Origin of the sequence: Christiangramia lutea (assembly GCF_022489035.1) — a bacterium.
Taxonomy (GTDB): domain Bacteria; phylum Bacteroidota; class Bacteroidia; order Flavobacteriales; family Flavobacteriaceae; genus Christiangramia; species Christiangramia lutea.
On sequence record NZ_JAKVTV010000002.1, the window covers coordinates 403,701 to 519,043 of the forward strand.

At 37.9% G+C, this 115,343-nt stretch carries 108 protein-coding genes and 3 tRNA genes (2 of these 111 cut by a window edge); 44 read left to right on the plus strand and 67 right to left on the minus strand.

What is annotated here, in order from left to right; genetic code table 11:
- Positions 1-480 carry the 5' portion of an MlaD family protein gene (locus ML462_RS08185; RefSeq protein WP_240713318.1) on the minus strand. Its footprint begins 474 nt before the window's first position, so only the first 480 of its 954 coding nucleotides appear in the window; it begins with the start codon at positions 478-480; the stop codon falls past the left edge of the window.
- A gap of 56 nt (positions 481-536) precedes the next feature.
- Positions 537-1,661 carry an N-acetylmuramoyl-L-alanine amidase family protein gene (locus tag ML462_RS08190; RefSeq protein ID WP_240713319.1) on the minus strand — a complete coding sequence of 375 codons (1,125 nt, stop codon included), beginning with the start codon at positions 1,659-1,661 and terminating at the stop codon, positions 537-539.
- A 136-nt stretch (positions 1,662-1,797) separates the two neighbouring features.
- On the opposite strand from ML462_RS08190, the gene ML462_RS08195 reads away from it, so the two are divergent.
- Together ML462_RS08195 and ML462_RS08200 are read left to right on the plus strand one after the other, a co-directional pair.
- Positions 1,798-4,494: a putative LPS assembly protein LptD gene (locus tag ML462_RS08195; protein WP_240713320.1), complete on the plus strand. Its 2,697-nt coding sequence runs from the start codon at positions 1,798-1,800 to the stop codon at positions 4,492-4,494.
- A 27-nt stretch (positions 4,495-4,521) separates the two neighbouring features.
- Entirely contained in the window at positions 4,522-4,905 is a 384-nt protein-coding gene (locus ML462_RS08200; protein ID WP_240713321.1) for a RidA family protein, read from the plus strand.
- On the opposite strand, the gene ML462_RS08205 is transcribed toward ML462_RS08200, so the two are convergent.
- From ML462_RS08205 to ML462_RS08215, 3 genes are all read right to left on the minus strand, one after another.
- On the minus strand, positions 4,902-5,273 hold the full coding sequence (locus ML462_RS08205) for a methylglyoxal synthase (protein ID WP_240713322.1): 372 nt from the start codon (positions 5,271-5,273) through the stop codon (positions 4,902-4,904). The genes ML462_RS08200 and ML462_RS08205 overlap by 4 nt on opposite strands.
- 1 nt (position 5,274) lies before the next feature.
- Positions 5,275-6,261, minus strand: a complete 987-nt coding sequence (gene pfkA, locus ML462_RS08210; RefSeq protein WP_240713323.1) for a 6-phosphofructokinase — start codon at positions 6,259-6,261, stop codon at positions 5,275-5,277.
- Between the two features lie 123 nt (positions 6,262-6,384).
- Positions 6,385-10,758, minus strand: coding sequence for a translocation/assembly module TamB domain-containing protein (locus ML462_RS08215; protein WP_240713324.1), 4,374 nt, complete (start codon positions 10,756-10,758; stop codon positions 6,385-6,387).
- A 124-nt stretch (positions 10,759-10,882) separates the two neighbouring features.
- Between ML462_RS08215 and tsaD the strand changes: the two genes are divergently transcribed.
- From tsaD to ML462_RS08245, 6 genes are read left to right on the plus strand one after another with little or no spacing between them, the layout of a single operon-like run.
- Positions 10,883-11,905 (plus strand): tRNA (adenosine(37)-N6)-threonylcarbamoyltransferase complex transferase subunit TsaD, encoded by a 1,023-nt coding sequence (gene tsaD, locus ML462_RS08220; protein WP_240713325.1) that lies wholly within the window; start codon positions 10,883-10,885, stop codon positions 11,903-11,905.
- A 1-nt stretch (position 11,906) separates the two neighbouring features.
- Positions 11,907-12,620, plus strand: a complete 714-nt coding sequence (locus tag ML462_RS08225; RefSeq protein WP_240713326.1) for a 16S rRNA (uracil(1498)-N(3))-methyltransferase — start codon at positions 11,907-11,909, stop codon at positions 12,618-12,620.
- Complete coding sequence (locus tag ML462_RS08230; RefSeq protein WP_240713327.1) at positions 12,621-13,271, plus strand: DUF4159 domain-containing protein; 651 nt, start codon at positions 12,621-12,623, stop codon at positions 13,269-13,271.
- On the plus strand, positions 13,268-13,792 hold the full coding sequence (locus ML462_RS08235; RefSeq protein WP_240713328.1) for a TrmH family RNA methyltransferase: 525 nt from the start codon (positions 13,268-13,270) through the stop codon (positions 13,790-13,792). Before ML462_RS08230 ends, ML462_RS08235 begins: the two co-directional genes overlap by 4 nt.
- Positions 13,793-13,804: 12 nt before the next feature.
- Positions 13,805-14,893: an AI-2E family transporter gene (locus ML462_RS08240; protein ID WP_240713329.1), complete on the plus strand. Its 1,089-nt coding sequence runs from the start codon at positions 13,805-13,807 to the stop codon at positions 14,891-14,893.
- A gap of 5 nt (positions 14,894-14,898) precedes the next feature.
- Entirely contained in the window at positions 14,899-16,080 is a 1,182-nt protein-coding gene (locus ML462_RS08245; protein WP_240713330.1) for a class I SAM-dependent methyltransferase, read from the plus strand.
- Here ML462_RS08245 and flxY read toward each other — a convergent pair whose 3' ends face one another.
- From flxY to flxA, 17 genes are all read right to left on the minus strand, one after another.
- On the minus strand, positions 16,081-17,355 hold the full coding sequence (gene flxY / locus ML462_RS08250; protein WP_240713331.1) for a flexirubin biosynthesis putative acyl-CoA ligase FlxY: 1,275 nt from the start codon (positions 17,353-17,355) through the stop codon (positions 16,081-16,083).
- A gap of 1 nt (position 17,356) precedes the next feature.
- Positions 17,357-19,018, minus strand: a complete 1,662-nt coding sequence (locus tag ML462_RS08255; RefSeq protein ID WP_240713332.1) for a C45 family autoproteolytic acyltransferase/hydrolase — start codon at positions 19,016-19,018, stop codon at positions 17,357-17,359.
- Positions 19,019-21,976 (minus strand): MMPL family transporter, encoded by a 2,958-nt coding sequence (locus ML462_RS08260; RefSeq protein WP_240713333.1) that lies wholly within the window; start codon positions 21,974-21,976, stop codon positions 19,019-19,021.
- A 32-nt stretch (positions 21,977-22,008) separates the two neighbouring features.
- Positions 22,009-23,214 carry a DUF2062 domain-containing protein gene (locus ML462_RS08265; protein ID WP_240713334.1) on the minus strand — a complete coding sequence of 402 codons (1,206 nt, stop codon included), beginning with the start codon at positions 23,212-23,214 and terminating at the stop codon, positions 22,009-22,011.
- 62 nt (positions 23,215-23,276) lie between these two features.
- On the minus strand, positions 23,277-23,642 hold the full coding sequence (locus ML462_RS08270) for an ApeI family dehydratase (RefSeq protein ID WP_240713335.1): 366 nt from the start codon (positions 23,640-23,642) through the stop codon (positions 23,277-23,279).
- Positions 23,643-23,670: 28 nt separating this feature from the next.
- A complete protein-coding gene (lolA2, locus tag ML462_RS08275; protein WP_240713336.1) occupies positions 23,671-24,294 on the minus strand; it encodes a flexirubin biosynthesis/transport protein LolA2 in 624 nt (207 codons plus the stop codon).
- Positions 24,281-25,027 (minus strand): polysaccharide deacetylase family protein, encoded by a 747-nt coding sequence (locus ML462_RS08280; RefSeq protein WP_240713337.1) that lies wholly within the window; start codon positions 25,025-25,027, stop codon positions 24,281-24,283. The genes lolA2 and ML462_RS08280 overlap by 14 nt, the downstream gene beginning before the upstream one ends.
- A gap of 20 nt (positions 25,028-25,047) precedes the next feature.
- Positions 25,048-26,106 (minus strand): beta-ketoacyl synthase chain length factor, encoded by a 1,059-nt coding sequence (locus ML462_RS08285; protein WP_240713338.1) that lies wholly within the window; start codon positions 26,104-26,106, stop codon positions 25,048-25,050.
- Positions 26,099-27,283, minus strand: a complete 1,185-nt coding sequence (locus ML462_RS08290) for a beta-ketoacyl-[acyl-carrier-protein] synthase family protein (protein WP_240713339.1) — start codon at positions 27,281-27,283, stop codon at positions 26,099-26,101. The genes ML462_RS08285 and ML462_RS08290 overlap by 8 nt, the downstream gene beginning before the upstream one ends.
- A gap of 4 nt (positions 27,284-27,287) precedes the next feature.
- On the minus strand, positions 27,288-27,545 hold the full coding sequence (locus ML462_RS08295; protein ID WP_240713340.1) for a phosphopantetheine-binding protein: 258 nt from the start codon (positions 27,543-27,545) through the stop codon (positions 27,288-27,290).
- Entirely contained in the window at positions 27,538-28,146 is a 609-nt protein-coding gene (locus ML462_RS08300) for a 3-oxoacyl-ACP synthase (protein WP_240713341.1), read from the minus strand. Before ML462_RS08300 ends, ML462_RS08295 begins: the two co-directional genes overlap by 8 nt.
- Entirely contained in the window at positions 28,143-29,282 is a 1,140-nt protein-coding gene (locus tag ML462_RS08305; RefSeq protein ID WP_240713342.1) for a beta-ketoacyl synthase N-terminal-like domain-containing protein, read from the minus strand. Before ML462_RS08305 ends, ML462_RS08300 begins: the two co-directional genes overlap by 4 nt.
- Positions 29,279-29,701, minus strand: a complete 423-nt coding sequence (locus tag ML462_RS08310) for an acyl-CoA thioesterase (RefSeq protein WP_240713343.1) — start codon at positions 29,699-29,701, stop codon at positions 29,279-29,281. The genes ML462_RS08305 and ML462_RS08310 overlap by 4 nt, the downstream gene beginning before the upstream one ends.
- Positions 29,698-30,147 (minus strand): hotdog family protein, encoded by a 450-nt coding sequence (locus ML462_RS08315; RefSeq protein WP_240713344.1) that lies wholly within the window; start codon positions 30,145-30,147, stop codon positions 29,698-29,700. The genes ML462_RS08310 and ML462_RS08315 overlap by 4 nt, the downstream gene beginning before the upstream one ends.
- A 2-nt stretch (positions 30,148-30,149) precedes the next feature.
- On the minus strand, positions 30,150-31,028 hold the full coding sequence (locus ML462_RS08320; RefSeq protein ID WP_240713345.1) for an LpxL/LpxP family acyltransferase: 879 nt from the start codon (positions 31,026-31,028) through the stop codon (positions 30,150-30,152).
- Positions 31,029-31,032: 4 nt separating this feature from the next.
- A complete protein-coding gene (gene flxB / locus ML462_RS08325) occupies positions 31,033-31,764 on the minus strand; it encodes a flexirubin biosynthesis SDR family reductase FlxB (protein ID WP_240713346.1) in 732 nt (243 codons plus the stop codon).
- A gap of 2 nt (positions 31,765-31,766) precedes the next feature.
- Positions 31,767-33,299 carry a flexirubin biosynthesis tyrosine ammonia-lyase FlxA gene (flxA, locus tag ML462_RS08330; protein WP_240713347.1) on the minus strand — a complete coding sequence of 511 codons (1,533 nt, stop codon included), beginning with the start codon at positions 33,297-33,299 and terminating at the stop codon, positions 31,767-31,769.
- Positions 33,300-33,755: 456 nt separating this feature from the next.
- Between flxA and ML462_RS08335 the strand changes: the two genes are divergently transcribed.
- From ML462_RS08335 to ML462_RS08350, 4 genes are all read left to right on the plus strand, one after another.
- Entirely contained in the window at positions 33,756-34,991 is a 1,236-nt protein-coding gene (locus ML462_RS08335; protein ID WP_240713348.1) for an NAD(P)/FAD-dependent oxidoreductase, read from the plus strand.
- Positions 34,992-35,152: 161 nt separating this feature from the next.
- Positions 35,153-35,235, plus strand: a tRNA-Ser gene (locus ML462_RS08340).
- A 130-nt stretch (positions 35,236-35,365) separates the two neighbouring features.
- A tRNA-Pro gene (locus ML462_RS08345) sits at positions 35,366-35,440 on the plus strand.
- A 284-nt stretch (positions 35,441-35,724) separates the two neighbouring features.
- A complete protein-coding gene (locus ML462_RS08350; RefSeq protein ID WP_240713349.1) occupies positions 35,725-36,810 on the plus strand; it encodes a mechanosensitive ion channel family protein in 1,086 nt (361 codons plus the stop codon).
- 167 nt (positions 36,811-36,977) lie between these two features.
- On the opposite strand, the gene ML462_RS08355 is transcribed toward ML462_RS08350, so the two are convergent.
- The 8 genes from ML462_RS08355 to ML462_RS08390 form a co-directional block, all read right to left on the minus strand.
- Positions 36,978-38,363 carry a M16 family metallopeptidase gene (locus ML462_RS08355; RefSeq protein ID WP_240713350.1) on the minus strand — a complete coding sequence of 462 codons (1,386 nt, stop codon included), beginning with the start codon at positions 38,361-38,363 and terminating at the stop codon, positions 36,978-36,980.
- A complete protein-coding gene (locus tag ML462_RS08360; protein WP_240713351.1) occupies positions 38,360-39,748 on the minus strand; it encodes a M16 family metallopeptidase in 1,389 nt (462 codons plus the stop codon). Before ML462_RS08360 ends, ML462_RS08355 begins: the two co-directional genes overlap by 4 nt.
- 134 nt (positions 39,749-39,882) lie before the next feature.
- Complete coding sequence (locus ML462_RS08365; RefSeq protein WP_240713352.1) at positions 39,883-41,283, minus strand: TolC family protein; 1,401 nt, start codon at positions 41,281-41,283, stop codon at positions 39,883-39,885.
- Positions 41,280-42,626: an HlyD family secretion protein gene (locus ML462_RS08370; RefSeq protein ID WP_240713353.1), complete on the minus strand. Its 1,347-nt coding sequence runs from the start codon at positions 42,624-42,626 to the stop codon at positions 41,280-41,282. The genes ML462_RS08365 and ML462_RS08370 overlap by 4 nt, the downstream gene beginning before the upstream one ends.
- A 1-nt stretch (position 42,627) precedes the next feature.
- Complete coding sequence (locus tag ML462_RS08375; protein WP_240713354.1) at positions 42,628-44,295, minus strand: peptidase domain-containing ABC transporter; 1,668 nt, start codon at positions 44,293-44,295, stop codon at positions 42,628-42,630.
- Positions 44,292-44,972: a TetR/AcrR family transcriptional regulator gene (locus tag ML462_RS08380; RefSeq protein WP_240713355.1), complete on the minus strand. Its 681-nt coding sequence runs from the start codon at positions 44,970-44,972 to the stop codon at positions 44,292-44,294. Before ML462_RS08380 ends, ML462_RS08375 begins: the two co-directional genes overlap by 4 nt.
- 224 nt (positions 44,973-45,196) lie before the next feature.
- On the minus strand, positions 45,197-45,979 hold the full coding sequence (locus tag ML462_RS08385; RefSeq protein ID WP_240713356.1) for a DUF1206 domain-containing protein: 783 nt from the start codon (positions 45,977-45,979) through the stop codon (positions 45,197-45,199).
- Positions 45,980-46,936: 957 nt separating this feature from the next.
- Entirely contained in the window at positions 46,937-47,818 is an 882-nt protein-coding gene (locus tag ML462_RS08390) for a hypothetical protein (RefSeq protein ID WP_240713357.1), read from the minus strand.
- A 318-nt stretch (positions 47,819-48,136) separates the two neighbouring features.
- On the opposite strand from ML462_RS08390, the gene ML462_RS08395 reads away from it, so the two are divergent.
- From ML462_RS08395 to ML462_RS08405, 3 genes are all read left to right on the plus strand, one after another.
- A complete protein-coding gene (locus ML462_RS08395) occupies positions 48,137-48,595 on the plus strand; it encodes a hypothetical protein (RefSeq protein WP_240713358.1) in 459 nt (152 codons plus the stop codon).
- A gap of 77 nt (positions 48,596-48,672) precedes the next feature.
- A complete protein-coding gene (gene mgrA, locus ML462_RS08400) occupies positions 48,673-49,668 on the plus strand; it encodes an L-glyceraldehyde 3-phosphate reductase (protein WP_240713359.1) in 996 nt (331 codons plus the stop codon).
- A gap of 14 nt (positions 49,669-49,682) precedes the next feature.
- The gene (locus tag ML462_RS08405; protein WP_240713360.1) at positions 49,683-50,654 is read left to right on the plus strand and encodes a quinone oxidoreductase family protein; all 972 of its coding nucleotides are present in this window, start codon (positions 49,683-49,685) and stop codon (positions 50,652-50,654) included.
- Positions 50,655-50,677: 23 nt separating this feature from the next.
- Here the strand turns inward: ML462_RS08405 and ML462_RS08410 are convergent, their stop codons facing one another.
- The 5 genes from ML462_RS08410 to ML462_RS08430 are packed head-to-tail and all read right to left on the minus strand — an operon-like array spanning position 50,678 to position 54,755.
- Positions 50,678-51,649: a type I phosphomannose isomerase catalytic subunit gene (locus ML462_RS08410; RefSeq protein ID WP_240713361.1), complete on the minus strand. Its 972-nt coding sequence runs from the start codon at positions 51,647-51,649 to the stop codon at positions 50,678-50,680.
- Positions 51,650-51,664: 15 nt separating this feature from the next.
- A complete protein-coding gene (locus tag ML462_RS08415; protein ID WP_240713362.1) occupies positions 51,665-53,281 on the minus strand; it encodes an ArnT family glycosyltransferase in 1,617 nt (538 codons plus the stop codon).
- Complete coding sequence (locus ML462_RS08420) at positions 53,265-53,891, minus strand: lipid-A-disaccharide synthase N-terminal domain-containing protein (RefSeq protein WP_240713363.1); 627 nt, start codon at positions 53,889-53,891, stop codon at positions 53,265-53,267. Before ML462_RS08420 ends, ML462_RS08415 begins: the two co-directional genes overlap by 17 nt.
- Positions 53,884-54,600 (minus strand): glycosyltransferase family 2 protein, encoded by a 717-nt coding sequence (locus ML462_RS08425; protein ID WP_240713364.1) that lies wholly within the window; start codon positions 54,598-54,600, stop codon positions 53,884-53,886. The genes ML462_RS08420 and ML462_RS08425 overlap by 8 nt, the downstream gene beginning before the upstream one ends.
- On the minus strand, positions 54,597-54,755 hold the full coding sequence (locus ML462_RS08430; protein ID WP_240713365.1) for a hypothetical protein: 159 nt from the start codon (positions 54,753-54,755) through the stop codon (positions 54,597-54,599). The genes ML462_RS08425 and ML462_RS08430 overlap by 4 nt, the downstream gene beginning before the upstream one ends.
- Positions 54,756-54,996: 241 nt before the next feature.
- Here ML462_RS08430 and ML462_RS08435 point away from each other — a divergent pair, with 241 nt between their 5' ends.
- The 4 genes from ML462_RS08435 to ML462_RS08450 all read left to right on the plus strand — a co-directional run bounded on the left by ML462_RS08435 (position 54,997) and on the right by ML462_RS08450 (position 58,961).
- A complete protein-coding gene (locus ML462_RS08435) occupies positions 54,997-55,593 on the plus strand; it encodes a (2Fe-2S)-binding protein (protein ID WP_240713366.1) in 597 nt (198 codons plus the stop codon).
- A complete protein-coding gene (locus tag ML462_RS08440) occupies positions 55,590-56,570 on the plus strand; it encodes an FAD binding domain-containing protein (protein WP_240713367.1) in 981 nt (326 codons plus the stop codon). Before ML462_RS08435 ends, ML462_RS08440 begins: the two co-directional genes overlap by 4 nt.
- A 2-nt stretch (positions 56,571-56,572) precedes the next feature.
- Positions 56,573-58,780, plus strand: a complete 2,208-nt coding sequence (locus ML462_RS08445) for a xanthine dehydrogenase family protein molybdopterin-binding subunit (protein ID WP_240713368.1) — start codon at positions 56,573-56,575, stop codon at positions 58,778-58,780.
- Between the two features lie 107 nt (positions 58,781-58,887).
- Positions 58,888-58,961: transfer RNA gene (locus tag ML462_RS08450), tRNA-Arg, on the plus strand.
- A gap of 57 nt (positions 58,962-59,018) precedes the next feature.
- On the opposite strand, the gene ML462_RS08455 is transcribed toward ML462_RS08450, so the two are convergent.
- From ML462_RS08455 to ML462_RS08475, 5 genes are all read right to left on the minus strand, one after another.
- Positions 59,019-59,744, minus strand: coding sequence for a hypothetical protein (locus tag ML462_RS08455; protein ID WP_240713369.1), 726 nt, complete (start codon positions 59,742-59,744; stop codon positions 59,019-59,021).
- A 34-nt stretch (positions 59,745-59,778) separates the two neighbouring features.
- Positions 59,779-60,837, minus strand: a complete 1,059-nt coding sequence (locus ML462_RS08460; RefSeq protein ID WP_240713370.1) for a redoxin domain-containing protein — start codon at positions 60,835-60,837, stop codon at positions 59,779-59,781.
- Positions 60,838-60,874: 37 nt separating this feature from the next.
- Positions 60,875-61,366 carry a hypothetical protein gene (locus tag ML462_RS08465; RefSeq protein ID WP_240713371.1) on the minus strand — a complete coding sequence of 164 codons (492 nt, stop codon included), beginning with the start codon at positions 61,364-61,366 and terminating at the stop codon, positions 60,875-60,877.
- A 2-nt stretch (positions 61,367-61,368) separates the two neighbouring features.
- Complete coding sequence (locus tag ML462_RS08470; protein WP_240713372.1) at positions 61,369-61,875, minus strand: hypothetical protein; 507 nt, start codon at positions 61,873-61,875, stop codon at positions 61,369-61,371.
- 105 nt (positions 61,876-61,980) lie between these two features.
- Complete coding sequence (locus tag ML462_RS08475; RefSeq protein ID WP_240713373.1) at positions 61,981-62,376, minus strand: hypothetical protein; 396 nt, start codon at positions 62,374-62,376, stop codon at positions 61,981-61,983.
- 216 nt (positions 62,377-62,592) lie between these two features.
- Between ML462_RS08475 and ML462_RS08480 the strand changes: the two genes are divergently transcribed.
- The 3 genes from ML462_RS08480 to ML462_RS08490 are packed head-to-tail and all read left to right on the plus strand — an operon-like array spanning position 62,593 to position 66,409.
- Positions 62,593-64,443 (plus strand): peptidase MATCAP family protein, encoded by a 1,851-nt coding sequence (locus tag ML462_RS08480; RefSeq protein ID WP_240713374.1) that lies wholly within the window; start codon positions 62,593-62,595, stop codon positions 64,441-64,443.
- On the plus strand, positions 64,440-65,486 hold the full coding sequence (locus tag ML462_RS08485; RefSeq protein ID WP_240713375.1) for a glutathione synthetase: 1,047 nt from the start codon (positions 64,440-64,442) through the stop codon (positions 65,484-65,486). Before ML462_RS08480 ends, ML462_RS08485 begins: the two co-directional genes overlap by 4 nt.
- Before the next feature lie 11 nt (positions 65,487-65,497).
- Positions 65,498-66,409, plus strand: coding sequence for a M14 family metallopeptidase (locus ML462_RS08490; protein WP_240713376.1), 912 nt, complete (start codon positions 65,498-65,500; stop codon positions 66,407-66,409).
- A 75-nt stretch (positions 66,410-66,484) separates the two neighbouring features.
- On the opposite strand, the gene ML462_RS08495 is transcribed toward ML462_RS08490, so the two are convergent.
- Both ML462_RS08495 and corA read right to left on the minus strand, forming a co-directional pair.
- Positions 66,485-67,633, minus strand: a complete 1,149-nt coding sequence (locus ML462_RS08495; protein WP_240713377.1) for a lactonase family protein — start codon at positions 67,631-67,633, stop codon at positions 66,485-66,487.
- 12 nt (positions 67,634-67,645) lie between these two features.
- Complete coding sequence (gene corA / locus ML462_RS08500) at positions 67,646-68,725, minus strand: magnesium/cobalt transporter CorA (RefSeq protein WP_240713542.1); 1,080 nt, start codon at positions 68,723-68,725, stop codon at positions 67,646-67,648.
- A 145-nt stretch (positions 68,726-68,870) separates the two neighbouring features.
- On the opposite strand from corA, the gene recQ reads away from it, so the two are divergent.
- A complete protein-coding gene (gene recQ / locus ML462_RS08505; RefSeq protein ID WP_240713543.1) occupies positions 68,871-70,973 on the plus strand; it encodes a DNA helicase RecQ in 2,103 nt (700 codons plus the stop codon).
- 15 nt (positions 70,974-70,988) lie between these two features.
- On the opposite strand, the gene truA is transcribed toward recQ, so the two are convergent.
- Positions 70,989-71,777, minus strand: coding sequence for a tRNA pseudouridine(38-40) synthase TruA (gene truA, locus ML462_RS08510; protein WP_240713378.1), 789 nt, complete (start codon positions 71,775-71,777; stop codon positions 70,989-70,991).
- Positions 71,778-71,932: 155 nt separating this feature from the next.
- On the opposite strand from truA, the gene ML462_RS08515 reads away from it, so the two are divergent.
- From ML462_RS08515 to ML462_RS08570, 12 genes are all read left to right on the plus strand, one after another.
- Positions 71,933-72,805 carry a helix-turn-helix domain-containing protein gene (locus ML462_RS08515; protein WP_240713379.1) on the plus strand — a complete coding sequence of 291 codons (873 nt, stop codon included), beginning with the start codon at positions 71,933-71,935 and terminating at the stop codon, positions 72,803-72,805.
- A 121-nt stretch (positions 72,806-72,926) separates the two neighbouring features.
- Complete coding sequence (locus ML462_RS08520) at positions 72,927-73,475, plus strand: OsmC family protein (RefSeq protein ID WP_240713380.1); 549 nt, start codon at positions 72,927-72,929, stop codon at positions 73,473-73,475.
- Positions 73,476-73,549: 74 nt separating this feature from the next.
- Entirely contained in the window at positions 73,550-74,623 is a 1,074-nt protein-coding gene (locus ML462_RS08525; RefSeq protein WP_240713381.1) for a DUF3616 domain-containing protein, read from the plus strand.
- Positions 74,624-74,753: 130 nt separating this feature from the next.
- Positions 74,754-76,931 carry a S9 family peptidase gene (locus ML462_RS08530; RefSeq protein WP_240713382.1) on the plus strand — a complete coding sequence of 726 codons (2,178 nt, stop codon included), beginning with the start codon at positions 74,754-74,756 and terminating at the stop codon, positions 76,929-76,931.
- Between the two features lie 5 nt (positions 76,932-76,936).
- The gene (locus ML462_RS08535; RefSeq protein WP_240713383.1) at positions 76,937-77,425 is read left to right on the plus strand and encodes a GyrI-like domain-containing protein; all 489 of its coding nucleotides are present in this window, start codon (positions 76,937-76,939) and stop codon (positions 77,423-77,425) included.
- A gap of 21 nt (positions 77,426-77,446) precedes the next feature.
- Complete coding sequence (locus tag ML462_RS08540) at positions 77,447-78,277, plus strand: DUF1853 family protein (protein ID WP_240713384.1); 831 nt, start codon at positions 77,447-77,449, stop codon at positions 78,275-78,277.
- On the plus strand, positions 78,278-78,766 hold the full coding sequence (locus ML462_RS08545) for a GNAT family N-acetyltransferase (RefSeq protein ID WP_240713385.1): 489 nt from the start codon (positions 78,278-78,280) through the stop codon (positions 78,764-78,766). It abuts the gene before it with no gap.
- A gap of 12 nt (positions 78,767-78,778) precedes the next feature.
- Positions 78,779-79,534 carry a sulfite exporter TauE/SafE family protein gene (locus tag ML462_RS08550; RefSeq protein WP_240713386.1) on the plus strand — a complete coding sequence of 252 codons (756 nt, stop codon included), beginning with the start codon at positions 78,779-78,781 and terminating at the stop codon, positions 79,532-79,534.
- Positions 79,535-79,573: 39 nt separating this feature from the next.
- Positions 79,574-80,452, plus strand: coding sequence for a cation diffusion facilitator family transporter (locus tag ML462_RS08555; RefSeq protein WP_240713387.1), 879 nt, complete (start codon positions 79,574-79,576; stop codon positions 80,450-80,452).
- Between the two features lie 126 nt (positions 80,453-80,578).
- Positions 80,579-81,733 carry a baeRF7 domain-containing protein gene (locus tag ML462_RS08560; RefSeq protein WP_240713388.1) on the plus strand — a complete coding sequence of 385 codons (1,155 nt, stop codon included), beginning with the start codon at positions 80,579-80,581 and terminating at the stop codon, positions 81,731-81,733.
- Between the two features lie 146 nt (positions 81,734-81,879).
- Positions 81,880-82,614 (plus strand): NYN domain-containing protein, encoded by a 735-nt coding sequence (locus ML462_RS08565; RefSeq protein ID WP_240713389.1) that lies wholly within the window; start codon positions 81,880-81,882, stop codon positions 82,612-82,614.
- Between the two features lie 9 nt (positions 82,615-82,623).
- Positions 82,624-83,478: a pirin family protein gene (locus ML462_RS08570; RefSeq protein ID WP_240713390.1), complete on the plus strand. Its 855-nt coding sequence runs from the start codon at positions 82,624-82,626 to the stop codon at positions 83,476-83,478.
- Here the strand turns inward: ML462_RS08570 and hisIE are convergent.
- The 11 genes from hisIE to fabG form a co-directional block, all read right to left on the minus strand.
- Positions 83,475-84,095, minus strand: coding sequence for a bifunctional phosphoribosyl-AMP cyclohydrolase/phosphoribosyl-ATP diphosphatase HisIE (gene hisIE, locus ML462_RS08575; protein ID WP_240713391.1), 621 nt, complete (start codon positions 84,093-84,095; stop codon positions 83,475-83,477). The two genes, ML462_RS08570 and hisIE, sit on opposite strands and share 4 nt — an antisense overlap.
- A 116-nt stretch (positions 84,096-84,211) precedes the next feature.
- On the minus strand, positions 84,212-84,967 hold the full coding sequence (gene hisF / locus ML462_RS08580; protein ID WP_240713392.1) for an imidazole glycerol phosphate synthase subunit HisF: 756 nt from the start codon (positions 84,965-84,967) through the stop codon (positions 84,212-84,214).
- A gap of 79 nt (positions 84,968-85,046) precedes the next feature.
- The gene (gene hisA / locus ML462_RS08585; RefSeq protein ID WP_240713393.1) at positions 85,047-85,772 is read right to left on the minus strand and encodes a 1-(5-phosphoribosyl)-5-[(5-phosphoribosylamino)methylideneamino]imidazole-4-carboxamide isomerase; all 726 of its coding nucleotides are present in this window, start codon (positions 85,770-85,772) and stop codon (positions 85,047-85,049) included.
- Positions 85,773-86,360, minus strand: coding sequence for an imidazole glycerol phosphate synthase subunit HisH (hisH, locus tag ML462_RS08590; RefSeq protein ID WP_240713394.1), 588 nt, complete (start codon positions 86,358-86,360; stop codon positions 85,773-85,775).
- On the minus strand, positions 86,360-87,499 hold the full coding sequence (gene hisB / locus ML462_RS08595; RefSeq protein WP_240713395.1) for a bifunctional histidinol-phosphatase/imidazoleglycerol-phosphate dehydratase HisB: 1,140 nt from the start codon (positions 87,497-87,499) through the stop codon (positions 86,360-86,362). Before hisB ends, hisH begins: the two co-directional genes overlap by 1 nt.
- The gene (gene hisC / locus ML462_RS08600; protein ID WP_240713396.1) at positions 87,492-88,544 is read right to left on the minus strand and encodes a histidinol-phosphate transaminase; all 1,053 of its coding nucleotides are present in this window, start codon (positions 88,542-88,544) and stop codon (positions 87,492-87,494) included. Before hisC ends, hisB begins: the two co-directional genes overlap by 8 nt.
- Positions 88,545-89,828 (minus strand): histidinol dehydrogenase, encoded by a 1,284-nt coding sequence (hisD, locus tag ML462_RS08605; RefSeq protein ID WP_240713397.1) that lies wholly within the window; start codon positions 89,826-89,828, stop codon positions 88,545-88,547.
- A gap of 20 nt (positions 89,829-89,848) precedes the next feature.
- Complete coding sequence (hisG, locus tag ML462_RS08610; RefSeq protein WP_240713398.1) at positions 89,849-90,712, minus strand: ATP phosphoribosyltransferase; 864 nt, start codon at positions 90,710-90,712, stop codon at positions 89,849-89,851.
- Positions 90,713-90,926: 214 nt separating this feature from the next.
- A complete protein-coding gene (locus tag ML462_RS08615; RefSeq protein ID WP_240713399.1) occupies positions 90,927-91,742 on the minus strand; it encodes a prohibitin family protein in 816 nt (271 codons plus the stop codon).
- A 16-nt stretch (positions 91,743-91,758) separates the two neighbouring features.
- Positions 91,759-93,792, minus strand: a complete 2,034-nt coding sequence (locus ML462_RS08620) for a VWA domain-containing protein (RefSeq protein WP_240713400.1) — start codon at positions 93,790-93,792, stop codon at positions 91,759-91,761.
- A gap of 67 nt (positions 93,793-93,859) precedes the next feature.
- Complete coding sequence (fabG, locus tag ML462_RS08625; protein ID WP_240713401.1) at positions 93,860-94,606, minus strand: 3-oxoacyl-[acyl-carrier-protein] reductase; 747 nt, start codon at positions 94,604-94,606, stop codon at positions 93,860-93,862.
- A 248-nt stretch (positions 94,607-94,854) separates the two neighbouring features.
- Between fabG and ML462_RS08630 the strand changes: the two genes are divergently transcribed.
- On the plus strand, positions 94,855-95,718 hold the full coding sequence (locus tag ML462_RS08630) for a glycerophosphodiester phosphodiesterase family protein (RefSeq protein WP_240713402.1): 864 nt from the start codon (positions 94,855-94,857) through the stop codon (positions 95,716-95,718).
- Positions 95,719-95,784: 66 nt separating this feature from the next.
- Here the strand turns inward: ML462_RS08630 and sucD are convergent, their stop codons facing one another.
- From sucD to ML462_RS08680, 10 genes are all read right to left on the minus strand, one after another.
- Positions 95,785-96,660: a succinate--CoA ligase subunit alpha gene (sucD, locus tag ML462_RS08635; RefSeq protein WP_240713403.1), complete on the minus strand. Its 876-nt coding sequence runs from the start codon at positions 96,658-96,660 to the stop codon at positions 95,785-95,787.
- A 174-nt stretch (positions 96,661-96,834) separates the two neighbouring features.
- Positions 96,835-98,487 (minus strand): M56 family metallopeptidase, encoded by a 1,653-nt coding sequence (locus ML462_RS08640; protein ID WP_240713404.1) that lies wholly within the window; start codon positions 98,485-98,487, stop codon positions 96,835-96,837.
- Between the two features lie 118 nt (positions 98,488-98,605).
- Positions 98,606-98,971 carry a BlaI/MecI/CopY family transcriptional regulator gene (locus ML462_RS08645; RefSeq protein WP_240713405.1) on the minus strand — a complete coding sequence of 122 codons (366 nt, stop codon included), beginning with the start codon at positions 98,969-98,971 and terminating at the stop codon, positions 98,606-98,608.
- Positions 98,972-99,094: 123 nt separating this feature from the next.
- The gene (locus tag ML462_RS08650; protein WP_240713406.1) at positions 99,095-99,490 is read right to left on the minus strand and encodes a nuclear transport factor 2 family protein; all 396 of its coding nucleotides are present in this window, start codon (positions 99,488-99,490) and stop codon (positions 99,095-99,097) included.
- A gap of 7 nt (positions 99,491-99,497) precedes the next feature.
- On the minus strand, positions 99,498-100,427 hold the full coding sequence (locus ML462_RS08655) for a UDP-3-O-(3-hydroxymyristoyl)glucosamine N-acyltransferase (protein WP_240713407.1): 930 nt from the start codon (positions 100,425-100,427) through the stop codon (positions 99,498-99,500).
- Positions 100,428-100,437: 10 nt separating this feature from the next.
- The gene (gene efp / locus ML462_RS08660) at positions 100,438-101,004 is read right to left on the minus strand and encodes an elongation factor P (protein ID WP_240713408.1); all 567 of its coding nucleotides are present in this window, start codon (positions 101,002-101,004) and stop codon (positions 100,438-100,440) included.
- Positions 101,005-101,013: 9 nt separating this feature from the next.
- On the minus strand, positions 101,014-101,799 hold the full coding sequence (gene lpxA, locus ML462_RS08665; RefSeq protein ID WP_240713409.1) for an acyl-ACP--UDP-N-acetylglucosamine O-acyltransferase: 786 nt from the start codon (positions 101,797-101,799) through the stop codon (positions 101,014-101,016).
- A 5-nt stretch (positions 101,800-101,804) separates the two neighbouring features.
- A complete protein-coding gene (locus ML462_RS08670; RefSeq protein ID WP_240713410.1) occupies positions 101,805-103,202 on the minus strand; it encodes a bifunctional UDP-3-O-[3-hydroxymyristoyl] N-acetylglucosamine deacetylase/3-hydroxyacyl-ACP dehydratase in 1,398 nt (465 codons plus the stop codon).
- Positions 103,195-104,220, minus strand: a complete 1,026-nt coding sequence (lpxD, locus tag ML462_RS08675; protein WP_240713411.1) for a UDP-3-O-(3-hydroxymyristoyl)glucosamine N-acyltransferase — start codon at positions 104,218-104,220, stop codon at positions 103,195-103,197. Before lpxD ends, ML462_RS08670 begins: the two co-directional genes overlap by 8 nt.
- A 24-nt stretch (positions 104,221-104,244) precedes the next feature.
- A complete protein-coding gene (locus ML462_RS08680; protein WP_240713412.1) occupies positions 104,245-105,474 on the minus strand; it encodes an HD domain-containing protein in 1,230 nt (409 codons plus the stop codon).
- A 127-nt stretch (positions 105,475-105,601) separates the two neighbouring features.
- Between ML462_RS08680 and porX the strand changes: the two genes are divergently transcribed.
- The 6 genes from porX (at position 105,602) to ML462_RS08710 (ending at position 110,307) form a co-directional block, all read left to right on the plus strand.
- A complete protein-coding gene (gene porX, locus ML462_RS08685) occupies positions 105,602-107,152 on the plus strand; it encodes a T9SS response regulator signal transducer PorX (RefSeq protein ID WP_240713413.1) in 1,551 nt (516 codons plus the stop codon).
- Positions 107,153-107,281: 129 nt separating this feature from the next.
- Positions 107,282-107,686 (plus strand): tRNA (adenosine(37)-N6)-threonylcarbamoyltransferase complex ATPase subunit type 1 TsaE, encoded by a 405-nt coding sequence (gene tsaE / locus ML462_RS08690; protein WP_240713414.1) that lies wholly within the window; start codon positions 107,282-107,284, stop codon positions 107,684-107,686.
- A 283-nt stretch (positions 107,687-107,969) separates the two neighbouring features.
- Positions 107,970-108,116 carry a hypothetical protein gene (locus ML462_RS08695; RefSeq protein ID WP_240713415.1) on the plus strand — a complete coding sequence of 49 codons (147 nt, stop codon included), beginning with the start codon at positions 107,970-107,972 and terminating at the stop codon, positions 108,114-108,116.
- A gap of 232 nt (positions 108,117-108,348) precedes the next feature.
- Positions 108,349-108,663: a hypothetical protein gene (locus ML462_RS08700; RefSeq protein WP_240713416.1), complete on the plus strand. Its 315-nt coding sequence runs from the start codon at positions 108,349-108,351 to the stop codon at positions 108,661-108,663.
- A 57-nt stretch (positions 108,664-108,720) separates the two neighbouring features.
- Positions 108,721-109,923, plus strand: a complete 1,203-nt coding sequence (locus tag ML462_RS08705; RefSeq protein WP_240713417.1) for an alanine dehydrogenase — start codon at positions 108,721-108,723, stop codon at positions 109,921-109,923.
- A gap of 3 nt (positions 109,924-109,926) precedes the next feature.
- Positions 109,927-110,307, plus strand: a complete 381-nt coding sequence (locus ML462_RS08710; protein ID WP_240713418.1) for a hypothetical protein — start codon at positions 109,927-109,929, stop codon at positions 110,305-110,307.
- Between the two features lie 35 nt (positions 110,308-110,342).
- Here the strand turns inward: ML462_RS08710 and bcp are convergent, their stop codons facing one another.
- The gene (gene bcp / locus ML462_RS08715) at positions 110,343-110,798 is read right to left on the minus strand and encodes a thioredoxin-dependent thiol peroxidase (RefSeq protein ID WP_240713419.1); all 456 of its coding nucleotides are present in this window, start codon (positions 110,796-110,798) and stop codon (positions 110,343-110,345) included.
- A 31-nt stretch (positions 110,799-110,829) separates the two neighbouring features.
- Between bcp and nth the strand changes: the two genes are divergently transcribed.
- Entirely contained in the window at positions 110,830-111,486 is a 657-nt protein-coding gene (nth, locus tag ML462_RS08720; protein WP_240713420.1) for an endonuclease III, read from the plus strand.
- 38 nt (positions 111,487-111,524) lie between these two features.
- Here the strand turns inward: nth and ML462_RS08725 are convergent, their stop codons facing one another.
- Both ML462_RS08725 and ML462_RS08730 read right to left on the minus strand, forming a co-directional pair.
- Positions 111,525-111,677, minus strand: a complete 153-nt coding sequence (locus ML462_RS08725; protein ID WP_240713421.1) for a hypothetical protein — start codon at positions 111,675-111,677, stop codon at positions 111,525-111,527.
- A gap of 61 nt (positions 111,678-111,738) precedes the next feature.
- Positions 111,739-112,323 (minus strand): RNA polymerase sigma factor, encoded by a 585-nt coding sequence (locus ML462_RS08730; protein WP_240713422.1) that lies wholly within the window; start codon positions 112,321-112,323, stop codon positions 111,739-111,741.
- Between the two features lie 235 nt (positions 112,324-112,558).
- Between ML462_RS08730 and uvrA the strand changes: the two genes are divergently transcribed.
- A protein-coding gene (uvrA, locus tag ML462_RS08735) for an excinuclease ABC subunit UvrA (RefSeq protein ID WP_240713423.1) crosses the window boundary here: on the plus strand, positions 112,559-115,343 show its 5' portion. It continues 5 nt past the right edge of the window; 2,785 of the gene's 2,790 nt are visible here — the first part of the coding sequence; the start codon lies at positions 112,559-112,561; its stop codon lies beyond the right edge, outside the window.

The window sequence follows — 115,343 nt, forward strand, 5'->3', positions numbered from 1 at the left end:
CATGGAATCTGCACTTACGATAGTATTTTCAAGCTTGGACTGTAGAGGAGTAAGCCTGTCATTAACCAGCTCCATAATACCTTCTTCTTTCGTACCTTCAAGAGTATCTCCAGATTTGGCCATTCCCGTTTTTACGTCATATTTAGGAACAATAGCCAGGGATTTCCCTCCAATGATACCACCTCCATAAATATTCGCTTCGCTGTTTCGTGAAAATTTAAAATCATTTTTAACCGTAAAGGTTACTAAAAGTTCACCCTGGTTGTTCAGGAAATCGATACTGGTGATCTGGCCAACTTTGAGACCATTAATGGTCACTTCTGAAGATGGAGATAATCCTTCCACATCATCGTAGACTGCATAAAAGGTTCGACTATTGTCCAGTAGATTTTCCCCTTTAAGAAAACTATAACCGAAAATTAAAATAACTATTGCGATAATAGCTAGCAGGGCAGTTTTTACCTCTCTGGAATATTTCAAAAGCAAATATTTTAGTGGATACGCACAAATTTAGAAATAAATATATAAAAGCTGTCCTATTTGAGCTTAGATTTTAACGCGTCATTAACCGTTATTTTGTGGTCATCCCTGAAGGCAACGATATAACTTGTTGGATATCCTTTGTTTATCGCTTCCTGATGTAATTGCTGAATTTTTAAATAATCTGAGGTCTCACCATAATAATACTTAAACATTCCATTTTCCTTGCTGCGATCCACATTTTTTAATCCTTTAAAATTATAAGGTTTAGGATCTATTTTTTTTGAACCGGCGGCAAGCTGAACCCTGAAGATAACGTCTTTGTATATTTGGGCCGGTTGAGTTACCGGATTATCTAAATTCTCTGCCGGGTGATCCTTGGCGATACTTTCTAAAAGATTCAGGTTAATGGTTTTGCTGTATTGAACGATTGCCTCGGTAATCGCCCTTGCCATATCTTCCTGCCCTCGACTGCTGTTAAGATAACGACCTTCCTGGTTATTGGTAAGAAAACCTGTTTCTACCAAAACACTGGGCATATAGGTCTGGTGCAGAACAATAAGTCCCATTTGCTTTACTCCACGATTCTTACGCTTCAGGTCATTTGTAAATTCCTTCTGAACCAGGTCTGCCAGAAGTATACTTTGATCCAGGTACTCCTCCTGCATAATGGTTGAACCAATAGTTGATTCGGGTGAATTTGGGTCGAAGCCCTCATAAGTCACTTCATAGTTTTCCTCCAGATAGATCACCGAATTTTCCTTTTTGGCTACTTCAAAATTGGTTTCATTCCGATTTAGCCCCAAAACAAAAGTTTCGGTACCTGAGGCCTGTGAATTATGAGAATTACAATGTACAGAAACAAAAAGATCGGCATTGGCTTCGTTAGCAATCCTCCCTCTTTCGAACAATTCTACAAAAACATCAGATTTCCTGGTGTAAACCACCTTAACCCCTTCATATTTTTCGAGTTCTTTGCCAATTTTAAGGATAATGCTAAGGGCGATATCCTTTTCCTTGAAGCCATTCCCCATATTTCCCGGGTCCTTCCCACCATGACCGGCGTCAAGCACCACCACAAACTGATCTTTAACAGGAGGGATTTCTGCCGCAATTGCAGAATTAGAAAGACTTAATATAAAAATTGTGAATACGAAAAGTTTAAGTAAGTTCGTTCTCATAAAAAGCTAACGCTTAAGTAGGTTGAATATTTTAATTACTATTTTTCCTGCACCTTCAAATCTCAGCTGAAAAAATATATGTAATTTTGGATTTGCAAAAAGCAAGCCAATCCGTACAAAAATAGCACTTAAAGCATTGCAAACAAATATCCCCAATACTCTTTTTTGCTTAGTTTTCACGCTGTTCTTTTCAGTAGTTTCCCAGGCACAGGAGATTGAGACTAATTCAATTCCGGTAAGATCTGAACAGGATTCCATACCTCCTGCCATTGATGCAAATGAGATCTCAGAACAACTTCAGGAACAGGATACGGTGAAGACAGACACAGTTCGAAAACCTCAGTTTTTAACCGATATTGTAGACTATACCGCTAAGGATTATATGCGTTTAAGTCCAGGAGAAAATAAGATGTATCTCTATAACGAGGCTAAAATCATTTACGGGGATATGACGATTGAAGCCGGACTTATAGTAATCGATAATGAGAAAAACGAGGTGTTTGCCTACGGAATTGAGGATTCTATTGGGGATTATACTCAAAAGCCAATTTTCACCCAGGCACAAAGAAAGGTAGAACCAGATTCCATCAGGTTCAATTTTGATACTGAGAGAGCTTTGGTTTATAATTCCAGAACCCAGGAAGCTGAGTTCAATGTAAAGGGAATGGTCACCAAAAGAGAAAATGATTCGGTTTATTTCATGAAAAACGTCCGGTTCACTACTTCAGAAGATGTAGACGATCCGGAATATTTCTTTTACGCCCGAAGGATCAAATTCGTACCGGACAAAAAGATCGTTTCAGGCCTGGTGAATATGTATATCGCCGATGTTCCCACTCCTTTAGGACTACCCTTTGGCTATTTCCCCCTCACCGATGAAGAAACTTCTGGATTTATCATTCCTTCTTTTGGGGATAGTCAGTTTGGTTACAATCTTCAAAACGGTGGGTACTATTTTGCCATCAGTGACTATGTAGACCTTTTGACTTTAGGGAGTTATTACACCAATGGCTCCTACACCCTGGAATTTTCTTCGAACTATGCCAAAAGGTATAAGTATCGGGGTAATGCGCGAGTGAGATATGAGAAGTTGTTCAACAGCGAACGTGGTTTTCCCGATTTCAGCGAAAGATCTTCCTATAACATTCAGTGGAGTCATAGTCAGGATCCTAAAGCTAATCCAAGTTCTAGATTTTCAGCTTCTGTAAACCTGGGTAGTAGCGAATATTATGCAGAATCAATCAACCAGGCTAACCAGGGTAACTACCTGAATAATACCCTTAGCTCTTCTGTTTCATATAGTAAGACTTTTGCAGGTGAACCACAGGTGAACCTTAGTTTAGCGGCGAGGCATTCACAAAACACCAATACCCAGGAAATTAATCTTAGTCTACCTACCCTACAGCTAAGCATGTCCAGGATCTACCCTTTTGCTTCTAAAGGAGGCGCAAAAAGAGGATTAATTCAGAACGTAAACTTACAGTATAACCTGAGAGCAGAAAACCAGATGAATACTGTTGATTCTCTATTTTTCACTTCTGAAATGTTTAAAGATGCAAGATTAGGAGCTCAACACCAGATACCTTTAACCACGAACTTTAAGTTATTCAAGTTTTTGAGTGTTAGTACAGGAACTAACTATCAGGAAACCTGGGTCTCCAAAACATTTGAAAGATCTTACGACCCTACTATAGATGAAGTTGTGGTTGACACTATTAGCGGATTTGACGCCTACAGAACTTATAATTTCAATGCCAGCATTGGTACTACCGTTTACGGTTTAAAAAACTTCGGAAAGGATAAAAAGATCCAGGCAATCCGGCATGTGATGCGACCTTCTGTAACCTATAATATTAATCCTGGTTTTGACCGCTATTATGAGACCTACGAAAGAACAGACCCAACAGATCCAGACCAAATAGAACTTGTGGACTATTCGAGATTCGATGGTACTCTTTATGGTGCTCCCGGAAGGAATTTTTCAAGTTCTATTGGACTAAGCATTAGTAATACCTTCGAAGCTAAAGTAAGAGACAAGGATAGTACTGCTACGGAACCCAAGAAGATCATCCTTCTAAATAACTTTAGTGCTAGTACCAGTTATAATCTTGCCGGGGATTCATTAAGATTATCTCCTATAGCTTTAAGAGGATCTATCCCTATTGTAAAGAATAAACTAGACATCAACTTCGGTGCTAACCTGGATATTTATGCCCTGGATAATAATAACCGAAGAATAGATAAACTGAACATCGAGAACGGTGGAAGCCTTTTCAGGCTTACCAGTGGTCAGGTAAATTTTGGGTACGCCTTTTCCAGCAAGGATTTTGAAGACCGGGAAGAAGAAGATGAGACTGATGAAATGGATAATGAAACCTACAGAAACGGTGGTAGACCCGATGATCTCTTCGGAAAAGGAATGGGATTAGATGGGGATCTTTTTGATGAGGATCCGTTTGAAGGCAAGGAAACTGAAAACGAAAGTTCCTGGTATAACTATAAGATCCCGTGGGATGTGAGACTCGCCTATTCTATGAATTATTCAAATAATGCCCGCCAAAGCGATATTTCTGCCCATTCCATCATGTTCAATGGTAATGTAGAACTTGCTCCTAAGTGGAAAGTAGGGGTTAGTTCCGGGTACGACTTGGTGAATAGTGGAGTTACCCCAACGCAATTAAGATTTCAGAGGGATCTTAATAGCTGGATGATGAGTTTTAGTTGGGTTCCCTTCGGAAATAGAAAATCCTGGAACTTTTTGATTCGTATTAAGGCAAACGTGTTAAGCGACATTAAATATGAGCAAAGAAGGGTTCCAGACAGAAACTTATAATGTTACTGAAAATTAAATTCGACCGATATGAAAAAAGTAATTAAAACCAAAGCAGCACCTGCTCCCATAGGACCTTATAACCAGGCAATTTTTGCCGGTAATACCCTATACGTTTCCGGGCAAATCGCCATAGATCCAGAAACAGGAGATCTCCTCACCGATGACCTGGAAAAAGAAACTACCCAGGTATTAGAAAATTTAAAGGCCATTTTGACTGAAGCTGGTTTAAATATGAACCACATCGTTAAGACTTCAATTTTCATAAGCGACATGAATAATTTCGGAAAGATCAACGAGGTTTATGCCCGTTATTTCAATTCAGAAAATGCTCCAGCAAGGGAAACCGTAGAAGTTGCGAACCTGCCTAAATTCGTAAATGTAGAGATAAGCGCTATTGCAGTAAAGTACTAATCGTCAGATCCTTTTATTAATAAACGTGCAGTAGCAGGGTTGGTTGCCAGCGGTATATTGTGCACATCGCATAATCTCATCAGCATGAAAATATCCGGTTCATGTGGGTGCTTATCCATAGGATCACGAAAAAATATTACCATATCTACCAGACCTTCTGCTATTCTAGCAGCTATTTGAGCATCGCCTCCCAGTGGTCCGGATAATAATTTTTCCACCTTATAACCGGCTGCTTCGGTCTTTGTACCCGTAGTACCTGTAGCAATTATCTTTATTTGTTTATTGTGAAGAATTTCTCTGAATTCATTTAGAAACTGAACCATTTCAGGTTTTTTTCCATCATGGGCAATTATGGCTATGGTCTTCATATTAAGTCGACAGGATTTCAGAGATCCTTAAAAGATCCTTGTTTATATTATGTTTTCCTTTCAATGCCTGATCGAGGCTGCAGGATTCCATTTCATTGTTCATCATTCCAACCATTAGATCCTTTTTATCATCAAGTAAAAGTTCCACAGCTTTTACAGATAACCTACTCGCCAGGACCCGATCAAAACAGGTTGGTCTGCCTCCTCGCTGAATATGCCCCAAAACAGTTACCCTGGCATCATAATAAGGAAGGTTCTTCTTTACATATTCGGCCAGTTCAAAAACGTTTTTACCAATCTTATCTCCTTCAGACACCACTACGATACTTGAAGTTTTTCCTGCTCTCCTACTTCTTTCTAAAGAATCCAGCAATCTCTCAAGCCCAAGGTCCTCTTCAGGAATTAAAATTTCTTCAGCACCTGCGCCAATTCCACTATTTAATGCAATAAACCCTGCATCTCTTCCCATGACTTCAACAAAGAATAGTCGGTTATGAGAACTGGCCGTATCACGAATCTTATCGATAGCTTCAACGACAGTATTAAGGGCGGTATCGTAACCAATGGTATAATGAGTCCCGTAAATATCATTATCTATAGTTCCGGGAACTCCAATTACTGGTATATCATGCTCCTGACTAAAAACCTGGCCTCCTCTAAAAGTTCCGTCACCACCAATAAGGATCATGGCATCTACCTCTGCTTCCCTCAAATTTTTCGCCGCCTTGGCTCTTCCTTCTTTGGTTAAAAATTCTTTAGACCTTGCAGACTGAAGTATGGTTCCACCCTGGTTTACAATATTACGAACACTACGAGCATTCAATTTTACCGAATCGCCATTTATCATTCCCTGGAATCCCTGGTAATAACCCACACAGTCTGTATGATAATATGCACAGGTTCTTACCACTGCCCTTATGGCCGCATTCATTCCAGGTGAATCACCTCCGGAGGTCATTACTCCAATACGTCTAACTTTTTTACTCATGTTTAAAGAAATTGAATCTTAAATCTACAAACTAAATTTTAAGATCTATGCATGAACACAGGTCTATTTCATCAAAGTTAAAGTGATGAAAAGAATTCAAAACTAAATAAATATTAAAATTTTCTAGTTATCGGCCTCTTCCGGAAAGTTAATAAAATCAGGAGACTCAAAATTCGAAGTTTCCAGGTTCTCCCCTTCATCATCGGCCTTGGCGATCTCGGTATTAGCGATCTTCCTGATAAGTTCTTTGAAAGTATTAAAATCTACATTATATGATAATCCTACTCCCTGGGTAAAACCAATTTCTTCACCAATGAACTGAATGTTATTTTCACGGTTGAAAACCTTAGCTCTTAAGGTTCCATCTTCATTAAGTAAAAATTCGATTTCCAGGTCACCAATAATCACAGATTCTGTAACACCTCCAATAGGCACCCCTACCTGACCGTTAATGATCACTCGATCTGAGATCTGAGTGGACAAGGTAAGGCCAAACCTATCCACGGTTTGTTGATCTGGTGTCCGGTCTCCCTGAACATAATTAACCCCTACCTGGAACTTACCATTATCATCGGCGAAAATGTCATTTACAATACTGGAGGCTCTTTCCGCAAGAGTTCCATAGATCGCAGCACCACGCAACCCGAATTCACTGTAAAATGTTCCCTGGGTCACCAGGAACAGCGCCTGTAATTCTGTAGTGGCACGATCATCTATCCTGTATTGCAATTCAGATTTTACAGTGGAACTGGCGCTTGGAAAATCGATTTCAAATCCTATTTCCGGTTGCTCAATATCCCCCTGAAGATTAATAACAACTTCTACAGGGATCTTCCTGTTCACTGAAGGATTTTCAAGTAACACGGCCGGATTGGCGTTCAGGGAATAAACTGCACTTACATCTAACTGAGCGTCGGTTGGATCCCCATCCCAGTTGATACTTCCACCAGATTCAACGGTAAATACTTTCTGAACCAGTCCGGCATATTTAAAATTATATACTCCTTCATAAACAATAAAGTCCCCCCACATATTGAACTTTCCATTGGTATTTATTTCCAAAAGTAAATTCCCGGAACCTCGTCCCCTCAAAGTACTACCACTGGTTTTGTCCACCACCACTTCAACTTCAGCATCATTAGTCACATCAAGGTCAAAGATCATCTCGATACCTTTAACCTCTGGTATTTCAATCTCTTCACCTGCAAGCCTGGCCGCTTTTTCTTCAGGACTTAAGAAACGTATGAATGAATTATCTCCAACCGATTCGGTGTCACTTAAAGGGATTTTAAAAACGGTTCCCCGCTCTGTAGCAGCAGTAACATCAATTACCAGTTCATCTGTTGGCCCTTTTATAGTAGCTTCACCATCAATAAACGCAGTTCCGTAATAAAGTGCATCTTCATCGACTTCAGTATCAAGAACCAGCATCCTGTTCGAGTTTAAGGACAGATCCAGGAACCATTCAGAAAAATTACGATGGGAAATTGTACCATCCAGAACTCCCCTGGTATTGTATTTTGTATCTACAATATCTATATTTTCAAAGACGAATTGTTGCTTGGTAAGGTTTACCCGGGCTTCCTCTTTCAGGTCTATATCCACATTTAAATAAGGGATTCTTAAACCAGCCTTATTCAATCTCAGGCTTCCAGAAAAATCCGGGTTTTTATAGTTCCCTGTAACAAATGCTCTTCCCGAGGCGAGTCCACGTATATCTGTGAGCACATCTGCGCCCAATGCAGTGAAAATCGATAGGTTCAATTTATTTAGATTTACCTCCAAGTCTATAAGAGGCTCATCCCCTGCAACATTAATATCGCCAATGGCAGACAATGACTCAAAGCCCTGTTTTTTAATTAGCGCATAGACAGCGTAATTAGTAAGATCTTCATTTCCATCCACGTCAAGGCTAAGATTCCCCATAAAGGTGTCGTTCACTTCCAAAGAATCAATTTGTAAGTTTGTTTTGGGAAAATATGCTCCTTTCTCCTGTAATAGGTCCAGATCGCCGTTTAAGGTTCCGGCCAGGTCCAAACTATCAATTTCAGGAGTAATCTTTCCAATATCCACATTAATGAATTTCATCTTGAAATTCTTATAAGAAGAGTCTCTTTTTATCCCGCTTAATCTAATCTCTTCATTCTCATGACTCATTACCAGGGAGTCGATCTGCATGTCCCTGAAATTGTTATCGAATACTATTTTATTACTTAGATCACTATCTTCATTTAGATACCAAACATTTTCCTTGAATTTAAAATCTGATCTTTGAATACCCACCACAGATTTATTTTCCTCATTAATCGTATGGAAAAGGTTAAGATTAAAAACATCATTATTAGCCTCGCCTCCTTTAAATTCTGAACGAATGAACAGCGTATCTCTCTGGGTTACATTAATAAAACTGAATTCTGAGAAATTATAAAAATCGGTTGCAACACTATCAGCCTCGAAATAGGTATTATAAATAGGGTTTGTATTATCTACCTGAAGGTTAATATCCTCCATCATGTTATCCAGAACATCGATTCTCGGAGATTTAAAGGTTAACCTGAATTCAGATTCGTCTGATTCTACCCTTCCTCGAATAAAAGTATTTGGAGCAAGTTCAATTTCAGGAAAGAAAACTTCCACGATCTGGTTATAGATGTCAAAATCGAATTCCATATACTGGTTCGTAGTGATCGTTTCGGGTTTATAGTTCGTATAAATACTTCCAATCGAGTTCTTCACCAGGGATTCAACTTCATTGATCCTGAAAACACCGGTAACCTCTCCATTAATCACATCTGGTGAATTAATAGTAATTGTTCTAACGGGCCCTTCAAAACTGGAAGTGATATTAAGATCATCAAAATAATAAAGGTCATTCTGGTTCTTGTAGGAAGTATTTAACAACAATATATCTCCGAAGGCATTATCCACATTGGTTCCTTTCATGTTCATGATTACATCCCCCTTAAATACAGATATGCTATCCCGGCTTACAAAATTTAATGTGTTCAGGTCGGCGTATTCTACTGAAGCCTCGAAATCGTATACGTTAATATCGTCAGAAACATCTATTAGTCCATTGAATTCCATTTGCAGATTTGGATCATCTGAGACAAAATATCCATTGAACAATGGATTTCGCAGATTTCCAATTAACCGAATGTCGGTATAAGTATAATCATTGTAGGTGATCTTGGAAACTTCTCCTTTCAGCTTGGTATTTAGATCTTCCGGATTAAATCCTCCCCCATCAAAGTCAAGATTAAAACTGGTTTTACCTAATTTTTCATTCTTGATAAGCTTACCAAGGTTAATATCTTTAAAGATCAGTTTTCCCTTATAATTTGAATTGGCCGAATTATTAAAATTATTCAGTACAAAGTCTGCATCTGCCGATCCTAGCTGGCTGGTTAGGTACACATCGGCGTCCAAAGATGAACTGGTAACGAATGTGCTACCCTTAAGATTTACGTTTCCGAAATCCCTTAGATTTTCAGGTAATTTTCCTAATAGAGGCCCGGGCAGGAAATTAACCATATCGTAATAGTTGGTATAGAAATCTGAAAAACTTCCATCCATACTGAATTTTTCAGGATCACGGGAAAAGGAGCCCTGTATCTGGAAGTTTCCATAAATTTCCGTTCTATCCAAGCCTTGCAAGGCAAAATCTTCCAGGAAGAAATCATTCAATGTCCCTGTTAATTTGGTTTGGAAATTTAGTATCTGATCCTCACCAAAACCATCATAAAAAGCTTTTAGGTCATTACTGGAAATAACACTTTCTCTAAAATTCGCTTCTACCTGTACCAGGTTTTCAAAATCGGAAAAATCGGAAAGGTCATATTCAAAAAAAAGATCGGCATTTATTAAAGATCCCGGAGTCTGAAGTTGCATATCTACCAGTTCCATCTGGTTTGGATCGTAATGGAATTGAGTTGAAAGATTATCAATATGAATTCCCCGATGTTCATATCCGCTGAGCATTCCAATATCAATATCAATATTGGCACCATCTATTTGAAGTTCGTTCGCATAGATATTGAGGCTATCTACGATTAGAACGTCCTGCGCATCCAGGTTTTCATCTATAAAACTATACCTGCTATTTAAAATCTGAACATTTTCAGCATGAAGTTCAAAATTTGGTGTATTCCCGGTAGGTTCTTTCCGAAGCTTTTCGATCAATACACCTAAATTGTCGAGATCTTCGTTCTTGTACCTACGCATCTGCATATTCAGACCTTCGATTCGTGTATCTCCAAGATTAGGGGAATTGTTAATAATATTTACAAAGCTTAGGAAGCTGGAACGCACTTCTTTTGCAGTTAACAAGGTGTCTTCATGATGATCCTCAACATATATTTCATTGAGTTTCACATTCCCGAAATAGCTTAATGAAACCCTGCCTACAGAAATATTCACATCATTCTTTTCTCGCAGGCTGTTCGTAAGGCTATTTGCTACAGAGGTTTGTACAGCGGGAATAGAAAATACTATCAATAAAAGTATGAAGAACAAAACGAGGCCAACCAGCGTTTTAGTTAGTATTTTCCAGAATTTTTTGATACGTTATTATGTTTTAACTTTGCGTCTAATTTACAACTTCTATGTTCAATAATTTCTGATGCCAGACCAAAAAATAAACATTCTCGCCATTGAATCTTCCTGTGACGATACAGCCGCGGCTGTACTTTGCAACGGAAAAATCTTATCTAATATTGTAGCCACTCAGGAAGTGCATCAACAATATGGAGGTGTAGTTCCGGAACTTGCCTCAAGAGCACATCAACAAAATATCGTTCCCGTGATACACCAGGCCCTGGCGAAGGCAAATATCGATAAAAAAGACGTTTCTGCAATTGCCTTTACCCGGGGTCCAGGGCTAATGGGATCTCTCCTGGTTGGAACCTCTTTTGCCAAGTCCCTGGCCATGGGCTTAAACATACCTTTAATCGAGGTTAACCATATGCAAGCACATATCCTGGCTCACTTTATCGAAGAGGATGGATTTGACAAACCTGAATTCCCGTTTCTAGCCATGACGATAAGTGGCGGACACACGCAAATCGTGAAGGTTTCAGATTATTTTAAAATGGATGTAATTGGCGAGACCATGGATGATGCGGTTGGAGAAGCTTTCGATAAGAGCGCCAAAATCCTTGGACTCCCCTATCCCGGTGGACCTCTTATAGATAAATATGCCCGTGAAGGGAATCCAAAAGCATTTAAGTTCCCAAAACCCAAGGTTGACGGCCTTAACTTTAGTTTTAGTGGGTTTAAAACTGCAGTGCTTTATTTTGTTCAGAAGGAAACAAAGAACGATCCCGATTTTATTGAAAAGAACCTGAAGGATATTTGTGCATCTATCCAGTATACCATCATTGGAATTTTGATGGATAAGATAAAAAAGGCCGTTAAAGAAACCGGTATCAACCAGGTGGCCATTGGTGGCGGAGTTTCGGCTAACAGTGGTATTAGAAAAGCGCTTCAGGATGCTGAAAAAAAATGGGGTTGGAAATGCTATATTCCTAAATTTGAATATACTACAGATAATGCGGCCATGATCGGGATTGCGGGATACCATAAATATCTAAAAAAGGATTTTACCGATTTTTCTGTGACCGCACAATCCAGATATAAATTCTAGTATGCAATTATTCTTTAATCCTGATATTTCTGAAAAAGATGAGCTAGTCACTTTTCCAAGAGATGAAAGCAGGCATATTGTAAAAGTTCTTCGGAAAAACACCGGGGATATTTTAAATATCACCAATGGAAAAGGAATGATATTCACTGCGGAGATCGTGGAAGCGGATATTAAAAAGTGTGTGGTTAAGATACTTTCATCTGAAAAAGAACCGGCTCCACCTTATTATTTGCATATGATCGTTGCTCCAACCAAGATGAACGACAGGTATGAATGGTTCCTGGAGAAAGCCATGGAAATTGGAGTTCACGAGATCACACCAATTATTTGCGATCACAGCGAAAGAAAAGTGGTAAAACTGGAAAGATATGAGCGAGTATTATTAAGCGCCATGAAGCAATCTTTACATGCTCATTTTCCTAAACTGAACGAACCTATTAGTTTCAAGGATTTTATGCAAAAGGAGCTCAAGGGCACAAAGTTAATAGCGCACTGCGAAGATGTAATGAAAAAACCATATCTTCAAAAGAAAGTTCATCCCTGGGAAACCGTAAATATCATGATAGGCCCAGAAGGCGATTTCAGCAAGGATGAAATAAAATCTGCTCTGGAACATGGCTGGGAACAAATAAGTCTTGGTGAGAGCAGGTTAAGAACTGAAACTGCAGCTATCATTGCATGCCATACCGTCGCTTTAAAAAATCAGGAAATATAAATGGGTACAAACCGGTTTTTATTTTTTTTATCTTTCCTAGGATTTATTTGTTCCGCAAATGCCCAGGAAATTGCCATTTTGAAATATAATGGTGGTGGAGACTGGTATTCCAACCCTACCGCCCTGCCAAACTTAATTCAGTTCTGTAATTCGAACATCAATACGAATATTGCCAGCAAACCGGAAACAGTTGAACCTGGCAGCACCGATATATTTCAGTTTCCATTTGTGCATATGACGGGGCATGGAAATGTGATTTTTAACGGTGACGAGATTGAAAACCTCAGAAATTATCTTTTAAGCGGAGGCTTTATACATATCGATGATAATTACGGGATGAATGAGTATATACGTAAGGAGATCAAAAAGTTATTTCCAGATAAGGAACTTACCGAGATACCTGCAAACCACCCTGTTTTCTCGATTGCATTTCCGTTTCCAAACGGGCTTCCGAAAATTCATGAACATGATGGCCTACCTCCCCAAGCATTCGGGATTTTTGAAAATGACAGGCTTATACTCCTATTCACCTTTGAAAGTGACCTGGGAGATGGTTGGGAAAGCCCCGAAGTTCATAACGATCCTGAAGAAGTGCGGCAAAGAGCATTAAAAATGGGAGCAAATATCATTAAATACGCTTTCGAGAATTGATAGAACAACTTACACATAAAGAAACTTCGTTTCAGCAAACCGAATTTCCTATCATACTATTACTTGATAATATCACAGGAGAAGCTAATCTGGGAAGCCTCTTCAGACTAGCAGATGCATTCGGGATTCAAAAAATAATTTTTTGTGGCACGAAACCTAATCTAAGTAGTAACAGGCTTAAACGAACGGCAAGAAACACATTTAATACTGTAGATTCTGAATATCATGAAGATACCATTTCAGCAATAAAATATTTAAAAGAATTAGGTTATAATCCGGTTGCTCTGGAGATCACCTCTAACAGTAAACCCATTCAGGAGATCTCTATAGAAAAGGAACAGAATATAGTTTTAATAGCTGGAAATGAAAGACATGGGGTTTCTGAAAATGCATTGAAACTTTGCGATGCATGTTTTCATATTGAAATGTTTGGAAATAATAGTAGCATGAATGTGGCGCAATCTGTAGGAATTGCATTATACGAAATCACAAAAGCCTTGAACAAGTTTGCGAAGAAATAATATATTTACGCCGTGAAAGCACATGATTTTGCAAATGGAATTCTAAGAGCTACCGGTATCATGATTGGTATCGTGCTTCTTCTTTACTTTTTATGGGAAGTCCAGTCGGTGATTGTATATGTAGCCGTTGCCGGAGTGATCGCATTGGTAGGCAGGCCGGTGGTTATATTCTTACGGAACAGGTTAAAGATTCCCAATCAACTCGCGGTGATCATTGTGCTGATTCTAGTGCTAGCCATTTTTGTAGGAATTATTTTTGTTTTCATACCAATTGTTATAGAGCAAAGTAAATATTTAGGCCAGATAGATATAGAGGCTTTTAAAAGCGACCTGAATGACCTGAACACACAGATTAATAATTACCTGGGTATTCAGGAGATAAATATCATTGAGGCTTTAAAAAGAAGTGAGTTCATCAGAAATTTTGATGTGAGTCTAATTCCAAAATTTTTGAATAATGTTTTCGGGATACTTGGTGCTACCCTGGTTGCGTTATTTTCTATTCTGTTTATTTCGTTTTTCTTTTTAAAGGACAGCAAATTAATGTTGAACAGTATTTTGGTATTCGCGAATCGCGGAGAAGAGCAAAAATTCCAGCGAGTATTCAACAAGATCAAGGTTTTATTATCCAGGTATTTCGTAGGTTTAACCCTACAGATTTCTGTATTGTTCGTTCTATATGCAATTCTGTTATCTGTCTTTGAAATCAATAATCCTATCGCCATCGCGTTCATTTGCGCTTTCCTGAACCTGGTACCCTACCTGGGGCCATTAATCGCAGGGATCTTAATGGCTTTATTCGTTATTTCGAGTTTCCTGGGTGCCGATTTTAGCAGTGTAATTCTGCCAAGGCTTATTTACGTTATGTTAGGCTATGGCATTTGCCAGCTGATCGATAATTTTATTTCTCAGCCTATGATCTTTGGAGCCAGTGTAAAATCTCATCCTTTAGAGATTTTCCTGATCATACTTATTGCCGGTCTAATGTTCGGGATCACGGGAATGGTAGTGGCAGTGCCTTTTTATACCGCCCTGAAGGTAATCGCAAAAGAGTCACTAAGCGAATATAAGATCGTTAAAAGGCTAACCAGAGACCTCTAGCACTCATGTTGAACAAGGCTATCCTTGATCCGGAAGTTTCAGGATTCATTAAAAAGAATCTCAAAAAAGATCTACCTGCACTTATTCTGAAGGGAAGTCCGTTTGAAAAAGTCACTATCCAGGAGATCGCTGTGCAGATAAAGGGAATGCAGGTAGCGGAAAAAAAATTCCCTCATTTTTTTGAAAATTCTGAAATTCTATATCCTCCAAAGTTAAATCTTGAACAAACATCCTCTGAAATTACCGCAAGTTATAAGGCTGCGTTAGTGAAGGGAAAATCTGGTATTGACCTCACCGGAGGTCTTGGAATAGACTCTTATTTCCTTTCCAGAAATTTCGAAGATTTCACTTATTGCGAATTGAATGCAGACCTCGCTGAAATTGCCGCACATAATTTTACTGCGCTAAAAGCAGATAATCTCTCGGTCTATGCAGGTAATGGCCTGGCTTTACTTGAGAAAACAGATAATCAGTACAATTTGATCTATTCAGATCCTGCGAGAAGAGATGATCGTGGAGGAAAGGTTTTTAAGTTTGAAGATTGCGAACCCAATATTCCGGAGAATATTGACCTGATTTTTAGTCACACCGAAAATTTAATGGTTAAAAGCTCCCCTATTCTAGACATTAGCGCGGGGATCAATGAACTGAAATTTGTGAAGGAAATCCATATTGTAGCCGTTAGGAATGATGTTAAGGAATTGCTTTGGATTTTGGAAGAAGGATATCAAGGAGAACCAGTGATCGAGACTGTAAATTTTGAAAAAGACAGGATCCAGAAATTTTTAGCTGAAGTGACCAAAGAGGATGAAATGGTTAATTTCAGTCTTCCTGAAAACTACCTTTATGAACCAAATGCTGCTATAATGAAGAGCGGTTTATTTGATAAAATTGCCCTAAAAACCAATTCAAAGAAAATTCATCAACACTCCCATTTATACACGTCAGAAAAGCTTTTTGATTTCCCGGGAAGACGGTTTGAAATTGTTGGAATTAAAGAATTTAAACCATCTTTATTAAAGCGATACTTTAAGGGAAAAAAAGCGAATATAACAACACGGAATTTCCCGGAATCGGTAGAGAAAATCAGGAAAAAATTCAAAATTAAGGAGGGTGGCGACGATTATATTTTCTTTACCACAAACATGAATGAAGAGAAGATCGTCATTTTTTGCAAAAAGTTTTGATCACCTCAAATCCCTGAAAATTTGTGGTTTTCTGCTTCCCTTCGGAAATTTCAGATTGTTGATCTCTTCCAGTTTTAAAGCCTTTAATTCCGGAGTTACATTCAGTGTGGATTTAAAAAGATCTTTTAATTCACCTAATTCCTTAAAGTTATCTGGGATAAGCACCTGGACTAAATCATTGTTGAAATTATCCAATCTGGCCTCAATAATATAAGAATCTAGCTTCCCGTATTTATTCAATACCTCAATAATATGCTGCGGATATAAACTGGTTCCTTTCAGTTTCATCTTTTGCTGCTTTCTGCCAATTACAGAACTCAGCCTGATCGTATTCCTACCACAGGAACAGGGTTTATCTTGATAAGTAAGCATATCTCCTGTAGCAAACCTTAATAAAGGCATAGTTTCGGTACCTAAAGGTGTTACCACCAATTCTCCAATTTCCCCTGGAAGCACATGCTTGCCATTCTCTTTAAGAATTTCAGTGTGAATAAGATCTGTAGCTACATGATTTCCTTTATGATCGGGACATTCTGTGAATGCTGTAGACATTTCGGTTGAAGCATAGGTTGAGAAAAGTGTAATATTCCATTTCTTTGTGATCTTTCTACCCAGAGCATTAAGTTTGAAATCCTGATCTCTTAACGGCTCTCCTATACAGATCGCGGCTTTGATCGAGGAGTTCTTAAAATCAATTTTATTTTCCTCTGCAAACCGGATCATTTTCAATAAAAATGAAGGAACTGCTACCAGATAATTCGGTTTAAATCTCTCAATACTTTCCCATTGCAATTGCGGCAAACCGCTGCCAGTTCTAATGATCCCCGCTCCAAGTTTCCTTAAACCTAAAAAATAAGCCATTCCTGCCATAAACCTTCTATCCAGGGTAGTAGTGATCTGAACTTTATCTTCCTTCTTTACCCCGGTCATTAGATAGGAGCGGTATTCATTTTCAGCGAGACGATCCAGATCGGCATTATTCAGTGCAAAATTAACAGGACTGCCTAGAGTACCGGAGGTAGTCACAAAATCGATTATTTCTTCTTCCGGCACAGAAATAAATTCTGAATTGAACTTTTGAAGGTCTTCCTTTGAGGTAACTGGTATTTTAATTAAATCATCAAAAGATTTTATCTCATCTGGAGAGATAGAATTTTCAAGGAATAACCTCCTGTAATATGGAGAATTCTCAAAAATATAATCCAGTTGCTTTTTGAACAATTTCCATTGTTCCGCTTTAATAACTTCAGGATTTTGGAATGATTGATCTTGCATTTTAAAGTTTTCGATAGCTTTTTTTGATCATTTTCTCTATACGCTTTTCATCGGGCACGGTAGTAACTTCCCTTTTTTGAGCCTGTTTGAAATGGATTATGGCATTTTTATAATCTTCATGATTATAATAAGCTTGTCCGGCGAGAAACCATGCCTCCCAGAAATCCGGATTTAACTGAACTAACCTCCTGAGTGTTCCTTTCTCAACCGGGATTTCATTTGAAAGTTTGTCTTTCACCTTCACCTCCAGCTTCCTGAACTCTTCATAATCTTGAAAAGCTTTTGATTGAATAAATTCACTTTCAGGAATATTCTCCTGAATTTCAGCAACAGATTCGCCTATCAAACCATTTTCAAATTTCCGAAAAACCTTCTCCAGGTCATAGGCAACAAACTCTCCCATTTGGTAAGGGTTCGAGGAAACCCAAACCTTTCGCGATTCTGGTTTAAAAACAATTCCATGATGAGCTAAAAGCTGGTTGATCGCCTTTTCGTTACCGTAACCTAACCGTTTATCATTTAAACCTTTGGTATTCCTCAAAATCTTTACAGCCTTAACTGGATCTATCTTTTCAGCTTCAGAAACCAGCTCCTGCATGCGATCGAAGCGATATTTTGAATGACTTTCCTGAATCGCATTCAAATTGCGATAATCCCTGGCGTAAGCATCGCTTTGAAAATGATTACTGCAAATCAAATGATCTGAATTCTGAACTTCATAAACCCCAAAATTTGAAGGAGAAACCTCAATTAGAATGGCCTTTTTTTCATCTCCGCTACCCACCATGATCGATTCAGAAACAAAAACCTCTCTCTTACTGGCTATTTTAACGGCCTCGGCAGTACTTGAAGCATATTGCAGGATTTCCCTTGCCAAAAGACTTATCGGAGTTTTTGCTATAAATGGCATTTTAGACTTTCCAGCATTGATAGTAACCGTAATTCCCTTTTCATTCATGCCACTAACGGCTCCTATCATTCCTCCCCAGGTATACATCATGAACTTATTTCCCGAATCGGGTTTAACAAAAGCTACTATTTTCTGTTCACCAAATTCATCCCCGGCATAAAAATCAAAGTTTCTACCTAAAATCAGCTCTCCGTCCTCAGATTTTGAATCCCAGGCCGCAAACGAGGTACATCCAACCAGCATAAGATCCTGCAGGGCGTGTCCAATATCATGTGCTCCATGGAAATAAAGCATTCTTACGTATCCTGGTGCAAAATCGTCATATCTTTTCAAACCGTATCTGGAAACTCCGTAAATCTCCTGTTTATACTCTTCCGGGACATGCAGGTACATCTTTCTATTGAACCATGAAACAACAGACTTCAGAAATCCACGATAACTTTTTGAAGGCACCATATCCTGGAGCTTGTCCATAAATGCGATCTCCTGATGATGAATAAGCTCACGGGTTAAATTACCATTTGCCACCCCCCTTTCAAGTGCGTCCCCTTCCAGGTAAAGCTCCCATATACCCTGTTCATTCTGGTAGACCTGATTTTTTCCTAAACTGAAAAATTTTTCAGAATGCTTTATCCTGCTGGTGTCTATTTTTTCGATCCCAGAAAAATCAGGACGTTGCCGCATTGCCTTTTTGACCCCGCAAGAAGTAAGGAATAGAGAAATCGATAATATCAGCAAATACCAGGTCTTCATTTATTCAGCTCTTCGAAGTACTTTTATATTATTCTGACGATATACGATCTCAAAATTAACGTCCAGCAACCACCTTGTTGGAAATTCTGAATCGATAAAGATCACTTTATCTGCTTGCTTTAAGATCAATTCTTTTAAAATCCCTTCCTGGTAAAAATTACCATAGATCACATATACTTTGGTTTCAGGAAGCTCTTCAGTATATGAATAGAAAGCGATATTTGCGATTTTAGATCTTCCGGTGCCACGCGCAAAATTCAGAGCCTCTACATCATTTTCGTAGGCATGTATGGCCGAATTTTCAAATTTATAGGATAGGAAAAGTGGAATTATTCCGTAACCGGAATTTATAACGGTGATACTTTCACCATTTTCGATATACCTGCTTATCCTTAGATTCTTCTCCCGAATCTTCCTGAAATTCTTTCTAACTTCCGAATAAATAGATTTGTAACGGTAATTATCGAGAATAGCGCGTTTATGATATAGTTTTTCACTTTCGCTTTTAGAGATCCTACCCTTGTAATCACCCAGCTTTTTGAAATAAAGAGGTGATTTTCCAATTTTCACCCTGTTCAGAACCAGTTTGCGGAAAATGGCACGTTGTATTACAAAACTCACCGAAACCGCAGTTAGAACACCAATTATTGAAATTATTGAAACCGATCTTAAAGCAGGATGCTGAGCGAATATCAATGCCCCCATTCCCAAAAGGGTGGTAATTACTGAAATTAAAATAGAGGTTTGATAAGTCTTTAGCTCGAAACGACCTGTTTCGTATTCATTCAGGCAAGCGTTGGTAATGAAAATGCTGTAATCAAGCCCTAAACCGAAAATAAAAGTTGAGATAATTATATTCAGAATATTGAATTCAATCTTTAAAATCGCCATGATACCAAGGGCACAGATCCAGGTAATTACTATGGGTAATATAGTAAATAAACTTATTTCAAAATTACGGTAAGAAATTAGCAATACCATAAAAACTGCAAAAATCGAAATAAGAATAAGCCTGTTAAAATCGCCTTTTAGGTTACCCAGGAAGTTCTCGTTCATAGCCTGCCTGTCTAATGCAAAAACTCCGGGTTCATCCTGAAAATAAGAAACAAATTCCTCAGCTTTATCCTTTTCAAGGCTTACGGTACTTGTAACCGTTGCCAGACCTTCTCCCTCTGAAATAAAATCATTAAGGTAAAGCGAACCTGCATTTTTGTAATCATCAAGGCCTATGGTTTTAAAATCCTTATTAATTAAATCATAGAATTCACCAAAGGTTCCAGGCCTGAAACCAAATGCTGAGGAGACATCGTCAAGATTCTCCTTTAAACTATCTGCTTTAGAAACTGTCCAGAAATTATCCCAATTCTCAATTTTCAAATCCTGGGTGGTGGTTGAATGTATCACTCCCCCAATACTGCTAAAATTCGTTATCAGTTCTTCATTCTTGAACTCCTGTAGTTGCTCATATAACCTACTATTCTGGGATAGTGCTTCATCTACAGAATTTCCGTAAGTAACCATATAAACACTCTTTCCAGACCTTCCTGCCAAAGTTTCGACTTCCTGTTCCAATTTTTTGATGTTATCTGGCTCATAGTTTAGTTTGGAAAGATCACTATTAAATTCAACCTTGTTGAAAAAGAAGATCGAAACTACGAAAATAACAAGGATAGTAACTACTAAAGTTTTCACCTTGGAATAATCGAATCCAGCAATTTTATCTAGAAACGTAGAATGACTGGCATTTTGCGGTCCGGGATGATAAAACAATGGAATAAGGATAAGAGAAAAAACCGATGACAATAAAACACTTATCGCGGCAAAAATTCCAAGATCATTAAGTGCTTCACTACGAACAAATATCAGGCAGAGAAAAGCGATGGCCGTGGTTAGGCTGCTCATAAGAACAGGTTTAGAAATATCACGGTATAGATTTTCTATATTATTATTATTCCGGAAATGGGTTAAGATATGCAATGCATAATCAAGGGTAACCCCAAGAAGGATCGCTCCGATTCCCAAAGAGATAGAAGAAACACTACCCTTAAATATACTTAGAGCTGCAATTGCAGAGATACCGGCCAGCAAACTGGGTAAAAATAACAGCAGCGGAACATAGATCTTTCGGTAAAAAAATACAAGCAGCAACAGGAGTAAGCTTACTGCAATTCCCATGGTAAGCTGTATATCCTTTTTTATTCGGTTTGCATTAGCCAGGGAGTATAATACACCACCAAAATAAGAGGCTTCAACATTAGTATATTTTTCATTAAGCAGTTTAACCGTGGCATCAAGAGAATCGATAAAGTCCTGATTTTTGTTGGTTTCAGAGGAAGGATAAACCGGGTCCAGGAAAAGAATGACACTTTTCCTGTCTTGAGTGATCAGGTAATTCTTATAAATACTGAAATCATCTCCTACCTGTAGTTCCTGCAGTTTAGCCAGTCCCAGATTTGTAAAACTTAATGGATCTTTTAAAAAATAATCTTTGGTTACAAACCCAGTGGGTGACAATAATTGCCTGTATCCAGATTCAAATCTCCTGTGAATACTATCTGGATACAACCTTTTCCCTATCTGCTCATAATCACCCTCATCAAGGAATATAGGCAGGTTACTGTATACAAAATTATAGATCTGCGTTAGATCCTTTTCAGGTATGATGCCTTTGACCTCACTAACGTAGTCTGAATAATCATTCTTTAGAATTCCTGTGATCTCATTAGCATATTTAACCAGAGAGTCTGGATTCACTTCGTCAGATTCTGTCGAAATACTCAGGATTAATTTATCTGAAAAGTCAGCTTCCTTCAGGATCTTCTTAAGTGTTTGCTGTTTTTCTCCTGAAGGAATGAGCTTGGTAATATCCTCTTCAAAATGAATATTCCAGGCAAAGAAAGAGACGATTAAAGCATAGAAAAGCAAGAGGGAAAAACCGATAATTTCATGGTTTTTCAAATAATTGTGAATATTAAGGAAAGCTCTATTCATCAAGGTTTCACCACCTGCTTTTGGTTAAAAACCGAAAATAAAAAATAAAATACAATCCACAGGCTTATCGCCATTACAATTGCCAGGGCGAAACTTCCCATTATATATTGCCAGAGTCCCATAAAGACATCGGTACCTGAATCGAACTTTTGCAATTTGAGATCCCAGTCAAATCCCTTTCCCGTAATGAAAGAACCCATTTGATAACTGGCGTAGATTATTACCGGTATAAAAGGCGGTATGCTTATATTGGAGAATAAAAAGGCTATAACCTTATTTAAATTAAAAACTGCTGCTAGTGTAAATACCAACAGCGTATGTATTCCCCAACATGGAGATATCCCTACAAAAACCCCCAGAGCTATAGCAGCCGCCTTCTTATGTGGTGGTTCCTGACTCTTTATGATATCTTCTTTCCAAAACCTTTTAAAACCTTTTTTCTTAAAATCCTGGTATTTATTCCGGGGATGAATATAAAAGAAGCTAACCAAGACAAACCACATATAAAGCAAGACAATTCTAACAATATCCCAAAAAGGTCTGAAGTGAGTTACCCTATCCCCTTCCTGGTAGTGAACTTTAATAGGTATATTCTTTACTTCAGCTTTTTTCCATGCGGCTTTCACCAGAACTTCGATTTCCAATTCAAACTTCCAGGTGATTAGCTTTAGCGAGTTGATAAGCTTAACCGGGTACAAACGATAACCACTTTGAGTATCGTGTAATTCAATCCCAGTTACCACTAAAAACCAGAAATTTGAGAACCTGTTTCCTTTACTGCTTTTTCCGGGAATACCATCCCTGCCCATATTCCGGTCACCTACCAGTAAGAGCTTTGGATCATCGTTGTCTCTTAATTCAAGTTCAGTTAGAAATACATCCAGATCATCTGGATAATGCTGACCGTCTGAATCTATGGTGATGGCATATTCATAACCTAATTCCTGTGCAAACCTGAAACCTGTTTTAAGAGCGATTCCTTTTCCCTTATTTTCAGGATGGAATTTATGATGAAATTCAGGATGTCTTTCCAGGATCTCGGCGGTAGAATCGGTAGAACCATCGTTGATCACAATGATCCTGCTGGTATAGAGCTTTAGATCGGTTAAAAAATTATCGAGCGAATGTGCATTATTGTAGGTAGGTACAATAACACAACAGTTAAGATCCTCAAACCTTTTTTGAAAAACCGGCTCTTTTTTCACTCTGATTATATTTAATGCAAAAATATTATTTATTCAAGGAGGATCATAACAGAAGGCGGTAATTAGCAGGCTTTGTATAAAGAATTGATCTTTAAAACAATACCTGTGCTATTCTTAGCGATCCCTTTTAGTTTAATAAACTCCCCGGTTTCGGTAAGATTGGATTCAAGGATTAATTCATCTTCCTGTGTAGGATCGAAAACTGCCGTAAATTTCACATTATCGGCTCTAACTAATTGAAGCCTGATTCCGAAGATCCTTTCAGCTTCTTCTTTGAAAAGTTGCATTAATATTACTCCCGGGGTCACAGGTCTTCCCGGAAAGTGACCCTTATAAATTTCATGATCCTTATTTACTTTTAAGCTAGTTACCGCATCATCGCCGGCAAGCGTAGTATTAGAAACTTCATAAAAATCTTCCAGAATCATAAGCTAGGTTTAGGAAGGGCAAGATACTTTAGTTTTGAAAAACTGAGGGAGGAAAAGCCTGATTTATTTTGATGTTCTTCATGGAAATCTCGGTGTAATCCCCCATGGGATCTATAAGTCTCACAGATTTAATTAGATGATCTGAATTAAAATTTATCCATATTTCCCTGAACATTTCTAGTAGATTTTCATCCCTGGGAATTATAACAGCCTTTACATTCTGCCCGGCATGATGATAGGTGATATCAAAATCCGTATCGGCCATGAGAATCTTACCATTGACACTTCCGGCTACCAATTCACCCATTTTCTCAAATAGCTCATTTGATGACAGGTCAACTTCAGACATTTGACCTTCTTCATTTATAAACAGTTTAGAATCCTTAAAAAGAAGTTGATAATCGTAGGGCCTGGTGTATTCCCATTTTAACGTATTTGGCGACTGATAATAAACTTTTCCCTGGCTCTCTGGATCTTCATTCATCATACTCATATGCTTGGTTTGGGAGAACTCTGCATAAAAGTTATTGATATCATTAGATTTTTGAATTACACTGGCTTTAAATGCCTGCTGCTCAGAGTTGCTTAAAGCACCATTCTGAGCGAACACTCCAAGACTAAAAAGAAAAATAAAAACTTTAACTATACGCATGAATATCAAATAATCTATCCGGTCTTACCGTACTGAAATTACGTTGCTTTAGAATTACCAATAATTGTTCCAAGACAGGCCCGGTCTTAAGCATATTATCATGCAAAAGAATAAGGTCTCCCCGGTTTAGGTCCCTGGTAATCCTTTCAAGTATTTTTTCAGGAGATTTAGTGATCGCATCATAAGGCCTGTTATTCCATCCTATAACCTGGTGACCAGTTTTTTTCAAGGCTCTTTGAGTTTTAGGGTTTATAATTCCAAATGGAGGACGAAAGAATTTCATCTGTACCCCTCCTATTTTCTCAGCAACTTCATTACACTTATTGATTTCTTCTATTATCCTCTTGCTGCTAAGCATACCCATTTTCCTTGTATGCGAGAAAGTATGATTACCAACAATGTGACCTCTTTTAATGATCTCCCTGAAAATCTCCGGATGCTTTTGAATATTCTTTCCAATACAGAAAAAGGCTGCCTTTGCATTATGCTTATCCAAAATATCGAGGATCTTCAACGTATTTTCAACTGGGCCATCGTCAAAACTTAAGGCAACAGAATTCTCGGGATATTCCGGATTTTTATTATAAGCTTTTACAAAAAAATTAAACTGTACATTGGTTGATAACACCAACATCAGAATGATATAAACCAGGCAGATCAAAATAACCGGCCAGAATGGCCAGGCCTCCAGGTAGTAAAGTGCGATCGCAAAAATTGCTGCTACCGCGAACAAAGTTTTAATTAATTTAAAGATCAAAGGCTCTGCAAAAGTATAAATCCATGATTTCTTCCCAGGTATTGATTATAAATCAAAATCTTCTGTGGGACATCGCAATTTAAAGTATTCAGTTTAAAATTTTCAGGAATCTTTTTCTCTTTCAATATTTTTGCACCCATCCAGAATGCATAGGAAGATACAGCATTATTCTCTCCAACCATATGTTTAAAGCCCAGCTGGCTTTTTCCTGAAAATATTCCATTTTGAATCTCATCATAATACTTATCGAACCGGTGATCTCCATTCCTGCCCAGGATCACTACATCAATATCTTCGAATGAAACTCCATTACGTTTTAAAAATTTTTGAATTTTAGAAGAAATATCGGATACATCAATAGAATTGAATATTCCAACATCGATAAATTCTGCATAAGATGTGCTTTTTTTTTCTGAACCTAAAGTAAAAAATGCCGCGGATTCTGAAATTATGGTACCAGGTGTATTACTATTGTAAAGGTTGATATTCCTTATTTTTTCCTTCTTGATCTGCCCATCCAGTGTCTGGAATCCAGTGAATTTTTCTGAGGTTTCATCCACTCCACCAACCAGGATATTCTCAACATCCGGGTCTTCAAATTGCAGCTGAGTATCTATCAATGCACTTTCAAAAGAAACAGAATTTTGAGTAAAAGTGAGATTATGTCCCGTGCAATTGAGGTCAAGGGCGATCTGCCCGCCTACAGTATTATGAGTCGACTGGATAAAAGATGTGGGACTTAACAATCCTTCCTCAGAATCCAGCATATTGCCCATGAACTTTTCAGTATCCTGCATGCAACCCTGCCCCGTGCCTACCAGAATCGCATCCGGAATCTGCACATTGGCATCCTTTAAAGCCATTTTAGAACAATAAAGGCTCATTTTTACAGCTTTGGACATTCGTCTGAGCATTATTGGTTTAATTACAGACTTGTAATTGAGATCAACTGCATGTAGAATATTCTCCTTGGAAACATGTGGTTCTAAACCTTCAAAGACACGCTCAGGCTGCGGGGAAATAGATGATATACCATTTATATAAACCCTACTCATCCTTTTTAAAAATTAAAGAGGTACAATTGCCCCCGAAACCGAAGGAGTTAGAAAGGATGGTGTTTATTTCCTTATTTTGAATTGAGGTGACAGGATCCAATCCGGTTTCCTTCATACTAGTTTTAAAATTCAAATTAGGGTATATTTCCCCGTATTGAATTGAAAGCAGGCTGAAAATTGCTTCTACGGCTCCCGCGGCTCCTAAGGTATGCCCCGTAAAACCTTTGGTAGAACTGAAGGCTGGAATGTTTTTTCCGAATATTCTTTGAAGAGCTACACTTTCTGAGAGATCATTATTCCTGGTTCCAGTACCGTGTGCATTTATAAAATTGATATCAGATCCCGATAATCCCGCTTTGTTCAAGGCTTTAGATATTGCTTTAAAAGCTCCTTCTCCGTTTTCAGAAGAAGCAGTTTGGTGAAAGGCATCATTTGCATTTCCATAACCTGAAACACGGCCAAGGACGCTTCTGCCTGAAGTATATTCTTCTGCTTCCAGCAATAGATATCCGGCAGCTTCTCCAAGATTTAAACCGGCACGATCATCATCAAAAGGCAGGCTCTTTTCCTCAGATAGGATCTTTAATGAATTAAAGCCATTCAGGGTAAATTTCGTAAGACAGTCACTTCCGCCAACGATCACCCGCTTCAATTTTCCGGATTGAATCATTTGTGCTCCCATCATGATCGCATTGGCTGAAGAAGAGCAGGCGGTACTTATGGTTGTAACAAATCCATTGAGACCAAAATATTCAGCGATCTTTTCTGTAGTGAATCCGGGATGTTGCGCCTGTATATATTTTCTATATTCAGGATTTTCGCTGTAATCATAAAAATGCTGTTCTGTTTTGTCGATTCCTCCTATGCTAGTACCGGAAATAAATCCTGTTCCTTCCGGAAACTGATCATATCCGGAATTTTCAAGCAATTCTTTCACACTATGTACCGCCAATAAAGCTGATCTTGTATAAGAATGGTTTTCAGGAAGGTTGAGAATAGTAGCTAATTCAGCATTGCTTAACTTAATTTCTCCAACAGGTAAATGGGAATGCTGCGTTGATAGAATCTCCGGGTTGGTTATTCCGTTCTTAGCATTTTTAAGAGATAAATGGTTTTCATTTAGATTTCTGCCAATTGCAGATATAATTCCCATCCCGGTGACGGCTACCCCTTTCATAAAATTATTTGGCCCTGTTTTTCTCGATAAAATCAGCAATGGTATTTACAGAATTGAAGATCTCTTTTCCCTGGTTAGGATCGGTTAATTTAATCCCATAATCCTTCTCAAGTAGAACTATAAGCTCAAGTGCATCGATACTATCCAGTCCTAATCCATCTCCAAAAAGATGCTCGTCATTTTCAATATCACTCACCTCCATATCTTCGAGGTTAAGTTGTTCTATAATGCTTTTTTTTAATTCGGTATGCAGGTCACTCATGGGTAGGTAAGTATAATTTCTTTAGCTCCTCTTCGTTAAATTCCATTCCGCCGCTATTGGCAATTTTCCACAAAAATACATCATAATCGTTATTGTGCAAGTTCACCCATCCACAAAGCACATTTTCTACTTTTTCCTGTTGGAACAATGCCGTGGTATAATCAATAAATAGTAAAGGATCGAATTCCTCTGAAATAAAAAATATATTCTCAGATCGAAGTTGATGTCTAATGCTAATCTCACCCAGCATGATATTTGGCAAAGTATACACAAAAAGAGACGGTGAGGGAAATTCTTCCATAGTTTGTGCAAAAGCTACATCAGTTTCAAGGCTGGAAGCCGAATTAGCAAAAACCAGGGCTGTTTCCTTATCCTCTATGCTGCCATTGGTTAAGATTTCCGTTCCAAGATACCCCAGTTTCGAAAGCTCATCCATTTTGAAGAACTTCGAATATTTCAATTTTTGATCGTTATAGACTTTTTTTAGAAATTTGGTTGTGGAAAGACCCTGATCTGCTTCAAAAATGAGCTCGCCATTTCTAAATACCCTAGATTCCCGAATAATTAAAGAATTCTTTATGGAAAGTTCTTTGCTCATCATCTTTCCTTTTTTAAAAGCATAGCCAGGTTGCAGCCTCCAAATCCGGAAGCTGTTTTAAGAGCCAGACCTAATTCCTTCTTTTCATTCTTCTGAAGAATATTCAAATTCTTTGATACTCCATGTTCGGAATAATTCAATGAAGTAAATAGTTCATTTTTTAGTAGGCTATGTTTAGTTAAAATACTTTCAATCAATGCTGATGTCCCTAATGTATGACCATAGTAGCCCTTAAAACTATTTAAAGGAACCTGGTTAAGCGAAACACGATCAAAAGCAATAGATTCCATTTCATCATTAAACATCGTCGCAGTTCCATGAGCTGATATATAATCTATTTGAGTGGCTTCTATTTTATTCTTTTTGAATAACCTCGAAATGCTTTGATACAAACCTTCACCAGTCCTGCTGGGACCGGAAATATGATTCGCATCATTTGCCGTAATTGCATCTATATAGGCAATCTTTTCCTGATTTTCTTGATCACCTGGTCCAATTAGAACCGCCGCGGCAGCTTCACCAAGGCTTACACCACTTCTGTCATTTGAAAAAGGCCGGCATGGTTTATCACTAATGGCCTGGAAAGACTGAAAACCCGACAAAACAAAATCTGAAACCAGGTCTCCTCCAGCTACAATTGCTTTTGAGAATCTTCCCATTCCAATAAGATCGTTAGCAGTTTTAATAGCAAGGGCTCCAGATATACAGGCATTGGATACCACAATTGGTTTTTGCTTAAATCCGAAAAAATCAGCGACAACTTGAGCCATCTTCCATAAATAGAGGCTGCCTATTGGAGAAAGGTCATTTCTTAACTGGTCTATATTCCCCTTGGTTGTAGAAATTACAAGGCCGGTTTCCTTTAGATCCAGAGCTGGACTTTGATCTAAAACCTGGTTAACGGCAAGAATTAGGAGTTTCTCAAGTTTAGTATGTAATTCAGGTTTACCTATTTTAATAAATTCGGTATCGATGATCTTATTTTCTATCAATCCTGCGTAATATCCATTTTCGAAGAACCTTGAATTATTGTGAAGTTTCAATCCTGATCTTTCATTTCTAACAGCCTCAATATTTTCTGAAGTATTGAAACCTAAAGGAGAAATGATAGAATCACCTAGAAGATAGTTCCTGTTCATTTAATCAATCCCATTTTCTTTTTCCAATCTAAGAAAAACAGCGGATTGTTCAGTACCAATTCTGAATTTTTATCAATAAAAACCTGTACGGTTTGTCCTGTACAAATCAGTTTACCAGAAGATATAATTCGGTATTGAAATATGATCTTGGCGGCTTCAGAATTCACAAAAAAGGTTTCTACTTGAAAATCGTCTCCGTATTCCAAAGGAAGTTTATGTTCACATTCGGTTTTTACTATGGGTGTTGCAAAACCATTCTTTTTTGCATCCAGATATGAAATACCGTGTCTCCTGCTAAAATCCTCCCTTCCTTCTTCAAAATATTTGAAGTAATTCCCATGCCATACTATTTGCAGTGGATCACATTCATGGAAACGAACTTTTAATTTAGTAACCGATTTTAAATCCTGATCATTCATTCTACCGTTACGGTTTTCATTTCGGAAGTAGCGATCACTACACCCTTTTCATTCTCAGTTCTTGCAGATACTGAAGTAACATTCATGATCTCGTGCAGTATCTCCACATAGGTTTTAAGTTTTTCACCCACCGCAGGCAAACCGAATATTTCAACGGTTTTAATAACGCCGATAAAACCGGTTTTTGGTTTTGTTTGTCCGCTAAGAGATCCCTGGTAACCTCGATGAAGAGACATGCTTTGAGCCATGTGCTCGATCAATCCACTCTCTACAAGTTTATTTTCATCTACCAGCACATGATCCTGAGGAACCGTAAAACCGGTAACGCCGGTTAAATTGGTGTATTCATACAAAGTATCAACAAAAACAAAGGGTTCTTTCTGTGGGATCAGGTTAATGATCTGTTCATGAGAGGTTATTGGATGATGTAAAAGATTTTCTGCCATTTTTAACTAAAATCGTTCCAGTAATCGTAGTAGTTATACCACTGATGAGGATATTTTTTTACCATTGTTTCCAGGTCGTTAAGATAAGAGTTTAAAAGTTCCTGAGTGCTATACTTTTCAGGTTTATACGGCCTCGCATAGAAATGATAATGGAAGTTTTTCTCTCTCATTAAATGCACAAATAAAACGGGGATCTTATGCCTCGCGGCAAGCTTGAACGGTCCCTGGGGGAATTTCACTGTTTCACCCAGAAAATAAGCCTCGTAGGTTTTGGAATTTTCAAGGAACCTATCAGCAGCGAAAACCAGTAACTCATTATTAGCCAAAGCTTCTTTCATCTGGAAGATATGACTTAAGTCCTCCTTTAACACAATGATCTTAACTTCTGAACTTCCCGTTACAGATTCCAAATATGATTTGATCTGCTTGTGTTCAAAATCTGTAACCACCAAATTAACCAAAGCATCGGAGTGTCTTTCCTCAAAAAAATGTTTAGCAAGATTGAAATTACCAATATGAGCCGTTAGAAGAATCCCTCCTTTTTTCTGAGCGAGAAGAGCTTCAATATGCTCTACTCCATCGAATTCAAAGGTGAATTTATGTTTAAGTCCGCTTGTAATGGCTACCCGGTCCAGTTGAATTCGACCGAATGTAAAATAACTCCTATAAACGTTGAATGCAGCGCTGATTGGGGAATAACCTAAACGTTTCCGAAAAAGATAATAGGTGCTTTTAGTAGAAGTAAAGGAAAAGAATATAAAATAAAAAGCAACGAAAAGCAGTACGAAATAGGCAGAGTAAAGCCCTGTTTTTTTGATAATCTGAACATAGATCTTGAAGCCTAGAAGTGTACCCCGAGATTTTCCTTTCCAGGTAGCCATAGATCTAGGAATATAATCCGCCGTTGATATTTATCACTTCACCGGTGATATAAGAGGAATTTTCTGAAGCCAGGAAACTAACCAGGCTAGCTACTTCTTCAGCTTCACCGAATCTATTTAGAGGAATTAGTTTTTTAAGCTCATTCTCATCGAAATCACTCGTCATATCAGAATTTATGAAACCGGGCGCAACAGCATTTACGGTAACCTTTCGTTTGCCAATTTCCTGTGCAAGAGCTTTGGTGGCGGAAATCATAGCACCTTTAGCCGCAGAATAGTTCACCTGCCCGGGATTTCCTTTTAAACCTGAAAGCGAAACTATATTAATCACTCTGCCATACCTGGCTCTCAGCATATCCTTTAAAACAGATTGGGTTACATTGTAGAATCCAGTTAAACTTGTATCAATCACAGAATTCCAGGCCATTTTATCTGTCCAGATAAAAAGTCCGTCTTTAGTAATACCTGCATTATTCACCAATATCTCTATTTTGGCTTCAGCATGCTTAGATTTCCAATTTTCAATGGCATTCTGAACAGATGTCTCATCTGCTACATCGAATTTAAGAATACTGCATTTCACTCCTTTCGATTGAACTTCATCCCTGGTATTTTCTGCAGCTTCAGTATTTGAATTGTAATTCAGGAGTATATTATACTTAAGCTCTTCGGCAAGCTTTAAACAAACTGCTCTTCCAATCCCTCTCGAGCCTCCTGTCACCAATGCGTACTTCATATTTAGTATGCTTCGTTATTCCTTAAAAATTCCTTCAGATCACCAATTTCTGAATATAATGGTCTGTCTTCCTTTACCTGTGGAATTATAGTTCTCAATTTACTGAGTTTTCTTTTGGTTGCCGAAGACAGTTTATCATCAAAATCAAGATGATACAATGCCTGTACAATCGTTGCAAGCTCTATAGAAAGCACTTCGAAACTATTGTCGATCACTTTCCTGGTCATATTTGCAGAATTCGCCCCCATACTCACAATATCCTGGTTGTCATTATTATTCGGGATACTGTGCACATACATAGAATTCGAAAGCATCTGATTTTCTGCGGTAGTTGAAACTGCCGTGAATTGAGCCCCCTGCATTCCGAAATTCAGTCCTAAAATTCCCATATTCACAAATGGAGGAAGTATATCATTCAGTTTCGCATTAAGCAGATAGTTTAATTGTCTTTCGGCGAGCATGGAAGTTTTGGTGATCGCCAGGCGCAATTTGTCCATTTCCAGGGAAACATAATCTCCATGAAAATTCCCCCCATGGTAAACATGCTCTGTATCCACATCGATAATAGGATTGTCGTTGGCAGAATTCACTTCTTCGATCAATATCTTTAAAGAATGCTCCAGAGTATCGGAAACAGGACCAAGTATTTGTGGAACACACCTTAAACTGTAATATTCCTGAACTTTTTCCTTAAAGAATGTATTCTTGTCTGCACCGTTGCTGTACAAATGATCATTTCGGTCTCGGGTAAGCTTGGAATCTGAGAGATGATCTCTCATCTTTCGTGCAATTTCTTGCTGACCTGGATGAAGTTTTGAGGAATTGAGTTCTTCTGAAAGATGATCGTCATAGGCTTCCACGATCTCGTTGATTACCGAACTGCAAAAGACTACCCAACTCAACAATCGTTTTGCATAAATAAGGTTGACTAAACCTATTCCCGTCATCGCAGAAGTTCCGTTCATGATGGCCAGCCCTTCCCTAATCTTTATTTCAGCAGGTTTTATCCCCAGTTCCTTAAAAACCCCATGGGTTTCCCTACGTTCATTTTTGTAAAGTACCTCTCCTTCCCCTATCAACACCAAAGCTAAATGAGCCAGCTGTACCAAGTCTCCTGAAGCTCCTACTCCACCATGCTCAAATATCACTGGAGTTACATCCTTATTTATCATGGCGATCAAAGTATCGGCAACAGATCTGTGAACACCTGATTTTCCAAGACATAGGGTATTCAATCTTGCCAGCATCAATGCCTTTACATATAAAGGCTCCATTAATGCTCCAGCCCCGGTTGAATGACTTCTAATAAGGTTCAATTGCAGGTTTACCTTATCCAAATCATTGATCTTATATTGAGCCATAGGACCAAATCCCGTATTTACGCCGTATATGATCTTATTCCGGGAAAATTCCTTTAGAAATTGAAAACTTCTTTCGAGTCTTTTTTGAGTAGCTTCACCAAGTTCAATATTCTCATTTTCAACTAGAACATGGTAAAAGTCAGTAAATTCAAGTGCATTATCTAAATTCAGCATATACCGATTCTGCTATAGTTTATGGTTCTGGCACCATTGTTAAAACTTTTAACAAATGTAGCATAATAAATAGAAAAGCCTAGAAAATTAAGGTCCTGATGATAGATTTATTCAAAATTGAAATCGGAAAATCCTGTCCTATTTTAAGATAAGATAAAATTAACTTTACCAATATCCCCTTGGTTTTATTAAATGGTTAGTTATTGGGTTTAGCTTAAGAAATCTGGTTCTGGAAATATAAATTTGAAAAGGATTAATGTGGATTATAGATATTAATTGTAGGGTTTCAGAATAATCTGCAATTCAATTTTTAAACCGAATAGGTAGTATCTAATATTAATCCTTTGCTTATATCTCAATTAAGCCCTGACCAACCAGTTAGGGCTTTTTTTAATTTTAATCCTGTCTCAATTCCAAGTTTCTATTTAAGTTTGTCTGCATATAGTCTTTTTGTTTATGAAAAGTGAGGTAAGGGATATTGTAATTATTGGCGCCGGTCCTTCTGGTAGTGTTGCTGCAGGTTATCTTGAAAAAAATAATATCTCCATTCTAGTGTTAGAAAAGCAAAAGTTCCCCAGATTCTCTATTGGGGAAAGTTTAATTCCGCGATGCATGGATAATTTCGAAGAGGCTGGATTTCTTAAGGTTTTAAAAGCAAAAGGCTTTCAAAAAAAATTTGGCGCACGGTTCATTAAGCGTAATGAGGTTGCGGAATTTGATTTCAGTAAAAAATTCGGTGATGGCTGGGATTGGACCTGGCAGGTTCCCCGGGCAGATTTTGATAAAGCCCTTACAGACCACCTCACCAAACGCGGTGTTGATATAAGATTTGAAACTAAAGTTATATCCCTGGATTACTCTAATGATTTTTGGAAGATTACAGCTAAAGATATTAATGGTGAAAAGTCTGAAATAAAAGCCAGGTTCATTATAGATTCCAGTGGAAACGGCCGGGTGCTGGCTGAAAAATTAGACCTGGAAGCTCCTCCTAAGATCTATGATCATTCCTCAGTCTTTACGCATATCAGGGAGCATTCACGACCTAAAGGAATTGAAGGGAAACAGATAACTTTTGAAGTCCTGAACACTAAAACCTGGTTCTGGTACATTCCATTTTCCAATGGATATTCCAGTCTTGGCTTCGTAGGGCCAAATTCCTGGTTAGACAGCTTTGAAGGAAACTCAGAATTTGCATTTAAAAAAATGCTTAAGGAAACTGATTTTTACAGTGGAAGATTCGATGATTACGATTTTGAATTTGAACCGGTGAAAATTAAAAATATATCGAGGAACGTTAAATACATTCATGGTGCTGGTTTCGCCCTCACTGGGAACTCAGCGGAATTTCTAGACCCTGTCTTCTCCTCAGGAGTAGCCTTCGCAACAGAGTCTGGACTACTGGCTTCAAAACTCGCTCTTAAACAGTTAAATGGTGAAGCAGTAGATTGGGAAGAAGAATACTCAGAATACATTAGAAAGGGTGTGGATGTGTTCTCTACTTACGTTAGAGAATGGTACTCCGGAAAATTACAGGATATATTTTTCCATCCGGAACCTTCACCCCAGATAAAAGAACAAATATGTTCCGTTCTGGCTGGTTATGTTTGGGATCCAAAAAATCCTTTTGTAAGAAATCACGCGAGAATACTGGAAAACCTGCATCGATTGATACAACAGGAAAAAATTATTTAAAATTTTTAATTTCCTTATAATACTGGGGTCAAGTATTTTAAATGAAGAATAGACTTTCCGGGCTAATTTTATCCCGAAAAAAGGAATAAAAGGTTTGGATGGTTTGGAAGTAAAAGTTACATTTGCAACCGCAAAATTACTTGCGAAGTTCTTAAAATAACGGAGAGGTGGCAGAGTGGTAATGCAGCAGCCTGCTAAGCTGTCATCCTTCTTGGATGCCCGGGTTCGAATCCCGGTCTCTCCGCTAGATTTTTAGTCTGCGGTTTTTTATTCTCTTTTTCAACCGGAAAAAATGGGATAAATTTCCTCCGCTTCCCGGCTGCTTTTTTAAAGTAATTTGGAACGGAAAAGACTAAAAATAAATTTAAATTTTACGGGGTGTAGCGTAGCCCGGTTATCGCGCCTGCTTTGGGAGCAGGAGGCCGCAGGTTCGAATCCTGCCACCCCGACGAACCACCTAATAAGTGAAACTAAAACACTGTTAATCTATTGATTTTCAGTGTTTTTTTGTTTTATAGCATTAAGCTACAGTTTTTAACTCTACCAAAAATTCTCTTTCAGAGAAAGATCCTCTCTTCGAAATTGTTGTAGCTAATTTTTAATTCGTACCCCTCTTCAAAACTCTCCAGTAAAAATAATCGAATAAAAATGTAAGATAAATACTATATTAGTTTCACCTTAAACTCTTATTTCACTGATGGTTAGTTTTATTCTTGTTGAGGATATAATAAAAATGGAACCTAAAATTGCGGCAGTTTACGCCGTTCTTGTTGTAATTTTTATCATCATCCTTTTATTATTCATAAGATTTATCCATAGGATGTTGGTTAAACGTGCACGGGAAAAAAACCCGGAAAGTGAATTCCATTCCTTAAATATCATAAACCGAATAGTAAATACCTTAACCTTAATCTTTGGAATATTCCTGTTAAGTTTCATTTTTTTCGATGAATCCCATTATAAGGAAATAGGAGAAAATTTCAGAAAGATTTTTTATATAGGGATAGTATCTATTTTCAGTATAGTTTTCGCCAGTATAGTTGAATCCTTTTTTAGCAGAATGATCAAACGCAGGGTTTCAAGTGGAGAAGACCCCACCAGCTATAAATTCCTGAGATATCTCTCTGTAGTAACTGTTTATTTTATTGGTCTTATTTTAATTGCACTCGCTTTCCCTTCATTGAGGTCTATAGCCCATACCGCTATAGGGGGAGCTGGAGTTGCTGCGATCATTATTGGTGTGGCTTCTCAGGAAGCTTTATCCAATATAGTTGGCGGTGTTTTTATAATTGCCTTCAGACCCTTTAAAATTGGAGATATTATTCGAATTTCCGAGGAACTTGTTGGGACAGTTCATGATATCACTCTAAGGCATACAGTGATCAGGAATTATGAGAATAAAATGATCGTGATCCCTAATTCCATCATTAACAAAGAAAAGGTGACTAACTACGACCTGGAAGAAAAAAGAGTTTGCCAGTGGATAGAAATTGGAATTTCCTATGACAGTGATATCGACCTGGCAAAAAAGATCATGAAAGAAGAATGCGAAACACATCCAAATATAATTGATGTTCGAAGTAATCTAGAAATTAGAAATAATGTACCTAAGGTAATTGTGAGGGTTATAGAGCTGGGGAATAGCGCTGTTACTCTTAGAGCATGGGCATGGGCCTGGGATTTTTCCTCTGCCTTTGTGATGAAATGTGACCTATATGAAAATATTAAAAAAAGATTTGATAGAGAAGGAATTGAAATTCCGTTCCCTCATCGAACGCTGGTTTTTAAAGATTCAAAAGTAAAAACGGAAATTTTATAGTGTTACCCCAAATTGCAAACAGTGTATTAACCCTTAAGGCCTTTAGAGTTGAATATATTGATTGCCTGAAATGATCCTATCAGCTTTAAAATCATATTTTCAATAACCTCTATAAAAAAAACAACCCGGAAGATCCGGGTTGTTTTTTTTATGGCGTTGCTTAAAGTTTAATTCCTTGTATTTTCTGGTAATTCCATGGTTTCCTGAACCTGATCTTTGATCTTCTCTTTGTCCCCAACCACGATTAAGGTCATGTTTTCCGGCTGAATATACTTTTGAGCCATCTCCTGAATCTCTTCAGGCGTAACCGCATTTATATTCTTCACCTTATCCACAAGAAAAGATTCCGGTAAGTCGTGTATGTCCAGAAAGTTCAATTGATTTATAATTCCCCCTGGCGTTGAATTCTGAAGTACATACAATCCAGATTCATAATTCTGGATCCCTTTAAGTTCTTCCTTGCTCGGAGCTTCGTTTTGTAAGCGTACGATCTCTTTTTTAATCTCTTCCAGAGATGCTCCAGTGAATTCGGTAGTCACATCAGCATTTTCAAACCAGAGACCCGACTTATAATTTGCATATAATGAACTGCTTGGGGAATAAGTGTATCCTTTATCTTCACGTATATTACTCGTAATACGAGATCCGAATGAACCTCCCAGGATAGAATTCATAACATCAAGCGCTATATAATCTTCGTTACTAGGATCGGCAACAGGTAAACCGTAATAGATTGTGGATTGCGGGGCTCCGGGACGGTCGATGATCCTCACGGTAGCATCAGAAGCAGTTTCGGCTACAGGATAACTGGTTTCTGGACCTTTACGCCAGTTACCAAGATGCTCAGAAACCATCTTTTTAACCTCTTCCGTATCAAATTGACCTACTACGTAAACGGTGGTTCTTTGAGCTCCAAAATTTTCATCGTAGAAAGACTTCACATCATCCAAAGTGTATGAATCTACCATTTCAGTAGTAGGATACAACCTGCCGTAAGGATGATCTGGATACAATTCTGCGAAAAATTCCTTTCTAGCCTGCGAACCTGGTCTGGACAATGAAACGGTAATATTGCGTTTCATATTATTTTTTAGTCTTTGAAGTTCACTTTCCGGTAATTTAGGATTCACTAAAACGTCACTTAAAACCCTGAACGCTTCAGGAGCAAATTCTGCCAGCACATTCGTATTAAGAGTAGTAGTATGGGTTCCTACACCTACATTTAGGTTTCCTCCCATCCCCGCAAGTTTATCTTTTACAGAGTAATCTGAGGTTGTTCCTTCTTCCATTAGATCAGCCAAAAGGTCTGAAACCCAAACCTGATTTTCATTTTCGTTGATATTTCCGGTCTGGACGGTAATATTTATAGTGGCTTTCGGAATACTTCCGTAAGGCACTAATACCAGTTTTAGTCCGTTATCAAAATCTACAACCTCTTTTTCAGGAAGAGTAAAACCTTTCGGCTCCCCTCCTTCCGGTGGAGTTTGCTTTTGAGCGTTAGCAGGTTGTACAACTGCCAGAGCGATAATTAGAATATAAATTAAGTTTTTCATTGGTTCTTATTTTCGTTATTAGCCAATAATGGATTTACGGTAAGGATCGTTCTGTTGGTCTTTCTAAGATATTCATCAACTGTTTTATTCATGATCTCTGGAGTTATCTTTTTAAATTCAGCTTCCAGATCATTGATCCTCGATGGATTGTCATCAAAAAGAGCAAAGCTTGCAAGTAGATCTGCACGTCCCAACCCAAAGGAACTTCCCAGGTTATCATATAACTGAGATCGCATTTTTACTAAAGCATTATCCAGCATTTCCTGAGTAATTCCCTTGTCTAGACTAGCGATAACTTCGTCTACAGCCTCAACTACCTGCTCTTTAGATGTCTCATTATCGTAAGTGAAGTTGAACATCATATGCATTGGCCCGTTATAATTGAACATATTACCCAGATAGTTGATACCGCCACTTACATTAGAAGTGTAACCTATTTCATCCACTAGTTTCTTCTGTAGAAGAGCATTATCTCCCTGGATAAGAATCTGGTCGATCAATCCCATAGCATAATATTCTGTCGAATTACGCTCTGGCATATTATAAGCAATTGCTATAGCAGGTTTGTTGGCCAGGGAATCATTTTTCACGAAGTCTTTTTCCTCTGTTTGCCTAGGTTCTGAAATGTCTGGGATTGGAGGAACATCTGCACTTGGAATTCCACCAAAATATTGTTCAATCCACTCTTTAGCCTGTTCCATTTCAAAATCACCTACAATAGAAATTGCGGCGTTGTTGGGAGAGTAATAAGTATTAAAGAAATTCTCCACATCCTCTAAATTCGCGGCATCAAGATCTTTTAAATCACCATAAAAATTATGGGCGTTATACCAATTCGTATTGGCATACTGTGGCATGTCTAACCAGGGAAATCCACCGTAAGGCTGATTCAGGACATTAACTTTTACCTCATTCTTCACCACGCCTTGCTGATTGGTGAGATTTTCCTGGGTAATATCAAGTCCTTTCATCCTGTCTGCCTCTGCCCAAAGCATAGTTTCAAGTTTATTCGCCGGAACGATCTCAAAATAATTGGTGAAATCGAAGCGGGTAGATCCATTTAAAACTCCACCGTTTTCCTGAACGAGTTTTATGAATTCCATCTTACCCAGGTTCTGGGATCCCTGAAACATCATGTGTTCGAAAAGGTGAGCAAATCCAGTTCTATCCCTTGGCTCAATTCTAAACCCAATATTATAATAGGTTGCAACAATTACAGTTGGTGACGATTTATCCTGCGAGAGGATGACTTTTAGACCATTGTCCAACTTGTAATATTCCACCGGAACCTGAAATCCAGCCTGTTCTTTTTGCTGCTCCTTTTCCTGTGCCAGACCTAAGTATAATCCGCCTATCAGGAAAAAAAACATAACCATTTTTCTCATAAGAATAAGATTTTATTAAATAGATTAAAGTATTATCTATTATAGTAGACTCAAATTCCTGAAAAAGTTACAGAATTGATAAAAAATTAATAGTAATATTATCAACTTAGATCAATAAAACTTAGGGAGTCCTATTACATTTGAAGGTCTGTAGCCAAAGTACGATACAGTTCAGCTTTACTCTTTAAAAGCTTACGGGTCATCTCAATCTCTTTTAATTTAGTAGTAATCAGTTGACTTTCCCTTGAGTTAATTAGGAAAAGTGAACTCTCGCCTAATTCGAATTTACGCTCTTCGGCGATTACAATACGTGTGTAGTCCTCGACTAATTGCTGCATTAACCCCATCTGCTCCCGAAGAGCAATAATCTGGTTTTGGAGAGCTGCAAGATCGTTCTCCAGTTTTAACCGATTATTAACCAGGTCCAGTTCGGCATTTTCTAGCTCAAGTTTAGCCAATTGCAGCTCTCCTCTTTCCTTTCTTAGAAAAATAGGAAAACTGAATTTTAATCCGAATTTATAGTTGCGGTTATTCAAAGTATTCAATTCTCTGGGAGTGTTTGTGAGAAAGTTATACTCCAGGTCCAGTTTTGGTAATAACTTATTAGCCCTATACCTTTTTTCAATTTCCAGTATATCAATTTCTGTAGAGAGAAACCTGATTTTCGGATGCTCGGTAAGGTCCCGGTTAAAAATGATCTCGTCTATATTCAAGGTTTCAGTTACCTGTTCTTCGACCATTGCTACAGGCCTCACTTCAGCAGTGACCTCGAGAGGAATATTATTTTCGCCCCAGATAAAATTTGATAACCGTAAAGTAGAATTCCTTAGATCCAGTTTGCTTTGCTCCAGGCTTAATTTCCTATTCTGTATACTAATTCCTGCTTCAAGTGTATCTATTGCGGGTTTATCCCCAGCCCGGTATTCGTTCACCACACCCCTAAACCTTACTTCAGCATTTTCCAGAAAATTTTCATAAAGGAGATATTGCTGGTAGGCAGCAAACCATTCAAAATACGCCAACGAAGCCTTATATAGAACCTCGGTAACTTCCAATTGTTGCTTGAACCTGGACTGATCTCTGTAGATTTTCGCCTGCTTAAGCGAAGCCATTCGCTCGTTCATGAACAACCCCTCGGAGATATTCAGAGCCACACCCGCAGAATAAAGTCCATCCTCTGGAACTGTGTTTTGAGGATTCAGATATACTCCTGTATTATCCTCAAATTTCGCATTGAATTCCAGCCCATACCAGGTAGGTATCTTGAATGCCGAGCTAAAATTGCTGTAATAATCTACAGATTCATAATTCTTGGTATTATAGTCGGCTTCCAATTTTGGATCGAAGCTTCCCCGGGCCTTCAGCAGTTTCATTTCTCCTTCTTCAAGGATCAGGTTTGCCTGTTTTACCAGCGGATGATATTTCTTGACCATGGCCATGTATTCAGTAAAACCAAGGCTAAGACTATCCTCAACCTGAGCTGATCCCGAAAAAGAGAAGATAAGGCAAACGAATATGATCAGGAACTTTCTCATTTTTTTACTTGTTCACTGTTTTCAGGTTTATAATAATTCGGTGGGAACCCGTTCAATTGACGCCATATTTCATACCAGATAGGTACATCTTCCAGTAAGGCCAGGGTATTAGCTCCTGAACCAACCCTAAGAGCATCCGGCCAGGGATGGTCATCTTCAGATTGAGCCAGCAGTACGCGATATTTTCCATTTTCACTGATGAAATTCTCGATCGCTACAATTTTAGCACCGTAGGTTCCATAAGATACATTTGGCCATCCACTAAATACAATTGCCGGCCAACCATCGAACCGAACTCTAACGTCCTCTCCAAGATGAAGTAACGGAAGATCTATTGGCTCAACATAAGTTTCAACAGCCAGATCATAATTAGAAGGCATGATACCAACCAGAGCATCTCCTTCCTTAAAAGTTTCCCCAATCCCAGATTTTATAGCTTTGTTAATATAGCCGGACTGCGGTGCTCTTATATAATAAAGATCATTACGCATTTTATAATTAGTTAAGGAACTCTCCAGCTTAGAGACATCAGCCTCCGTCTGGAAAAGGTCACTTTCTGCTGTAGCCCTGTCGCTGCGGGTTTTAGCAATCTTCTCGCTATATTCTGCCTTAATCCGGTTAAGCTCGATCCTGGCATTAATGATATCATTTCGGCTATTCACAAGCTTATTTTCCTGGGAAATTAGTTTCGCCTGTGCTTCCTGTAATTTCAACCTTTTGCCTTCAAGATCTGTCAATGATTTCAAGCCCTCCTCATTCAGTTTTTCATACCGATCAAACTGCCTTTCAGCAATTAGCAAATTGGTCTTAAATGCTTCCAGATCTATACTATCACTGCGCATTTTTAAGATGCTTTGCTGAAGTTTATTCTGAGCCTGCTCCAGTTTTAATACCTGTTCCTGCTGTAGGGATTGAATTTGAGTACCAAGTGAACTCACTTTATCTTCGTAAGAACTTAGAGATCTTTTTTTCGAATTTACCTGATCACCGGTTCGCTCTGCCAGTTGAGGATCGAAATACTCATTTTTAACCTCCGAGATGTGTAAAATGGTATCTCCCTTTTCTACAAAATCCCCTTCATTCACATACCAGCGTTCAATTCTTCCAGGAATTGGAGATTGAATGGTTTGCGGTCTCTGTTCCGGGGTTAAGGTAGTTACATTACCAGTACCCGAAACTGTTTGCGTCCATGGCAGAAATAGTACGATTACCAGAAACACAGCAAAGAATTTCAGGAATCTATTCAGGTATTCATAATGGGTAGTCCTAAGCGCTTTTTTACCAGCTTCAAACTGCCTGATATCTACCTTTTCATGTAAGCTATTATTTGTGATATTTAGCATACTACCTGGTTTGATTAGTTAATTTTCCCTGTTCAATATACAGGATCCTATTGCAATACTTCTCCCACTTCTCATCTTTACTACTTACAATCACAGACCAGTTATTTTCTTTACTGAAAATAAAGTCCAGGATCTTATCTTCTTCTTCAGGATCCAGCTGATCCAAAGGATCGTTCAGGATAAGAATGGAAGGTTTTCTGACGATACTTCTGGCTAAAATAATCTTTCGGCTAACCGAGTAAGGGATTTGCAATCCTTCCGGATATATTATCGTATTAAGTCCTTTTGGTTGTTGTTTCACAAAATCACGAAGTCCTGTTTTTTCAATGGCCCATCTTATTTCCTGTTCAGAGATGTTCTTATCGCCAAAGGTGATATTGTCAACCAGGGTGCCTTCAAAAGGTGACTCTTCAGAAAGGGACTGCCCAATAAGTGCCCTGTAATGACTTAATTGCAAACTTTTTAGGGAGATATCATTTACATATATTTCTCCTCCTGTAGGCTGATATAGTCCTGAGATCAGTTTTAACAGTGAAGATTTACCTGCTCCGTTCTTTCCTCGAAGAAGAATTTTATCTCCGGGGGCGATCCTTAGGTCTATACCATTAATGATATTCTTTTCATTAAACCCCTGATAGAAAACATTATCAAGTTCAATATGCAATGGTTCCTGTCTATTAAAGGGCTGATCACCGCTCTGTGATTCCAGTTTTTTATCTACCACTTCCCCCATTTTTTCAAGTGAAGTAAGTACATCATAAAACGATTCAAGACCAAGGATCATCTTTTCTACCGAACCAATAATAAGAAGGATGATAATTTCCGCAGCAACAAATTGCCCGATATTCATTTGCTGATTGAGTACGAGTATTCCTCCAATGATCAAAAGTCCAGCTGTTACCAGAACTTTAAAACCAATCATTTGAATAAACTGAAGTTTCAGTATCTGGAAATGACTCTCCCTTGCATCCAGGTAATCAGTAACCATCTTATCGTTCCGGGAAATGGCGAGGTTGGTTCTCCCCGATACTTTAAAACTTATCAGAGTTCTTGCCACCTCCTGTATCCAGTGAGCGATCTTATATTTATGCTTGGATTCGATTATACTGGTATCCAGGCCTTTTTTTGCCGTAATCTTAAAAACTATATAGATTAGGAGTAAAAGCAGCAGTCCGTAGATGATAAAAAATGGATGATAAAGAGATAATAAGATGATTCCGAAAATAATCTGCGTAAGTGCAGCCGGAAAATCCAATAACACTTTTGTAAGGCCTTTTTGAATGATCAGTATGTCGAAAAACCTGTTTGCAAGTTCTGGTGGATAAAAATTCTTGAGTTCATCCATCTTAATCTTTGGAAATCGGTAACTGAATTCAAAGGAAGCCCTGGTGAATATTTTTTGCTGAATATTCTCCAGGATTCTAATTTGCATTAATTGAAGTATTCCCACAAAAGCTACTCCCAAAGTCACTAAAACAATCAATACAATCCACGATGTGGATATCCTGGCTCCCTGGATAAGGTTCACGATGGCCTGTATCCCCAGAGGAACGGATAGACTAACTAAACCTGAGAAAATTGCATAGTAAAAGATCTGGAGAATATCCTTCTTTTCAAGTTTCATCAAGCCCAAAAAACGCTTCCAAGGGGTATATTTTTTTTCTTTCATTCGTTTCCTTTTAATATACTTTCAACAAGATGTCTAAAGTAATCTGATGGTGAAATATCCTCATTACATTCCGTAAGCGATCTAAAATGATCCCTTAAAAAATGCTGGTGTAGAGTACCTTCAATTATAGTACTGGCCAGACTTGAAGGATAAGGATAAGAATCACTCACCTCGCTGATCATTTCAGCAAGTCTTTTAACAAGACGTTTATAGATTGAAAAATAACCGTCCTGATTCTCTTCATCTACTTCCTTCGTTAAAAATGATTTTGAAGATTCGTTGATAATAATATTACTAAGAGCGATCTCATTAATATGACCAAACCTGTCATCTTTTTCAACAGGTTTGGTGATCACCTCAATAGCCTTATCCAGTTTTTCTCCAGAATTTGAAATACTATGGGTAGCAAATACTAACTGGAATTCTTTCCAACCCCAAAACCAAGAGGTTATATAGACAAGAAACTTATGCTTATTTTCAAAATATCTATAGATAGAGCTTTCGTTGGACCTTATCTCTTTACCCAACTTTCTAAAGGTAAAATTCTCAAAGCCAATTTCATCAATCAACAGGATCCCATGTTCAACAATTCTCTTACCAAGAGAAGTTGATTCAGGGTCTTTGATAAAAACCTTGTCGTTTACTGTAATTTTTACATCCTGAAGGAGATACTTCATTCTTTTCAAATTTCAACAAAAATAATAGTTTTACTATTCTACTTAATAGTATTACTATTATTTAACGAAAAATTAGCTTTGGTTAAAGTATCTCTTCTCCTAATTAGCTAATTTATAATAAGAAATACAACCTGAAAAATTGATATAATTAAACAATGTTTTTAATTTATAAAGCCCGCTAACCTGAATGTTAGCGGGCTTTCATACTAAACTTCTTTTCAACTCTATCTAAGACTCTTTACACTAATTGCAGGATATTTGGCCTTGATAAACATGTAAACACCGTATGCTACCAGTCCTATTGCAACTATTCCCAAGGCGATAGAACCAAATTCATTCTGAATATAACTGAATGCATCGGTGGTAGTACTAATTTTATTCCCGCTCGAAAGTCCAGAACTAAGGGTTAAATATGCCATTAATCCAATAACCACTCCCCTGGCGGTATGTCCAACTTTCCCGGCATTAATAAGTAATTTCTGTGCTTCCCTATCCATTCCTGCTTCTTCCACTTCTTCACGGAATTTATTTGAATAAGCACGATAAAGATCATAAATAGCTTTTATTGCCATCCCAGCTCCTATGATAATTGCAATGGTATCTCCGTTAGATCCAGACATTAACGAACCCATCATAGAACTGGAACTACCTGAACTACTCCCAAAGGCTAACTTAAAAGCATAGAAGGAAAAACCGGCATAGATTAAACCACTAATAAAAAAAGCGACCCTCTTGCCATAACCTTTCAGGTTGTCTTCAAAACCCTTGGGATTCGCAAAAACCTGATACATCCTCCAGAAAACATAACCCAGGAGACCTAATCCCAGAATAACTAGTAAAATCTGTCCGTAAGATTGCTGGGCAAGATATTGCATAGCTCCCTTACTTCCAGTTTGCTGACCACCCTGTCCGAACGCTGCCAGTGCAGTTAAAACTCCAATTAAAGAATAGACTGCTCCTTTGGCCGCCATTCCAAAACGTGCGAAATTCTCCTTTTTATTACTCATTTATCGAATTTTTGGTTGATTAATTGAATTTAAAGTTATCGGAATTTCGTTTGATCGAAGAAACATTAGAAAAACTTTATACTAATTTTAGCTAATTTGGACTCATTTAATAATTTTAAAGCTCGTTATCAGAAAACCTTAACCATTCACTTTCCTACTTATTCTTTGCAGAATAAGTTTTTTAAAGATTCATCCTGAAGTATTTCATGCTAAGGAGACCTTAGCATTTTAATGATATTTATAAATGTTTTTGCCCTTTCAGCTTACCGGAATAAACTTCAGATTAATTCTAATGAAGGGTAAAGAATAATTATTGTAACGTAAAGATTTAACCGCGATAAGTTCTAAAAAATTCCTTGATACCGATACGTCTATTGAATCTATTTTCACTTTAAATTTTACTTCAAAATGGAAATTATTAGGATCAGAAGAATACTTAAAATGAAAATAATTGCCCGAACCTGATCTTCGCGCTTAGCCTGAGAATCCATAAAAATTAATTTTTAAATCTAATTATTACTTCAACCGGGGGAATTTTGTAGGGAATTGGATTTTGAAATACTAATATTAAATATAGACTTTTTATCTCAAAATAAAAACTAAGCTTTTTCTATGAACTTCTGATGGTCATTCAACCATTTATTCAACTTTGCTTTTCTATTTGTTGAAACACTTTTTTTTGTATTTAAAACATGCCATTGCTCACCGTCACTCGATAGCTTGTAAGTCTTTACCTTAGAGAAAAAATGAAACCCAAATAACTTGAAGGAATGCAAGGCCTTTACTAAATAATGTTCACCTGATTTCGAAATATTAACCAACTTCATATTCATTCTACTCATATTTAAAATTGAATTAATTCCTTGTAGTGGATCCTGGAACAGCATATAACTGTTACTGCTATAAACAAGTTTTTTTACTCAAAATCAAATTCTCATGATTTCAATTTACAAGAATTTAATATTCTGTAATTTCTTTTATTACAAACCTTCGGGAATTTGCCCCATCTTCCATTTTATAGATTACCTGTTTAAACTTTCCTGTAGGTTCTCCATTTTCATATACCGGAAATCTCCTCCCCAGGTTTCTTTCAATCAAAGAAAACTCATCATGCCCCCCATAAGATCCAGCCAATTCCTTATTTTCAGAAATATCAGGGAAATACACCAGACTTAAGGACTTACCGTTATTCACAGAATATGCCATTACATTTCCTTTATGATCTGGAGTTCGGGTGTAGATAAGTAGCTCTGGAAATCCATCAGCATTGAGATCTTCAATTTCGGCATTGGTCACTTCTCCCTCGATATATGTTTTAAATCCCCCATTAGTTTCAGAAAGTCCGTAGGGAGTTACTTTTAAGATCTTTTGATCATTGTTAAGAACGGTTGAGATTTCAAAACCTATATTTTGTAATTGAAGGTTATCATGAAAGATCGTTGGATCCATCTGATCAACATCGATTTCCTCCTGAATTTTCGAGTAAGTACCACCAACTGTAGCCCCTCCGGAACAGTAGAAATAGAGCAAAGATTCTCCTTTTTGGTCTTCGCCTTTGATAATCACTTTGTCTCCTGTAAAATCAACCAATACCGTATTCCCTCCAATCTGGGTTGAAAAATTATTCTTTTCCCTGCGAAAAACACTGGTGTCAAAAGTACAACTAGGTCTTTTTTTATCTGCTCTTGATCTTACAGATATTTTCAATTCATTTTCAGATACCCGTTTAACAATTACGGCTACCCAATCATAACCTTCATCTTTTTTAAAATAACCATCACTAACATAATAGCCAGCCAATCCTGGGTCCTGAAAATTATTTGCTAGCTGGTTGGTCAATTTATGTTTTTCCAAATCGACAGGCAGTCCCATACATTTAACTGAATATATGAACATGTAAATCAATGAAATATGGCTTATTAAATGTTTAATCATAATATCTAATTCTAAATGTCTGCACCCTATATTTAATAATTATTAAGAGTTTGTTCAAAAAATAGCTTAAAATAAAAATACTATAAAAATCTAATTAACAATGACTTGCCTTTTTAAATTGAAATTTAATCAAATGTTAATTCCTAAAAATTCCTTAAATAAATACAATAGGTTTTTTAGCTTTACGTTCCCCCATTACCAAACAAAAAGATCTTGAACCCTATGAAAAGATTTAAAATTGTACTAGTACTTCTAATGACGAGTTTTATATTATCCTGTAATACAGACAGGGATGATTTAGATCTCACTGAAGCAGAAGCAAATGAACTTAATAACATCGCGAAAACCGGTGATTGGAAAATTTCAGAATATACGCTGAATGGTTCAGAAAACACCGCGAATTACGCCGATTATGTTTTTAATTTTGAGGAATCTAATAATCTTACAGCCAAATCTTCAATAGATGAAGTTTTGGGCACATGGAGAGCCAGTAATGACTCAGGTGATGAATACGATCCCTATGATGATTTAGATTTTCATATTTTCTTCAGCTCAACAAGTAAACTGGGAGAACTGGCTAATAATTACGATATTCTCGCCGCTACAGATAAGGAAATCAGACTAATCCTTGGAGAAAATGCCAATGGTGACGCTGCAACCCTCATTTTTAGCAAAAATTAAATCAGTTAAGGGTTTCCCAACCTAAGATTTATCTAGCCTTAATTCCTTAATTTCGTATTCTTCAAAGAATATGATTTATGGAAACTTTCAAGGCGTCGAGCCAACGCTATGATAAGATGCAATATCGTCGATGCGGAAAAAGCGGTATAAAACTTCCACTTTTATCGCTGGGGCTTTGGCATAATTTCGGTGATAACTACGATTTTGAAAATGCCCGGAATATCCTAAGAACGGCATTTGATAATGGTATTACTCATTTTGACCTGGCCAATAATTACGGGCCACCCTATGGCTCTGCTGAAAAGAACTTCGGAAAGATCTTCCAGGAGGATTTCAAAAGATATAGAGATGAACTGATTATTTCTACCAAGGCGGGCTGGGATATGTGGCCGGGACCCTACGGAAACTTCGGTTCCCGAAAATACCTTATTGCAAGCCTGGATCAGTCTCTAGAAAGAATGGGACTGGATTATGTTGATATCTTCTATCATCACCGGCCCGACCCTGAAACTCCTCTAGAGGAAACCATGGGAGCCCTGGACCAGATAGTGCGCCAAGGTAAAGCCCTTTATGTTGGCATCTCTCAATACAATGCTGAGGATACAGCCAAAGCAGCAAAAATTCTTAAAGACCTGGGTACCCCCTTTCTTATTCATCAACCAAGATATAATATGATGGATAGATGGGTGGAGAACGGACTACTGGATACCTTGGAAGACCATGGGCTGGGAAGCATAGTTTTCTCACCACTCGAACAGGGTATTCTAACTAATAAATATTTACATGGAATCCCGAAGGGTTCACGTGCCGCCACGGAAGGAAGTTATCTTAATAAATCTCAGATCACAGACGACCTGGTAAAACAATTAAGAGACTTAAATGAAATCGCGGAATCACGAAACCAGAGCCTTGCGCAAATGGCAGTTGCGTGGCTTCTTAAGGATATAAGGGTAACTTCAGTCCTGGTGGGCGTAAGTAAAGTATCTCAATTAGAAGATAATATCGAGGCTATTAAGAACATAAACTTTGGTCAAGAGGAACTGAGAAAAATAGATTCTATCCTGAATTTATAAATACAACCGGAATTATGGGTACTAAAATGAATGCGCTCACCTTTTCAAAATTTGGTGGGCCTGAGGTAATGGAATATATCAGGGTGAATAAGCCCGTTCCAGGAGATGGGGAAATCCTGGTAGAAACGAAGGCTATCGGTCTGAATTACGCCGATATCTATCGAAGAAAAGGCAATTATCATCTAAAAGGTGAACCTCCTTATATTCCAGGTTATGAAGCTGCAGGTATAATTGTGGAATCAAAATCTGAAAGGTTTAAGATTGGTGAAAGGGTTGCCTTTGCAGATGTACCTTTTGCCAATGCTGAATATGTTATAGTTCCAGAGGAGCACGTAATTCCTTTACCAGATCCAATTAGCTTCGAAATTGCAGCTTCACTGCTTTTACAGGGTTTAACAGCACACTATCTGTCTAACGACAGTTTTAAGATAAAAAAGAATGACTGGGTGTTGGTACATGCAGCCTCGGGAGGTGTAGGCCAGATCCTATGCCAGATCGCTAAATCAAAGCAAGCCAGGGTCATCGGATTAACGAGGAGTTCAGAAAAACTGGCGACCATTCTTGACTCCGGAGCAGATAGAGCAATTCTCCTTGATGAAAACTGGAAAAACAGGGTATTCGAGATCACCGGCCCTAAGGGAGTAGATGTGACCTACGATAGTGTTGGTGCTACATTAATGGATAGTTTTGAGGTCACAAAAGAAACCGGTACAGTTGTATTCTATGGTATGAGCGGTGGCGACCCTGAAAAGGTAGATCCCAGAATGCTGATGGATACCAGCAAGACTTTAACCGGTGGAGATCTATGGGGATATTTAAAAAACTCTGAACAACGTATAAGCAGATCGAAAACCTTATTCGATATGATCGTTAAAGGCTCTTTAAAATTGAAGGAACCTGTAAAATTTAGATTATCTGAAGGAAGGCAAGCACACGAGTATTTAGAGTCTGGAAAAAGCTCAAGTAAAGTTTTATTAATTCCCTAAAGGCATCGAAGAAAATCGAAGGATTATTCTATGTAAATCTCAAGTAGGTCGGCATTTTTAGCCTCGATATTTAGCTTTTTGGTATTTGCTGGTATCAAAACAGTCTGTCCCTTTTTCAGTGCCTCTGAATTATTTTCAATACTAATGATAGCTTCTCCATCTACACACATGTAGATCACGAAAGAATCTAATGAGGAATAATCTTTTTCAATGTTCCCCTCTACCGGTAGAAAATTTGTGGTAAAGAATTCACAGGAAGCGATCATTGAAGATGAATTTAGATCCTTTTTATAATCGAGTTTAAAATCATCCTTTTTTTTAAGATCCAATGCATCAAGAGCAAGTTCGGTATGCAGTTCCCTGCTATTTCCCTTTGAATCCACTCTGTCCCAATCATAGATACGGTAAGTGAGATCTGAGGTTTGCTGAATTTCGGCAAGTAATACTCCACCTCCAATGGCATGAACTTTACCTGTATTTATAAAAAAGGCATCTCCTTTTTCTACTTTTTCAAAATTCAAAAGTTCAACGATCTTTCCATTTTCAAGATGCTCTAAATATTCGGCTTTATCAATTTCTTTCTTAAACCCTATGTTCAATTTAGATCCTTCATCTGCCTGCATTACATACCACATTTCGGTCTTCCCGAAAGAGTTATGTCGCTTTTTGGCCAGTTCGTCATTAGGATGCAATTGTACAGAAAGATCGGTTTTCGCATCGATGAATTTAATGAGTAATGGAAAATCATTCCCAAATTCAGAATAAACTTCTTTACCAACGAGATCTTCCTTATACTCAGCAATAAGATCGGTAAGTTTTATACCTTTTTCAGGTCCTTTGGCTACCACCGAAATAAAGCCTACTACCCCCGATATCTCCCAGCTTTCACCAATTTCATCCTTAGTAGTTTTTTTGTTCAGGATTTCACCTAATTTTTTGCCTCCCCAGATTTTCTCCTGGAATATTGGGGTAAACTTTATGGGATAATTGATCATTTTCTTCCTTTTAGCTTAAAGTTTCTCTACCAAATACAGCTCTCTGAATAACCTGCTTTTATGTTTGTTACCTACCGGATTCATATCTATTTCATCAATTTTTTCAATTCTGTAATTTGAAAAAGTTTCCTGCATCGATTCTTTTTCCTTGGAAAGGTTCAGCAAAAAAAACCTGTCTTCAGATGGGAGATCGAAACCATCTCCATTCCAAAGTACTTTGATTGGCCTTCCGTATTCCCAGATAATTTCAGGAGCAAATGACTTATATTCATAAACCGGAATAGGATCTTTCTCTCGATATTTATCTACCAGAAGGATACTTTTATATTCTGGATTTACTTCGATCTTCCGGGCCATTGGTAATCCAAAAAAAATAACACTTATAATGAACCAGACCGTAAGGTAAAAAACCGGTTTAATCTTGTTCTTCCTTAAATAATTAAGGATCAGATAACCAATTGCTACTAAACAAATTGAGGTTGCTGCAAACCAAGGCCATATATTTGATAGAATCTCACTAAAATAAATAAAACCGGCGATAGGAAATATAAGGCCAATCAATGCAATCAAACCGAAATTTAAATATACCACGAATTTTTCCTTTTTCGGCATCATATCGAACCTTCGGAAAAGATACTCAATATAGAAGGCGGTATTCAGAGCAAGAGGAATAAGGACCGGAAGTAAATATCTTGATTTTTTTTCCGGGATTATGGATAGTAAGACCACCGAACCTAAGGTCCACCACAATGTGAATTTATAACCAGTTTTGTTAAAAACGCGATTTTTCAGGTAAGGATACAAAAGTCCTACGAATGCCGGTATGGTCCAGATGCCACTCTGGATTACGAAACTCCAGTAATACCAGAAGGGTCTTACGTTATAGTCCAGCCAGCGCCCAGTTTCTTTATCTGTTACCCTGGTAACTGCATTTGTATCGAAAAAATAGACATAAAGGCTCCAGGAAGCCGATACGGCCAGGGCTGTGATCAACATAACAGCCATGGCTCCCCAATTGCCCCTGAAATTTTTATATCTATACACTACCCCGTAAGCTATTAAAAAGGGAAGTAATAAGGCATACATGGAAACAGGACCCTTGCTAAGAAAAGAGCATCCAATTAATAAGCCTGAAATTATGGCGTTAATATATTTAGAAGACTCTTCGGTGAAAATTTTATAGATCCCGTAAATTGCCATGATCATATATGCATGAGTATGAATATCCCATTGTCCGTCTCTTCCCGAATAAAGTATATAGAATGATGTTGCCGCAATAAGGCCAGAAATAAAAGCATATATCCTGTGGCTTGTATACCTCACCCCAAGCTTATAAATAAAGAGCACGGTTAAGGTTCCCATGATGGCCGCCGGCAACCTTAAAGCAAACAAACTTTTCATGCCAAAAATCATCATGGAGATTGCCGTCATCCAGGTAGGTAGCGGTGGTTTTTCATAGCGTGGTTCATCATTTAGGGTGGTAAAGATCCAATGATCCAGGTTGATCATTTCTCTGGCAGCTCCAAAATTACGAGCCTCCATGATATTCACATATATAGCATCCAGATTAACAAAAAAGATCGCTATACAAACGAAAACCAATAAGAGAAAATAATTATCCTTTAGTTTCATTCTTCTGAATATAAATATTTCTAATATACATAATCAAACCAAATCCATGGCCGGCCAGTAGGACGGGATCCTGCCTGAATATGGCGTAAGTTAAAATCACTCCTGAACCAATTAGGCTCAAAACCCAGAATCCAATAGGTAAAGAAGACACTTTCTTCTTTTCGGAGTATACCCATTGATATACAAATCTTAGGGTAAATATCAACTGACCTATAGATCCCATAATCAACAACCAGAAAGGGATCAGGTTGTTTCTAAAAAGGGAAGCCGCGTCATATTCATTATTATTAAATCCGTACAAAACTATTAGCAACGGAAAAATAAACAAAAAGATGCGGAATGCTTTAGGAAACCTGGTCCACTCCCCCTGCAGCTGGAGATTCCTTATATAAATAAAATAGGTTAAGGTCTGGCCTAGCATAATGGAGAAGTCATCCCTAAGATATCCGTAGACAAAAAGTAGGAAGGAGGCCAAAAGGCTCAGATGCCAGAATAATATTGGAGTAATTATTTTCTTGCTTTTTTCAGAAAGCAACCATTGCAGGATCATTCGCCCTGAAAACAATAATTGAGCAATAAAACCCAGGGCATAGACGAGCCAATCACTCATCCCTTTTTGCTACTTTATAATTGATGTAGGATTTTCTCATCCATACATACGCGAAGCAATCCATTAGCGGCCCCATGAACCTGTTTCGAAAATTATATTTTGATTCACCTGCAAGCCTTGGATAATGTGGAATTTCCACTTCCTTGATCTTACCATTCTGTAACAAAACCATAGCCGGTAGAAAACGTTGCAGACCTTTGAACATTGGTATTTGTTGAGCGAAAGTTGTTTTCAGGATCTTTAAAGGACAACCTGTATCGTGCATATAATCCCTTGTAAAAACATTCCGCACACCATTTCCAACCTTCGAAGAGATCCTCTTTACCCAGGTATCCTTTCTATCCCTTCTCCAACCCGTCACAAGATCAAATTCATCAATAAATGGCAACAACTTTTCAAAGTCTTCAGGATAGGTTTGCAGATCGGCATCGAGATATCCCAGAATTGGAGTATTTGTATGGTCAAAGGCGGCTTTTAAAGCAGCACCTTTACCAAAGTTCTTTTCGAAAATCAAACAACTAAAATGGTCGTGACCATTACAGTGGTCGAGTATGAGCCTGGCACTGGAATCTGAAGATCCATCATCAACTAGTAGAACCCTGGTTTTTATGCTCGCTGAATGTATGTATGAATCCAGTTTATCAAATAATTCCGGCAGGCATTCCTCTTCGTTGTAAACAGGTACAATAATAGTAAACTCGTAATTCATGCTTCAGCAAATGTAATGAAAGATAGGTCTACCATAACCTCACCCGTTTTAAGAACAAGGCTTATAGAATCTGGGGGTGTTGAATGAGGGAAAAAATAGGAAAGTCCCTCTAGGTCCTGAAGAACCGTGGAAACTTTTAACAAAAATTCAGGCATATAACTAGTCTCGAAATTAGGCGCTAAATTAAGATAAATTTATGAACCTGTAATTATGAGAGATAGTTGAAAATTGAAAATGAATAAGCTACCTCATATTCCATAAACTCTTAGAATAAAAGAATAATTTATACCTCAAACAAGATAAACTAACTGAAAATCAACAGATAATATATTTAAAAGAAATAACATTGCTTAAAATCATTTATCTTAATAGCAGAAAAATATCTGTGGTTCCTTTATGAAAACTGAAGCTTCAAATACTTATTCCAGAAGATTCTTCATTAAATCTTCCTCAGCCTTTACAACTCTAGCCTTTATACCTAATTCGGTTAAGAGTTTCTTCTATCAGGTTAAAGAAAAGTTTTTTGTGAAAAAACAGAAGATCCCTCTATCTGTTTCCATCAATAATAAAGAATATAGGCTTGATGTCGATACACGGACGACCCTACTCGATCTACTAAGAGAAAATATAGGTCTTACCGGAACTAAAAAAGGATGTGACCATGGGCAATGCGGAGCATGTACCGTTCATATAGACGGGGAAAGAAGATTGAGTTGTCTAACCCTTACTGCTATGATTCCGGGAAAAGAAATTACGACAATCGAAGGCCTGGCTAAAGACGGCAAACTACACCCAATGCAGGAGGCATTTATAGAAAACGACGGATTTCAATGCGGTTATTGTACACCTGGACAGATCATGTCTGCAGTAGCCTGTGTTCAGGAAGGACATACCGGATCTACTGAGGAAATCAAAGAATTTATGAGTGGAAATCTTTGCCGGTGTGCAGCTTATAATGGCATTACCAGGGCAATTCAAAAAGTTGCGCCATGAAACCGTTTGAATATTCTAAAGCTGAAAATACAACCTCTGCCATAAAACTGGCTGGAAACTCATCAATGTATATCTCGGGTGGAACCAATCTGATAGATCTCATGAAGAAGCATATTCATGAACCTGATAAACTCATAGATCTTACTGATGCTGTTTCTTCAGAAATAACTGTTCAGGAAAATGGAATTCGGATTGGTGCCATGGTGCGTAACTCAACTCTAGCTGAGGATTCCCTGATTTTGGATAAATTTCCTTTGTTATCAAGAGCCATACTTAAAGGTGCCTCCCCGCAAATAAGAAATATGGCATCTACCGGCGGAAATTTACTTCAGCGTACACGCTGCCCCTACTTTTATGATACCGCCCTACCCTGCAATAAAAGGATTCCAGGTAGTGGTTGCGGTGCTTTAGAGGGAAATAACCGAATGTCGGCTGTTATAGGCTATTCGAATAGTTGTGTAGCTGTACATCCTTCAGATATGTGCGTGGCTTTGGTTGCATTAGATACAAAAGTTGAGATCCTTAAACCTGATGGCAATACTGAAATGATCAATTTTGAAGATTTTCATCGGTTGCCTGGTGATAATCCCCAGAAGGACAACAACCTACCGGATGGAGCAATTATTACAGCGATCGAAATTCAGAATAATTCCTTCAACAAAAATTACGATTATTTAAAATTGAGGGAAAGAGAATCATATGCCTTTGCCCTCATCTCGGTTGCCGCTGCCCTGGAACTCTCCGGAAACTTAATCAGGGAGGCCAGATTAGCTTCTGGCGGAGTCGCTCACAAGCCATGGCGCTGGAAGGACGCAGAAAACTTCCTGAAGGGTGAAAATGCTACTGAAGAAAATTTTAAAAAGGCGGCTGAACTGGCCATTGAAAAAATTGCGCCGTTAGAAGATAACAAGTTTAAAACTGAAATGCTCAAGGGAGCGATACAACAATCATTCATGAATTGTGTCACAAATCGATAAATATGGATTATTTTTTTGAGAAAGAAGTAGAAAATAATGCCCGGGGCCGAGTTGAAGCTGAAGAAAAGGTAACCGGCAAGGCTAAATATTCAGCAGAATATGATATTCCTGAACTAGCTCATGCCGTGATGGTTGGCAGTACTATTGCTGCTGGTCGAATATTGAATATAGATATTGCGAATGCTAAAGAAGCACCCGGAGTTATTGACATTTTAACTCATAATAACCGGCCTACGGTACCTGGTATCGCTACAGAAGAGGCCTGGAAGAAATCCAGGTTTAGTTTACCCGTATTTCATACCGATAAAATTTATTACAACGAGCAGCCCATCGCTATGGTAATTGCAGAAACCTTGGAAGATGCAACCTACGCCGCATCCCTGGTTACTGCAGATTATGAGGAATCAGAATTTGAAACAAATTTTAAGGAAGAACGAGATTCTGTCGAGACCATTGAAACTAAGGAGGAAAAAGGATCCAGAGAAAACTGGCAAAATGCTGATCATATAATAGAAAGGGAATTCAAAATAGCCATGGAAGTTCATAATCCAATGGAGCCACACGCAACCATTGCAGATTGGAAAAATGGCGAATTAACCCTCTACGATAAAAGTCAGAATGTTTATGGTGTTCAGGGAAATATTGCGAAGCTTTTCGATATAAGTGAAAATAACATCAGGGTAATTTCTGAATTTGTAGGGGGTGGATTTGGCTCGGGATTATTAGTCTGGCCAAATACCGTCGTAGCAATAATGGCATCTCAGCATTTAAACAGGCCAGTGAAAGTCGTTCTTACAAGACCTCAAATGTTTACTAGTGTTGGGCACCGGCCAGAATCCTGGCAACGCTTTAAAATTGGTGCAGATAAATCTGGAAAGTTTTTGGGATGCTATCATCAGGCTAAGCATGCCACTTCCAGCCATACCGGACATACAGATAATATTACCGGTTTAACCTGGAAGCATTATCACTTCCCCAATATTAAAACTGAACAGGAAGAAATACCACTAAATATTCCCAAACCTACATGGATGCGTGGTCCCGGTGATGCTTCCGGAGCATTTGCAATTGAGAGCATCGTAGATGAACTATGTGAAAAATTAGATATGGACCCCGTAGAAGTTCGATTAATGAACTTATCTGAAACTGATTCACAAGGAAAACCATGGTCTACTAACTATTTAAACGAATGTTTAAAGATAGGTGCAGAAAAAATAGGATGGAATAAAAATCGAAAATCCAAGCCTGGAGAATTGAAGGAAGGTGAATGGAATATTGGTTATGGTATGGCAGTGGGATTTTGGAACGCGGGCAGACAGGATGCCGATGCATCTATCGAAATGAAACCTAATGGGGATATTATTGTTAGATCTGCAATGACCGATATTGGTACAGGAACCGGTACGGCTATGCAAAATATGGCTCATAATTTTCTGGGGATTCCAAAAAATAAAATAGCTATTGAACTAGGTGATTCCGACTTACCATATGCACCTTCTCAGGGAGGAAGCTGGGGGTTATCCTCTCTTAGTGGAGGTGTCGCTGCAGCTTGTAAATCGCTTAAAACAAAACTTGTTGATCTTGCTTACGGTTCAAAGTTTGAGAAAGGCAAAGGAAATTTGAAACTCGTAAAATTAAATTCTGACGGAATAAGTATGGAAGACGATAGTCTTGAGCCTGTATCTTATAAATCAATATTCGATAAAAACAACTTAGGTGTTTTAAACGTAAAAGCTTCATCTTCCCCTAGAGAAGAAGCCAAAAAATATGGTTTTTGTTCTTCCGCAGCTCACTACGTAAAATTAAAAGTGAATAAACTTACCGGGGACATAAAAATACTTGAGATGGTAAGCGTTGCAGATGGAGGTAAAATTATCAACGATCAGGCAGCAGCAAATCAGGTGATTGGAGCAGCCATTGGAGGAATTGGAATGGCATTGATGGAAAAACAGGATATAGATCATAATCACGGTCGCTTAATTGGGAATGACCTGGCGGGCTATCACTTTCCATGTAATGCAGATGCTCCTATCATCGATGTTTCTTTTATTGATAAACCAGATTATAATAGAAATCCAGCCGGTGCAAAAGGACTGGGAGAGGTTGGGATTATTGGTTGTGCAGCAGCGATCACCAATGCTATTTACAATGCAACCGGTAAAAGAATGCGGGATTTACCAGTTACACCAGATAAAATTTTAATGGCTTAATTGGTTAGGTTTCAGAAATTTATTTTTGTGATTTAAAAAAGCCCGATAGTTTTTTAAAAAAAGCATTGTTTTATTTATAAAGTGGCTTATATTTGCAACCGCAAAAAGGTCTCGTAGCTCAGCTGGATAGAGCATCTGCCTTCTAAGCAGACGGTCACAGGTTCGAATCCTGTCGAGATCACAAAAAGCCTCGCATTCGCGGGGCTTTTTTGTTTTTATTCTTCCGTTTTTCCTAAACTTAAAACTGGTAATAACATGCTCCGAAAGGAATTTGTTCTAGGCTGGTTTTATCTATTTCCTCATCAAATTTTTCCTTTTCCTGCAAATCATAGAATAGGTAATGCACATTTCCATATTTACAAATAGAACCGATGGAAGCAGCATTCAGCCCACAAAAGGAAATATCCTGAAATTCTATATTATCTTTTCTTAGGTTCAATAAATGCCTGATCAAAACGTCGAGGTCGTTTCCACCCGCAAGAATGGCTCCTGAAAAGTCATCTTCAATATCCATCTTTTTAAACCAATTCAAGGCTTCCAAATCCCTTATTGTGTCTAAAGAAGACAGCCAGTTAAACGGAAAATCCATAATAAACTGAATCCCACCCCAACCAAGATTTTGGTCCAGCCTACTTAGTTCCTGACCAAAAAGGCTTATATGATCTTCAAAATTATCAGAAGTTGTGGTTAATATGGTTTCAGCCTTAAATCGACCAATTTCAGGCACTACCTGAATATTATCCCGAATCGGTTCAAATTCCTCTAAAACCGGCTTGTTCCTTTCGGCGCATTCTTCTTCAGAAAGCTCCACCCATTTTTGCTTTTCTTCGAGATAATTTTCACCTGGAATAAATAAAGGGTAATTCTTGCCAGGAGCATATACTTCAGCCTGTACGTTCTGGACATAGGCAGCCAGAATCTTATTTCTATTAAGACATTCTTCCCTGGTGATCAATTCAAGCATACCTGAAAACTTTTTAAATTTCAGCTTTATCCATTTAGATCTCTACCCATTCTGTACCTTTTCGCTTAAATTTTTTATCTACTTTTCCTGCCATATAGGTAATATACTCACCAGTATATTTGCCGTTTTCAAGATGATATTGAGTTGCCCGGTCTCCAAAGTCGTTGTACAGAATTACAGATCCGGTTCCATTTTTTATGGTTCCGTGGTCTACTTTTTTACCAGAAAGGTCGTAGGTGTACAAAATATTGTAGATCATCCCGTTTTTATATTCAAATTCATTTTTCAATTTTCCACCTACGTACCAGTTTTTTTCACCTATGAGTTCGTTATTTTTATAAACAGTTTCTTTAGTTTTTAATCCAAATTTTTCATAATAAGAAAATTTCCCTTCCCTTATGGTTAGTTCTTTATCCTTGAAATATCCCTGCATTTGTAGACTTCCATCTGCCCACCTGTCCTGTACATAATAAAGGCCATCAATATGGTCTACCGTACGAAAATAGAAGTGAGTAGCTTTATTAGCATAATTCCAGTCCTCATCATAATACACCAGTTTGCTGCCAATACTTTCAGCAGCGTTGATAAGGTTCCTTGCGGTTTTTTCTGCATCTTCTTCCACCCATCCCAACTTGGAATAAATCAATTTCCCATCCTTAAAAAGGTAACTGTATGGAGCCCGAGTTTCGGTTTTATTATGAAACGATCTAATATTATTATCAGGATCCATATAAATATCAAAGGTCCAGCCTTTGGATATGGCAAATTCCTTGATGCCCATCACGGCATCATCTTCTGGCACATATACGTTTAATCCAATTACATTAATTTTAAATCCGTCCAATCGGTATCTTTTCATTTCCTCATGCAGGATCTCGAGAGCCTCCACACACACTTCGCAATCATTGAAATAGGTGAAAAGAATCACTGGGTCGGAATTGTTTTTAATTATATCGTTCACCTTAACTTCAATGCCTCCAAGAGTTTGAACTTTAACTTCAGAAATCGAAGCCTGGGACCAGGCATTTGAAGTAAATAAAACAGTTAGCAATAGCGGGATTGCCAGTTTTAAAAAAGATTTTAAAGTATTCATTTTTGTTCGAATTTAGTTGACAGTATTGATTGTAGATTTATGGTTTTGAACTTTTATATGGCTTGTAATTTACGATGAGCTCACAATCCGGCCGTTTTTTGAGAAAATGATCAAGACTGGATTCGTCAATTTCAGGCGGACTTACGATGAGGGTCTTCAGGTTTGGCAAATCTGATAATCGTTTAACCCCGCCGCAAGTGACTTCTGTGCTTCCCAGATGCAGAAGTTCCAGGCTTTTTAAGTACAAAAGGTGATCGATGGCCCGGTCAGAAATATTCATCGATTTCAATCTTAACTCCCTTATAAATTCAAGGTTTTGCAGGCAGGGCATTCCGTCGTCATCTATCAGGTTATTATCCAGGTCGAGTCTTTCTATTCTCCGAATTCTACTGGTAATAAAGCATAACTCCTCATTGGTGAAACTTTCATCCCTAAGGTTAAAATGTTCTATTTCTGTGGGGATGTTTGACTTGCTCCCAAAACTGAATTTGGTCTTCCAGAAGCGTTTTTCCTTTTTACTGAAACTCATAACTATTTTTTCCTAAACCCGCAGACACTTGCATCGTGCTGTAACTTATGGTATTTCTCTGTGGTATACTTTAAATGTTTGAAGGCCGCATTCAACAAGTAGCTGTCTTTTTCTGAATCTACGTAGATCTCTAGGTAATCAAGTTCAGCTTCCTTTCTACTATTACAATCCCGCGAAAAGCCCAGTTTTAGTTCCCCGTTGAAATTTGAAACCTCAACAAGATTGACCACGGGAAGTTCCACGGCGGTGATATATTCAACGGGATCGTTGAGTTCCACCGTGGTATTATACAGCTGAATGACTACTTTTTCGTAGTCTTTATTCTTTTTAATGAAAATAGAATCTACGTGTTCAGCTTCCTCATTGGAAGGAACCCTGTAATACAACTGGTTAATATTAGTTCTGGTTTCGTTGATGTGGTCAACGGCTGAATCCCACTCCTGCGCAGAAGTGGCGGTTGGATATAAAAGACTGAATGCGATTAAGTAAGGAAGATATAAAATCTTCATTAGGTTAATTCAGTATTGGTTAGCGCTACTAAAATAAAAAACTTTTTTAATATTTGTTTAACACTTCAAATTTTGAAGATTATCCAGCCTTATAATAATTATTTTTCAGGAAGTAGAATAAGTTGAAGATTTCAGATACCCGAACAGAATAAACAGCAATTTATCTTCATATGGGCTTAAGCTGTCGGATTCCAGGAGAAACACTTCAGAAAGCGATTCGATCATTTCCTGTTCGTCGATGTCGCCAAGTAAATTTTTGGCCTTTTCAGCAAGTGCAAGATTAGACCTGTTCCTGGTCGCGATCAATAAACGAATAGAATTCTTCCTGTTTTCTTCGGCGAGTAAACAGCCTATCATTCCGATGCTTTCGTGATCTTCCGTATCGCAAGCCCTAAGAATTTCCTTTTCCTTTTCTGAGAGTTCGCAATTCGATAGACGTAAAAGCTCTTCCCTGCGTTCAAATTCAGAATTGGGGCTTAAAATCGCTCGTTTATTTATCATTTAAAATTTTATTTCAGCAGAAATTAGAGTGTTTAAGAACCAAGCAATCTTTTCCTAATTATTTTAAAACCATTCTTAAAGTATTGTCAAAAGACCGCAATAAAGGTAGTAAAGCTTTTAATCTTCCTAAATTGAGTATTACAAACCTTTTAACCAATCAGTCAAACCCTATAAATAGTGTATTAAGGTCCACTATGAAAAAAAGTTTTCAAAAAAATGCAGGCAATACCTGATTTATCTGAAAATTCCATTGAACAAATATTAACAATTCTCGAAAAAGATAAAGAGATTAATTGTAAACTTCCCGGTAAAGGAATTTTACACATTGAAAAAGAACTTCCCTATCTGGTTATTTACAGACGTAAAAAGAATGATAGGGGGACCAGGAGATTTGTAACTAACGAATCTTCCTACCTCATCATTGGTGATCAGGATTTTTCCGATTACAAAAAATTACTCTATAGGATCGCAGATAAGATTTCAGCTAAAATGAAATCCTACCTTCTTTTTGAGATCTATTCAGGTAAATCTGACTCAAGAAAGGTTAGTATCAAAGGTCCTGCAAAAAGATTGCCTTCGAGCCTGGATTCCCTTAAAGAAGATTTTCTGAAAATAAATAATGAATTCAGGGGAATATATCTTGATACAGAGATACTGGACACTCCTTACCGGCAGGCTGAAAATGAGGAACCTTTGTTGTCCATTGAAGAAGCAAAAAACTGTGGTGCAGTGGTCGTTGGTCTTGAGATCCCCCCGGTTTATCGAAATGAAGAGAATAAACTATATCCTGTTTTCTTCAGAAACTTCAAGGATTTTGTGATAAAAGCAATGCATCGCTCCTTCTACGAATTCATTAGGGTTCAATCTTCAGGAGGTGTTGCGAGTTTCAATGCCCTGGGAAGAAAGTACCTTAAACAGATCGTTTTCGACATAGATAAACAACTTGCTGATATCGAAAGATCATATCAGTTTCTATGGCTGGTTTCCCCAGCGAATATTCATGAAATAAAAAAAGAATTCTTTAAAAGCGATTATAAGAATGTAATAGATTATCATTACAGGTTATTACCGGTAGATCCAGATGTTCTAAAGAGAAAATTATACAACCTTAAAATCGAGGATATTGATGATCCGGCTATGTCTTACCTGTTCCGGGAAAAACGCGAGGAGTTGGATATGCAAATAAGCATGTTAAGTGAACGTGGAACGAAAAATTTCATGTATGACAGTATCAGGCTATATAAGGGAGTGGAAAAGAAATTATGCGAAGAAGCCAGAAATATTCTTGAGAACGTCCCTGAAAAAAATGGAAATGATGAAGATGACTTACTAGATTCAAAAGCCTTCAGTAGTCTGGCCAGGAAAGAATTTGATTTCTTCAGAAAACAGGATGAAAATTTTAAATGTAAGGTGCACATACGAAAAGATGTAAACGTCATGATGGTTTCCCATGGTGAATTATACATCCCAGCAGACTATAAGATGAATCGTATTGAAGCTGAAGCTCTTATTCAGCATGAAGTTGGCACGCATGTTTTAACATATTATAACGGGAGTAATCAACCATTGCATCAGTTAAGCATTGGCCTGGCAGATTATGACCCCCTTCAGGAAGGTCTGGCAGTCATGTCTGAGTTCATGGTTGATGGACTTACAGGAAATCGTCTAAGGGTGCTCGCAGGTCGTGTGATTGCTGGAGAAGCTTTAATGGAAGGTGGTAATTTTCAGGAGATATTCAGGTTGCTGAAACTCGACTTTGGTTTTACCCCGGAAAGGGCTTTTAATATAACCTCTCGTATTATGCAGGGTGGCGGATTCATAAAAGATATCATCTATTTAAAAGGTTTAGTCCTTTTAATGGATCACCTAAAAAACGGAGGAGATTATGAACCCCTTCTTGCCGGAAAATTCGGCATTAAACACACGGAAATTATAAAGGAACTTACCGAAAGGAAAGTTCTTAAACCTTTACAGGTGAAACCTAGCTACCTGTACAGCGAAAAAATGTATGAAAAGTTAGATCTAATCAGGAATGGCTTAAGCCTTCCGCAAATGGTATGTAAATGAAAATATGTTTTGTTTTAAATGATGTAGAAACCGAGAAGAATGGAACCTCAACGGCACTTATGTGTATGACCCACCAGCGTGGCCACGAGGTTTACGCGATGGGTGTTGGTGATTTCAATTTTCATCATGACTCTCCCATAAGTGTGAATGTAACCCAGGTTCCTGCCAATACAAAAACCAAATCACCTGCAAAGTTTCTGGAAGCGCTCCAAGGAAAGAAAGCCAAGAAAAAACAAATAGATTCAACCAAACTGGATGTACTTTTTATTAGAAATAACCCTACCGAAGAAGAAGGAAGGCAGTGGGCTGAACAAGCCGGTGTGGCTTTTGGCCGTATGATTCAGCAGCAGGATGTACTGGTACTGAATGATGCCTATGCACTTTCGCACGCTTTCATTGATAAACTTTATTTCGAGGAACTACCACAGGAGATCAAACCAGATTCGATCATAACCAGGGATAAAGATCAGTTGATGGACTTCTGGGAAAAGCAGGATAAAAAAATGGTATTAAAACCGCTTGAAGGTTCAGGTGGGCAGGATGTATACCTAATAGATAAACATGAGAAGAACATTAATCAGATCATAGACCATTTAATTTCGCAGGGTTATGTGATCGCCCAGGAATTCCTACCGGCGGTAAAAGATGGCGATGTTCGGGTACTTCTGTTAAACGGAAAAGTGATGGAAAAGGATGGTGAAAAAGCCATTATAAGGCGGGTTGCCGGCGAAGGTGAATTCCGAAGTAATTTCGCACTGGGAGCTACTGCAGATAGCAGTGACCTTACACCTGAAATGCAACGTATTGTGGACCTTACTGCTCCGAAACTCATCCGCGACGGACTATTTTTTGTTGGTCTGGACATCGTAAAAGATAAACTTATTGAAATTAATGTTTTGAGCCCAGGCGGCATGGAACATTTTAAAGATATAGGTTTGCCTCCTTTTACAGATTATGTGATCGAAGCCATCGAGCGAAAAGTTGAATATAAGAATACCTATAAAGGTCAGCTTTCTAACCGTACGCTGGCCACTATGGACTAAAACCCCGAACTATGAACGAAACATTGAATGAAGAAATTCCAAGGATCATAGGGAAATACACTTCCGGCAAAAAAGGCCCCCTTTTATTTGTTACGAGTGGAATACATGGAAACGAGCCAAGCGGTATACAGGCTATGGAAGCGGTTTTTAAAGAACTGGAAAAAACCCAACCTGAAATTCAAGGAACCATCGTTGGAGTGAGTGGAAATAAGATGGCGCTCAACGAAAATAAAAGATATATAGACGAAGACCTCAACCGAACCTGGACTAAGGAGAATATTAAAAATGGCTCTAAAGATACCCATGAAAAGAAGGAGATGTTTGAGATCATCAACATTTTAGAGGAATTTCCAGAAGAAGATTATACCAAGCGATATTTTCTGGATTGTCACACTACCTCCTCTCCCAGCCTTCCCTATGTTTCTGTTCAGGAAGTGAACGATAATGATGAGTGGGCGCATAATTTTCCTACTTATATCATAAGGGGATTCAGCGATATCATAACAGGTGATATAGATCATTATTTAAGCCGAATCGGGATGACCGGTTTTGTATTCGAAGCCGGGCAACATACAGATGATACTTCAGTTGAAAATCACGAGGGAGTGATCTGGCTGGCTTTAAAGGAAGCCTGTAAACTTGAACTTTCTGAAATTTCAACCTATCCGGAATGTGTAGACAGATTCTCGAAAAAGAATGCGCCTGATCAAAAAACCTTTGAGATCGTTTACAGGCATGGTCTTGAGAATAGCGATATTTTTGAAATGCAACCTGGATATGAAAACTTTCAGAAGATCAAAAAAGGTGAATTGCTGGCCAAACAAAACGGGAATGAAGTAAGAAGCAACTGGGATGCACATATTTTTATGCCATTATATCAGGCCCAGGGCAACGATGGCTTTTTTATTGTTAAAGCCGTATAAGACTCAAAATTAATTGAAAGGCAGCTTTTAAAGCTGCCTTTTTTTAAAATTCTTCAAATTGGTTTAGACTTTGGATCACTTCCTCGCAAATTCCAGGCAAACCGGGGTTTTAACCTCAAATACAGGAGGAATCGGTTTTAATTTACCGGTATCTTCATTGATTCTGTAGGTAGTTAAATTCCCTGTATCCTGACTGGCCGCATATAAAAACTTTCCAAAAGGTGAAATTGCGAAATTACGCGGGGTCTTTCCAGCTATTGGTATATAATCAACATTCGAAAGCTTTCCTGTTTCAGCATCTATTTCGAAAATGGAAATACTGTCGTGGCCTCGATTTGAAGTATAAAGAAATTTTCCCAGCGGATGAATATGAATGTCTGCCGCAGCATTTCCCTGCCGGTAAGATGCCGGAATAGACGAAATATCCTGTATGTGCACCAGGCTACCATCCTTTTGTGCTTTGAACGCACTTACCGTACTGTTGAGTTCGTTTATAGAATATAAATAACTGCCATTTTTTGTGAAACTTAAATGTCTAGGACCAGCTCCCTTTTTTAACTGAATAAATTTTTGGTGATGAGGTTTCAGCTTGCCTTCCATCACATCGAAATGATAGATCCAGATCTTATCATTTCCCAGGTCGGCGATATAAGCATAGCGGTTATCCCCGCTAATTTTAAGCGAATGAGCATTTGCTGTATCTGGATTTTCAAGACTAAGCTCCTGACTTTGGGTTAATGAACCATCTGAATTGATCTTATAGACCATGACAATTCCACCCAAATAATTGCTGACAAATACATGTTTTCCGGCACGATCCAGGGCAATATGGCATGGGGCCAGGCCACCTGTTGTCAATTTGCTTAAATGTTTGAGTTTTCCATCCTCGAGGATCTCAAAGGAATGAATATATCCAGTTTCAGCATCCTGCGGTCCAAGTTCACTTACCGCATAAAGGTATTTTCCCATTTTACCTACCTTAACGAATGAAGGATTTGTTAACTCGGCGGCAAGACCAAGCATTCTTAACGTACCCTCATCATGATGTTGTTCCAATAAATAAATCCCTCTTCCTTTGCCATCTACGTGTCCCTCTTTTTTGGTATAGGTGCCTACATAGATCATATTAACGGAATCCTGCTTTTTCAATTTTTCAGCCTGTGCAGAAATATCTTTTGAAAAAACTATACTTAACAAGCCAACTATCATGATTTTTCTCATCATCCAGAATTTAAATTATAACCATTTTTTCCTTTTGAAATAGTATAGCATCAATAAGAAAACTATTACCATTACCCCTAACAATACGTAATAACTGTATTTCCATTGCAGCTCGGGCATATGTTCAAAGTTCATTCCGTAGATACCGGCAATGAAGGTGAGAGGAATAAAAATACTGGCCATAATAGTAAGGACTTTCATCACCTCATTCATTCGATTGCTAATGGTAGTCATGTACATATCCATAAGCCCCCAGATCATTTCCCGGTATATATCTATGTTTTCTGAGATCTGTATCATGTGGTCATACAGGTCCCTGATAAAATTATTGGTATTAGGGTCTATGAGATCGCTTTCCATTTTCTCGAGTCTGCTCACTACCTCGCGCAATGGGAATACAGCCCTTCTAATCCTGAGGATATTTCTTTTAAGATCCTGGATCTCATGCGTAATATCATCTCCAGGCTTCGAGGTGAATAAACTAGCTTCCAAAGCCTCAATCCGGTCACTCATATCATCGATCACCAGGAAGTAATTATCGATTATAGAATCTAGCAAAGCGAACATGAGATAATCTGCACTACGAGACCTAATTCTACCTTTTGAAGTTTCAATTCGTTCCCTGATAGGATCAAAAACATCCCCGTCAGATTCCTGAAAAGTGAGGACATAATTTTTTCCCACGATCATACTTATGTGTTCATTCTCTATCTCACCATTCTTGTAATACAACATTTTGGCAACGATAAAAAGATAATCCTGATATTCTTCAATTTTCGGCCTTTGCCCTGTATTTACAATATCCTCCATTACCAAAGGGTGTAACTCATAATAATCACCGAGTTTTTCTATCTCCTTTACGTTACTAAGACCATCAATATTAAACCAGGTGATACTTTTTTCATCGACGAATTTAAAGGCATCTTCAGGAGTAGTAGAACTAAACCTCTCATAACGCTCAAGGTTATAATCTATAACATCAAGTTTGGTTTCAGTTACCTCTTTATGACCTACATAGGTCATGGTTCCCGGAATCTGGTTTACCGTTTTAGTGTTCTTAGGTCGCCTGAGCATCAACTTCCTCCTTTTAGCCATATATTCAGAGTAATATTTTTTATAAATGTAAGAATAATCCTTTAACGCCAATTTGCCATTTTTTATAAATCACTTTTTTGTAATTCATGCTGAAATGCCCAGAAGAAATTCCACTTTATCTAAGCTTAATTTTACCTTTGCAACTATGAATGAAGCTAGCCTGTTAGAGACCTTAAAAGAATATTTTGGATACGAGAGTTTCAGACCCCTGCAAAAGAAGATCATAACTTCAGTTTTTGTTGGGCGTGATAACCTGGTGATCATGCCTACAGGTGGTGGAAAATCCATTTGCTATCAATTACCGGCAATATTGTTACCAGAGATCACCCTGGTGATTTCACCACTAATTGCTCTTATGAAAGACCAGGTAGACGGTTTGAATGCCAATGGTGTGCCTGCGGCTTTTCTTAACAGCAGCCAGGAAGAAGCAGATAAGGAAGCTATTTTTCAGAAGATAGACCGAAAGGAGATCAAGTTGCTCTATGTTGCACCGGAAAGTCTTCAGTTTGTAGACCGGTTCCTTACTAATGGAAAAATTAGTCTTATCGCTATAGATGAAGCACATTGTATTTCCAGTTGGGGTCACGATTTCCGTCCTGCCTACACCCAACTTGGCTACCTCAAGAACCGCTTCCCTTCTACCCCAATGCTGGCCCTTACTGCTACAGCAGATAAGGCAACCCGAAATGACATCTGTCGGCAATTGAATATTCCAAATGCGAAAAAACATATAGCATCTTTTGATAGAAAGAATTTAAGCCTCGATGTTAGGCAGGGAATTAAGCGTTTTGAGCAGATCACAGATTTCCTTAAAAACCGTTCTTCTGAAAGCGGTATCATTTATTGTCTTAGCCGGAAGAATACCGAAGAACTTGCGGCAAAACTTCAGCGGAAAGGTTTTAAAGCTGAAGCATATCATGCTGGTCTGGATCACCAGGAAAGATCTCAAATCCAGGACGATTTTATCAATGATAAAAAGCAGATCATCTGTGCTACGATCGCATTTGGGATGGGGATCGATAAATCGAATATTCGCTGGGTGATACATTATAACATGCCTAAAAACCTGGAAGGCTATTACCAGGAGATTGGTCGTGCGGGAAGGGATGGATTACCTTCAGACACCCTCCTTTTCCATAGTTATTCTGATGTTATTCAGCTTCAGAAGTTCGCATCTAATGCCAGGAACCAGGATGTGCAGCTCGCGAAACTGGACAGGATGAAACAATATTCAGAAGCACTAAGCTGTCGCCGTAAGATCCTTTTAAGTTACTTTGGAGAATACCTGGAAGCCGATTGCGGGAACTGTGATATTTGTAGAAATCCACCTGAATTCTTTGATGGTACCATCATCGCTCAAAAAGCTTTGTCCTGTATTTTTCGACTGAAAGGGGCTGAACCAATTGGAACGGTGATCGATGTGCTTAGAGCATCGCAGAACGAAGTGATAAGAAGAAATAATTACCAGGAACTCACGACGTATGGCATAGGTAAAGATATTTCCTGGCAACACTGGCAGCAATACCTCATTCAGCTTATTAATCTCGGTTATGTGGAGATCGCTTTCGACAGGCATAATCATTTGAGGCTAACCGAGCAGGCAAAAAAGGTTCTTTTTGATAATGAAAAAGTGCCGTTAGCCGATATTAAAGAAGTTCAGGCCCAGGCTAAAACTGAAAAAACAACTATTGCAGAAAGCTCATTATTTGAGAGGTTACGGAAACTTCGGCTTAAGATTGCCCGGGAAGAAGATATACCAGCATATCTCATATTTAATGATGCGACCTTGAAAGACATGGAAAAACAAAGACCAATGTCAGATTCAGAATTCCTGATGATCGAGGGTGTGGGAAGGAAGAAAATGGAGGATTACGGCTATAGGTTTATCAAGGAAATTATTGCTTTTAGCAAAGAAAAAAGGGAAACAAAAAAACCGAAAAAGACCAAAAAGGGTTCGAGCCTGGAAGAAACCCTTAAACTTTATAAAGCCGACCTAACTGTTGAAGAGATCGCCAGGCAGAAAGGAGTTACCAGAAATACCGTTTTCACTCATTTAATGAAACTTTACGATGAAGGAAAGAATATAAACCTGAAAAGATATGTTGGGAAATCTGAGCTAAAATCTGTAAAAAAAGCCAAAAAGAAACTGGACAACCCAAATTCTCTGAAAGCCTATTTCGAACATTTTGAGGAGGCAATTTCTTACGAGAATATAAAAATGTCGCTAAAAATTCTGGAAAAGGAATAATCTTCTATTTCTTTATTATTCGAATTCGATCTTTTTCAGAATAAGTCCGGATGCGGGAGCGATATAGTCCATTTGAAATTGGGAACTATCTGGCTTCAGGCTTTCCCTGATATCATCAAGGCTAAGCTCTCCCCTGCCCACCAGAACCAATGCACCCATCATTAATCTTACCTGGTGACGTAGGAAACCGGCGGCGTGGATATGAAAAATATAGGAATGCTTCGGAAAAAAATTCGCGGTATATTCAGTATTCTCTACCAGTTCAGATTTCAACATTTCTCTTTCGAAAGTGCTCTTTTCTGAAACCCTTACGCAATAGTTCTTGAAATTGTGCCTGCCTTGGAAAAGTTTTGCCGCTTCCCTCATTCTTTCAATATCAAGATCCTCCTGAAAATTAGCCATAAAGGGTGCACAAAAAGGATGAAATTTATCCCCTACGCTAAACAAATATGCATATTCTTTAGTTTTGGAATGCTGGATAATATTGAACTTTTCATCAACCTCTTCGATGCTAAGTGCTCTGATATCCTGGGGAAGGTTCTTGTTGAGATCTTTCAGAAAGTCATCCAGATCTTCCAGCGGCTCATGGTCCAGGAACAATTCAAAAGCCGATTCTTCTGCAGAAACCATAGCATCTGTCCTGCTGGTACCAAGAATCTTATATTTAGCTTCAGGCATTACCCACCTTAAAGTTTTGGTAATTAATCCTTCAACGGTTTTTACATCTGGTTGTTTTTGCCAGCCATGCAGCCGATAACCCAAATATTGTATCTTAAGAAAGTAGTAGAATCTTTTCCGGAACAAATTTCAAATTTTGGTCAAATATATTCATAAATATCTGCAATGATCCATTATTGAATAGAACAGGTATAAACATCAGAAGAATGAAAATTAGCCTCAAAATGGTTAAATTTATTACCTGATGAAACAATCTTGTTTTGTTTCGAATTCTCTGACATATGATCATCGATATTTATAATTATTTCCGGAATAAAAGAGGTTATAACAAGCTAATTGGAGATGATTATCTTATCATTGAATACAAATGTCCTTTAGATGTTGAAGATTACCAGTTTTATACCGATTCGAATCTAATCACTTACGTTATACACGGTAAAAAAGACTGGATCTATGCTGGTGATATTTACCCTATTGAAGCGGGCGACGCGCTTTTTATCAAAAAAGGAGTATACACTACCAGGCAATATTTAGACAGAGAATATTGTGTTATTCTCTTTTTTATGAAAGACCGGTTTATCAGGAATTTTTTGATTCAGAATCCTGAGTTAAAATTAGTAGCCGGTTCTGGTAAAGAGTCGCAGAAACAGATCTTTTCCATTGAGACCACAGAAACCTTCCAGTCCCTGGTCTTAAGCATTTTCAATTATTTCAAATCTGGAGACGAAATTCCACAAAGCCTGGTAGAGTTAAAATTCAGGGAATTGCTTTTCAATATTGTAATGAATCCAATGAACCGGGAAGTCATCGATCATTTCAGCTCACTAAAGCAGGGAAGTCATACAGGCCTTGAAGAGGTCATGTTGAAGAATTTTCAATATGACCTAAAGATCGAGGATTTTGCCAGGTTATCGGGGCGAAGCCTGTCAACCTTCAAAAGGGATTTTCATAATAAATATAATACCACACCGGGCAAATGGATCATTCAAAAAAGGCTGAACCTTGCCAAAAGCTTACTTTTGGGAACAAATCTTAAAGTGAATGAGGTTTGTTATGAAAGCGGATTTAAAAACACTTCGCATTTCAATAAATTGTTTAAAAAAGAATTTAATTTCACCCCCGGAGATTTTAAATTAAAAAGGTCTTCTTTCTGAATCCTCCTATTGGACTATTCAGCATATCAATAAAACTTTAGAGCAAACAACTTCCTCCCTTCCTGCATTAATTTGGTTCTTATTAATCTGGTGATGATCAAATCACCTTAAATTCAGAGTTATGAAAACCAGTTCGATTGTAAGGAAAAGACAGGAGCCCTTAATGCAGGAATACCTGAAACAACCCACAAAAGCGTGGGTCACTGATGTAGCCTTTGTAGAAGGAAAAAATCTGGATAAACCATTCCAAACCGAGGTTTGCATAAATGAAGAATTACAAGAGTCTTTTGGAATAGGTGTGCACAGAGCCCTTGGTGGATTACATGATATGCCCAACCCCGGAGACATGCTTTGCGCCACCCTGGCTTCCTGCTTTGAAAGTACCCTCAGGATGATCGCAGACCGCTTAGGCATAAAATTGAAATATACATATGTGAAGGTTGAAGCGCAGGTAGATGTTAGAGGTACATTGATGATGGATAAAAATGTACCGGTCGCCTTCCAGTCGATGGATCTGTATTTAAAAGTAGATATTGAAAATATGCAAAATAAACTTCCTCTTTTGCTGAAAGCAACAGAAAACTGTTGTGTGATTTTCCAGACTTTAAAACCAGCCCTTCCCATAAGAATAAAACATGAATTGGAAATGGAAGAGACGGTAGAATTATAAATTTTAGTTAATTTCTAAAGGCTCCGGCAAGGGAGCCTTTTTTAATTGATTAGATTGAGATAAAATATCATCTCATGAAACCAAGCCAGAAAAAAATTGCTCATAAATGCCTCATTCAGTTTGAGAAAGGCTATTCTAATATGGAGGATCTAAGAACAGAGATCTCGAGCAGTCTTGCCACTGAAAACAACCTTTGGCTTAGTTATGATGAAGATGCAGGGATCGAACGTTTAACGGCCACTAAGCGTGGTTATGGATATCACAAGCATTACGAGCTGTTCGATTTTTTCGACCTGCCATCAGATGACGGTGAAGCAGACATGGAAGCCCTAGCTTATCAAGAGCCTTTTCTCTGGTTTTGTGGAAGTATGAGCCTAAAACGAGATTCCCCGTCAAAAGAAGATCCATTAAAGGAACAGATCGAAAGCCTGAGTAGAATAGCTCTGGACGAAAACCGTTTTAGCCTGGGTTGTATTCCTTGTATTAAAAAAGATGGTAGTTATGAATTACAGAAAGAGGCAGAATTTAAAGGAAAAACCATCAGGCCTCTGATGCTTCGCGGCGGAACGAAAAGTACGGAATTACATAATGCCCTTATGAGGGATGAGCATCTGGAAAAATTCATGATGATCCCCTGCAAGGATAACGGATTTGATATTGAAGGTTTAGCCGTTTTTAAAGAAAGGATTTTTATAGGATTAAGAGGACCTGTTCTGAATGGCTATGCGGTGATCTTGGAAATAAGCTGTAAAGAGTTTGATGGAGAGCTTATCCTGTCGAAAAAGAATAATGAAGAAAAATTATACCGAAAGCATTTTATAGACCTAAGTGGAATGGGTATCAGAGAGCTGAATATCACCAAGAATGGTGATTTATATTTACTAGCAGGACCAACCATGGATCTTGATGGTACCATTTCCATTTATAAGATCAAAGGTGGTTTACCAGAAGAGCCTGGAAGTGTGATACACGATCCTGAGAGACTCTTCGATGTTGCCCGGGGTGCAGAACTGGAACATGGTGCAGACAAGGCCGAAGGAATGGCTTTTTTACCAGACGGAAAACTCCTGATTACCTACGACTCTCCCGTGGCTGAAAGACTTGAAGGTGATACAGGAGTCTGGATGGATTGCTATGACCTGGATTAAAGAAAGTAAGAGAATTTAAATACACCGCAACGATAAACCTGGCACTCCTCCCAATTTCTGAAAGACTTTATTTCAGCTAAGCTTTAAAAAGGCTCTGTTTCTTTTTATCTTTCTGCTTCAAAGCAACACTATGTATAAAATTTCCCTACAGGTTCTCATAATTTCCATTGTATTTCAATTCAGTTCCCTTGCACAGAAAGATGATACAAGCATTTCTATTGAAGAATATGAACGAGCAGTAAGATTTCTTGCCCCAAACACAGATTCTCTTTCTAAGAGGAGTCATGTAAGCCCTGAATGGATAAGTGATCACAGTTTCTGGTATAAGGTAGAAACCAGGGATGGTGAAGAATATGTACTGGTAAATGCAAAAAATGGTCAAAAATCTACTGAAGAAAGCCTTGAAAAGCTTCTCGAGGATACACAATTCAATAGACCACAGAACAAACACCAAAGTAATTCTGAACTGGTTTCACCTAACGGAAAAAAGGTTGCTTTCATTAAAGATTGGAACTTGTGGATTCAAAATATAGAAACAGGAGAAGAAATTCAATTAACCGAAGATGGTGAAGAAAATTACGGTTATGCAACCGACAATGCCGGCTGGAAAAAAAGTGATAAACCGGTTTTACTTTGGTCTCCCGATTCAAAAAAGATCGCTACCTATAAACAGGATCAAAGACATGTTAGCGATATGTACCTGGTAAAGACCAAAATTGGAGAACCTGAACTCAAGAAATGGAAATACCCCCTTCCCCAGGACGAAAAGCCTATTCTCATTGAAAGAGTGATTATTGATACTGAAGAAAAGGAGATTATCCCCCTCAAAATTGGTCCCGACCCACGAAGGGGTACGCTCTGCGATAATATCAATTGTTCCGGTTCTTTTGACGATAATGAATGGAGTGAGAATTCTGAAAGGCTCTATTTTGTTTCAACGTCACGAGATCATAAATCGGCGAAACTACGGGTAGCAAATGCAGAAACCGGATTGGTAAAAGATATTTTTGAAGAGAAAGTTGATACCCAGTATGAGTCTGGAAGAGGACAGATTAACTGGAGTTATTTAGATAACAGTGATGAGATCGTTTGGTATTCAGAAAGAGATGATTATGGACACCTCTATTTATATGATGCTGAAAATGGAAAGCTAAAAAACAGGATCACCCAGGGTGAATTCGTAGTAACACGGGTATCCTATATAGATGAAGAGAACAATGAATTATATTTCCTGGCCAACGGAAAAAACAAGAATGAAAATCCCTATTTCAGTCATTTATATAAAATAGGCTTAGATGGAAGAAACATGGAAAGTCTATCTCCCGAAAAGGGGATGCATTCCATAACCTGGTCACCGGGACATGATTATTTCGTAGATAATTATTCCACTCCAACTACTCCGAACACTGCTGTTTTAAAAAGTTCTGAAGGCAGAGTGATTTCAAAATTAGAAGAAGAAAATATCGATGCTTTGCTTAAAATTGGTTGGAAAGCACCTGAAGAATTTTCTGTAAAATCAGCTAAAGGAACATGGGATTTGTATGGATTAATGTTCACTCCAACTAACATGGATAAAACGAAACAATATCCTGTGGTAAATTATGTATATCCCGGGCCACAAGGAGGCAGCATTAGTGGATGGAATTTCAAAACTGCCCGAAGGGATCATCAGGCATTGGCCGAACTCGGTTTTGTAGTTATTGTTCTGGAAGGTAGTTGCAATCCTGGAAGGACAAAATCTTTCCATGACGCATGCTACGGAAGTCTATCTGAAAATACTCTCCCAGATCAGATCAAGGCGATTAGAACATTAGCCGGTAAACATTCCTTCATAGACACGACCAGGGTTGGGATTTGGGGGCATTCCGGTGGAGGCTCTGCGACGGTGGCCGCAATGTTCAAATATCCAGATTTTTATAAGGTTGGAATAGCTGAATCTGGAAACCACGATAACCGCAATTATGAAGATGACTGGGGTGAAAGATATATTGGACTCATGGGTGAAAACCCAGATAGTTCTTCGGCGTATATCTACGATGCTAACGCCCAGTATGCCGATAATCTGAAAGGTAAGTTAATGCTGGCTCACGGAGCGATGGATGATAATGTCCCTCCCTATCATACCATGTTGGTGGTTGATGCTCTTGTAAAGGCAAACAAGGACTTTGACCTTATAATTTTTCCTCATGCCAGGCATGGGTTTGGAGATGATTTCTATTACATGATGCGACGAAGATGGGATTATTTTGTGGAACATCTAAAAGGAATCAAGCCACCCGAAAACTTTAAAATTGACCTAAAAAAATAAATTATATGAAAGATCCGGAGATCATCGAAGTAGACGATAAAATGCTGGTGGGTATTAGTATGCATACAAGTCTCGCCGATGACAAAACTGAACTTATCTGGAAAAGGTTCATGAAGAATAAAAACGATATAGAAAACAAAAAAAGTAACGACCTTTATTCTGTTCAGGTATATGACGAAGGTTTTATCTCAGGGCATTTCAATTCCCAATCCATTTTCGAAAAATGGGCTGCCGTAGAGGTTGAGGATTATTCTGGTTTAACTGAAGGAATGAAAGGTCTAAAACTTCCCGGAGGATTATATGCGGTTTTCATTCACGAAGGAACTTCAAAGGAATTCTATTCCACTGCGAAATTCATATTTGAAGAATGGATCCCTTCTTCGGAATATGAACTTGATAACCGACCGCATTTTGAGGTCCTCGGAAAAGAATACAAAGGTCCGGATAATGCTAAATCCATGGAAAAGATATGGATCCCGATTAAAAAAGCATAACCACGAATAAATTTCCTCATTTTGAACCTACCGAGCATTTTAGATCAATTTCAGGGATTTCTGGACACTCCAGATATGCATAATTCCAGGCAGAAGAACCTTGAAGCCTTTAATTTTCCTGAGATCAATATTACTAATGAACTTGTTCAGGATCTGGAAGCTTTAGATCATCCCAGAAATTCGGTGCTGGGTAAAAGAATGGAAAGTTTTTTTGAGATCGCAATTAAACATAGCACTCGTTATCAACTCATCGCTTCGAACATACAGGTGATTGAAGAAAAACGAACACTGGGAGAACTTGATTTTTTACTTTTCGATAAATTGACTTCTCGTCCTTTACATGTAGAACTGGTTTACAAGCTATATGTTTATGATCTTGGTTTTTCTTCTGAAGATCAAGGGTGGATTGGTCCTAACCGGCGAGACAGTTACCTTGAAAAAATCGATAAATTAAAGGAAAAACAGTTTCCCCTACTTTACCGCCCTGAAACCCTGGAATATTTAAAACAACTCGATCTTTCCCCAGAATCGGTTGAACAGCAATTATGCTTCAAGGCACAATTATATTCCCCTGGTTCTTATAGCACAGGAATTCTAAAAAAAAACAATTCAAATTGTTTAAAAGGAAACTGGTATAAATTAGAGGAGTTCCTGAAAATGGAATGGAATGAGAATTTGTTCCTTAGTCCTCCAAAAAAATTCTGGAGCTGTGATCCTGCGAAGAATTCCAGCTGGATCTCTTATTCTGAACTTATAGATGAGATCAACTTAATGTTTGAGAAAAAGAAGGCACCAATGGTCTGGATGAAAACCAGTTCGGGATATTATAGATTTTTTATAGTTTGGTGGTAAATGATTCGAGAATTAACTGCAAACGACGCTTCTGCAATATTGAACATATACAGGCTTGGATTGGAAACACGCAATGCGACCTTCGAAACCAGAGTGCCTACCTGGGAAGAATGGAACAAAAAATTTCATCGTCATTCCAGACTAGTTTTTACAGAGGAGAATACCATAAAAGGTTGGGCCGGCTTAACCCCATTCTCTACAAGAGAGGTATATAAGGGAGTTGCTGAAGTCAGCATCTATGTCCATCCTTCTTTTCATGGTGAAGGTATAGCCACCCGGTTGCTGAAGGCCTTGATCCCCTCTTCTGAAGAACACAATACCTGGACCTTATTCTCCAGTGTTTTTCCGGAAAATAATGCAACCATTAAACTACATGAAAATTTGGGTTTTAAGCTATTAGGGCGCAGGGAGAAGATCGCTAAACTTGAAGGAGTCTGGAGGGATACTCTCATTTTTGAAAGAAGGAGCCAAAGAGTGGGAATTGATTAACCAAATATGAATATGGCAGAACTATTTCAGGACATTAATATTGTTTATTTGATTTTCCTGTTTCTTGCGGGGATCATCGCTTTTATTATTTCTACGATTTCTGGAGGTGGCGGTGCATTAATACTTGTTCCAGTTCTGAATTTTCTTTTAGGGACCACCAAAACAGCACCGGTGATCAATCTTGGAACCTTTATAGGAAGACCGGCGAGGCTTATCCTGTTCTGGAAGCACATCAAATGGAAAGTTTTCTGGTATTACGTTCCTGCTGCGGTCTTAGGAGCCTGGGTAGCTGGTTGGTTCTTTACCAGTATAGAATCCTCCTGGCTGCAAATTCTAGTAGGTTTATTTCTAATTAGTACAGTTTTCCAGTATCGTTTCGGTAAAAAAGAGAGATCCTTTCCGGTTAAAATGTGGTTCTTCATTCCACTAGGTTTTGTGGTTTCCCTTCTGGGTACGGTTATCGGTGCCTTGGGACCAATTTTAAATCCGTTCTATTTGAACCTGGGTCTGGACAAAGAGGAATTGATCGCGACAAAAACGGTAAATTCCTTTTTTCTTGGCATAGCCCAGATAGGCAGTTATACCTTTTTCGGTTTGCTTTACAGGGAATTATGGATCTATGGGATTGCTTTGGGCTTAGGAGCTGTAATCGGTAATGTCTTGGGAAAGAAATTCCTTTCAAAAATAAAAAGCAGTACCTTCAGAAAACTATTGATACTTTTAATGGTTGTTAGTGGAATTTTACTGATCTACAACCAGCTGAAGTAACTTATTGAACTAAATTAGCACAACTTAAAACAAAATTCTATGCAACCGGGATACCGTGAAGCGGTAAAAGCCTCATATTTCAGTATTGCAGGAAATACACTTCTGGCAATCGCCAAAGCGGTGACCGGTATCTTTGGCAATTCCTATGCTCTTATTGCCGATGCTATAGAATCTACTACCGATGTTTTTGCATCCCTTCTCGTGCTATTAGGTTTGAAATATGCCAACAAACCCGCAGATAAGAACCATCCATATGGACATGGTAAGGCTGAGCCCCTCATAACTTTCATGGTAGTTGGTTTCCTTATAGTTTCTGCTACCGTGATCGCCTATGAAAGCATAGAAAATATTAGAACTCCACATAAAGTACCGGAACCTTATACTCTAATTGTCCTTTTTATCATAATTATCATAAAAGAAGTTTCGTACAGGTTCGTTTCTAAAAAAGGTGATGATACCAATAGCTCTGCATTAAAAGCAGATGCCTGGCACCATCGCAGTGACGCTATAACTTCATTAATGGCCTTTGTTGGAATATCTATTGCTCTGTTCATGGGCAAGGGTTATGAAAATGCTGATGACTGGGCTGCATTATTCGCTTCAGGATTTATACTTTTTAACGCTTACCTTATCCTGCGCCCTGCCCTGGGCGAAGTTATGGATGAACACAGGTATGACGATATTGAAAATGAGATCAGGGATATCGCTCAACAGAACACTGGAGTGGTTGAGACTGAAAAATGTTTCATTAGGAAAACCGGGATGACCTATCACGTAGATCTTCATATAGCTGTAGACGCTGAAATTTCAGTAAAAGCTGGACATGATATTGCTCACCGGGTAAAGGATGAGATCCTAAAAAATAATCCCCAAATTGCAGACGTACTTATTCACGTTGAACCCGACGATGAACTCTGATTTTCTATAAGAGAACTTTCAAACTTATTAAGAAAGATTTAGCACAAAAACGGTCTTCCAGGCTTTGATATAGCTGCGTTTAAGCGTATCTTAAATCATATAAGTAACCAAAAAAAATTAGTTATTATGTCGATGATCAATGAAAATGAATTTAAGAAGTTAGCCGACTATGAGCACGGCACCTGTATATCCATATTCATTCCTACTGAAAGAGCAGGAAAGGAAGTTCTTGAAGGCAAAAACAAAAAACATTTACATTCTGAGTGGACTCAGATAAAGAAAAAGTTAAAAGAAGATGACCTGTCTGAAAGCTCGATAGAGAAAATTTCCAAGCCTATTCAAAAACTTATAGATGACCGGGATTTCTGGCGCCATCAATCTGACGGCCTGGCAATTTTTGTATCCCCCGATTTCTTTTCCTATTACACGGTACCGGTGAATTTCGAAGCTTACCATTATATTTCAGAGGAGTTTTACGTAAAACCACTAATTCCAGCATTGACCGGAGATGCAAAATTCAATGTACTGTCCATTCAGTTGGAAGACGTAAAGCTTTATGAGGTCACCAGATATAGCATTGCGCCGGTAGAGATCGATGACCTTACCCCTTCACGTCTTGAAGAGCGTGTAGGCTACGATTACAAGGAAAGATCATTACAATTCAGAACCCAGGGTGAAGGAGGTGATAAAACACAATTCCACGGCCATGGCGGCAGTGAACGCGATGAAAAGACTGAAATTAAACAATTCTTCAGGGCTGTAGACCAGGGGATCAAAAAGTATCTTCAGAAAGAAAACCTTCCTTTATTAGTTTATTGTCAGGATTACCTGTTCCCTATTTATAAGGAAGCTAATACCTATAACCACTTATTTGAAACAGTAGTTCCAGGAAATCCTAACGATACCGATATCCTGGGAATTCATAAGAGGTCTCTAGAAATCTTTGAGCCTGTAATGAATGAAAACCGGGACAAAAAGATCAAAAAATATGAAGAATTAAGTAGTACCGAAAACACAACCTCGGCCTTAAGTGACATCATTCCGGCTATATACCAGGGAAAGGTAGACACGCTCTTTATTGAAAACAGAGCAGAAGTCTGGGGTAAATACCATGAGGACGAGATGAAAGTAGAATTCAGTGAAAATCATCACGATGGAAAAGTTTCTCTGCTTAACCTTGCCGCTAAAAAAACTATTGATATGGGTGGAAAGGTTTATCTGGTAGAACATGAATTCATGCCACAGAAAAAGTCTAAAATGAATGCTTTACTAAGATTCTAATAATCTAAATACTGGTTGATGTTTGTTTTTTGCGAAACGATATATGCTTAGAAAGTGCAGGAACATCAACCAGTATTTTATTTTCTTACCAAAATACCTGTTAAGATTTTAAACCTTAACTTTAGTCACCCAAAAAACATCAATTAATGGAAACAAACCTGGCCGTACTTATAGACGGCGACAATATACCATCTGCGCACGTAAAAGAAATGATGGAAGAAATTGCCAAATATGGCAACCCTACAATTAAAAGGATTTACGGAGACTGGACCAAACCACACCTTAATAAATGGAAAAATGTTCTCCTGGAGAACGCGATACATCCAATTCAGCAATATGGCTATACTCAGGGAAAGAATGCGACAGATTCGGCCATGATCATCGACGCCATGGATATTTTATATTCCAACAAAGTTGATGGTTTCTGCCTGGTTTCAAGTGATTCAGATTTTACAAGACTGGCGACCAGACTTCGTGAGGCTAGTATGAAAGTAATAGGTATTGGGGAAAAGAAAACTCCAGATCCATTTATTGTAGCCTGTGATAAGTTCATCTACATCGAAATCCTGAAAAATAATACGAAGGAATCTGGAACCGATAAGAATAAAAGCAAGGAAAGCAGGAAGCAGAACCTGGATAAGATTACTCCAAGAGTAGTTCGGCTTATCTCGCAAACCATCTACGATGTTGCCGATGAGGACGGATGGGCATTTCTTGGGGACGTAGGAAGCCTTCTGCAAAAGAAGCAACCTAATTTTGATTCAAGGAATTACGGATTTCAGAAGTTGACGCCGATGATTAATTCCATAGATAAATTTGAGATCGAATCCCGCGAGAATACCAATTCCAAGTTCAAACTTATTTACGTTAGAAATAAATAATGCTGAAAAATGAGGAATATCAAGAAGCTTTACAAAGCCGAGTACAGACCTATGGGAGACCTGGAAACCTGGTCACCTCTTCCATCCAGGAATTTACAAATGATAGACCCATTCATCTTTCTGAATCATCATGGTCCGCAGATTTATCCGCCAAACAACGATGGATTGCCATTTGGCCCTCACCCGCACCGGGGAATGGAAACAGTAACTTTAATTTTAGATGGAGATATTACCCATAAGGATACAGGTGGTCATAATAGCGTAATTGAAGCTGGCGGAGTACAATGGATGACGGCTGGAAAAGGACTTTTACATTCAGAAGTTTCGTCTGAAAAGTTTAAAAAGGAAGGAGGTCCGCTGGAGATTCTGCAGCTTTGGATCAATCTTCCCAAAAGGTTAAAAATGACCGAGCCACATTATCGAGGCATTCAGAAAGACCAGATTTCAACCTGGAAAAATGAAGAGGGAACAGTAAAAAGTCAGGTTATTGCTGGTAATTTCAAAGGTATTAGAGGAGCCTTCGATACACCAACTTCAGTTGATCTTTCCCTGGTTCATTTTCAAAAAGATTCGAGTGTACAATTAGAAATCCCAAAAAACGACAATATTTTCTTCTATGTGATCCATGGCGAATTAGAAGTAAATGAAATCACGGTTCCAAAGCTGCATCTGGCAGAGTTTTCCAAAAACAGTGAAATTTTAAATATTACTGCCAAAGAGAAAAGCATCCTCTTGCTGGGGCATGCACAACCGTTTGAAGAGAAGGTTGTATTTGGCGGACCTTTCGTTATGAATTCTGAAGAAGAGATCCGGCAGGCTTATGAAGATTATCAGTCTGGAAAAATGGGAGCCTGGGAAAACTAGTGCCTTTTTTCCAGAACTTCAACAATATCACGTAAACCAAATCCTTTAGCTTTTAAAAGAATTAGGTAATGGAACAGAAGATCGGCGCTTTCATTAAGGAAGAGATCGTCATTATTATCTTTAGCCTCTATTACGGTTTCAACGGCCTCCTCTCCCACTTTCTGAGCGATCTTATTAATTCCTTTGTCAAAAAGCGAAACAACATAGCTATTATCATTCTCTTTTCTCAATTCAGGCTCAGTCTCGCTTAATTTCTGCCTGCTATCAATGATACCCTCCAGTTTTGACAGAAATCCATAATCGGTTTTGTTCTCTTCTGCCCAGCAGGTATCTGTTCCTTTATGGCATACAGGTCCTTCCGGATGTACTTCTACAAGTAAAGTATCGTTATCGCAATCCAGTTTAATATTTACGAGATTCAGAAAATTGCCACTTTCCTCTCCCTTTGTCCAGAGACGTTCTTTGGTACGACTATAAAAAGTGACCTTCTTACTTTCATTGGTTTTCAGAAACGCTTCTTCGTTCATATAACCTAGCATCAAAACCTTTCTGGTTTTAGAGTCCTGAATGATCGCCGGCACCAGTCCGTCGTTATTCTTATTAAAATCTATATTCATCTTTGATATATTCTATGATTGGTCATCCTGAACTAGTTTCAGGATCTAATTTCTGTAAAACGAGATGCTGAAATTAAAAATTCAACGAAGTCAAATAAATGCAGCATATCATTTTATTATATTCTTACCGGAATCCCGGCTGTTCTTAGTTGGTTCTTAAGTTCTAAAATTTCGATCTCCTTGAAATGAAAGACACTGGCGGCCAGGGCTGCATCTGCTTTACCCTTCTGAAAGGTATCTCTAAAATGCTCAATTTTACCAGCTCCTCCGGAAGCAATTACAGGAATATTCAATTCCTCAGAAATTTTTGCTAAGGCTTTATTGGCGAAACCATTCTTCGTTCCGTCGTGATCCATAGAGGTAAATAAGATCTCACCGGCACCACGGTCTTCTACTTCTTTCGCCCATTCAAAAAGGTCAAGGTCGGTGGGTACTTTTCCACCAACCAGGTGAACCTTCCAATCACCAGCAATATTTTTTGCATCTATCGCCACCACTATGCACTGACTTCCAAATTTATCTGAAAGCTGGTTGATGAGATCTGGGTTTTTCACTGCTGAGGAATTTATAGAAACCTTATCTGCTCCGTTCTTCAGAAGGACGTCCACATCTTCCACTGAAGATATTCCACCTCCAACCGTAAAAGGAATATTCAGTTGTTCAGCAACATCTAAAACCAGTTTTGCTAAAGTTTTCCTTTTTTCCTCGGTGGCAGAGATATCGAGAAAGACCAATTCATCTGCTCCTTTTTCAGCATAAGCTGCGGCAAGTTCCACCGGATCACCAGCATCCCGAAGATCAACAAAATTAACTCCTTTTACCGTTCGGCCATTCTTGATATCAAGACAGGGTATTATTCTTTTTGTAAGCATCCTTTAATTTTCGACGTCAAGCTGAACTTGTTTCAGTTTCTCATTTTTTGGAGACCCTAAAATAAATTCAGGGTGACGATTATTTATTCAAAATATAATTTTCCAACTGTTTTAAACTTATTCTGTTCTCGTAGATCGCTTTGCCTATGATCACGCCTTCACAGCCAAGTTCAGCTAGTTTAGGCAATTCATCAAATTCTGAAATTCCACCGGAAGCAATGAGTTTGATCTTGTCGGTTTCTGAAAGTATTTCTTCATAAAGATCGAAAGACGGGCCTTGCAACATTCCATCTTTGGAAATATCAGTACAGATCACGTAGCTCACCCCTTTCTTTTCATACTTCTGAATAAAAGGAATTATCTCCTCTTTAGAATCTTCCAGCCATCCGGAAACTGCGATCTTTCTATTTTTTGCATCTGCACCTAAAATGATCTTTTCATTTCCAAATTTCTGAAGCCAGTTCTGGAACATTTCAGGTTCTGTTACTGCTATACTTCCTCCTGTGATCTGGTTTGCTCCACTTTCAAAAGCAATTTTAATATCCTCATCTCTCTTTAAGCCTCCTCCAAAATCAACTTTCAAATTAGTTTTTGAGGCAACTTGCTCCAGGACCTTGTGATTTACTATATGTTTAGATTTCGCACCATCAAGGTCTACCAGGTGTAAACATTCAATTCCATGGTCCTGAAAAGACTTTGCAACTTCTAAAGGATTTTCATTATATATTTTCTTGGTATCGTAATCACCTTTAGAAAGTCTTACGCACTTGCCTTCTATGATATCTATTGCGGGTATGATTCGCATTTATGATTCTATTTTCAAAAAGTTCTTAAGTATCTGTTCTCCGGTTTTACTGCTTTTTTCAGGATGAAACTGAACTCCGTAGAAATTATCTTTGTGAAGTGCAGTTGAGTAATTCACACCGTACTCAGTTCTTGCGATCTCATCTTTACATTCCGGAACATAATAACTATGCACCAGGTAAACATATTCCCCATTTTCAACATTATCAAAGAGATGAGATTCTAAATTGGTGATCTGATTCCAGCCTATCTGAGGAACCTTAACCTTGATTTCAAACCTTTTTACTTCCGCATCAAAAATTCCCAAACCCGTAGTATCTCCTTCTTCTGAATAATTACACATTAACTGCATTCCCAGGCAAATTCCGAGCACGGGTTGTTTTAAAGTAGGAATTATTTTATCAAGACCTGTAGATCTAAGCATTTTCATGGCACTTCCAGCTTCCCCTACTCCAGGAAAGATCACTTTATCAGCGTTCCTGATTTCAGCAGCATCACTACTTAGTACAGCATTAAAACCTAGTCTCTTGATAGCAAACTTTATACTCTGGATATTTCCAGCACCGTAATCTATTATGACAATTTTCATTAAAGCACTCCTTTAGTAGATGGTAGGATCATTTTTTCAGTATCTCTGGTAACGGCCATTTTTATGGCTTTCGCAAAGGCTTTGAATATTGCCTCGATCTTATGATGCTCATTTTTGCCCTCTGCCTTGATATTTAAGTTGGCCTTGGCACCGTCTGTAAACGACTTGAAGAAATGGTAGAACATTTCCGTAGGCATTTTTCCGATCATTTCTCGATTAAAATCGGCTTCCCAAACAAGCCAGTTTCTACCACCAAAATCGATAGCAACCTGGGCCAAACAGTCATCCATGGGTAGACAGAATCCATATCTTTCTATGCCCAATTTGTTCCCTAGTGCCTTACTGAAAACTTCCCCCAGGGCAATGGCAGTATCTTCAATGGTATGGTGTTCATCCACTTCCAGATCTCCATTTACCTGAATTTTAAGATCCATTTGTCCGTGCCTGGCTAATTGATCCAGCATATGGTCAAAAAAGGCAATTCCAGTGCTTATTTGGCTTTTACCGCTTCCATCCAGGTTCAGTTCGATATTGATATCAGTTTCATTGGTTTTTCTATTAATTGTACCTGTTCTGTCCTGAAGTTTCAAAAATTCGTAGATCCTTTTCCATGAATTCGTTTTAAGTGCAATATGTTTTTCTACCTCAGATTTATCATTCTCAACTTCATCCAGTGCAAGCTCTTCATGATTATCAATAAAGATCCCTTTTCCCCCAAAATTCATGGCGAATTCTATATCGGTTAGGCGATCTCCTACCATAAAAGAGTTCTTTAAATCGTAATCGTGATTCCCAATGAATTTTCTTTCCAGGAGTCCTGTATTTGGCTTCCTGGTAGATGCGTTTTCCCTGGCAAAAGTTCTGTCGATCAAAACCTCGCTGAATTCCACGCCTTCATTTTCAAAAGTCTTAATAATGAAATTCTGAATTGGCCAGAAATCAGATTCAGGGAAACTGTCTGTTCCCAATCCATCCTGATTAGTCACCATCACGATCTCAAAATCTAATTCTTTGGCGATCTTAGCCAGGTAAGTAAAAACTTCAGGGTAAAATTCCAGCTTATCCAGAGTGTCTATCTGGTAATCCTCCGGCTCATGGATCAATGTTCCATCCCTATCTATAAATAAAACTTTATTCATTATCTAAATCTTTAAAGGCTTTAATTAATTGTGCATTTTCCTTTTTAGTACCTACTGTTATCCTTAAACAATTCTCACATAAAGGTTGGGTACTTCTATTTCTTAAAACAATTCCCTTATTTATAAAATCATCATATCTCCTATTAGCATCATCTACCTTCAGAAGTAAAAAATTTGCATCTGAAGGATATATTTTAGAAACAAAATCTACCTGAAGTAATTGTTCAAGTAAGTAGTTCTTTTCATTCACAATATCAGATATTTGTCTTTTAACCTCTTTGGAGTCTGAAAGTCTTTTCAAAGCTTGATCCTGGGTTTGCTGATTAACATTATAAGGAGGTTTTATCTTATTAAGAACAGTGATGATTTCTTCTGAAGCGAACAACATTCCCAGTCTGATTCCTGCCAATCCGAACGCCTTGGAAAAAGTTTGAGTAACTATGAGATTAGGAAAAAATTCCAGCTTCTGTACCCAGCTTTCATTTTCTGAAAAATCTATATACGCTTCATCAATTACAACCAATCCATTAAAGGTATCAAGGATGCTGCTTATTTTATCTTCATCAAAAGAATTGCCTGAAGGATTATTGGGAGAACATAAAAAAATGATCCTGGTATTTTCATCAGCAGCATTCAAGATCTTGGGAACATCCGGCTCGAAGTCTTCATTTAACAAGACCTCCTTATTTTCGATATTATTTATATCTGCAAGCACTTTATACATCCCATAGGTCGGTGGTAGGGTGATGATATTATCATTCCCAGGCTCACAAAACGCCCTGAATACAAGATCCAGAACTTCATCGCTCCCATTTCCTAAAAGAATATTCTTTTCAGGCAAACCTTTTAATTCAGATAGTTTAGCTTTCACTTCGCCCTGCTGAGGATCTGGATACCTGTTAAGCCCGTTATCATTAGGGTTTTCATTCGCATCCAAAAAGATCATCTCCTTACCCTGGGTTTTGAATTCATCCCGGGCAGATGAATAGGGTTTCAGAACCGCAACATTGGAACGAACCAACTTAGTTAAATCGAACTTTTTCATCTAGACTATATCTTTTAATCTAAGGCTTACGGCATTCTTGTGGGCCTGCAGCCCTTCAGCCTCAGCCAATAACTCTATGGAGGGTCCAATAGCTTTAATGCCGGCTTCAGAAATCTTCTGAAAAGTGATGGTTTTCATAAAACTATCCAGGTTCACACCGCTATACTGCTTCGCATATCCATTGGTTGGCAAAGTATGATTGGTTCCGGAGGCATAATCACCGGCACTTTCCGGGGTGTAGTCCCCAATAAAAACCGATCCCGCATTTCTCACTCCTTCTATAAAATAATCTTCATTCGAAGAACAGATAATAAAATGCTCAGGCCCATATTCATTGATCATTACCAAAGCCTCTTCATTTGAACTTACCTTGATTAAACGTGAGTTTTCTATAGCTCCTTCGGCAATTGCCTTTCTTGGCAGATCATTCAATTGCTCATACAATTCCTTTGATACAGATTCGACCAAATTTTCTGAAGTTGTTACTAAGATTACCTGACTGTCTTTGCCATGTTCCGCCTGACTTAGAAGGTCTGATGCTACATAAGCTGGGTTTGCAGAATCATCGGCAAAGACAAGTAATTCAGAAGGCCCTGCAGGCATATCTATCGCTACCTGATATTTAGTTGCCAATTGCTTGGCTACGGTCACATACTGGTTACCCGGCCCAAAGATCTTATAGACCTGGGGAACTGTTTCCGTCCCAAAAGTCATGGCTCCTATCGCCTGAATCCCGCCAATTTTGAAAATTTCTGTTACACCACACAAATTAGCGACGTAAAGTATAGCCGGATTTACTCTACCTTCCTTATCTGGAGGAGTACATAAAATGATTTCTTCACAACCGGCAAGTTTTGCCGGAATAGCCAACATAAGAATCGAAGAAAATAAAGGCGCTGTACCACCGGGTATATAAAGCCCCACCCTTTGAATCGCTTTCTTCTCCTGCCAGCATTTGACTCCCTGAGTAGTTTCTACACTTACTTTCTCAGACCTCTGGGCAAGATGAAACTTTTCAATATTACCTTTCGCCAGGTCTATTGCAGATTCTAATTTCTGTGACACCTGTTCCTCAGCGTCTTTGATCTCATTACTTGAAACCCTAAGGTCTTCGAACCTTATACCATCAAAAAGTTCAGTATACTTCGCCACTGCTGCATCACCTTTTACTCTAATTTCATCGAAGATCTGGTTAACGGTCTGTTCGATCTCAGCAACCGTTTGGGTTGGTCTTCTCAGGATCTCGAACCAGTCTTTTTTGGAGGGGTTGATATATTTATTCATAATTCTAATTCTTCAATTAATTAAATTACCATTTTTTCAATTGGCGCGACCAAAATTCCCTCAGCTCCAAATTCTCTAAGTTCATCCAGCACCTCCCAGAATCGCTCTTCGTTAATCACAGTATGAACCGAACTCCAACCTTCCTCAGCAAGTGGAAGTACGGTAGGACTTCTCATTCCCGGCAACAGTTTAATAACATCCTTAAGTTTATCATCGGGCACATTCATAAGGATATATTTTGAGGTCCTTGCATTTAAAACAGATTTCATTCTGAACTGCAATTTTTCCAGAATTGCCTTTCTTTCCTCAGAAATCTGCGGGGAAATGGCCAGGATCGCTTCACTTTTCAGCATTACTTCCACCTCTTTAAGACCATTCTTGAAAAGAGTACTTCCGCTGGAGACTATATCACAAATAGCATCAGCCAGCCCGATATTTGGAGCGATCTCTACAGACCCATTAATAATATGAAGATCGGCTGAAATGCCTTTTTCCTCCAAAAATACATTTACGGTATTAGGATAGGATGTCGCGATCTTTAATCCGTCAAGATCATTTATACTTTTATAATTAAAGCTTTTAGGAACCGCCAATGAAACCCTGCATTTAGAGAATCCAAGTTTTTCACCCTTAATGATATCCTGCCCTTTCTCAATAAGCACATTTTCACCGATAATGGCCACATCCACAACCCCATCTCTAAGGTATTGGGGTATATCACCATTTCTCAGGTACATTACTTCCAGAGGAAAATTTCTTGAAGAAGCTTTTAACTGTTCTTTACCGTTATCTATCGAAATTCCGGCATCTTTCAGGATTCTAATCGAGTCTTCGAATAATCTTCCCGATTTCTGAACCGCAATCCTTAACTTTTCCTTACTCATAATTTTTTTGACTGTTATTAGAAATAAAAAAACCCGTTTGATTGCTCAAACGGGTCATGATATCTTAGTTAATGTTACAACATATCAATTTCACCTCGCCTGAGCGTGGATATAAAAATGATGATGATGTACAGTATTTTTTCTCATTGTGAATTCAAATCTAAATAAAAAATTCAGAAATAAAACCTGAAAATTATTTTTTAAGATATGTTTATTAGTTGTTTCCCAGGATAAGTGGCATACCATCATCACCGGAGCCTATAACCACCACCTTGGAATTAGGCGATTTAGCTAATTCCAGCGTAGCCTGAATGCCTTTCTCCTGAAGAACTTTCTCAGTAAGCGATTCACTTAAAATTCGGTTTGCTTTTGCCTTACCTTCAGCATCTATTCGCTGGCGTTCAGCTTCCTGTTCAGCTTTGGTAAGCCTATACTCATACTCCAGAGACTCCTGCTCCTGCCTTAACTTTCTTTCAATAGCTTCCTTGATGGTAGGAGGAAGTGAAACATCCCTAACCAAAACCTCGTTCACCTGAACGTATTGATCTTCAAGTAAAAGGTTGGTCTCATCAAAAATCTCTTTTTGAATAGCCTCTCTCTTGCTGGCATATAATTGCTCCGGATTGTATCTACCTACCACCGCTCTGGTCGCAGAACGAATCGCGGGCTGTAGCAGACGCTGAATATAAGCCTCTCCTTTTTCCTGGTGAAGTTTTCCCAGAACTTCATATTCTGGCTGAAACCATACAGAAGCGTCCAGGCTTATCTCAAGTCCATTTGAAGAAAGCACACGCATCTCTTCATCTATAGACTGCTGGCGTACTTCATATACAAATACTTTGTTCCAAGGAGCTACAAAATGAAATCCTTCAGACAAGGGCGGCTGATCTGTAACCACACCCCCACCAAAAGTCCGGTAAAGTACTCCTGCTTCACCAGATTCGATGGTTACAGTAGATTTCGCGATAAAAATTATTAGAATAACGATACCAATAAATAAAGGTACAGCGATTTTCGGTAATCTTTCCATATATAAAAATTGAAATTTAAATTAGTCCTAAATATTTTCGGTAAAACCATTCAGCGGCAAGAACAAAAATCAGAATAAACAGCAGGAAATACCAGTCTATCAAAGGTACAGTTTTTTGGCGGCTTTTTTGAACAGGCTTGAACTTATCGGAATTCAACAATGTATTTATCAGTTGGTTCAGCTCACCTGGATAAAATAACCTGGTACCGTTATAATCTGCAAAAGACTGCATCCCAGATAGGTTCGACGAAACGAACTGTTGCTCTGTATTGAAATCGATCACCTCAAAAGTACCAGATCTGGCAAGGTTTTTTCCTTCAACACTAATGGTAAAATCATAGATTCCAGGTTCCAGGTCTCCCCCATCAAATTGGAAGAAATTGTTTTCAAGTAACAAATCTGAGGTAAAACTTTCTTTAGTTTCGTTATTTACAAATTCTATACTTAGGTTTGCCCCGGGATCAAATTGATAATTCTCGTCAAAATATTGAGCAGAGATCAATACATTCTCGTTGGCATAATAGAAATTCTTTACTTCTACTGTAAGCCTTTGCCTGGTGGTTTTCGAAGCCAGGTTTTGCACTAATTTACCGATGAATTCATCAAATTCCTGGAAAGACTGGTTATCCAGAAATGCTTTTGACCTCCATCTCCATATGTTTTCACCAAAAATAAAACCAGATTTTGGATTGGACTGGCTAACTCCTATTAATGGTTCTCCAGTTTCAATTCCCTGAATCTCCTGAGAAAGCATAATATTAAATTGTTCCTGGTCGAATTCTAAAGCGCCAAATTTATCCAGTAAAGGAGGAAAATCATCGAAGCCAATATCCTCAAATTGAAAAGAACTGAAAGTGTGGTCATAAACCGGAAATATCTCCTGCGATTGACTGGTTGCTTTCCGGGTATAACCTAGATCCAGATTGTTCAGATAATTCCAGTCTGTCTTTGTTCCAGTGACCATCAGATAGTTAAGATCATTCTCTAAAATATTTGCCATTACAGAATTAAACCTTCTATTTACCTGGTAAACTATAATTAATTGATATTCCGATACTTCTAAATTTTTATCATTTAAAAATTGAATATCAACATTCCTTTGCTGATTACTTTCAATTGCCTTTTTAAAAGCTCCAAGATCTGGATGAGTTATATCGGTTATGAGTAATACTGAGGTTCGCTCATCGATCACCTCTATGGCGAATTTCTGAAGATTGTTAAGCGTATTCTTTTCTCCAGTAACGGGAAGAATTTCAACTTCATAAGTTTTAACCCCAAGAGAGTTAGCGGGAAGTTCAGTTCTCACAATTCTGGAAGAATTATTTTCAGAAAAATTCAAGTTCTGTCTGAAAATTACGGTTTCACCAGACCTGATAACAAGATCTGCATCTATATTTTCACCCCCAGAGTAATCCAGGAATATTTCTACAGGAAATCTATTCTTTAGAAATGCATATTTGTTTACATTAATCCGACTCAGATTTAGATCCTGATACCTTGTTGTATCTCCTATTATAAAAGGGAAAACGCTTGAACTGGAATTATTTTTAAAATATCGATAATCCCTGCCCAGGCTTTGATTTCCATCGGTAAGAAGAATAACCGCAGTTTCTGAATTCGAAAAAATTTCTTCTGCCTCTGAAAGCGCAGAATAGATATTTGTCTCCTTTGAGGAGAAATTCAAAGAGTCATCAAGTTGTAGCTGTTCTCCAAAAAGCAAACGGCTAACCTCGAAATTTTCGCGGATCTCCGCATTTTTTAACAATGAATCTGAAATGGCTTCCAGACGCTCACCAACACCAAGGTATGAAAGCGATTGAGAATTATCAGCTAACACCACCAGAGCAGGCTTTTTAACTTCTAATTCGGTTGAACTTATCTTAGGATTAATTATTAATATTAGAACCAGAAAGATCGAAATTGCTCTTAGCGCAAAAAAAATATAGTTTTTTCCGGTACGCTTCGCTTTTGGGAATAGATAATGAAAAAAAGAGAACCCCAGCGCTGCTATGAGGGCCAGGGTTATATATAAGATTGTACTTGATTCCATTCAGAGGTGTTAGAATCGTGAAGTTAATAATTAAATAGAATAATATCACAATTCTAATAGAACAGGCTTAAGTATGCATACCACCGTCTACATGAAGCACCTGTCCGGTAACGTAAGAGCTCAAATCACTTCCAAGGTAAACGCAAGCATTTGCAATATCCTCCGGACTTCCACCTCTCTTCAATGGAATTGAATCTCTCCATCCCTGAACCGTTTTTTCATCAAGTTTTTCAGTCATTTCTGTCTCAATAAAACCAGGGGCGATGACGTTGGTTCTAATATTTCTGGAACCTAATTCCTGGGCCATAGATTTGGAGAAGCCAATAATTCCTGCTTTTGAAGCTGCATAGTTAGCCTGACCCGCGTTCCCAGTAACCCCTACAACAGAACTCATATTTATTATACTTCCGTAACGTTGTTTAAGCATGGTACGCTGTACAGCCTTGGTCATATTGAAAATAGACTTCAGGTTTACTTCTATCACCTTGTCAAAATCTTCTTCGCTCATACGCATTAAAAGGTTATCCTTGGTGATACCGGCGTTGTTCACAAGTATGTCGATGGAGCCAAAATCTTCCGCTACCTGGTTAACCAATTCCTGAGCTTCAGTAAAACTGGCAGCATTAGACTGATAAGCCTTTGCTCTCACACCTGTAGCTTCCAGTTCCTTTGCCAGTTCTTCAGCTGACTGAGAAGATGAATTATAAGTAAATGCAACATTTGCTCCCTGCTTGGCAAATACCTGCGCAATTCCTTTTCCTATTCCCCGGCTCCCACCGGTAATTATTGCGTTTTTTCCTTCTAATAATTTCATTTTAAATGATCTTGGTTAATTGACCTTCCAAAGATAACAAAACCTGTAAGCCAGTAAATAATAATTCCAAGGAACTTATTCCTTCTTTAAACATAAACTTTCACAACACTAAATTCATAATATGTAATGAAGGCTCACAAATAAAACCATAGAATTTGGTAATGATTAAGTCATCTTAAAATAATTTAAAAATCTTATTTTTAGTCAGTTATATTTTACTCGATCAATTTTTTTGTTTAGACCAGCTCATGAAAAGGAAATTAAAAATATATTATTCCTCAAGCTTTATTTTGCTCCTCATTATCCTTGGACTCTGGAATCCTTTTCATATTGGAATAGACCCTAAGGACTATTATAAGGAAGGAGATACTATTCTAGTTGCAGCACACCGTGGATCACATGCATCACATCCGGAAAATTCAATAAGCGCCATAAAAGAAAGTATAAAAAATGAGATCGATATTGTTGAGATAGACATCCGGCAAACGAAAGATCACGAACTCGTGCTGTTGCATGACCACAGCCTGGATAGAACAACCACAGGTACTGAACCACTTTCTGACTACACTTTAAAAAAGTTACAGCAATTCAACTTAAAATTTAAAAACAAAATTACCATTGAAAAAATTCCGACCCTGGAGGAGGTTCTGGAAATCGCAAAAGATAAATGTATTCTAAATTTAGATTTCAAAACGAATGATTTCCAGGCCTTTAAAAGAGCCGCAGATCTAATTTCAAAAAATCACATGGAGGAATCTGTAATAATTAGTGTTAACGACCTCAACCTATTACCCAAGCTTCATGCATATAACCGCGAAATAAGACTAATGCCTATTGCTTTTAAAAGGAGGCAGATCAAAAAAATACTGGAATATGATTTTATTGATATTATTCAGGTATATCACCGAGCCTACAATAAGCAGTTATTAAAAAGGATTGAGGAAAAAGAAATGATGATCTGGGTGAATTCACTGAAAAAATATGACAAGATACAGGCAAAAGGAAAACCTGGATTCTATAGATTATTAAAAATCAAAAAAGTTGATGTTATTCAAACTGATTATCCTGAGGAGCTACTTTCTATGCTTCGAGAGATTGATTTGCATCCATAGGTATTATATAAAACAAAAATCCCTCCTGATTTAAGAGGGATCTTAAAATATAATTTAATTAAACTCTTAAGAGTTCAATACTTCGGCGACTTTTTTACCGATCTCAGCCGGAGAGTCTACAACATGAATACCATTGTCTTTAAGAATCTTCTTCTTCGCCTGCGCCGTATCTTCACTTCCACCTACAATTGCACCAGCATGCCCCATGGTACGTCCAGCAGGAGCAGTTTCACCAGCGATAAATCCAACTACAGGTTTTCTATTTCCGTTTTCTTTAACCCACTGTGCTGCATCAGCCTCAAGCTGACCACCAATTTCTCCTATCATTACGATACATTCAGTATCATCATCATTCATCAATAATTCAACAGCGTCTTTTGTAGTGGTCCCAATAATTGGATCCCCACCAATACCAATAGCAGTAGTAATACCTAAACCTTGTTTTACAACCTGGTCTGCCGCTTCGTAAGTAAGAGTTCCTGATTTAGAAACGATCCCAACTTTTCCTTGTTTGAATACAAATCCTGGCATGATACCAACCTTTGCCTCGCCTGGAGTAATAACTCCTGGACAGTTAGGGCCTATAAGTCTGCAATCACGATCTTTGATATAATCTGAAGCCTTTACCATATCGGCAACAGGAATACCTTCGGTGATGGTGATAATTACTTTAATTCCTGCATCTGCAGCTTCCATAATCGCGTCTGCAGCAAATGCTGGTGGTACAAAAATGATAGAAACATCTGCACCGGTCTGTTCCACTGCATCAGAAACAGTATTAAAAACAGGTTTATTTAGGTGTTTTTGCCCTCCTTTTCCTGGAGTTACACCACCAACTACATTTGTACCATATTCTATCATCTGCTCGGCATGGAAAGTTCCTTCACTTCCTGTAAAACCCTGCACGATTATCTTAGAATTTTTATTGACTAAAACGCTCATATGTGTTTTTTGAATTTTGGATTACAAAAGTATGTTTTTAAATATAAAAGTTAAAAGCTTTTTCCAAGTTTATTAAAGCTTTAACCCTAGCTCGAAAGCCTTTAAAAATCAATATCTCCATCTTTATAAAAAAATACCGGGATGAACCCGGTATTTAATCTTGCTTGAATTTTTTCAGAAATATATTCTAACTACATCATCTCCCCTATCATTTTGCATGACGTTCACCCGGAATGCCTTGTCTTCATTTATAATTTTTAAGGCCTCGTCTCGCTTCACTTCCTTGTTATTTATATAATAGGTAGCATTTATGGGGTATAATTCTCCTGGACTGGCTGGTGCCGGCGGACTTGGTGGCAGAGGTGGTTCTGGGTAAGCCTCTTCTTTCCTTAGATGCTCTCTCTCTTCCAAAGCATGCTCTCTTGCCAATTCTCTGTGCTTCCTCTCTTTCTCTAGGTGCTTTTTCTCAAGCTTCACATGTTGACGCTCCACCTCTCTCATTCTGCTATTCAATTGCTTTTCTTTATTCTCTACCTTTTCTAAAATTCGTTTTCGCTCCTCTTCGCTTAAATTCTCCTCTTCTTCGATCTTTTTATGAAGCGCGCTGATCTCTTCATGCTCTGCTCTGATAATTTCTTCTTTCTCCCTCAGTTCGATCTCCTCAGAAGTATGAGGTGGAACTTCCATGATCTCTCTTTCTCCAACTTTCGGCGGTGGAGGCACCTGTACGATCTCTCCTTTAACCGAAGGAGGTGGAGGCGGTAATATGCTTCTGCCAGAAAGTTTTCCCAGTCTTGTTTTAGAAAAATCTTTATCCAGTTTCGTCAATAAGGATTTATCTGAATTCTGCATTTTCATCTCGATACTTGCATTTTTCAAATCCTTATCGCTCCAGCTTTTGGTAATCTTATCTACAGTTTTTAAGAAATTTTCAGGTTTTGTTGATGTTCCGTTCACCCATAATTTATTTCCCTCAACCCTGATTTTAATCCTGTAATCCTGAATTAATTCATCCTCCGTATAAGGAACAATATATACCGGACTATCCTTTGAAGCAAGTGCTGGCTTAGCTACAATATCATTATTGAAAAAGTAAATACAACAAGCCAGAACAGGGATGAACAAGCCTATTTTTGATAATAGCTTCTTAATTGAAAACTCTTTTGAAATCATAACAATTCGTTTTTTAGTTAATGAATAATTGATAGAACTTGATAGGCTAACATGATGAGTGTTGCCTGAAAATTGAAGTAAGACTTCAGAATAATTTAGAGGATCACGGGTTGTTTTGATGACATGATCATCTGCCAGAAATTCGTGATTCAGCTTAACTGCTTTTTTAAACCAGATAAGTAGAGGATTCACCCAGAAAATTATCTGGAACAGTTCAATCATAATAAGGTCTATTGAATGTCTTTGATCTGCATGCGCTTTTTCATGGAGAATTATTTCCTCGGAGATCTGGTTATTTTCATACTGAGACTTATTCAGAAAAATATAAGACAGGAAAGTATGTGGATTCAATTGGCTTCTCATTAATACCAGAACATGAGAGAAAAATGATCTTTTTTCGCTTAACTGTATCCTGTGGTAAATATTCCTGATATTCTTATAAAACCTGAATCCTAAAAATAGTACCCCGGCCAAATAGATGATCAGGATGAGATATGGTAAATAATCATTGAGAAAATTGCTTAGATAATTAAGTTTTTTTTCTTCCAGATTGGACTTACTCACGGTTTCTGAAATTTGTAAAAATTGTGCTGGAGTTACCTCTGAAGTTGTATAGCTAATGGTTACTAACGGTAGAATAACGGAAACAATCATGATTCCTAAAAGATAGATTCTCTTAAAGTAATGAGCCTTCTCTCCTTCTAAAAAAATCTTGTAGAAGGAGAATAAAACCAATAGGCAAAGCATGGATTTGATCAAATAGACCAGCATATCATTTCTTTTTTATTCTTTCGTCAATAAGGTCTCGCAATTCCTTTAATTCTTTATCAGACAAATCGGTTTCCCTGGTAAAGAACGAAGCAAACTGAGATGGAGAGTCGTTAAAGAAACTTTTTATCATCCCGTTCATTTGTTTCGAGAAGTACTTCTTTTTGGTAACTTTTGGAAAATATTCCCTGGATCTCCCAACCTGCTCATATCCAACGAAATTTTTATCCTGCATGCGTTTTAAAAGAGTTGCAACGGTGGTTAAAGCAGGTTTGGGTTCTGGATAGGCATTTACCAGATCTTTCATAAAAGCCTTTTCCTTCTTCCAAAGGATTTGCATTAGTTGTTCTTCTGAATTCGATAGTTCCATTTTTTAAAATTGTGTTCTACAAATGTAGAAAAATATTTTAATTCTACAAACATAGAACAAAAAAATAAATAAAAAACCCTCAGTGGATTTACCGGGGGTTAATACTTTATTCCAGGCCTGGATTTAGGTCCATGGATTATCATCCACTTCTTCTCCAAGCTGGCTAATCTGTACTCCTTTGAAAAGTTTATCATCTTTCAGCTCCCAGATAGCTATAAAATGTGCCAGGGGCATCTCCTCTTCAGGATTTTCTATAGTTCTAACAAAATAGGTAAAATGTATTGCTACATTATCATCCTGTGAAACTACTTTTTCAATTTCAGCTCTCAAAGATTCGTAAGACTGGGCTAATTGTTCACTAATTTGCGCAATTCCATTTAGATCTAATTTCCTTAAACCTGTAGTTCCATACCAGGAAAGTTCCACATCTGGATGCAGATATTTTTTCAGAACATCTTCATCCTTATAGAAATTGGATTCATAGAACTTTTTTGCAATTTCATTTGTGCTTAAACCCATAGTTTACTTATTTAAAATTTTTTACAATCTCAGGCAGCTTTTTAATTGCTGCATATTCTTTAAGTTTTGTCCTTACCTCACCAAAAGGTGTACCCCAGTAGGTTGTATTAGGTTCAGTATCCTTAGAAACCCCACACTGTGCCATTAAAACAGTTCCTCTGGCAATCTTAACATCACTTCTAATGCCAACCTGGCCCCAAATTGTTACCTCGTCTTCGATCACTACACAACCAGCAATTCCAACCTGGGATGCAATAAGACAGTTCTTTCCAATAACGGTATCATGACCAACCTGAATAAGATTGTCCAGTTTTGATCCCTCTCCAATTGTGGTATCACCGGTTACCCCGCGATCTATAGAATTGTTAGTTCCAATCTCAACATTATCCTTTACCACAACTCTTCCGCTTGAAAGAAGTTTATCGAATCCTTCTGGTCTTTTCTTGTAATAAAATGCATCTCCACCAAGTACAGTTCCGCTGTGAATAATTACATTATCGCCTAAAATACAATTATCACCAATATTCACATTGCTATGAATAAGGCAATTTTTACCGATTTTCACATTATTCCCAATTACTGCATTAGGCTGGATGAGAGTACCCTCACCAATTTCAGCTGAATCTGAAACTATAGAAGACAATCTTTCAAATGGCTTAAAATACTTGGTAAGTTTATTGAAATCTTTGAAAGGATCATCTGAGACTAGTAAAGCTTTACCCTCAGGACATTCAACTACCTTATTGATCAGCACAACCGTAGCGGCAGAATTTAATGCCTTTTCGTAGTATTTCGGATGATCTACAAAAACAATATCACCGGGTGTAACCACATGGATTTCATTCATACCCAAAACTTCAAATTCGGGGTCTCCTATGTAATCACAACCTATTATTTCTGCTATTTCCTTAAGAGAATGCTTGTGGGGGAATTTCATTTAGAACAGATTATTCCTTAATTCTTTCTTTATAAGTTCCTTTATCGGTTTCGATCTTGATCTTATCTCCCTCATTGATAAATAGAGGAACGTTAACTTCATAACCGGTTTCTACCGTAGCAGGTTTTGTAGCATTTGTTGCTGTATTTCCTTTAACACCAGGCTCGGTATGAGTTACCTCAAGAACTACACTTGCCGGCATCTCAACAGATAATGGCATATTATCCTCAGTATTGATAAGGATTGTCACAACCTCTCCTTCTTTTAAAAGTTTTGGCATATCAAGGGCATTCTCGGTAAGACGAATCTGCGTATAGTCTTCTACATTCATAAAATGCCAGAATTCACCATCTTCATAAAGGAACTGAAATTTATGAGTTTCCACCCTAATATCCTCGATCTTATGTCCTGCGGAAAAGGTGTTTTCCAATACTTTACCAGTAGTAACACTTTTGAGCTTTGTTCTTACGAATGCAGGTCCTTTACCTGGCTTAACATGTAAAAATTCTACAATTTTATAAATATCGTGATTGTATCGAATACAAAGTCCGTTTCTAATATCGCTGGTTGTAGCCATTTCTAATTTTTAATTTGAGCTGAAGTATCCTTTCATGATACCTCTTTGTGAGTTTTTAATGAATTCTAATATTTCGTCTCTTTCGGCAGTAGCCTGCATTTCAGCTTCGATTATAGCCACAGCCTGGGAGTTATTATAATTTTTCTGATACAATATTCGGTAAATATCCTGTATCTCTCTAATCTTTTCGGTTGTAAAACCTCTACGTCGAAGTCCTATGGAATTTATACCTACATAACTTAATGGTTCTCTTCCTGCTTTCACAAATGGTGGAACATCTTTTCTAACCAGAGAACCTCCGGTAACAAAAGCATGATTACCAATACTACAGAATTGTTGAATTGCAGCCATCCCAGCGAGAATTACATGATCTCCCACATTAATATGCCCTGCAAGAGTACTGTTATTCGAAAAAATGCAGTTATCACCAACCACACAGTCGTGAGCAACATGGCAATAGGCCATGATCCAGCAATTGTTCCCAATTACGGTTTTCATTCTATCTGTTGTACCGCGGTTAATCGTGACACATTCTCTAATGGTAGTATTGTCTCCAATTACCGTTAGTGTATCTTCATCATTGAATTTCTTGTCCTGTGGAATCGCAGAAATAACTGCTCCGGGAAAGATACTACAGTTCTTTCCTATGCGTGCGCCTTCCATTATACTCACATTGGAACCAATCCAGGTACCTTCTCCAATCACTACGTTATTATGTATGGTCGCGAAAGGTTCAATTACAACATTTTTTGCAATTTTAGCTCCCGGATGCACATATGCTAAGGGTTGGTTCATTCTGATTATTTTGATTTAACTATTTGTGCCATTAAAACGGCTTCTGTTGCAAGTTGCCCATTTACATAGGCATATCCCTGCATCTGGCAGATTCCTCGTCTAATTGGAGCCAGTAATTCTAATTTGAATATCAATGTATCGCCGGGAACTACCTGTCTTTTGAATCTTACATTATCAATTTTCATGAAATAAGTAAGATAATTTTCAGGATCTGGCACCGATTTCAAAGCAAGTATACCTCCGGTTTGAGCCATTGCTTCTACCTGAAGCACTCCAGGCATTACCGGTTTTCCTGGGAAATGTCCTACGAAAAAAGGTTCGTTCATGGTGACATTTTTCATTCCAATCACGTGTGAATCGGAAAGCTCATAGATCTTATCTACAAGCAAGAACGGAGATCTGTGCGGTAAAGTGTCCATAATATCATTCACATCCATATAAGGAGGTTGTGATAAATCTATTTTCGGCACATTATTTCTTTTTTCGGCCTTGATTACTTTAGCCAGTTTCTTAGCGAATTCGGTATTTACATAGTGTCCTGGCTTAGTAGCGATGATTTTACCTTTTATTCGGGTTCCAACAAGAGCTACATCTCCAAGCACATCTAGAAGCTTATGTCTTGCTGCCTCGTTTGGATAATGTAAGGTTAGATTATCTAATATTCCATTTGGCTTTACTGATATCTCATCACGGTTAAAAGCTACTCTGAGTTTTTTCAGGGTTTCTTCGCTTATTTCCTTATCAACATAAACGATCGCATTATTAAGATCGCCTCCTTTAATTAGACCATGCTCCAATAAAGTTTCTATTTCATGAAGAAAACTGAAAGTTCTGGCATCAGCAATTTCGGTTTTGAATTCAGACAAATGCTCGATTGAAGCATTTTGTGTACCTAAGATTTTGGTTCCGAAATCTACCATGGTAGTCACCTGGTATTCATCTGCAGGCATGGCAATGATCTCGCTACCATTTTCATCACGATAACAAATGATCTCGTCTACAACATATTCTTCTCTATCTGCCTCCTGCTCTACCGTACCGGCTTTTTCAAGAGCTTCAACAAAAAACTTAGAGGACCCGTCCATGATAGGCGGTTCAGATGCATTCAATTCGATATATAGGTTATCGATCTCTAGCCCAACGCAGGCTGCAAGTACGTGTTCTGAAGTTTGAATGGTCACGCCATTTTTATCCAGGTTGGTACCTCTTTGGGTATTTACCACATAACTTACATCTGCTTCGACTTCAGGATTTCCTTCCAGGTCTACTCTTCTAAATACATATCCTGTGTTCTCAGGGGCAGGTTTGAAAGTAAGTTTTACTTCTTTCCCTGTATGCAGGCCAACACCTTCAAGAGAGACCTCCTCCTGAATGGTTCTTTGTTTCACAATTTTATCAGCCATTATTCATTTTTTTTTCGAGTTGGTGTATAATATTCATAGTTCGGGGAAGATTTTTAAAATGGATATAAGACTTATTGTAATCATTATATCCAATTGCAGGGGTTCCCTGTAACATTTCATCATCTTTTATATCACGCCCAATTCCAGATTGTGCCTGGATTTTAACGCGATCACCTATGGTTAAGTGTCCGGCAATTCCAACTTGCCCGCCAATAAGGCAATTTTTTCCAATTTTTGTAGAACCTGCTATTCCACTTTGAGCAGCAATAGCAGTATTCTCTCCAATTTCTACATTATGAGCGATCTGAATATGATTATCTAGCTTCACCCCTTTCCTTATAATTGTAGAACCCAGAGTTGCACGATCTATAGTTGTTCCAGCCCCAATATCTACATGATCTTCAATAATTACGTTTCCAATTTGAGGCACCTTACTATATTCCCCGGTTTCACCAGGACTAAAACCAAATCCATCTGCACCTATAACTGCCCCACTATGGATGGTTACATCACTACCTATAAGACTTTCAGAATATATTTTCACCCCGGCAAAAACGGTTACATTGTTTCCAATTTTTACATTGTCTCCTATATACACGTTAGGATAGATCTTTACATTATCACCTAACTTTACGTTATCTCCCACATAAGAGAATGAACCAAGGTATAAGCCTTCACCATAGGTCACAGATTCAGAAATATGACTTGGCTTTTCAATACCAGATTTATTTAATTTTATCTGATTATAATATTCCAGTAAAGTAGAGAATGCTTTATAGGCGTCCTTTACTTTTATTAAAGTAGTATTTACGGGTTGTTCAACTTCAAAGTCTTCATTAACAATCGTTATTGAAGCATTCGTGGTATATAAAAATGAGGTATATTTAGGATTACTTAAGAAAGTAAGAGAGCCTTCAGCCCCTTCTTCAATTTTAGCAAGCTCTGAAACTTCCGCTTCCGGATTGCCTTCAACCTTGCCTTGTAATATCTCGGCTATTTGCTCTGCTGTAAATTTCATTCTGACAAAAGTAAAAAAAATGCGTTAATCTTTAACTTTTGGATAACACATATAGTATTTGGTAACCGTATTGGTAAGAGCTTTTAAATTAAATTGATCGGAAACCTTTACTACGTCATTGATCTTACCATTTTTATGAAGAATATTAATATTGTTCTTTTCACGCTTATACGCCAGATTTGCTATTTCTCCCTGGAAAACGAAATAAGAAGCCTCTTTTTCTGAAATCCCATATTTCTTCTGAAGGGCAATAGATCGCTTTTGGAGTTTTTCAGGTGAAGGTTTTTTCTTTTTGATCTTTACCTTCAATAGATTCCTGTTGATGATCATTTCGCAAAGATTGCTCAAAACAAAATCGTCTGAATACATCCATTCTTTCATGGCAGATATCACATCATTATCATCTAATCTTGAAAACATCTCCAGGGTATTTTCATCAAAATCTTCCCTGGTCACTTTATTTTCAAGAAAGTACATGAGTGATCCACTAGCATGCAGGCTCTGCCCCTTACCTATTAATTCCTTTGCCCTTTTTAGCACCCTTATAAGAAGCTGCTCTGCAACCAAACTTGTTTTATGAAGATAAACCTGCCAGTACATTAATCTGCGCCCAATGAGAAATTTCTCTACAGAATAGATCCCTTTCTCCTCAATTACCAGCTCGTCATCAACAACGTTCAGCATGGTTATAAGCCGTTCGCTATTAATATTTCCTTCAACGGCACCGGTATAAAAACTATCTCTCTTCAGATAGTCTAACCGATCCATATCCATCTGACTGGAAATAAGCTGATTCATGAATTTCCTGTCGTAACTACCTTGAAAGATCCGGATAGCCAGGGTTAAACTTTGGTCAAAAATGGTATTCATTCTCTCCATAAAAAGGAGTGAAATGGTCTCATGATCAACACCTTCTACCAAACTATGTTCCATGGCATGACTGAAAGGACCATGCCCTATATCGTGCATTAAAATGGCAATCAACAGAGCTTCCTCTTCTTCATCTGAGATCTCTACACCTTTATACCTTAGTACTCTTACAGCTTTTTGCATTAAATGCACACACCCCAGAGCATGATGAAACCTGGTATGGTGAGCACCGGGATAAACCAGATAAGACATTCCCATTTGGGAAATTCGGCGTAATCTTTGAAAGTATGGATGTTCAATTATTTTAAAGATCCGTTCATTAGGGATGGTAATAAAACCGTAAATTGGATCGTTTAATATTTTAAGTTTAGTCTGTGAAGCCAAGCTTTAATTTTCTAAAATTCAAAACAAAGATACATATATGTTATTAGCCTTCTTGTAATCTAGCTGCAAACTGTAATAAGGAAGGTTTTTAGACTTATTTCAATTTAAATAAAATCAAATACGCTTTATGAATAATATCAAAATTTTATGGGTAGACGACGAAATAGATTTACTGAAGCCACATATCATGTTCCTGGAATCACGAAATTATGAGGTTACTACCTGTAAAAGTGGTACGGAAGCATTAGAGCAAATTGAAAATGAAAATTTTGATATTGTTTTTCTGGATGAAAACATGCCGGGTTTAACCGGTTTGGAAACACTCGCTGAGATCAAGGAAAAAAGAGAGACTATTCCCATTGTAATGATCACTAAAAGTGAGGAAGAATATATTATGGAGGAAGCTATCGGTTCAAAAATTGCCGATTACCTCATAAAACCTGTAAATCCCAACCAGATTTTATTAAGTATAAAAAAGAACCTGGATCATTCCCGGCTGGTTTCTGAAAAAACAACTTCTAATTATCAGCAGGAATTTCGAAAGATCGCCATGGAAATGTCGCAGGTTAATTCTTTTGAAGAGTGGGCTGAATTGTATCAGAAGTTGGTATACTGGGAAATCCAGTTGGAAGAGATCGAAGATTCGGGCATGTTTGAGATTCTGGAATCTCAGAAACAGGAGGCGAATAATCAATTTTTTAAGTTCATTTCAAAAAATTACGAAAGCTGGTTCGAGAAGGGTTCAGAGCCACCCGTAATGTCCCATACTTTATTTAAAAAGAAAATCATTCCGGAAATAGAGAAGGATCAGCCTACTTTATTGGTAGTTGTTGATAATTTAAGGTATGATCAATGGAAAACACTGGAGCCTATTATAAATACCTACTATAAAAAGGAAAAGGAAAGCGCTTATTACAGTATACTTCCAACGGCAACACAATACGCCAGGAACGCCATTTTTTCTGGGTTGATGCCTAGCGAAATGGAAAAACTTTTTCCTAAATACTGGAAGAATGATACCGAAGAAGGCGGCAAAAATCTCTACGAGTCCCAATTTCTCGATGAACAGTTAAAACGATTGGGGGAAGATCTTAAAGTTGAATATCATAAAATAAGCAGTTTAAAAGCGGGCAAAAAACTGGTTGATAATTTCAAGACCCAAAAAGGAAATGATCTAACAGTGGTAGTTTATAATTTTGTTGATATGCTCTCCCACTCCAAAACCGAGATGGAGGTGATCAAGGAACTCGCATCTAATGACAAATCTTATAGAAGTCTCACCCAAAGCTGGTTTAAAAATTCTCCTTTACTTGAAATAATACAAAAAGCTCAGCAATCTGGATTTAAATTAATTATCACTACAGATCATGGGACCATCAATGTAAAAAACCCATCAAAGGTTATAGGAGACAAAAACACAAGTCTTAACCTTAGATATAAGACCGGTCGCAGTCTTACCTATGAAGATAAAGAGGTGTTGGCTATTCAAGACCCAAAATCGGTTTATTTACCTACAATAAACATGAGTAGTTCGTATATTTTTGCAAAAGAGGATCTATTCTTTGCCTATCCTAATAATTACAATCATTACGTAAGTTATTACAAAAACACTTTCCAACACGGCGGTATTTCCCTGGAAGAAGTAATTATCCCATTCATCGTTCTAAATCCTAAATAACCGATGAAATACGTTTTTATTCGATGAAATACATCTTAACTTCTTACATCTATCTGATTATCAGTAAAGTGTGGGGGTGTAATTAAATTTTACATATATTTACAATCCCGAATCTGATTATTTTAAATTATGGAGTTAACCTACCAACTTCAAGACCTGGATGTTGCTGTAAATTACATTCTAAGTAATGCTAAAAGCAAAACCTTGCTTTTTTATGGCGATATGGGAGCTGGAAAAACCACTCTTATCAGAGAGTTAGTTAAAGCTCTGGGAGTGCACGAAACAGCTTCCAGTCCTACATTTTCATTGGTAAACCATTACGAATCAGAGGAAGGTTCTGTTTTTCATTTCGATTTTTACAGGATCGAGGATGAGACAGAGGCTTTGGATATGGGTATAGAAGATTACCTGGATTCAGGAAATTGGAATTTAATAGAATGGCCAGAGAAAATTGAAAATTTGCTAGGGGAAAACACCCAAAAATTGGTTTTGAAGGTAGAATCTGAAAATACGAGAAAGTTAAAGTTTTGTTAATAAAATTAAATTGAAGGAAAAAAGCTAACAAAACAAGGTTGTAAGATTTTTTTTACTTTTACAATTGAATTATTAAGCCATTTTTAAGAAAATAATTCATTGAACGATTTATAAATAAATTTAACCTAACATATTTAAAGTTTGAAATACGAAAAATAGCGATTTTTTTTGCTCAAAAAAGGGCGCAAAGGTACAACTAATGTTTTAACTGACAGGATTTTAAGTTGTTATATGTTTGTCTCAGAAAACAAAACGAAACAACAAATCTTAAAAACCTATAATTATGAAACTTAAAGCAGTACTTTTCGCAGCAGCAATATTTGGAGCAAGTTTTTTTGTAACTTCAACTACAGATAACGATACACTTAAAGATGATATCAAAAAACAAGCTGTCGACAGAAGGCTCATCAAAGTTCCTACTAACGGGTAGTATACTTGCAATTATAATTGCTTTTTCACCTTATTTATTTTATATATATGAGATTTTCCCAAATGGACGCATTTGGGAAACTTCTTTATTTACTTATGAGAGTAAATATTATGAAGATGTTCTCACAGCTGCCTGGACTTATTCTAGTAAAATAGTTCCCTTAATTTTACTTCTAATTTGGTTTTTCACCTGTAAACACTGGTGGTATCACGTCATTCTTGTGCCTTTAGTGATGTACGGATATCAGCTAGTGTCTGTATTTTATGAAGATGTTTATTTGGATGTAATTGCCATGGACAGTGGAGACTTAGTGATAATGGCTCCATTTTTCATTATAATTCTCTCCATAGTCTACCTTGTCAGAGTTAAAATTTTTGATAGGATTTATGGGATCGATCTGTCAGAACTAGAAGAAACTGAAATTTCTGTCTTTTCATCTATTTCAGATAAAGACATGAAAGAAGTTAAAAGCTTTCAGGAGGAAGATGATTTTGATGAAATTGATCAATCCAACCTTTTGGTAGAAGACTACTATCGTAAACTATAATCCATTATTCTTGATTTTATAATATTAGTTGTAATTTAACTGCTTTAACTTACTTACATGGGAAAACAGCAGGTTTCACCTTTTACCAAGGATCAACTAATACCACAGGAAGAAACCCTTGAGATCTACAAACCTAAAGGGCAACTATTCATTGGAATCCCTAAAGAAACAGCTTACCAGGAAAAAAGAATTTGCCTAAGTCCAGACGCAGTTGCCGCAATCACCGCTCATGGCCACAGGGTTATGATAGAATCTGGCGCGGGTAAATGGGCTCGTTTTAGCGATAAGGACTATTCTGATGCCGGTGCCGAAATTACCAAAGACACCAAAAAAGTATTTTCCTGTCCTATCATTTTAAAGATTGAACCACCATCTATAGATGAGTTAAAATATATTAATCCGCAGACGATACTTATTTCTGCATTACAGATAAAAACCCAGTGCAAAGAATACTTTCAAAAACTAGCGGAGAAAAGAGTCACTGCTCTTGGTTTTGAATTTATTAAAGATGATGATGGTAGCTACCCTATTGTACGTGCACTAAGTGAGATTGCAGGAACAGCATCAGTATTGATCTCTTCTGAAATCATGAGCAATCACGCCAAAGGAAACGGATTGATGTTCGGGAACATAAGTGGTGTGCCTCCCGTAGAAGTAGTAATTATTGGAGCAGGAACAGTTGGTGAATTCGCGACTAGATCTGCCATAGGACTTGGTGCCAGCGTTAAGGTTTTCGACAGTTCACTAACCAAATTAAGGAATATTCAAGCCAGCCTGGGAAAAACTTTTTACACCAGCACTATTCAACCAAAAAACCTAACCAAAGCATTAAAACGCGCCGATGTAGTGATTGGTGCTGTTCGTGGAAAAGATCGTTCCCCTATCCTGGTTACAGAAAATATGGTGCAAACTATGAAACGTGGCGCCGTAATAATTGATGTAAGCATAGATATGGGTGGTTGTGTAGAAACCAGCGAGATCACTTCTCATGACGAACCAATTTTTACAAAACATAACGTAATTCATTATTGCGTCCCTAATATTCCCTCACGATACGCACGAACCTCTTCGCTTTCTATTAGTAACATATTCACCCCCTACCTTTTACATATTGGTGAGGAAGGTGGCCTTGAAAATACTTTAAGATTCGATAAAGGTTTGCGCAGTGGTTTGTACTTTTACCACGGAATTTTAACCAGCAAATCTATAGCCGACTGGTTTAACCTTTCCTACCGTGATATAAACCTATTGATATTTTAAATAATGAAGCTTATTCATCGACTTGCATATTATGGTGTAGGTCTTTTTTTCGGAATTGTAATTTTAATTTTCTTCCTGGGAGGAAAAAAAACCTCCTGTGATTATTCGCCGAATGCCAGGGTATTAAAAAACATCAGGATCAAAGAGCGAATTTTTTCTAATAGCTCTATGCAATTCTTCGAATCGAATAAAATTGATACGGCTACTGTTTCAAAAATCCTAAAAGATGGAGATGTTGATTTTAATAAGAGTAATACAGAAGCTGAACCCTGTAATATTTATTTCATTTCTGGTGGATCTGAAGAACATGTCTTAGAACTTGAAATAGAAAATTGCGACAGTATTGCAACAATTCAAAAGGTATATATAAAAAAGGACGAGTAATTAACCCGTCCTTTTTCTTTTTATTATAACTGAATTTAATCTTCCAGTATTTGTTCTGCGTGGGCTTTAGTCTTTACCTTTTTGATCACCGCTTCAATTTTTCCATTTTCATCAATTAAAAATGTTGTTCTGTGAATTCCATCATATTCCTTACCCATGAATTTTTTTGGGCCCCACACACCATATGCATTTATGACTTCTTTATCTTCATCAGCAAGTAATGGATATTTGAAATCATATTTATTTTTAAAGTTTTGCTGCCTCTTTTTAGAATCTGCGCTTACTCCTAAAATTTCATAACCTTTCTCATTCAGAACCTCATAATTATCACTTAGATTACAAGCTTCAGCAGTACATCCAGGTGTACTGGCTTTTGGGTAGAAAAAAAGAACCAGTTTTTTTCCTTTATAATCCGATAAACTTATTTCATTTCCATCCTGGTCTTCAGCTTTAAAATCGGGAGCCTTATCCCCTTCTTTCAATGTTGTCATAATTATTACTTTTGCCCTAAATTAAAACTTTATGACCAAACAGGAAAAGGTACAGTTCGTTATTGAAACGTTAAATGATATTTACCCGGAAATACAAATCCCGCTGGATCATAAAGATCCGTATACGCTATTAATAGCAGTTCTTCTTTCAGCCCAAAGTACAGATGTGAAGGTTAACCAGATAACCCCAAAACTTTTTGAAATTGCAGATGACCCATTCAAAATGGTAAAATTATCGGTAGAGGAAATTAGGGAAATAATAAAACCGGTAGGACTTTCACCTATGAAATCAAAGGGGATACATGGTTTATCAAAGATCTTAATAGAAAAATACAATGGAGAGGTTCCCGCCGATCTGGAAGCATTAGAGGAATTGCCGGCTGTAGGACATAAAACTGCGAGTGTTGTGATTTCACAGGCTTTTAACATTCCTGCCTTTCCTGTAGATACACATATACATAGACTTATGTATCGTTGGAATTTCAGCAATGGTAAAAACGTAAAACAAACGGAAAAAGATGCGAAAAGATTATTTCCTGAAGATCTATGGAATAAACTTCACCTTCAAATTATCTGGTACGGAAGGCAATATTCGCCTGCGAGAGGATGGGATCTGGATAAGGATGTAATTACTAAAACTATTGGAAGAAAATCAGTAATCAATGAATATTTGAAGAAAAAGAAATAAAAAAAGACCTGCGGCTAATTTACAGGTCTTTTTAAAATTTAATTCAAAATCCTTTCAAACTTCATCTTTTCGTAATCAACCACACTAAGTGCCTTTGAATAATTCAAAAGAAGGTCAATGGTCTCCTTTTTCGGTTTAAGATGATTAATCTTTTCTTCTTTAGAAGTTTTTTTAAAGTAGAGTTTCCCCATTTGGTTTTCATTTTTGTTAGTATAATAGAATAACGCAGCAAATGGGGGGATATTGTTTAAGCTAATTCGTTAAAATTAAATTTCTTTTTTCTATAATCTTCCGGAGGTTTATTAGAGCATATCTCATCCTTCCCAGGGCAGTATTTATACTTACTCCGGTGCGTTCCGAGATTTCTTTAAAGCTCATATCCTTATAGATACGCATTGTTAAAACTTCAAGTTGATCCTCTGGAAGTTCCTTAATAAGCTCCTGAACATCAGATTCGATCTGGTCTTTAATGATCTGGGTTTCAGCGTTAAGATCACCATCACTCAAAACTGAAAAAATATTAAAATCCCCGCTATTATCGAATTTGGGCATTCTTTTATTCTTTCTGAAATGGTCTATTATAAGATTATGTGCTATTCGCATGACCCAGGGAAGAAATTTACCTTCTTCGTTGTATTTACCTCTTTTTAAAGTCCGGATCACTTTGATGAAGGTGTCCTGGAAGATATCTTCAGCGATATCCCTGTTGTAGACCTTAGAAAAAATAAAACTGTAAATACGGTGTTGGTGACGATTGATGAGGGCGCCAAGTGCGTTTTCATTTCCATCAAGATAATTACGTACAAGTGACGCGTCAGTTACCTTAGTGTTATTCATAACAGTTACTTTAGATGCACAGGAATTAGGGATTCCCGTAGGTTAGGTTATTTAGTTTAAAAAAAGTAACTGTGCTGAATAGGCAACTAGAATTTTCGGGTTATGCACCAAATATAGTGAGATAAAATTGACATTTGCAAACAAAACCTTAAATTTTTAACAATACTATAGCTTTTAATGGGCTTTCTTTCCCGCTTCATTATGAGTAACTTTGCGGCTTTAGCAGAAATCAAGCATGACAACAGATATTTCAACAGTAGACCCTAAGAAGAATATAATCATTAAAGGCGCAAAGCTGCACAACCTGAAGAACATTAATGCGATTATTCCACGAAATAAACTCGTGGTGATTACCGGGCTTTCAGGATCTGGAAAATCAAGCTTGGCTTTTGATACCTTATATGCAGAAGGTCAACGTAGATATGTAGAAAGCTTAAGCTCTTACGCCAGGCAATTTCTTGGACGGTTGAACAAGCCAAAGGTAGATTACATCAAAGGCATTGCTCCGGCTATTGCAATCGAACAAAAAGTAAATTCTACAAACCCCCGTTCAACGGTGGGAACCTCTACTGAAATATATGATTATCTGAAACTATTGTTTGCCAGAATAGGAAGAACCTACTCTCCTATTTCGGGTAATGAGGTGAAAAAAGATACGGTAACAGATGTCATAAATTTTGTAAAAAACTTTCCGGAAAGAGAGAAACTTCTGCTTCTGGCCCCTATTCATGTTGAAGAAGGCCGGTCTTTAGAAAAAAAGATAAAGGTTCTTGCTCAACAGGGATACAGCCGTATCAAAATTGATAATACTGTAGTTCGAATTGATGAAACAGATTTAAAAAAAGCTAAGGATGATAATACCTGGCTGGTTGTAGACCGGATCATTACCACAGACAAAGAAGATTTTTATAATCGGCTGGCAGATGCTATAGAAGCTGCATTTTTTGAAGGAAAGGGAGAATTATTTATTGAAAAATTGTCGGATAACGGTCAGAGACATTTCAGCAATAAGTTTGAACTGGATGGGATGAGCTTCCTGGAACCAAATGTACACTTATTCAGTTTTAATAATCCTTATGGAGCCTGCCCTAAATGCGAGGGTTACGGTGATGTGATTGGTATCGATGAGGAACTTGTTATACCAAATACAGGTTTGTCGGTTTACGAAAATGCTATATTTCCCTGGCGGGGAGACAGTATGAGCTGGTACAGGGATCAATTGGTCAATAACTCTCACAAATTCGATTTCCCTATACATAAACCTTATTTTGAACTAAGTGATGAACAGAAGGATCTGGTTTGGAACGGCAACCAATATTTTGAAGGTATCAACCAGTTTTTTGAATTCCTGGAAAGTAAGGCATACAAGATACAGAATAGGGTTATGTTATCCCGTTACCGCGGAAAGACAAAATGTTCAGCTTGTAAAGGGAAAAGACTTAGACCGGAAGCAGAATATGTAAAGATCAATGATCATAGCATTACAGACCTGGTGGGAAAACCCCTGGACAAAGTAAGATCTTTTTTCGATGATCTTGAATTAAATGAGTATGACGAAAAAATCGCAAAACGACTATTAACTGAGATAAGGAACCGACTTGAGTTTCTTTCGAATGTTGGCCTTGATTATTTAACTCTTAATAGGAAGTCCAATACTCTTTCCGGAGGAGAATCTCAAAGGATAAACCTGGCTACTTCACTTGGAAGTAGTTTGGTAGGCTCTATGTATATTCTAGATGAACCTTCCATAGGTTTACATCCTAAAGACACAGAAAAATTGATAGGTGTATTGAAACATCTTCGTGACTTGGGTAATACAGTGATTGTTGTAGAACATGATGAAGAGATCATGAATGCTGCTGATGAAATTATTGATATTGGCCCGGAAGCCGGAACAAATGGTGGCCATGTAGTAGCCACCGGAACCTTAAAGGAAATTCTAAAATCTGATTCCCTAACCGCCAGTTATCTCAACGGTAAGATGGAGATTGAGGTTCCGGATAAAAGGAGAACTTCAAAGAATAAAATAAAAGTTCTTGGCGCCAGAGAAAATAACTTGAAGAATATCGACGTAGAGTTTCAATTAGGAGTTTTCACTGCGATTACGGGCGTTTCCGGAAGCGGTAAAAGTACTTTGGTGAAAAAGATCCTCTATCCGGCAGTTCAAAAAGAAATTGGCGGCTATGGGGAGAAGGCAGGCCAATTCAACGGGGTTGAAGGTGATTTCAAAAAACTTGGAACCGTTGAGTTCGTGGATCAGAATCCTATAGGAAGATCTTCGAGATCTAATCCTGTTACCTATATAAAAGCTTATGATGACATTCGGAATTTATTTGCCAGCCAACGATTAGCTAAATTACGCGGATTTAAAGCCAAGCACTTCTCTTTTAATGTTGATGGAGGTAGATGTGAAACCTGTAAAGGTGAGGGTGAGGTGACTATTGAAATGCAGTTCATGGCCGATGTCCACTTGGAATGTGAAACCTGTAATGGAAAACGTTTCAAAAAAGAAGTGCTGGAGGTGACTTTTCATGATAGAAACATTGATGATGTTCTTAATATGACCATAGATGACGCTACCAATTTCTTTGAAGAACATGACCAGGATAAGATCGTAAAAAAGCTGAAACCACTTAAAGATGTTGGTTTAGGTTATGTTCAATTAGGTCAGAGTTCTTCTACTCTTTCTGGTGGAGAAGCACAACGAATTAAACTGGCATCCTTCCTTGTAAAGGGAAACACTAAAACCAAGGCTCTCTTTATTTTTGATGAACCAACCACCGGGCTACATTTTCATGATATAAAAAAACTATTAAAATCCTTTAACGCTCTTATCTCAAAAGGACATACAGTAATTGTGATAGAACATAATATGGACCTTGTGAAGTGTGCAGATGAAGTAATAGATTTGGGACCTGAAGGCGGTGAAAAAGGGGGTTACCTTGTAGGACAGGGAACTCCTGAGGAACTAGCTAGCAACAAGAAATCTTATACATCAAAATATCTTCAGGAAAAATTAG

Excerpts from the sequence above, each read along its gene's own strand:
- ML462_RS08620 (WP_240713400.1), bottom strand. The coding sequence starts at position 93,792 with ATGGAATCAAGTACAATCTTATATATAACCCTGGCCCTCATAGCAGCG.
- hisG (WP_240713398.1), bottom strand. The coding sequence starts at position 90,712 with ATGAGTAAGGAAAAGTTAAGGATTGCGGTTCAGAAATCGGGAAGATTA.
- ML462_RS08480 (WP_240713374.1), top strand. The coding sequence starts at position 62,593 with ATGCAGGCAATACCTGATTTATCTGAAAATTCCATTGAACAAATATTA.
- ML462_RS08565 (WP_240713389.1), top strand. The coding sequence starts at position 81,880 with ATGGAAACAAACCTGGCCGTACTTATAGACGGCGACAATATACCATCT.
- ML462_RS08205 (WP_240713322.1), bottom strand. The coding sequence starts at position 5,273 with ATGAAGACCATAGCCATAATTGCCCATGATGGAAAAAAACCTGAAATG.
- ML462_RS08710 (WP_240713418.1), top strand. The coding sequence starts at position 109,927 with ATGAAGCTTATTCATCGACTTGCATATTATGGTGTAGGTCTTTTTTTC.
- mgrA (WP_240713359.1), top strand. The coding sequence starts at position 48,673 with ATGGAAACTTTCAAGGCGTCGAGCCAACGCTATGATAAGATGCAATAT.
- ML462_RS08705 (WP_240713417.1), top strand. The coding sequence starts at position 108,721 with ATGGGAAAACAGCAGGTTTCACCTTTTACCAAGGATCAACTAATACCA.
- hisC (WP_240713396.1), bottom strand. The coding sequence starts at position 88,544 with ATGAAAAAGTTCGATTTAACTAAGTTGGTTCGTTCCAATGTTGCGGTT.
- corA (WP_240713542.1), bottom strand. The coding sequence starts at position 68,725 with ATGGCTAAAAGGAGGAAGTTGATGCTCAGGCGACCTAAGAACACTAAA.
- ML462_RS08470 (WP_240713372.1), bottom strand. The coding sequence starts at position 61,875 with ATGAAGATTTTATATCTTCCTTACTTAATCGCATTCAGTCTTTTATAT.
- ML462_RS08645 (WP_240713405.1), bottom strand. The coding sequence starts at position 98,971 with ATGGAACTATCGAATTCAGAAGAACAACTAATGCAAATCCTTTGGAAG.
- porX (WP_240713413.1), top strand. The coding sequence starts at position 105,602 with ATGAATAATATCAAAATTTTATGGGTAGACGACGAAATAGATTTACTG.
- ML462_RS08380 (WP_240713355.1), bottom strand. The coding sequence starts at position 44,972 with ATGAAGTATCTCCTTCAGGATGTAAAAATTACAGTAAACGACAAGGTT.
- recQ (WP_240713543.1), top strand. The coding sequence starts at position 68,871 with ATGAATGAAGCTAGCCTGTTAGAGACCTTAAAAGAATATTTTGGATAC.
- ML462_RS08550 (WP_240713386.1), top strand. The coding sequence starts at position 78,779 with ATGGCAGAACTATTTCAGGACATTAATATTGTTTATTTGATTTTCCTG.
- ML462_RS08245 (WP_240713330.1), top strand. The coding sequence starts at position 14,899 with ATGTTGAACAAGGCTATCCTTGATCCGGAAGTTTCAGGATTCATTAAA.
- ML462_RS08730 (WP_240713422.1), bottom strand. The coding sequence starts at position 112,323 with ATGAATAACACTAAGGTAACTGACGCGTCACTTGTACGTAATTATCTT.
- ML462_RS08365 (WP_240713352.1), bottom strand. The coding sequence starts at position 41,283 with ATGAGAAAGTTCCTGATCATATTCGTTTGCCTTATCTTCTCTTTTTCG.
- ML462_RS08490 (WP_240713376.1), top strand. The coding sequence starts at position 65,498 with ATGAACGAAACATTGAATGAAGAAATTCCAAGGATCATAGGGAAATAC.
- ML462_RS08445 (WP_240713368.1), top strand. The coding sequence starts at position 56,573 with ATGGATTATTTTTTTGAGAAAGAAGTAGAAAATAATGCCCGGGGCCGA.
- flxB (WP_240713346.1), bottom strand. The coding sequence starts at position 31,764 with ATGAAGTACGCATTGGTGACAGGAGGCTCGAGAGGGATTGGAAGAGCA.
- ML462_RS08230 (WP_240713327.1), top strand. The coding sequence starts at position 12,621 with ATGGGTACAAACCGGTTTTTATTTTTTTTATCTTTCCTAGGATTTATT.
- tsaE (WP_240713414.1), top strand. The coding sequence starts at position 107,282 with ATGGAGTTAACCTACCAACTTCAAGACCTGGATGTTGCTGTAAATTAC.
- hisF (WP_240713392.1), bottom strand. The coding sequence starts at position 84,967 with ATGCTTACAAAAAGAATAATACCCTGTCTTGATATCAAGAATGGCCGA.
- ML462_RS08385 (WP_240713356.1), bottom strand. The coding sequence starts at position 45,979 with ATGAGTAATAAAAAGGAGAATTTCGCACGTTTTGGAATGGCGGCCAAA.
- ML462_RS08430 (WP_240713365.1), bottom strand. The coding sequence starts at position 54,755 with ATGCCTGAATTTTTGTTAAAAGTTTCCACGGTTCTTCAGGACCTAGAG.
- ML462_RS08360 (WP_240713351.1), bottom strand. The coding sequence starts at position 39,748 with ATGAGAAAAATGGTTATGTTTTTTTTCCTGATAGGCGGATTATACTTA.
- ML462_RS08670 (WP_240713410.1), bottom strand. The coding sequence starts at position 103,202 with ATGGCTGATAAAATTGTGAAACAAAGAACCATTCAGGAGGAGGTCTCT.
- ML462_RS08460 (WP_240713370.1), bottom strand. The coding sequence starts at position 60,837 with ATGAATACTTTAAAATCTTTTTTAAAACTGGCAATCCCGCTATTGCTA.
- ML462_RS08520 (WP_240713380.1), top strand. The coding sequence starts at position 72,927 with ATGAAAACCAGTTCGATTGTAAGGAAAAGACAGGAGCCCTTAATGCAG.
- ML462_RS08410 (WP_240713361.1), bottom strand. The coding sequence starts at position 51,649 with ATGATCAATTATCCCATAAAGTTTACCCCAATATTCCAGGAGAAAATC.
- ML462_RS08405 (WP_240713360.1), top strand. The coding sequence starts at position 49,683 with ATGGGTACTAAAATGAATGCGCTCACCTTTTCAAAATTTGGTGGGCCT.
- ML462_RS08650 (WP_240713406.1), bottom strand. The coding sequence starts at position 99,490 with ATGGGTTTAAGCACAAATGAAATTGCAAAAAAGTTCTATGAATCCAAT.
- nth (WP_240713420.1), top strand. The coding sequence starts at position 110,830 with ATGACCAAACAGGAAAAGGTACAGTTCGTTATTGAAACGTTAAATGAT.
- hisD (WP_240713397.1), bottom strand. The coding sequence starts at position 89,828 with ATGAATAAATATATCAACCCCTCCAAAAAAGACTGGTTCGAGATCCTG.
- ML462_RS08335 (WP_240713348.1), top strand. The coding sequence starts at position 33,756 with ATGAAAAGTGAGGTAAGGGATATTGTAATTATTGGCGCCGGTCCTTCT.
- ML462_RS08535 (WP_240713383.1), top strand. The coding sequence starts at position 76,937 with ATGAAAGATCCGGAGATCATCGAAGTAGACGATAAAATGCTGGTGGGT.
- lpxD (WP_240713411.1), bottom strand. The coding sequence starts at position 104,220 with ATGAAATTTACAGCAGAGCAAATAGCCGAGATATTACAAGGCAAGGTT.
- hisB (WP_240713395.1), bottom strand. The coding sequence starts at position 87,499 with ATGAATAAAGTTTTATTTATAGATAGGGATGGAACATTGATCCATGAG.
- ML462_RS08355 (WP_240713350.1), bottom strand. The coding sequence starts at position 38,363 with ATGAAAAACTTAATTTATATTCTAATTATCGCTCTGGCAGTTGTACAA.
- lolA2 (WP_240713336.1), bottom strand. The coding sequence starts at position 24,294 with ATGCGTATAGTTAAAGTTTTTATTTTTCTTTTTAGTCTTGGAGTGTTC.
- ML462_RS08465 (WP_240713371.1), bottom strand. The coding sequence starts at position 61,366 with ATGAGTTTCAGTAAAAAGGAAAAACGCTTCTGGAAGACCAAATTCAGT.
- ML462_RS08560 (WP_240713388.1), top strand. The coding sequence starts at position 80,579 with ATGTCGATGATCAATGAAAATGAATTTAAGAAGTTAGCCGACTATGAG.
- sucD (WP_240713403.1), bottom strand. The coding sequence starts at position 96,660 with ATGAGCGTTTTAGTCAATAAAAATTCTAAGATAATCGTGCAGGGTTTT.
- ML462_RS08305 (WP_240713342.1), bottom strand. The coding sequence starts at position 29,282 with ATGAACAGGAACTATCTTCTAGGTGATTCTATCATTTCTCCTTTAGGT.
- ML462_RS08190 (WP_240713319.1), bottom strand. The coding sequence starts at position 1,661 with ATGAGAACGAACTTACTTAAACTTTTCGTATTCACAATTTTTATATTA.
- tsaD (WP_240713325.1), top strand. The coding sequence starts at position 10,883 with ATGCCAGACCAAAAAATAAACATTCTCGCCATTGAATCTTCCTGTGAC.
- ML462_RS08485 (WP_240713375.1), top strand. The coding sequence starts at position 64,440 with ATGAAAATATGTTTTGTTTTAAATGATGTAGAAACCGAGAAGAATGGA.
- ML462_RS08255 (WP_240713332.1), bottom strand. The coding sequence starts at position 19,018 with ATGAAGACCTGGTATTTGCTGATATTATCGATTTCTCTATTCCTTACT.
- ML462_RS08655 (WP_240713407.1), bottom strand. The coding sequence starts at position 100,427 with ATGAAATTCCCCCACAAGCATTCTCTTAAGGAAATAGCAGAAATAATA.
- ML462_RS08285 (WP_240713338.1), bottom strand. The coding sequence starts at position 26,106 with ATGAGTAGGGTTTATATAAATGGTATATCATCTATTTCCCCGCAGCCT.
- ML462_RS08425 (WP_240713364.1), bottom strand. The coding sequence starts at position 54,600 with ATGAATTACGAGTTTACTATTATTGTACCTGTTTACAACGAAGAGGAA.
- ML462_RS08525 (WP_240713381.1), top strand. The coding sequence starts at position 73,550 with ATGAAACCAAGCCAGAAAAAAATTGCTCATAAATGCCTCATTCAGTTT.
- ML462_RS08475 (WP_240713373.1), bottom strand. The coding sequence starts at position 62,376 with ATGATAAATAAACGAGCGATTTTAAGCCCCAATTCTGAATTTGAACGC.
- flxY (WP_240713331.1), bottom strand. The coding sequence starts at position 17,355 with ATGCAAGATCAATCATTCCAAAATCCTGAAGTTATTAAAGCGGAACAA.
- ML462_RS08375 (WP_240713354.1), bottom strand. The coding sequence starts at position 44,295 with ATGAAAGAAAAAAAATATACCCCTTGGAAGCGTTTTTTGGGCTTGATG.
- ML462_RS08555 (WP_240713387.1), top strand. The coding sequence starts at position 79,574 with ATGCAACCGGGATACCGTGAAGCGGTAAAAGCCTCATATTTCAGTATT.
- ML462_RS08530 (WP_240713382.1), top strand. The coding sequence starts at position 74,754 with ATGTATAAAATTTCCCTACAGGTTCTCATAATTTCCATTGTATTTCAA.
- ML462_RS08515 (WP_240713379.1), top strand. The coding sequence starts at position 71,933 with ATGATCATCGATATTTATAATTATTTCCGGAATAAAAGAGGTTATAAC.
- ML462_RS08440 (WP_240713367.1), top strand. The coding sequence starts at position 55,590 with ATGAAACCGTTTGAATATTCTAAAGCTGAAAATACAACCTCTGCCATA.
- ML462_RS08395 (WP_240713358.1), top strand. The coding sequence starts at position 48,137 with ATGAAAAGATTTAAAATTGTACTAGTACTTCTAATGACGAGTTTTATA.
- ML462_RS08725 (WP_240713421.1), bottom strand. The coding sequence starts at position 111,677 with ATGGGGAAACTCTACTTTAAAAAAACTTCTAAAGAAGAAAAGATTAAT.
- ML462_RS08545 (WP_240713385.1), top strand. The coding sequence starts at position 78,278 with ATGATTCGAGAATTAACTGCAAACGACGCTTCTGCAATATTGAACATA.
- hisH (WP_240713394.1), bottom strand. The coding sequence starts at position 86,360 with ATGAAAATTGTCATAATAGATTACGGTGCTGGAAATATCCAGAGTATA.
- ML462_RS08290 (WP_240713339.1), bottom strand. The coding sequence starts at position 27,283 with ATGAAAGGGGTAGCCGTCACCGGGATGGGAATTATATCTGCAATTGGC.
- pfkA (WP_240713323.1), bottom strand. The coding sequence starts at position 6,261 with ATGAGTAAAAAAGTTAGACGTATTGGAGTAATGACCTCCGGAGGTGAT.
- ML462_RS08315 (WP_240713344.1), bottom strand. The coding sequence starts at position 30,147 with ATGGCAGAAAATCTTTTACATCATCCAATAACCTCTCATGAACAGATC.
- ML462_RS08640 (WP_240713404.1), bottom strand. The coding sequence starts at position 98,487 with ATGATTGTTTCCGTTATTCTACCGTTAGTAACCATTAGCTATACAACT.
- ML462_RS08630 (WP_240713402.1), top strand. The coding sequence starts at position 94,855 with ATGAAAAGGAAATTAAAAATATATTATTCCTCAAGCTTTATTTTGCTC.
- efp (WP_240713408.1), bottom strand. The coding sequence starts at position 101,004 with ATGGCTACAACCAGCGATATTAGAAACGGACTTTGTATTCGATACAAT.
- bcp (WP_240713419.1), bottom strand. The coding sequence starts at position 110,798 with ATGACAACATTGAAAGAAGGGGATAAGGCTCCCGATTTTAAAGCTGAA.
- ML462_RS08495 (WP_240713377.1), bottom strand. The coding sequence starts at position 67,633 with ATGATGAGAAAAATCATGATAGTTGGCTTGTTAAGTATAGTTTTTTCA.
- fabG (WP_240713401.1), bottom strand. The coding sequence starts at position 94,606 with ATGAAATTATTAGAAGGAAAAAACGCAATAATTACCGGTGGGAGCCGG.
- ML462_RS08295 (WP_240713340.1), bottom strand. The coding sequence starts at position 27,545 with ATGAGTGACCTGCATACCGAATTAAAAAAAAGCATTATAGAACAACTT.
- hisIE (WP_240713391.1), bottom strand. The coding sequence starts at position 84,095 with ATGAATATAGATTTTAATAAGAATAACGACGGACTGGTGCCGGCGATC.
- ML462_RS08370 (WP_240713353.1), bottom strand. The coding sequence starts at position 42,626 with ATGCTAAATATCACAAATAATAGCTTACATGAAAAGGTAGATATCAGG.
- ML462_RS08435 (WP_240713366.1), top strand. The coding sequence starts at position 54,997 with ATGAAAACTGAAGCTTCAAATACTTATTCCAGAAGATTCTTCATTAAA.
- ML462_RS08310 (WP_240713343.1), bottom strand. The coding sequence starts at position 29,701 with ATGAATGATCAGGATTTAAAATCGGTTACTAAATTAAAAGTTCGTTTC.
- ML462_RS08350 (WP_240713349.1), top strand. The coding sequence starts at position 35,725 with ATGGAACCTAAAATTGCGGCAGTTTACGCCGTTCTTGTTGTAATTTTT.
- ML462_RS08415 (WP_240713362.1), bottom strand. The coding sequence starts at position 53,281 with ATGAAACTAAAGGATAATTATTTTCTCTTATTGGTTTTCGTTTGTATA.
- ML462_RS08200 (WP_240713321.1), top strand. The coding sequence starts at position 4,522 with ATGAAAAAAGTAATTAAAACCAAAGCAGCACCTGCTCCCATAGGACCT.
- ML462_RS08270 (WP_240713335.1), bottom strand. The coding sequence starts at position 23,642 with ATGATTCTGGAAGATTTTTATGAAGTTTCTAATACTACGCTTGCCGGC.
- hisA (WP_240713393.1), bottom strand. The coding sequence starts at position 85,772 with ATGCGAATCATACCCGCAATAGATATCATAGAAGGCAAGTGCGTAAGA.
- ML462_RS08300 (WP_240713341.1), bottom strand. The coding sequence starts at position 28,146 with ATGATGAGCAAAGAACTTTCCATAAAGAATTCTTTAATTATTCGGGAA.
- ML462_RS08695 (WP_240713415.1), top strand. The coding sequence starts at position 107,970 with ATGAAACTTAAAGCAGTACTTTTCGCAGCAGCAATATTTGGAGCAAGT.
- ML462_RS08420 (WP_240713363.1), bottom strand. The coding sequence starts at position 53,891 with ATGAGTGATTGGCTCGTCTATGCCCTGGGTTTTATTGCTCAATTATTG.
- lpxA (WP_240713409.1), bottom strand. The coding sequence starts at position 101,799 with ATGAACCAACCCTTAGCATATGTGCATCCGGGAGCTAAAATTGCAAAA.
- ML462_RS08320 (WP_240713345.1), bottom strand. The coding sequence starts at position 31,028 with ATGGCTACCTGGAAAGGAAAATCTCGGGGTACACTTCTAGGCTTCAAG.
- flxA (WP_240713347.1), bottom strand. The coding sequence starts at position 33,299 with ATGCTGAATTTAGATAATGCACTTGAATTTACTGACTTTTACCATGTT.
- ML462_RS08615 (WP_240713399.1), bottom strand. The coding sequence starts at position 91,742 with ATGGAAAGATTACCGAAAATCGCTGTACCTTTATTTATTGGTATCGTT.
- ML462_RS08570 (WP_240713390.1), top strand. The coding sequence starts at position 82,624 with ATGAGGAATATCAAGAAGCTTTACAAAGCCGAGTACAGACCTATGGGA.
- ML462_RS08225 (WP_240713326.1), top strand. The coding sequence starts at position 11,907 with ATGCAATTATTCTTTAATCCTGATATTTCTGAAAAAGATGAGCTAGTC.
- ML462_RS08700 (WP_240713416.1), top strand. The coding sequence starts at position 108,349 with ATGTACGGATATCAGCTAGTGTCTGTATTTTATGAAGATGTTTATTTG.
- ML462_RS08455 (WP_240713369.1), bottom strand. The coding sequence starts at position 59,744 with ATGCTTGAATTGATCACCAGGGAAGAATGTCTTAATAGAAATAAGATT.